This is a genomic window from Algoriphagus vanfongensis DSM 17529, from assembly GCF_000429465.1.
Classification (GTDB): domain Bacteria; phylum Bacteroidota; class Bacteroidia; order Cytophagales; family Cyclobacteriaceae; genus Algoriphagus; species Algoriphagus vanfongensis.
Genome location: NZ_AUBX01000009.1, coordinates 460,884 through 576,226 on the forward strand (window position 1 = coordinate 460,884; position 115,343 = coordinate 576,226).

At 41.7% G+C, this 115,343-nt stretch carries 98 protein-coding genes and 2 tRNA genes (2 of these 100 cut by a window edge); 48 read left to right on the top strand and 52 right to left on the bottom strand.

Features of this window, described 5'->3' with window-relative positions; all coding sequences use genetic code 11:
• The 3 genes from G460_RS0103285 to G460_RS0103300 all read right to left on the bottom strand — a co-directional run.
• Nucleotides 1-878 carry the 5' portion of an argininosuccinate synthase gene (locus tag G460_RS0103285; protein WP_026954030.1) on the bottom strand. The gene continues 316 nt to the left of window position 1, outside the view, so only the first 878 of its 1,194 coding nucleotides appear in the window; the start codon lies at nt 876-878; the stop codon falls past the left edge of the window.
• A 30-nt stretch (nt 879-908) separates the two neighbouring features.
• Nucleotides 909-1,592 carry an N-acetyltransferase gene (locus G460_RS0103290; RefSeq protein WP_026954031.1) on the bottom strand — a complete coding sequence of 228 codons (684 nt, stop codon included), beginning with the start codon at nt 1,590-1,592 and terminating at the stop codon, nt 909-911.
• A gap of 390 nt (nt 1,593-1,982) precedes the next feature.
• A complete protein-coding gene (locus G460_RS0103300) occupies nt 1,983-3,230 on the bottom strand; it encodes an aminotransferase class V-fold PLP-dependent enzyme (RefSeq protein WP_026954032.1) in 1,248 nt (415 codons plus the stop codon).
• Nucleotides 3,231-3,458: 228 nt separating this feature from the next.
• On the opposite strand from G460_RS0103300, the gene G460_RS0103310 reads away from it, so the two are divergent.
• The 3 genes from G460_RS0103310 to G460_RS0103325 all read left to right on the top strand — a co-directional run bounded on the left by G460_RS0103310 (nt 3,459) and on the right by G460_RS0103325 (nt 8,203).
• Nucleotides 3,459-4,163 (top strand): DsbA family oxidoreductase, encoded by a 705-nt coding sequence (locus G460_RS0103310; protein WP_026954033.1) that lies wholly within the window; start codon nt 3,459-3,461, stop codon nt 4,161-4,163.
• Nucleotides 4,164-4,479: 316 nt separating this feature from the next.
• Nucleotides 4,480-6,813: a TonB-dependent receptor gene (locus tag G460_RS0103320; protein WP_245578693.1), complete on the top strand. Its 2,334-nt coding sequence runs from the start codon at nt 4,480-4,482 to the stop codon at nt 6,811-6,813.
• Between the two features lie 22 nt (nt 6,814-6,835).
• Complete coding sequence (locus G460_RS0103325; protein WP_026954035.1) at nt 6,836-8,203, top strand: hypothetical protein; 1,368 nt, start codon at nt 6,836-6,838, stop codon at nt 8,201-8,203.
• 210 nt (nt 8,204-8,413) lie between these two features.
• On the opposite strand, the gene G460_RS0103330 is transcribed toward G460_RS0103325, so the two are convergent.
• Complete coding sequence (locus G460_RS0103330; protein WP_026954036.1) at nt 8,414-9,328, bottom strand: SMP-30/gluconolactonase/LRE family protein; 915 nt, start codon at nt 9,326-9,328, stop codon at nt 8,414-8,416.
• Nucleotides 9,329-9,332: 4 nt separating this feature from the next.
• A complete protein-coding gene (locus tag G460_RS0103335; protein ID WP_026954037.1) occupies nt 9,333-10,232 on the bottom strand; it encodes a TolB-like translocation protein in 900 nt (299 codons plus the stop codon).
• Between the two features lie 258 nt (nt 10,233-10,490).
• Here G460_RS0103335 and G460_RS0103345 point away from each other — a divergent pair, with 258 nt between their 5' ends.
• Nucleotides 10,491-10,796: a DUF2752 domain-containing protein gene (locus G460_RS0103345; protein WP_026954038.1), complete on the top strand. Its 306-nt coding sequence runs from the start codon at nt 10,491-10,493 to the stop codon at nt 10,794-10,796.
• Complete coding sequence (locus G460_RS0103350) at nt 10,789-11,166, top strand: TM2 domain-containing protein (protein WP_026954039.1); 378 nt, start codon at nt 10,789-10,791, stop codon at nt 11,164-11,166. The genes G460_RS0103345 and G460_RS0103350 overlap by 8 nt, the downstream gene beginning before the upstream one ends.
• 60 nt (nt 11,167-11,226) lie before the next feature.
• Here G460_RS0103350 and G460_RS21335 read toward each other — a convergent pair whose 3' ends face one another.
• Nucleotides 11,227-11,928 carry a hypothetical protein gene (locus tag G460_RS21335; protein ID WP_051315894.1) on the bottom strand — a complete coding sequence of 234 codons (702 nt, stop codon included), beginning with the start codon at nt 11,926-11,928 and terminating at the stop codon, nt 11,227-11,229.
• Nucleotides 11,929-11,978: 50 nt separating this feature from the next.
• Here G460_RS21335 and G460_RS0103360 point away from each other — a divergent pair, with 50 nt between their 5' ends.
• A complete protein-coding gene (locus G460_RS0103360; protein ID WP_026954040.1) occupies nt 11,979-12,500 on the top strand; it encodes a HEAT repeat domain-containing protein in 522 nt (173 codons plus the stop codon).
• 42 nt (nt 12,501-12,542) lie between these two features.
• Complete coding sequence (locus G460_RS0103365; RefSeq protein ID WP_026954041.1) at nt 12,543-13,163, top strand: hypothetical protein; 621 nt, start codon at nt 12,543-12,545, stop codon at nt 13,161-13,163.
• On the opposite strand, the gene hrpB is transcribed toward G460_RS0103365, so the two are convergent.
• From hrpB to G460_RS0103385, 4 genes are all read right to left on the bottom strand, one after another.
• Complete coding sequence (gene hrpB, locus G460_RS0103370) at nt 13,160-15,646, bottom strand: ATP-dependent helicase HrpB (protein WP_026954042.1); 2,487 nt, start codon at nt 15,644-15,646, stop codon at nt 13,160-13,162. The two genes, G460_RS0103365 and hrpB, sit on opposite strands and share 4 nt — an antisense overlap.
• A 67-nt stretch (nt 15,647-15,713) precedes the next feature.
• Nucleotides 15,714-16,226, bottom strand: a complete 513-nt coding sequence (locus tag G460_RS0103375; RefSeq protein WP_026954043.1) for a DUF2911 domain-containing protein — start codon at nt 16,224-16,226, stop codon at nt 15,714-15,716.
• 69 nt (nt 16,227-16,295) lie between these two features.
• Nucleotides 16,296-17,444, bottom strand: coding sequence for a Gfo/Idh/MocA family protein (locus G460_RS0103380; RefSeq protein WP_026954044.1), 1,149 nt, complete (start codon nt 17,442-17,444; stop codon nt 16,296-16,298).
• 179 nt (nt 17,445-17,623) lie between these two features.
• A complete protein-coding gene (locus G460_RS0103385) occupies nt 17,624-18,739 on the bottom strand; it encodes an MBL fold metallo-hydrolase (protein ID WP_245578694.1) in 1,116 nt (371 codons plus the stop codon).
• A 214-nt stretch (nt 18,740-18,953) separates the two neighbouring features.
• Here G460_RS0103385 and G460_RS0103390 point away from each other — a divergent pair, with 214 nt between their 5' ends.
• Both G460_RS0103390 and G460_RS0103395 read left to right on the top strand, forming a co-directional pair.
• Nucleotides 18,954-19,412, top strand: coding sequence for a (2Fe-2S)-binding protein (locus G460_RS0103390; RefSeq protein ID WP_026954046.1), 459 nt, complete (start codon nt 18,954-18,956; stop codon nt 19,410-19,412).
• A 2-nt stretch (nt 19,413-19,414) separates the two neighbouring features.
• Nucleotides 19,415-21,577 (top strand): xanthine dehydrogenase family protein molybdopterin-binding subunit, encoded by a 2,163-nt coding sequence (locus tag G460_RS0103395; RefSeq protein ID WP_026954047.1) that lies wholly within the window; start codon nt 19,415-19,417, stop codon nt 21,575-21,577.
• Nucleotides 21,578-21,642: 65 nt separating this feature from the next.
• Here G460_RS0103395 and G460_RS0103400 read toward each other — a convergent pair whose 3' ends face one another.
• Nucleotides 21,643-23,676 (bottom strand): glutamine--tRNA ligase/YqeY domain fusion protein, encoded by a 2,034-nt coding sequence (locus G460_RS0103400; RefSeq protein WP_026954048.1) that lies wholly within the window; start codon nt 23,674-23,676, stop codon nt 21,643-21,645.
• A 118-nt stretch (nt 23,677-23,794) separates the two neighbouring features.
• Entirely contained in the window at nt 23,795-24,142 is a 348-nt protein-coding gene (locus G460_RS0103405; RefSeq protein WP_026954049.1) for a hypothetical protein, read from the bottom strand.
• Between the two features lie 75 nt (nt 24,143-24,217).
• On the opposite strand from G460_RS0103405, the gene G460_RS0103415 reads away from it, so the two are divergent.
• From G460_RS0103415 to G460_RS0103435, 5 genes are all read left to right on the top strand, one after another.
• Nucleotides 24,218-25,360: a cysteine desulfurase family protein gene (locus tag G460_RS0103415; protein WP_026954050.1), complete on the top strand. Its 1,143-nt coding sequence runs from the start codon at nt 24,218-24,220 to the stop codon at nt 25,358-25,360.
• Between the two features lie 102 nt (nt 25,361-25,462).
• Nucleotides 25,463-28,006: a hypothetical protein gene (locus G460_RS0103420; RefSeq protein ID WP_157366853.1), complete on the top strand. Its 2,544-nt coding sequence runs from the start codon at nt 25,463-25,465 to the stop codon at nt 28,004-28,006.
• 78 nt (nt 28,007-28,084) lie between these two features.
• Nucleotides 28,085-28,633: an RNA polymerase sigma factor gene (locus G460_RS0103425; protein WP_169817493.1), complete on the top strand. Its 549-nt coding sequence runs from the start codon at nt 28,085-28,087 to the stop codon at nt 28,631-28,633.
• A complete protein-coding gene (locus G460_RS0103430) occupies nt 28,623-29,354 on the top strand; it encodes a tetratricopeptide repeat protein (RefSeq protein ID WP_026954053.1) in 732 nt (243 codons plus the stop codon). The genes G460_RS0103425 and G460_RS0103430 overlap by 11 nt, the downstream gene beginning before the upstream one ends.
• Nucleotides 29,354-32,563: a CHAT domain-containing protein gene (locus G460_RS0103435; RefSeq protein WP_026954054.1), complete on the top strand. Its 3,210-nt coding sequence runs from the start codon at nt 29,354-29,356 to the stop codon at nt 32,561-32,563. The genes G460_RS0103430 and G460_RS0103435 overlap by 1 nt, the downstream gene beginning before the upstream one ends.
• Here the strand turns inward: G460_RS0103435 and G460_RS0103440 are convergent.
• The 8 genes from G460_RS0103440 to G460_RS0103480 all read right to left on the bottom strand — a co-directional run bounded on the left by G460_RS0103440 (nt 32,560) and on the right by G460_RS0103480 (nt 39,794).
• Complete coding sequence (locus G460_RS0103440) at nt 32,560-33,159, bottom strand: nucleotidyltransferase family protein (RefSeq protein ID WP_026954055.1); 600 nt, start codon at nt 33,157-33,159, stop codon at nt 32,560-32,562. The two genes, G460_RS0103435 and G460_RS0103440, sit on opposite strands and share 4 nt — an antisense overlap.
• Nucleotides 33,156-34,274 (bottom strand): XdhC family protein, encoded by a 1,119-nt coding sequence (locus G460_RS0103445; protein ID WP_026954056.1) that lies wholly within the window; start codon nt 34,272-34,274, stop codon nt 33,156-33,158. Before G460_RS0103445 ends, G460_RS0103440 begins: the two co-directional genes overlap by 4 nt.
• 137 nt (nt 34,275-34,411) lie before the next feature.
• The gene (locus G460_RS0103455; protein WP_026954057.1) at nt 34,412-35,167 is read right to left on the bottom strand and encodes a sulfite exporter TauE/SafE family protein; all 756 of its coding nucleotides are present in this window, start codon (nt 35,165-35,167) and stop codon (nt 34,412-34,414) included.
• An 82-nt stretch (nt 35,168-35,249) separates the two neighbouring features.
• On the bottom strand, nt 35,250-36,512 hold the full coding sequence (locus G460_RS0103460) for a sterol desaturase family protein (protein WP_026954058.1): 1,263 nt from the start codon (nt 36,510-36,512) through the stop codon (nt 35,250-35,252).
• Between the two features lie 104 nt (nt 36,513-36,616).
• Nucleotides 36,617-37,291 carry a LytR/AlgR family response regulator transcription factor gene (locus tag G460_RS0103465; protein WP_026954059.1) on the bottom strand — a complete coding sequence of 225 codons (675 nt, stop codon included), beginning with the start codon at nt 37,289-37,291 and terminating at the stop codon, nt 36,617-36,619.
• Nucleotides 37,285-38,403, bottom strand: coding sequence for a sensor histidine kinase (locus G460_RS0103470; protein ID WP_026954060.1), 1,119 nt, complete (start codon nt 38,401-38,403; stop codon nt 37,285-37,287). Before G460_RS0103470 ends, G460_RS0103465 begins: the two co-directional genes overlap by 7 nt.
• Before the next feature lie 28 nt (nt 38,404-38,431).
• Entirely contained in the window at nt 38,432-39,079 is a 648-nt protein-coding gene (locus G460_RS0103475) for a hypothetical protein (RefSeq protein WP_026954061.1), read from the bottom strand.
• Between the two features lie 4 nt (nt 39,080-39,083).
• Nucleotides 39,084-39,794, bottom strand: coding sequence for a dioxygenase family protein (locus G460_RS0103480; protein ID WP_026954062.1), 711 nt, complete (start codon nt 39,792-39,794; stop codon nt 39,084-39,086).
• 181 nt (nt 39,795-39,975) lie between these two features.
• On the opposite strand from G460_RS0103480, the gene G460_RS0103485 reads away from it, so the two are divergent.
• The 5 genes from G460_RS0103485 to G460_RS0103510 all read left to right on the top strand — a co-directional run bounded on the left by G460_RS0103485 (nt 39,976) and on the right by G460_RS0103510 (nt 47,441).
• Nucleotides 39,976-40,449: a hypothetical protein gene (locus G460_RS0103485; RefSeq protein WP_035463805.1), complete on the top strand. Its 474-nt coding sequence runs from the start codon at nt 39,976-39,978 to the stop codon at nt 40,447-40,449.
• A 52-nt stretch (nt 40,450-40,501) separates the two neighbouring features.
• Nucleotides 40,502-41,389 (top strand): DUF1684 domain-containing protein, encoded by an 888-nt coding sequence (locus G460_RS21340; RefSeq protein ID WP_051315895.1) that lies wholly within the window; start codon nt 40,502-40,504, stop codon nt 41,387-41,389.
• Nucleotides 41,386-42,180, top strand: coding sequence for a polysaccharide deacetylase family protein (locus tag G460_RS0103495; protein ID WP_035463807.1), 795 nt, complete (start codon nt 41,386-41,388; stop codon nt 42,178-42,180). Before G460_RS21340 ends, G460_RS0103495 begins: the two co-directional genes overlap by 4 nt.
• Nucleotides 42,181-42,266: 86 nt before the next feature.
• Entirely contained in the window at nt 42,267-45,089 is a 2,823-nt protein-coding gene (locus tag G460_RS0103500; protein WP_026954065.1) for a hypothetical protein, read from the top strand.
• 327 nt (nt 45,090-45,416) lie between these two features.
• Nucleotides 45,417-47,441, top strand: coding sequence for a M13 family metallopeptidase (locus G460_RS0103510; protein ID WP_026954067.1), 2,025 nt, complete (start codon nt 45,417-45,419; stop codon nt 47,439-47,441).
• 290 nt (nt 47,442-47,731) lie between these two features.
• Here the strand turns inward: G460_RS0103510 and G460_RS21345 are convergent, their stop codons facing one another.
• The gene (locus tag G460_RS21345; protein ID WP_051315896.1) at nt 47,732-48,115 is read right to left on the bottom strand and encodes a MoaF-related domain-containing protein; all 384 of its coding nucleotides are present in this window, start codon (nt 48,113-48,115) and stop codon (nt 47,732-47,734) included.
• Entirely contained in the window at nt 48,102-51,032 is a 2,931-nt protein-coding gene (locus G460_RS0103520; RefSeq protein WP_026954068.1) for a PVC-type heme-binding CxxCH protein, read from the bottom strand. The genes G460_RS21345 and G460_RS0103520 overlap by 14 nt, the downstream gene beginning before the upstream one ends.
• A gap of 437 nt (nt 51,033-51,469) precedes the next feature.
• Here G460_RS0103520 and G460_RS0103525 point away from each other — a divergent pair, with 437 nt between their 5' ends.
• The 3 genes from G460_RS0103525 (at nt 51,470) to G460_RS0103540 (ending at nt 55,562) form a co-directional block, all read left to right on the top strand.
• Entirely contained in the window at nt 51,470-52,939 is a 1,470-nt protein-coding gene (locus G460_RS0103525; protein ID WP_026954069.1) for an SLC13 family permease, read from the top strand.
• Between the two features lie 520 nt (nt 52,940-53,459).
• Nucleotides 53,460-54,878 carry a sensor histidine kinase gene (locus G460_RS0103535; protein WP_026954070.1) on the top strand — a complete coding sequence of 473 codons (1,419 nt, stop codon included), beginning with the start codon at nt 53,460-53,462 and terminating at the stop codon, nt 54,876-54,878.
• Nucleotides 54,879-54,881: 3 nt separating this feature from the next.
• Entirely contained in the window at nt 54,882-55,562 is a 681-nt protein-coding gene (locus tag G460_RS0103540; RefSeq protein WP_026954071.1) for a LytR/AlgR family response regulator transcription factor, read from the top strand.
• On the opposite strand, the gene G460_RS0103545 is transcribed toward G460_RS0103540, so the two are convergent.
• Nucleotides 55,559-56,431: a helix-turn-helix domain-containing protein gene (locus G460_RS0103545; protein WP_035463809.1), complete on the bottom strand. Its 873-nt coding sequence runs from the start codon at nt 56,429-56,431 to the stop codon at nt 55,559-55,561. The two genes, G460_RS0103540 and G460_RS0103545, sit on opposite strands and share 4 nt — an antisense overlap.
• Nucleotides 56,432-56,567: 136 nt before the next feature.
• Here G460_RS0103545 and G460_RS0103550 point away from each other — a divergent pair, with 136 nt between their 5' ends.
• Genes G460_RS0103550 through G460_RS0103560 form a run of 3 tightly spaced genes read left to right on the top strand, consistent with a single transcriptional unit; the run spans nt 56,568 to nt 62,074 of the window.
• Nucleotides 56,568-60,056: a PVC-type heme-binding CxxCH protein gene (locus tag G460_RS0103550; protein ID WP_035463811.1), complete on the top strand. Its 3,489-nt coding sequence runs from the start codon at nt 56,568-56,570 to the stop codon at nt 60,054-60,056.
• A gap of 1 nt (nt 60,057) precedes the next feature.
• Nucleotides 60,058-60,918 (top strand): sugar phosphate isomerase/epimerase family protein, encoded by an 861-nt coding sequence (locus G460_RS0103555; protein ID WP_026954074.1) that lies wholly within the window; start codon nt 60,058-60,060, stop codon nt 60,916-60,918.
• Nucleotides 60,919-60,958: 40 nt separating this feature from the next.
• Nucleotides 60,959-62,074, top strand: a complete 1,116-nt coding sequence (locus G460_RS0103560; protein WP_026954075.1) for a Gfo/Idh/MocA family protein — start codon at nt 60,959-60,961, stop codon at nt 62,072-62,074.
• Nucleotides 62,075-62,140: 66 nt separating this feature from the next.
• Here G460_RS0103560 and G460_RS21350 read toward each other — a convergent pair whose 3' ends face one another.
• Both G460_RS21350 and G460_RS0103570 read right to left on the bottom strand, forming a co-directional pair.
• The gene (locus tag G460_RS21350; RefSeq protein WP_051315897.1) at nt 62,141-62,515 is read right to left on the bottom strand and encodes a hypothetical protein; all 375 of its coding nucleotides are present in this window, start codon (nt 62,513-62,515) and stop codon (nt 62,141-62,143) included.
• Between the two features lie 167 nt (nt 62,516-62,682).
• Nucleotides 62,683-65,376 carry a DUF7133 domain-containing protein gene (locus G460_RS0103570; protein WP_026954076.1) on the bottom strand — a complete coding sequence of 898 codons (2,694 nt, stop codon included), beginning with the start codon at nt 65,374-65,376 and terminating at the stop codon, nt 62,683-62,685.
• Between the two features lie 206 nt (nt 65,377-65,582).
• Between G460_RS0103570 and G460_RS0103575 the strand changes: the two genes are divergently transcribed.
• Entirely contained in the window at nt 65,583-66,212 is a 630-nt protein-coding gene (locus G460_RS0103575) for a nitroreductase family protein (RefSeq protein ID WP_026954077.1), read from the top strand.
• A gap of 204 nt (nt 66,213-66,416) precedes the next feature.
• Here the strand turns inward: G460_RS0103575 and G460_RS0103580 are convergent, their stop codons facing one another.
• The 4 genes from G460_RS0103580 to G460_RS0103595 all read right to left on the bottom strand — a co-directional run bounded on the left by G460_RS0103580 (nt 66,417) and on the right by G460_RS0103595 (nt 69,608).
• Complete coding sequence (locus G460_RS0103580; protein WP_035463813.1) at nt 66,417-66,725, bottom strand: GIY-YIG nuclease family protein; 309 nt, start codon at nt 66,723-66,725, stop codon at nt 66,417-66,419.
• Nucleotides 66,726-66,780: 55 nt separating this feature from the next.
• Nucleotides 66,781-66,853: transfer RNA gene (locus G460_RS0103585), tRNA-Thr, on the bottom strand.
• Nucleotides 66,854-66,963: 110 nt separating this feature from the next.
• Nucleotides 66,964-68,991, bottom strand: a complete 2,028-nt coding sequence (locus G460_RS0103590; RefSeq protein ID WP_026954079.1) for a DUF349 domain-containing protein — start codon at nt 68,989-68,991, stop codon at nt 66,964-66,966.
• Between the two features lie 47 nt (nt 68,992-69,038).
• Nucleotides 69,039-69,608, bottom strand: a complete 570-nt coding sequence (locus G460_RS0103595) for a YqgE/AlgH family protein (RefSeq protein ID WP_026954080.1) — start codon at nt 69,606-69,608, stop codon at nt 69,039-69,041.
• 104 nt (nt 69,609-69,712) lie between these two features.
• Between G460_RS0103595 and pdxH the strand changes: the two genes are divergently transcribed.
• Nucleotides 69,713-70,348: a pyridoxamine 5'-phosphate oxidase gene (pdxH, locus tag G460_RS0103600; RefSeq protein WP_026954081.1), complete on the top strand. Its 636-nt coding sequence runs from the start codon at nt 69,713-69,715 to the stop codon at nt 70,346-70,348.
• On the opposite strand, the gene bshB1 is transcribed toward pdxH, so the two are convergent.
• The 8 genes from bshB1 to G460_RS0103640 all read right to left on the bottom strand — a co-directional run bounded on the left by bshB1 (nt 70,349) and on the right by G460_RS0103640 (nt 78,985).
• Nucleotides 70,349-71,065 (bottom strand): bacillithiol biosynthesis deacetylase BshB1, encoded by a 717-nt coding sequence (bshB1, locus tag G460_RS0103605; RefSeq protein ID WP_026954082.1) that lies wholly within the window; start codon nt 71,063-71,065, stop codon nt 70,349-70,351.
• Between the two features lie 9 nt (nt 71,066-71,074).
• Nucleotides 71,075-72,115, bottom strand: coding sequence for a peptidoglycan DD-metalloendopeptidase family protein (locus G460_RS0103610; protein WP_026954083.1), 1,041 nt, complete (start codon nt 72,113-72,115; stop codon nt 71,075-71,077).
• Between the two features lie 8 nt (nt 72,116-72,123).
• Entirely contained in the window at nt 72,124-73,068 is a 945-nt protein-coding gene (trxB, locus tag G460_RS0103615; protein WP_026954084.1) for a thioredoxin-disulfide reductase, read from the bottom strand.
• Between the two features lie 159 nt (nt 73,069-73,227).
• Nucleotides 73,228-74,091 carry a sigma-70 family RNA polymerase sigma factor gene (locus G460_RS0103620; protein WP_026954085.1) on the bottom strand — a complete coding sequence of 288 codons (864 nt, stop codon included), beginning with the start codon at nt 74,089-74,091 and terminating at the stop codon, nt 73,228-73,230.
• Between the two features lie 56 nt (nt 74,092-74,147).
• Nucleotides 74,148-76,295 (bottom strand): polyribonucleotide nucleotidyltransferase, encoded by a 2,148-nt coding sequence (pnp, locus tag G460_RS0103625; protein ID WP_026954086.1) that lies wholly within the window; start codon nt 76,293-76,295, stop codon nt 74,148-74,150.
• Between the two features lie 99 nt (nt 76,296-76,394).
• The gene (rpsO, locus tag G460_RS0103630) at nt 76,395-76,670 is read right to left on the bottom strand and encodes a 30S ribosomal protein S15 (protein ID WP_026954087.1); all 276 of its coding nucleotides are present in this window, start codon (nt 76,668-76,670) and stop codon (nt 76,395-76,397) included.
• Nucleotides 76,671-76,737: 67 nt separating this feature from the next.
• Nucleotides 76,738-78,519: an LptF/LptG family permease gene (locus tag G460_RS0103635; RefSeq protein WP_026954088.1), complete on the bottom strand. Its 1,782-nt coding sequence runs from the start codon at nt 78,517-78,519 to the stop codon at nt 76,738-76,740.
• A 70-nt stretch (nt 78,520-78,589) separates the two neighbouring features.
• Complete coding sequence (locus G460_RS0103640) at nt 78,590-78,985, bottom strand: START-like domain-containing protein (RefSeq protein ID WP_026954089.1); 396 nt, start codon at nt 78,983-78,985, stop codon at nt 78,590-78,592.
• A gap of 293 nt (nt 78,986-79,278) precedes the next feature.
• Between G460_RS0103640 and G460_RS0103645 the strand changes: the two genes are divergently transcribed.
• Nucleotides 79,279-79,352, top strand: a tRNA-Met gene (locus G460_RS0103645).
• A gap of 207 nt (nt 79,353-79,559) precedes the next feature.
• On the opposite strand, the gene G460_RS0103650 is transcribed toward G460_RS0103645, so the two are convergent.
• The 7 genes from G460_RS0103650 to G460_RS0103680 all read right to left on the bottom strand — a co-directional run bounded on the left by G460_RS0103650 (nt 79,560) and on the right by G460_RS0103680 (nt 87,632).
• Entirely contained in the window at nt 79,560-80,441 is an 882-nt protein-coding gene (locus G460_RS0103650) for a glycoside hydrolase family 16 protein (RefSeq protein WP_035463930.1), read from the bottom strand.
• A gap of 115 nt (nt 80,442-80,556) precedes the next feature.
• Nucleotides 80,557-80,901, bottom strand: a complete 345-nt coding sequence (gene rplT / locus G460_RS0103655; protein WP_026954091.1) for a 50S ribosomal protein L20 — start codon at nt 80,899-80,901, stop codon at nt 80,557-80,559.
• Between the two features lie 98 nt (nt 80,902-80,999).
• Nucleotides 81,000-81,194, bottom strand: a complete 195-nt coding sequence (gene rpmI / locus G460_RS0103660; protein WP_026954092.1) for a 50S ribosomal protein L35 — start codon at nt 81,192-81,194, stop codon at nt 81,000-81,002.
• Between the two features lie 24 nt (nt 81,195-81,218).
• Nucleotides 81,219-81,770 (bottom strand): translation initiation factor IF-3, encoded by a 552-nt coding sequence (infC, locus tag G460_RS21355; protein WP_035463816.1) that lies wholly within the window; start codon nt 81,768-81,770, stop codon nt 81,219-81,221.
• Between the two features lie 85 nt (nt 81,771-81,855).
• Entirely contained in the window at nt 81,856-83,805 is a 1,950-nt protein-coding gene (gene thrS, locus G460_RS0103670; RefSeq protein WP_026954093.1) for a threonine--tRNA ligase, read from the bottom strand.
• Between the two features lie 104 nt (nt 83,806-83,909).
• A complete protein-coding gene (locus tag G460_RS0103675; RefSeq protein WP_051315898.1) occupies nt 83,910-85,115 on the bottom strand; it encodes a 6-bladed beta-propeller in 1,206 nt (401 codons plus the stop codon).
• Nucleotides 85,116-85,154: 39 nt separating this feature from the next.
• Nucleotides 85,155-87,632 carry a DUF5686 and carboxypeptidase-like regulatory domain-containing protein gene (locus tag G460_RS0103680; RefSeq protein ID WP_026954095.1) on the bottom strand — a complete coding sequence of 826 codons (2,478 nt, stop codon included), beginning with the start codon at nt 87,630-87,632 and terminating at the stop codon, nt 85,155-85,157.
• A gap of 165 nt (nt 87,633-87,797) precedes the next feature.
• Between G460_RS0103680 and lhgO the strand changes: the two genes are divergently transcribed.
• A complete protein-coding gene (gene lhgO / locus G460_RS0103685; RefSeq protein ID WP_026954096.1) occupies nt 87,798-89,003 on the top strand; it encodes an L-2-hydroxyglutarate oxidase in 1,206 nt (401 codons plus the stop codon).
• A 2-nt stretch (nt 89,004-89,005) separates the two neighbouring features.
• Here the strand turns inward: lhgO and G460_RS0103690 are convergent, their stop codons facing one another.
• The 6 genes from G460_RS0103690 to G460_RS0103715 all read right to left on the bottom strand — a co-directional run bounded on the left by G460_RS0103690 (nt 89,006) and on the right by G460_RS0103715 (nt 95,242).
• Complete coding sequence (locus G460_RS0103690; RefSeq protein ID WP_026954097.1) at nt 89,006-90,523, bottom strand: FMN-binding glutamate synthase family protein; 1,518 nt, start codon at nt 90,521-90,523, stop codon at nt 89,006-89,008.
• Nucleotides 90,524-90,551: 28 nt separating this feature from the next.
• Complete coding sequence (locus G460_RS0103695) at nt 90,552-91,532, bottom strand: YheT family hydrolase (RefSeq protein ID WP_026954098.1); 981 nt, start codon at nt 91,530-91,532, stop codon at nt 90,552-90,554.
• Between the two features lie 79 nt (nt 91,533-91,611).
• Nucleotides 91,612-91,965 carry a hypothetical protein gene (locus G460_RS0103700; RefSeq protein WP_026954099.1) on the bottom strand — a complete coding sequence of 118 codons (354 nt, stop codon included), beginning with the start codon at nt 91,963-91,965 and terminating at the stop codon, nt 91,612-91,614.
• Nucleotides 91,962-93,176 (bottom strand): BaiN/RdsA family NAD(P)/FAD-dependent oxidoreductase, encoded by a 1,215-nt coding sequence (locus tag G460_RS0103705; RefSeq protein WP_026954100.1) that lies wholly within the window; start codon nt 93,174-93,176, stop codon nt 91,962-91,964. Before G460_RS0103705 ends, G460_RS0103700 begins: the two co-directional genes overlap by 4 nt.
• Before the next feature lie 35 nt (nt 93,177-93,211).
• A complete protein-coding gene (locus tag G460_RS0103710) occupies nt 93,212-94,744 on the bottom strand; it encodes a helicase HerA-like domain-containing protein (RefSeq protein WP_026954101.1) in 1,533 nt (510 codons plus the stop codon).
• 90 nt (nt 94,745-94,834) lie between these two features.
• Nucleotides 94,835-95,242, bottom strand: a complete 408-nt coding sequence (locus G460_RS0103715; RefSeq protein WP_026954102.1) for a DUF4332 domain-containing protein — start codon at nt 95,240-95,242, stop codon at nt 94,835-94,837.
• Between the two features lie 206 nt (nt 95,243-95,448).
• Here G460_RS0103715 and G460_RS0103725 point away from each other — a divergent pair, with 206 nt between their 5' ends.
• Entirely contained in the window at nt 95,449-96,147 is a 699-nt protein-coding gene (locus G460_RS0103725; RefSeq protein ID WP_035463932.1) for an outer membrane protein assembly factor BamD, read from the top strand.
• Nucleotides 96,148-96,176: 29 nt separating this feature from the next.
• Here the strand turns inward: G460_RS0103725 and G460_RS0103730 are convergent, their stop codons facing one another.
• Both G460_RS0103730 and G460_RS0103735 read right to left on the bottom strand, forming a co-directional pair.
• Nucleotides 96,177-96,779 (bottom strand): tetratricopeptide repeat protein, encoded by a 603-nt coding sequence (locus G460_RS0103730; protein WP_026954104.1) that lies wholly within the window; start codon nt 96,777-96,779, stop codon nt 96,177-96,179.
• 10 nt (nt 96,780-96,789) lie between these two features.
• A complete protein-coding gene (locus tag G460_RS0103735) occupies nt 96,790-97,605 on the bottom strand; it encodes a 2,3,4,5-tetrahydropyridine-2,6-dicarboxylate N-succinyltransferase (protein WP_026954105.1) in 816 nt (271 codons plus the stop codon).
• A gap of 21 nt (nt 97,606-97,626) precedes the next feature.
• Between G460_RS0103735 and G460_RS0103740 the strand changes: the two genes are divergently transcribed.
• The 18 genes from G460_RS0103740 to G460_RS0103840 form a co-directional block, all read left to right on the top strand.
• Nucleotides 97,627-98,739: a glycosyltransferase gene (locus tag G460_RS0103740; protein ID WP_026954106.1), complete on the top strand. Its 1,113-nt coding sequence runs from the start codon at nt 97,627-97,629 to the stop codon at nt 98,737-98,739.
• A gap of 331 nt (nt 98,740-99,070) precedes the next feature.
• Nucleotides 99,071-99,733, top strand: a complete 663-nt coding sequence (locus G460_RS0103745; protein WP_026954107.1) for a metal-dependent transcriptional regulator — start codon at nt 99,071-99,073, stop codon at nt 99,731-99,733.
• Complete coding sequence (locus G460_RS0103750; RefSeq protein WP_026954108.1) at nt 99,730-100,644, top strand: metal ABC transporter solute-binding protein, Zn/Mn family; 915 nt, start codon at nt 99,730-99,732, stop codon at nt 100,642-100,644. Before G460_RS0103745 ends, G460_RS0103750 begins: the two co-directional genes overlap by 4 nt.
• The gene (locus G460_RS0103755) at nt 100,641-101,429 is read left to right on the top strand and encodes a metal ABC transporter ATP-binding protein (RefSeq protein WP_026954109.1); all 789 of its coding nucleotides are present in this window, start codon (nt 100,641-100,643) and stop codon (nt 101,427-101,429) included. Before G460_RS0103750 ends, G460_RS0103755 begins: the two co-directional genes overlap by 4 nt.
• A 1-nt stretch (nt 101,430) precedes the next feature.
• Nucleotides 101,431-102,723 carry a metal ABC transporter permease gene (locus G460_RS0103760; RefSeq protein ID WP_026954110.1) on the top strand — a complete coding sequence of 431 codons (1,293 nt, stop codon included), beginning with the start codon at nt 101,431-101,433 and terminating at the stop codon, nt 102,721-102,723.
• A complete protein-coding gene (locus G460_RS21360) occupies nt 102,710-103,609 on the top strand; it encodes a metal ABC transporter permease (protein WP_342667602.1) in 900 nt (299 codons plus the stop codon). The genes G460_RS0103760 and G460_RS21360 overlap by 14 nt, the downstream gene beginning before the upstream one ends.
• A gap of 12 nt (nt 103,610-103,621) precedes the next feature.
• Nucleotides 103,622-104,077 (top strand): thioredoxin family protein, encoded by a 456-nt coding sequence (locus G460_RS0103770; protein WP_026954111.1) that lies wholly within the window; start codon nt 103,622-103,624, stop codon nt 104,075-104,077.
• Nucleotides 104,074-105,456: a tRNA uridine-5-carboxymethylaminomethyl(34) synthesis GTPase MnmE gene (mnmE, locus tag G460_RS0103775; RefSeq protein ID WP_026954112.1), complete on the top strand. Its 1,383-nt coding sequence runs from the start codon at nt 104,074-104,076 to the stop codon at nt 105,454-105,456. Before G460_RS0103770 ends, mnmE begins: the two co-directional genes overlap by 4 nt.
• 259 nt (nt 105,457-105,715) lie before the next feature.
• Entirely contained in the window at nt 105,716-106,069 is a 354-nt protein-coding gene (locus tag G460_RS0103780; protein ID WP_026954113.1) for a helix-turn-helix transcriptional regulator, read from the top strand.
• A gap of 8 nt (nt 106,070-106,077) precedes the next feature.
• Nucleotides 106,078-107,208 carry a tyrosine-type recombinase/integrase gene (locus tag G460_RS0103785; protein WP_035463819.1) on the top strand — a complete coding sequence of 377 codons (1,131 nt, stop codon included), beginning with the start codon at nt 106,078-106,080 and terminating at the stop codon, nt 107,206-107,208.
• A 562-nt stretch (nt 107,209-107,770) separates the two neighbouring features.
• Nucleotides 107,771-108,121 carry a helix-turn-helix domain-containing protein gene (locus G460_RS21365; RefSeq protein ID WP_051315899.1) on the top strand — a complete coding sequence of 117 codons (351 nt, stop codon included), beginning with the start codon at nt 107,771-107,773 and terminating at the stop codon, nt 108,119-108,121.
• Nucleotides 108,118-109,335 (top strand): primase-helicase family protein, encoded by a 1,218-nt coding sequence (locus G460_RS0103800; protein WP_026954115.1) that lies wholly within the window; start codon nt 108,118-108,120, stop codon nt 109,333-109,335. Before G460_RS21365 ends, G460_RS0103800 begins: the two co-directional genes overlap by 4 nt.
• Before the next feature lie 417 nt (nt 109,336-109,752).
• Nucleotides 109,753-110,097: a MobC family plasmid mobilization relaxosome protein gene (locus G460_RS0103810; protein ID WP_026954117.1), complete on the top strand. Its 345-nt coding sequence runs from the start codon at nt 109,753-109,755 to the stop codon at nt 110,095-110,097.
• Nucleotides 110,087-111,250: a relaxase/mobilization nuclease domain-containing protein gene (locus tag G460_RS0103815; RefSeq protein WP_026954118.1), complete on the top strand. Its 1,164-nt coding sequence runs from the start codon at nt 110,087-110,089 to the stop codon at nt 111,248-111,250. Before G460_RS0103810 ends, G460_RS0103815 begins: the two co-directional genes overlap by 11 nt.
• 786 nt (nt 111,251-112,036) lie before the next feature.
• Nucleotides 112,037-113,491, top strand: a complete 1,455-nt coding sequence (locus tag G460_RS0103825) for a class I SAM-dependent DNA methyltransferase (RefSeq protein WP_026954120.1) — start codon at nt 112,037-112,039, stop codon at nt 113,489-113,491.
• On the top strand, nt 113,488-114,684 hold the full coding sequence (locus G460_RS23395) for a restriction endonuclease subunit S (RefSeq protein ID WP_051315900.1): 1,197 nt from the start codon (nt 113,488-113,490) through the stop codon (nt 114,682-114,684). The genes G460_RS0103825 and G460_RS23395 overlap by 4 nt, the downstream gene beginning before the upstream one ends.
• The gene (locus G460_RS0103835; protein ID WP_026954121.1) at nt 114,674-115,048 is read left to right on the top strand and encodes a hypothetical protein; all 375 of its coding nucleotides are present in this window, start codon (nt 114,674-114,676) and stop codon (nt 115,046-115,048) included. The genes G460_RS23395 and G460_RS0103835 overlap by 11 nt, the downstream gene beginning before the upstream one ends.
• 1 nt (nt 115,049) lies before the next feature.
• On the top strand, nt 115,050-115,343 hold the 5' portion of the coding sequence (locus G460_RS0103840) for a four helix bundle suffix domain-containing protein (protein WP_026954122.1). The gene runs 285 nt beyond the window's last position; the window shows 294 of its 579 coding nt (coding positions 1-294); the start codon lies at nt 115,050-115,052; its stop codon lies off the right edge, out of view.

Genomic DNA, 115,343 nt, shown 5'->3' on the forward strand with positions numbered 1-115,343 from the left:
AGTTGCCATTTGGTCAAGGTGTGCTTTTCCAACAACTGATGTCCTTTGATGATAATCAATGGGCCAGCAGCTTCGAAACCTACACGACCTTTGATACCGATAATGGTATCACCTACGTGAATATCTCTTCCGATTCCATAAGGAGCCGCCATCGCTTGTACCTTTTGGATCGCATCTACAGGGTTTTCAAAAGTCTCACCGTTGACACCTTTCAATTCACCTTGAACAAAAGTCAATTTGATTTCTTTTGGCTCGGTTTCAGTTGCTTGAGTAGGCCAAGCTTCTTCAGGAAGATATTCTGAGGAAGTCAAAGTCTCTTTTCCACCTACAGATGTCCCCCAAATTCCTTTATTAATAGAGTAGGCAGCTTTCTCGAAGTTCATGCTTACACCATGCTTTTTCAAATATTCGATTTCCTCTTGACGAGAAAGTTTCAAATCACGAATAGGAGTGATGATTTCGATATCTGGAACGATCGTCTGAAAAATCATATCGAAACGAACCTGATCATTTCCAGCTCCTGTTGAGCCGTGAGCTACAGCTTTGGCACCGATTGACTTCGCATATTCAGCCAAAGATTTCGCTTGCAAAATACGTTCAGCAGATACAGATAGGGGATAAGTTTGGTTTTTCAATACGTTTCCAAAAACCAGGTATTTGATCACCTCTTGATAGTAGGTATCGACCACTTCCAAGATTTTGAAAGAAGCTATCCCCAAACTTTTGGCCCTGGATTCTACTGTTTCCAATTCTTCTTCTGAGAATCCACCTGTATTGACCAATACAGCGTGAACTTCATATCCTAAATCTTTGGACAGGTGCAGGGCGCAAAAGGTGGTGTCCAAACCACCACTATAGGCTAAAACTACTTTTTTCATATGTTGAAAGGGTATGTGAAAACGTACTAATTAAAGGAATAAATTTAGTGCTGAATCTTTGGTTTTGTTCAATTTCAGCATAACGTATTTTTTCAATCTGACCCAACGGTCAAATAGTTTGAGATCTTTTTTGAAATTCTCTCTGAGAGCTATTTCCTGCAATTGGTTCTTCTTGGCAGTAGGATCATATAGCATCGCAGTGCAAAGACAGTTTTGACGATTTTTGGACATCAAAATCTCATAGTTGATGCAGCTCTGACAGCCTTTCCAGAATTCATTGTCATCTGTCAGATCAGAATAGGATACAGGAATATAACCCAGCTCAGAGTTGATTTTCATCACTGCGGCACCTGTAGTCAAGCCAAAGATTTTGGAATCAGGAAATTTTAATCGGCTTAGTTTGAAAACCTCTTGTTTGATCTTGCGGGCAAGGCCATATTTTCTGAATTCAGGGTTGACGATCAAGCCAGAGTTGGCGACGTATTTCCCATGTCCCCATGCCTCGATGTAGCAAAATCCAGCCCATACGCCATCACTGGTCAAAGCAATGACAGCTTTGCCTTCATCCATTTTGGTTTCGATGTATGCTGGAGATCTTTTAGCGATTCCGGTTCCACGGGCTTTGGCAGAGCTTGCCATTTCTTCGGTGATGATTTCCGAATAAACCTTATGTGAGGGATCAGCTACAAGTATTTTAAATGAGATATCTTCCATGGACTATGACATGAATTGATTCCCGATCAAGCCGGGGAGGTAATAAATGATTAAAAGGGAAAATTTGGCCGGGGCAGTCTTCCGCGAAGGAAAACAAGAAATACTACAGGGTCAGACCCTGAAAAAGAACCTGTGCCTCCTCAAAGGAGAAAAAAGCAAAGTAGCAGCCAAACGCAATTCGATTGCGATAGGATGAGAAGTTTTTGGCGCTATGTTTACTGTGTTAATCATTTCAATTGGACTGCAAAATTGATTCCTTTGTGAAGGAATTGCAAGAAAATTTTTCAAAAATTTAAAGTTTCTTAGACTTCCTTGAATTTGCTCCAATGAAAACAGCCCTAAATTCCTGATTAACCAATGAAACCAAATATTATTTGGTCATTTTTCAATCTATGCATTGCCAGAAAGCTGCTTGATAGCTGTCACAAAGGCATCCATATCTGCTTCTGAGGTGTAGACATTTGGGGAAATTCTACAGCCTTTGACTCCCGCTCCATCTATCGCTACAGTGAAAATCTGGTATTCATCCAAGAGTCTCTTTGCCAATTCGGCAGGTTTCATCGTACTAATTCCCACATTGGCGATGGCACAGGACCTCTTCGGATCCAGAGGAGTATTGATGACAACATTTGGAAGATCTCTCACCTGATCCGACCAATAGCGCTGAATGTATCGGAGACGGTCTTCTTTTCTTTGCGAACCGATTTTTTGCTGAAATTCTATCGCATTGATCACTGCCAAATCTGTAGAGACAGCGTGAGTTCCGGTATGATTTAGCCGATGTAGCCCTTCTTCATCTAGGTTAAATGGAGCAAGAAGAGGCTGGAGTTTGGAGGCCTTTCCATCTTTGATATAGAGCATTCCGGCACCAAGGGGCACGCTGAGCCATTTGTGCAGACTGCTACCATAGTAGTCACAGTGCAGCTCTTCCATATTGAAGGTGAATTGTCCGACAGCATGGGCTCCATCTACCATCACCTCTACGCCATGGCTATGAGCCATATCACAGATTTTTCGGACTGGCAGAATGTGGCCAGTGATATTGACGATATCCGGCACCATCATCAGTTTGGTTTTAGGGGTGATAGCGCTTTCATACACTGCCACGATCTCCTCATCATTGGCTGGATGCATGGGGATATCGATTCTTTTGACTGAGATCCCGTGCCTTCTACCTGCCAAATCAAACATGCTGAGCATGCTCCCATAATCCTGATTGGACATAATCGCTTCATCGCCAGATTCCCATGGATAGCCAGAAATGACCAAATCAAGTGACTCAGTCGTGTTACGAGTCAAAATAACTTCCTCTGCTTTGGCTCCTACGAGCTCAGCGAGCATGGCTACGCTTTTGGCTTTATTGTCCCACTGGACAGTACGCATATAGTGAGAGCCTTGGTAGTTGACTTCGCGAAGGTGTTCGATGTATTTTTCCAGCGTTTCCTGAGGCAAAAAGCAATAGTAGCCATTCTCCAAATTGATATAGTCTGGTTTCAACTTGTAAGCGGCACGAATCTGCTCCCAAAAGTTATCTGCTGAAAAGTCAATTCCAGGTACTTGGGATACTTTTTCTTTGAAGCCAAACGAGCCCGAGATGCCTAAAAATGCCAATGATTTCAAAAAGGAGCGCTTATTCATAAGATATCGGTGTGGTTATAGGACGTAACTTAAAATCCAGACTATCAAAAGAAAAATTGCCAACCAGCTAATCCAGGCTGCTCTTTTGGGAAATTCAAATTTGCAAATGGGACAAATAGCTGCCTTGGCATCTATTTCCATGGCACAGGATGGGCATTCTTTGGTTTTCACGATGGACCTTGAACTCTTTTAAATGGAAAATGATTGAATCTAAATAAGTCAAAATCTATGAAAATCGAAATTTGGTCGGACATCGTTTGTCCATTTTGCTATATCGGGAAGCGAAAACTTGAAAAGGCTTTGGCAAAATTCCCTAATAAGGAAGCTATAGAAATCGAATGGAAAAGTTTTCAGCTCAATCCCGAAGAAAAAACCAATCCCAATATTTCCACTTTGGAAAATCTAGCCAATAACAAAGGCTGGAGTATGGATCAAGCGCGAGAGGCTACAAAGTATGTGACTGAAGCTGCAGCCAATGAAGGGCTAACTTTTGATTTTGACAAAGCAGTCGTAGCCAATACTCTCAATGGTCATAGATTGATACATTTTGCGCAGTCTGTAGGCAAAGGTTCGGCAATGAAAGAAAGATTGTTGAAAGCTTATTTCACGGATGGGTTGAATGTAGACGATCCCCATACACTCCTCAAGTTGGCCGAGGAAATTGGGCTCGACGCTGAAAAAACGCAAGAAGTGCTCAACTCCGAGCAATATCTAGAAGAAGTCAATCAGGACATTTATGAATCGAGATTGGTGGGAGTAAGGGGAGTTCCTTTCTTTGTTTTGGATAGAAAATATGGAATCTCAGGTGCTCAACCTGACGAAGTCTTTGATGAAACAATTTCGAAAGCTTGGGCTGAGTTTACTTCCAAGGATTCTGGATTGATCGTCAAAGGAAATGAAGGTGATTCTTGTGATATAGATGGAAATTGTTAGAATTTTTTAAGTAATCGACCACTTTCAATGCTAAAAGGGAGAAATAATTCAAGAAATCTTGATTTTTTTTCTCCCTTTCATTTTCATACTGAAGTAGTTAAGTTTCAACTTTTTAATCAATCCAAATAAGATCTACTGTTACTTGGAATTTTAACTTTATTTGAATAAATTCTAATTACTATTTAGACTAATTACAAATAGATTGTATTTTTGCCCTTGAATACTTCTACACACACTCATGATTCGCGGGATTTTTCTACAAATTTTCTGCATTTTCTTTCTTGGTTTATCTACGTCAATTGCTCAGAGTGGCAACTTGTCAGGAAAACTGATTTTTGAAGATGGACAGCCGGTCACATTTGCTACTGTGTATATCCACGCAGTCAAAAAACATGGACTTTCGGATGAATCCGGCAACTACACCATTCAGGATATTCCATTTGGCAAGCACCGCGTACAGGTTTCCAGTATAGAAATAGAGCAAAACGAGTTTGAAGTAGAAATCAACACTGACTCTAAAACCCTCACCACTACCTTGAAGAGATCCAAAGACACCAATTTGGATGAAGTTGAGGTCATCGGTGAGTCCTATAAAACTGAAATAGAAAAGTCCGGATTTGCAGTCAATGTCATTGATACCAAAGAAGCGAGCCTGAGAAACATCCAGACCAATGAACTATTGAATACTACCGTAGGGGTCAAGATTCGCCAAAATGGTGGCTTAGGTTCCGAGGTCAATTATAGTTTGAATGGGCTTTCAGGAAGTGCTGTCCGCATCTTTATAGACGGCATCCCGATTTCTGCCTATGGCAATTCATTCAACCTAAACAGTATTCCTCCATCGATGATCAAGGAAATCGAGGTGTACAAGGGGGTCGTACCAGGTCACTTGGCGGATGATGCTTTGGGTGGTGCGATCAATATTGTTCTTCAAAATTCCACTCAATCCAATTTGAATGCATCCATTTCTTATGGTTCATTCAATACACTTCAAGCAAGTGTCAATGGACTGTACCGTTTCAAAGATTCAGGATTTACGGTAAAAGGCTCTCTTTTTCACAACTACTCTGACAACGACTACAAGGTCTCAGGAAGAAGTGTCGTCGTCACAGGACTAGGAGGAGTGCAAACTCCCATAGAGGCTAGAAGATTTAACGATGCCTACAGATCATCAGGAGGAATATTCCAAATAGGCTATACCGATGTGAAATGGGCCGATCAGTTTTTAATTGGATTTACTGGTTCCAGTGATTACAAAGAGATCCAGCACGGCGCTTTCATGACCATCATGCCCTACAAGGATCGATTTATGGAATCCGACGCCAAGCTGGGCAATCTGATTTATCAAAAAAGAGATCTATTCACCAAAGGACTGGATATCAATATCAATGCATTGTATGGTAAACGAAACCGGATGGTGAGCGATACCCTAGCTTGGGCCTATGCTTGGAACGGTGAAAAAGCAATTGACTTCAGAGGCAATGAATATGAGTACTCTTGGAGATCTCAGCAGGAGGGTGGCCCAACGCTATCAAGAATCAACAGAGACGTAGCATCTGCAAGAACAGGGCTTTCCTATGCCATCAATGATCATCATAAAGTATTGGTCAATCATGTGTTCAGCAGCATAGACAGGGTAGATACGGATGCTTTGAGATCTGTTTTGGAAAATACATTTAGAGGGACGAGAGATCTTCGAAAAAACATCCTGTCTCTTACCTATGAGCTCAATGCAATGGATGGTAGGTTTAGTGCCAATCTATTTGGGAAATACTACCAGCAAGAAACCATCAATATCGACCCGGACATCGATCCGGAGACGAATGAGCTGATAGACGAGGTCACAAGTGCCACCACCAAAGATGAAGGCTATGGTTTTACCGTTTCTTATGCTTTGCTTCCAAATGTCACCTTGCTGACTTCTGCTGAAAAAGCAGTTCGACTACCAAACGAAAGCGAAGTTTTTGGGAATGATGGTGACAACGTGGTCGCCAATCCAAGCATCCGACCGGAGCTAAGCAACAACTTCAACTTAGGTTTCCGATTTGGGAGATTCAATATAGAAAAGCATGACTTTACGGTTTCCACCAATCTTTTCACTCGAAATATCAAGGATAGAATTGGCCTGCCGATCGAAACTTCCTTGAATGTCAACGATGAAATTATCCTGTATGAAAATCAGGGAAATGGAACATCGAAAGGATTTGATGCGCAAGTGGACTATACCTACAATAACAATTTTGGGGTCAACTTCAATGTTTCCCGGTTTGATCTGAAAATCGTCAACAGAGGTGTGGAGATTGACGTACCCAACACTCCATTTTTTACCATGAATACCAGCATGCGCTATTCATTCAAAGATCTGATACAGAAATCTTCTCGACTCAATCTATTCTACACTCTTTACTTCACAGGAGAATTTTCCTATCTGGTTCCTCAGGGTTCCAATACCGTAGGAGATGAGTTTTTCAAAGTGCCACAGCAAATAGCACAGGATTTAGGTGTGAGTTACGTGTTCCCGACTGACAAGTTGGTGATGAGTTTTGACATCAAAAACATCTTCGACAAGCCCGTTTACGATAACCTATCAGTGCAAAAGCCGGGAAGAGCTTTTTATCTGAAACTGAATTATAGAATCAACAATTACTAACCTTTTATTTAATACCTATCTCATGAAACGAAATTTTATCAACTACCACAAACTGACTGCTTTGCTCTTGGCAGGTGGACTTTTGGTCTCCTGTTCTGATGATCCAGAACCAAATCCTACTCCTGATCCAGATCCGGATCCAGTAGAAGCTAGATGGATCACTGTAGCTGCTGCAAGAATGGGTGACAACCCAGGTGATGGCAACGGGGGTACTCTGATTTACTCACTCAACAGTGATGAAGCAAAAGATCCTACGGTATCTATCGCGCCTTTCGACAACGGATTTATTGTTCCTTCTAACAGAACTGCCAGATTGCAGTCTTCTGAGGATGGCAATACTATTTTTAACATCAGTTACGCTGGTGACACCGGAGGAAACTATACCAAATATTCTGTAGAAGGTGGACAAACATTCACTCAAGAAGGGACTTCTGTGAGTATTGCTCCTTATGTGGGATCAGCTCCAAGATGGATCAAATTGTTCGACGGAGACCAGACAGGTGCTGCTGTTTATGTAGATACCGAGCATCAATTTGATGACAATGGAACTCCGGACGATGCCTCTGATGATACCTACATTCGTACCGAAGCTACCATGGGTGTAGTGACGTTGGATTTGGTGAATTCTACGATTGTTGAGTTCCAAGAGAGTTCTATTCAGCTTACTGAAGAAGAGGAATCAAATGGATACTATGTTTCCAGAATTGACATGCCTACTTTGAATGCTGCTGGAGATAAGTTGTATATCGGTGCTCGCTTGAGCAAGGTAGATCCTGCAACTGGAGAAAGCGATGGAGATGGTGAAATCCTAGGTTCTAAAACCATCGTGTTGGATTATCCTTCTTTGTTGAATCCGACTGTAATCAGTTCTACTGTTGGTTACGGAAATACCAACGGCTATCGTAGCATCAATGCTTTCGAATACAATGGTAGCGTATATCAGGCAAACCAAGGAGACCCGAATGGCTCTCATATCCTGAAAATCGGAGCAAACAATCAATATGATGATTCTTATGTTTTCAGCTTGGACAATGCGTTGGGAACAGACGATGCATATATCTTGGCTTGGAGACCAGCAGCAAATGGAAAAGCGGTAGTAGCTTACAGAGATGCTAGCTCTGAAACAGGTGTTGCCGGTGCGCAAGGATTCTTTGCATTGGTTGACTTGGAAGCTAGAACGGCTCAGAAAATCACTGATATTCCTTACGAAGCTGATTTTTACCTATTCCAATACCAAGGCTTCGCAGTTCATGGAAATGATATTTACCTGACTCAAGCTCCTGTGGGCAAAAACGGTAACATCTATGTGGTAGATACCGAAACTGGTAATGTCACCAAAGGTGCTGAACTAGTAAACGTGGAAGGCAGTCACTTCATCGGCGTATTCTAATTAGAAAAGCCAACAAGAAAAGCCTGGAAAAATTGCTATAAGCAGTATTTCCAGGCTTTTTTAATTTCAGGTAATCCGGTTTTAAAGGAAATGATAAACCGAATATCTAGATATCCTTAATCATATCAAATTTCTAGTTCAGGCTACTCCTGTCTCCGGTCTTCTAGCAAAGCAAATTTGCTTACATAAAAACGGGTATTCAGATAATTATTACCAAACTCCCCGAGCTTTCATATCTAGCGTATAAACAGCATCCATAGCTGTGATAAACAGTTTGTCTCGGGTCAAAGATCCAAAAACGACATTGGCCGTCCATTTACCCGGTACAGTGATGTGGGCGATTTGAGTTCCTTTTTTATCAAAAACCGTCACGCCATCGCCAGTCAGATAGACATTTCCTCGCTGATCGATGGTCATTCCGTCAGAGCCCATTTCACAGAATAGAGTCTTATTGGTCAAGTAGCCATCTTCTCTGATATCATAGCGATAGGTCTTTTTGTCTCCAATATCAGCCACATAGAGATGCTTTCCATCTGGAGTGCCGACTATCCCATTTGGTTTGACTAGGTCATCCGCAACGCGAAAAAGCTCTGTTCTGTCTTCCGACAGGAAATAGACGTCTTGACCTTCCTGTTCCATTTCATCGGAGCGAAGGCCTTCCCAGTAATCCCTAGGATAAAGTGGGTCTGTAAAATAAAGTCCGCCTTTCGGTCTCACCCAAAGATCATTCGGCCCATTGAGTTTCTTTCCTTTGAAAGCTGAAATCAGGACTGTTTCATTCCCATCGGTATCCATGGACCAAAGTTCATTGTTTTCATCGGCACAGGTAAGAAGAGTACCGTCTAGCATGAAATACATGCCATTGGACCGACCTGCATTATCCTTAAAGACGCTGACTTCATTGGAAATAGCATTCCATTTGTAAATCTTATCGTTGGGCTGATCTGTGAAAAAAACATCGCCAAATCGATTGACTGCCGGACCTTCTGTAAAAGAAAATCCATCTTTGACTTTCACCAATTCAGCATTTTTGGCGACTAGTCCTTTTTTATCTTCTATCTGAGCAAATAGTGAGGTTTGAGCCAGTAGTAAGCCTAGCCCCAAAGTGATTAATTTTTTATTCATCGGTTTATTGTTCTTTTCTTTCCATGGCCACCACCAAGACATCTAGGTCTTCGCTGTAGGCTAATCTTGTGATTTGTTGATGCGTCGAAGAGGGGATAGTTCCTACCAGTTCCCAGTTTTTATCATTCCACTTACGAATGTAAATCGAATTATCCTTCCCCATCATCAGGGTATTTTTGTCAATCCAAATAAAATCCTGAGATCCGGCCAGTCCCAAGCCCATTTCTTGTTTCTCCATGGTCTCCAGATCAAAAGCATAAAGCTCCAATGCTTCTCCATCAGGTAAGTTTGCCGCATTGGCTGTGGAAAGATAGGTGATCTGATTTGTTTTCGGTCTTCTCACAATTGATCTGGCTATTGCTTCATCCATCTCTACCAGATCATTTCTTCCACGGGCATAGATTAGCTGGTGGGGTTCTCCCAAGACAAACATCGCCGCCTTATTGTCATACCAATCGAAATACCCCACTGGCTCTATGTCATCATACAACAATTCCGGCTCGCCAAAATTGGTAGGATAAAGCCAAATTCTTTGCTTTTGATCCGGCTCCATCACCACGGCTGCGATATATTGTCCACACTCCGTGATGCGTGGGGAAAATTCACTTCTGTCCTCTGTTTTGGTCAGATTCGTGAATTTTTCATTTTCAAAATTGTAGACGATGATATCATGGTTTCCTTTTTCATCAGCAGCCGAAAAGACCATTTGATACTCATTGATAAAGGAGGGTTGATTGTCATATTCCTTGCGATTGGTCAGATTCTTCTCAGTGCCTGTCAGGAGTGTGATGTTTTTACCTTTTCCTTTGGTACTGATCTGCCAAAGGTCTGTAGAGGATTGCGCTTCCAATCTTCCGGCGACCAATAGAACCAGAAAAAGAAAGGGGAGGGTGCTTTTGCTCATGAATTAGTCTTGACTAGAATGCACCAAATTACAAAAACGATGGAAAAAGGAGAGGAAATTCGAAATTGATTCCTGAAATTGACCTTAGATGAATGCCTTTGAAGAGAGTATCAGTATTTTTAGTTTGAATCTGCTGGATTCTGTTCACAGACGAACACTTTTTTGTTCGAAATCCAAGCATTCAAAATAGCAAATGCCGCTAGAATCTCTATTTTCGCATAAAATGGCCCTTGGCACCTTTTTCGTATTTTCAAAAGCATGAAGACAATCACCTATCACTTGAGACACTTTCCATTGGAGCTGATGTTTTGGATAGGAAGTCTAGTGGCTATCTGGATGATCCAACCATCAGCAGCCAGTCACTTCACCCTCTGTCCGATCAGTAATTTGGGATTTGACTGGTGTCCCGGGTGTGGTCTGGGTAGATCGATGAACCTCCTAGCAAGGGGGGAATTTGAAGCTTCTTGGTCAATGCACCCACTGGCGATGCTTGCTTACATAGTGATCTTCATGAGAATTTGGAATTTGATTAAAAACCTAAAAACAACACACAATTATGGCTAATGTATTGAGACACCTCCCCGAACTGGAAGGAATGGAACTGGGCTACATCCAGGGATTGATGAAAAACATGGATGATGACCAAGCTTCCCTATTTGCGCAGGTTTACCGTGCCCGACGAAAGGACTCTCAGATGATTTTGATTTTGACTCTGTTGGGTTTCTTTGGATTCGCAGGACTTCACCGCTTCATTTTGGGACAGATCGGTTTGGGGATTTTATATATCCTGACTGTAGGTCTCTGCTTCATCGGTACGATAGTCGATTTGGTCAATTACAAAAGCTTGGCCTACGAATACAATATTAAAATGGCACATGAAACACTTGCCATGCTTTCTACTACTTACCCTGGAATGGGAGAGGAGAAGAGCTAAGCGAAAAGTGACACATTTAAAACCACTAACTCCAACCCCGGCTCAGGTCGGGGTTATTTTTTACCAATTGTCCTCCTCCTGAATGTCTGAATCATCCATCTGAGGCTGGATCTCATCAGCTACTTCTGGATTTTTCAAAAGATGGAATTGAAGAAGAAGTTGGCCTGCTATGGTCAATTCCTCAAAAGAAGCCTGATGAAAGTGAACCGGAATACTTCTCAGCAAAGTCGATTTGGAATCAAATGGAGGGGGAGTTTCACTTCCAAAAAAATACGGCCAAAGAGTTTTGGAGCAGGAAAGCCCAAATACCGAAATCGGAAAAGCATCATCCAAGCTCACCAAGCGCTCATTTATTTCTTCAAAAAAACGCTCTGTTTCATTTAATCTGATTCTTGATCCTGCTCTAGATTTTCCTTTGGTTTTCAAATGCTTAATTTGGGATTTACCCTGCTTTTGTCTCACCATATATGCTCTAAAAACTTTGTGCTCAAGGAGCTGGTCTTCTTGAAAATACCCCAACACGGCTTGACCTGCTTTGATGGCGGTGAGTACCCAATGAAAATTATCGATAGGAGAGAGGACGTCTTCTTGCCAACTTCTATTCCAAGGCAAAAAAATTCTGGACATCCAATTTCCTTCATGATTGAAAAGCAATTGATGCTTATCTGCTAAGTACTCACAAGTCCAGCCTGCCTCCCTTGCATGGAGCAAGTAAGCGTCAAATTGCGATGGAAGTAAAAGTTCAGAATTGGGGATTTTCATAGGGACTGCGCCTTCAATTCAAGTATATTTGTGCAAATAAACTAAAAAACATGGACCAGGATCTCGAATTTCTCTTCAACAAAATCACTGACCCCAATGAATCAGAAGCTTTTGTCTATGCAGACAAATTGGGCCTGAAGGCAGATAAAGCAGCCAAAGATAAGCTTCTAGAGTTGATCAAGGGAGAAAACTGGGAGATCGCCTATCTCGCATGTCGCGCATTGTCCAAAACGATCTGGCAAGATGAGGCTCTGGATGCGATCTTCGAAGTCATCTATGACAAAAAGAACAAGAATCATCAAGGTGCTTTTGTTCAGATTTTGGAAGAATACGACTTGAGCTTGCGATTTGTGGACATTTTTAGAGTTTACCTTTTTGGCAATTTCAATGCCTCTACGCTTGCCAAGGATTATTTGGATGAGGTGGAGTTTGAAATCACCCCCAGAACGATCAGAAAGGCTGAAAAGCACTGGAATCATTACATTCACAATCCGGAAGATGAGGGTAGCTTTTTGATCAAAAAAGCAGAAATAGAACCTATGTTGTTGGAAATGAAGGAATTATTTTCCTAAAGTCATACAACATTTCTAACTTACTTGAGTTTTTTAAATTCAATGAGGAAGTTAGAAATAATAGAAAGGCATCAAGACTTTTTTGCCGAATTTGGTTTTCAATTCGATTCGGCATACTCTTTCTATATCAAAAATTTTGAGGAAGGAAAGCAGGTCATTTTTGTACACTATACGGATCAGCCTGACGAAAGCAACCTAGAATATAGCCTGGGAGTGAGAATAGATCTTGTCGAAGAGATCATTCACCGTTTTCTTCCCAGCCTTTCCAATTATTCTGAGAGAAGCTTGACACTGACGCTGCCGAGCTATAAAATCAGCAAGGAAATCCCTCGCAAATTTGTGATTCATAATAATTGGGAACTATCCCAAGTCCTGATGAAAGCGGAGAAATTTTTCGTCACGGACGGCTTTCCTTGGTTGGGAAAAATGATCGATCCTGTCGAATTGGAGCGGGCTTTTTTCCATAAGAGAGACTATTCCTTTCGCACTCAGAATTTCATTTACAACGCTTTTAGAGCCACTGCATTGGCCAAACTCTACAACCCACAAGATTACCCACTGGTGCGAGAAGGATTTCTGAGTCAGATTGAGCAAAAGCACATGACTCCTTTTACCATAGCATCCTACTTGCAATTTTTGGCATTCTTAGACCACAAAGATTAATTCTTTCTTTTGACTCCACGGACTGCATCTGCACTTTTTGGATCTTCTGGCCATTCGTGTTTGGGATACCTTCGCTTCAATTCCTTTTTCACTTCGAAATAGCCATTTTCCCAAAAACTCGCCAAATCCTGGGTGAGCTGGACAGGTTTGAAACCTGGTGATAGCAATTCGATCAATAAAGCAGTTTTGCCTTCATTAATGTGGGGAGTCGCCAACATCCCAAATAGCTCTTGAAGACGTACCGAGAGCAATGGAACTTCCCCGTCTTTTCTGTAAGAGATTGTGATCATGCTGCCGGATGGTACTTCCAATTTGGATGGAGCAAGCCGGTTAAGTTTCTGCTGCAAGTCGTAATCCATGCTATGCAGTAAAATCTGATACAAGTCTATTTTTGCAAGGTCCTCATTCTTTTGAATAGTATTGAGATACGGACTAAGCCATTCTGAGGCTGATTCACAAAGAGTTGAGATAGACCAATTTGGCCAATTTTCATCTTGATTCCATATTCTGAGTGAGGTGACTCGATGGATGAGCTGCATCACCTGTTCATCAAAATTCAACAAGAATTCTCCTTCATCCTGAATCGCTTCCAAGATAGCCTTCTGAACCTGTGCAGCACTATAATTTTTCAAAGGTCTTGAACCTAAGATAATAGCGCCTATTCTGACTTCAGTCATGGCGATCAGTCCACCTTTTTTTCGGTCCCATTCCAGCACTTCTTTGGTTTTCACCAAAGGCATCAAATCTTTCGGATTCAATGGAGCGGCAGACCATATTTTTCCCATCCCATCTCTTGCATCTACATCAGCTACGGCCAGCCATGATTCATGTGCCAAATCATCCCGATGACCAATTTGGGCGATTTTTCCATTGGCTAACTGAAACTGTGCATTATTTCCTGGTCGTGCAGAAGCAATCCTCTCTGGATAGGCATAGGCCAATAGAATCCCAGTTTGCCACGGATCTACAGCTCCATTTTCAGCTTCTATTTTGAAAAGCTTCCGGTACTGCTGCGCAACCTTTTCAATTTTCTTGATCCTTGGGATACTATGACCGCGAGATCGAAATCTGCGAAGAGCTTCAATCCGCAAGTTTAAATCTACGCCAGAATCAGGGCCCAAGGGGTCCCGTTCCTCTAAAAGTGCAGCCACATCAGTGCCTAAACCCAATAAATCATGTTCCTCAGCATACAACAACATATGGGCTATCCTAGGATGGCAGGGTAGTGCATGGATCTCTCTACCGTGCTCAGTCAAAGCACCCTGATCCAGTGCGTCGAGGGATTCCAAGGTTTTCTCTGCCAAGACGAGATTGCCTTTTGGAGGTGGAGTCAACCAAGTCATCTCTCGAATATCGGATTTCCCCCAAGCCAACATATCCAGTACCAAACCTGTCAGATCGGCCTCCATCAGTTCAGGAGTCCTAAATTCCTGCAATTGCCCCTGTATGCCTTTATTCCAAAGTCTATAAGCATGGCCTGCAGTCAACCTGCCCGCCCGACCACTTCTCTGATCTGCCGAATCTTGGCTGATGCGATGCAGTTCCAGCTTGGAAAGACCAGATCTCGGATCAAATCGATTGGACTTGGCAAAGCCGGAATCCACCACCACTTTGACTCCTTCGATAGTCAAGGATGTCTCAGCGATATCAGTGGACAAAACTATCTTCCGCTTTCCTCCAGGGTGTGGCTGGATAGCTCTATTCTGTTCACTAGGGGAAAGCTGTCCATACAAGGGAAGGATTTGATCATCTGGAAGTGATTTTCGAAGGATATTTTCCGCCTTTTTGATATCACCTTGACCAGGAAGGAAAACCAAAAAATCACCATCGTGACTTTGTGCCAAAGAGGTAATCACCCGAGCGGTATCTTCTCCGATATGATACTCATCTACTGGATTCAGGTACGTCACTTCCACAGGAAATTGACGCCCTTTACTTTCTATCACAGGTGCCGATAGTAGCTGCGAAAGTTCTTCACTATTAATCGTGGCCGACATCAACAAAATCCTCAGGTCTGGTCTTAATACCTGCTGCACTTCCCGACAAAGCGCCAATGCAACTTCCGAATGTAAATTTCGCTCATGAAATTCGTCAAAAATCACCAAACCCACATCCGCCAATTCATTGTCAGAATGCATCATCCTTGTGAGGATTCCCTCCGTGATCACTTCTAGACGAGTGTCTTTAGAGACTTTTGACTCAAATCGAATCCTGTATCCTATTGTCTTCCCGACTTCTTCATGGAGCATAGAAGCCATTCGCATTGCAATACTTTTAGCAGCCAATCTCCGAGGTTCCAGCATGATGATTTTCTTTCCCTCCAGCCATTTCTCTTTCAAAAGTGCAAGTGGAAGTAGGGTACTCTTTCCTGCTCCTGGAGGTGCTTGAACGATAAGGGAATTGGAATCTGAGAGGGACTGCTGAACAGATGGTATGATCTCCGCAACTGGTAGATCAAATGATGTGAAATCAAACTTGGACATGTGTCACAAAAATAAAAAGGCCATCAGGAATAATCCCGATGGCCTCAGATTCTTTTTAAAGAATAATTTACATCGCAGGAGCCAATTTGGCAGCTGCTGTACCATATTCCCAGCTTACTACCAACTTACCGTCCTTGACTTCATACTTAAGACGCTCTTCCATAGTGGAAGATTGACCCGAAGCTACATTGACTCTCAATTGATCTTCTGCTGCATCATAGTTGAACGCGCCCCATTGCTTGGCTACTTTATTGAAGATAAAGGTAGACTGTCCCTCATCAGGAATAATAAAGAAGCTATATGTCCCTGCAGGTAGTTTCTTACCCTCTACAAGTAGATCTTTGGTCGTCGTGAAAGTCGTCGCCTCATTGGCGCCAGCTCTCCAAACCTGACCTAGCGGTACCAAATCACCCCAGATCATCCGTCCTTTTACGGCAGGAGAGGAGTAATTGACTGTGACTTTTGCATCACCTACAGAGCCTTCGGCAGTCATAGCAGGACTGGCTTTCTCTTGTGCCAAAGCAGTCAGAGCAAAACCAGCGAAAAGAAGAAATGAAAATAGACTTTTCTTGAAGTTCATGGGTTTAAGTTTTTGTTTCTGTGTTGAATATAAAGCAAATTATTCTTGATCAATCAACTGAGGGAAAGATTAAATCTTCACCCAAGCCTCTTTTTCATTACTTTCTACGATAGCCTCGCCGATGATCAATTCTCTCAAGCCGTCGGCAAAAGTCGGGAAGCTTGCTTTCTCTGGCATTTTGCCATCTCGGACAGCCGCATATACTTCTTTGAAAAGCTGCTTAGAAGTATCAGGGAATCCTTCCTGATGTCCACCAGGGAAGCTGACCAAGGATCTAGCACCTTCATCTACCAAAGCAGGATCTTTCATCAATACTTGGTTGAGACCATCTCTCTTTCCGATCCAAAGTTCATTTGGCTTTTCAGCATTAAATTCAAAGTTGGCTTTCGACCCAGAGATCTCAATGTTCAAACGGTTTTTGCGGCCTGCATTGACTTGGCTGACTGTGATAGAGCCTGTATTTCCATTATCAAAGCGAAGTAAAACTGTCGCATAATCTTCAGAAGTTACCGGATATTCTTTGTAATCAGATGGATCCAGCGCTTTGCCAGAAAATGTCTCAATAGCTTTCAAAGGCTTCAAGCGTGTTTTGTGAACCGTCGAAAAATCAGCCATTACTGCAGTGATTTTCAAGCCCGTCACGTACTCGGTCATATCCAATAGGTGAGAACCTATATCTGCTACAGCTCTAGAACCACCAGACTGATCCGGCTCCAATCTCCAGTTGTAATCCGTGTTGAAGAAAAGCCAATCCTGTAGGTAAGATCCCATCACGGAATATACCTCGCCCAATTCGCCTTTTTCTCTCATCACTTTCATCTGTCTTACCATTGGGTAATAGCGAAGATTGAAGTGAACGGCATTGATAAGACCTTTTTCAGCAGCTAGGGACACGAGTTCTTCTGCTTCAGCTATAGTATTAGCCAATGGTTTTTCGCAGATCACATGCTTTCCAGCTAGTAGACAAGCCTTGGTTTGTGGGAAATGAAGGAAGTTGGGAGTACAGATATGTACTACATCGATGCTATCATCTTTCAGCATATTTTCGAAAGTGTAAGCAGATGGAATTCCCAATTCAGCTGCTTTGGCATCAGCTACTTCCTGATTGACTTCGACTAGTGCAGTGACTTCAATATTTGGGATTCTTCTCAGAGCTTCCAAATGTGCTGGACCGATAAATCCGGTACCGACAATCGCCACATTGATCTTCTTTGACATAGGTTTTTTAGGTTAAAAGAAATTAGTATTTGAGGTTTCAAATTAGGAAAATAGATCCAAATGAGTCGCACTTGAGATTTCTAATTTTTGCTAAAATTTCAATTCAAATGCACTTTTTCGCTTAAGTTTTGAAAAGTAGATGACTTTGACCGTTGAAAATCAAAAAGATTTCCAAAAAATCAGGGTTTGATCCACCATTTTTCACCCAGTTGCATCTCTTTGGAGATTTGGATTTCTGAGCCGATTTTCGGTACAATAATCGACATATTCAGCTCTTCTGCTTTGACCAGTACGCGCTCCACAGGATCAGTCCAGGTATGGAGTGCAAGGGTAAAAGCCGCCCAGTGAATCGGCATCATTGCTCTCGCTTGGATATCCACTGCAGCTTGAGCTGTCTCTTCTGGCATCATGTGGATGTCCTTCCATTTTTCATTGTATTGGCCGCACTCCATCATAGCAAAGTCAAAAGGACCATATTTTTCGCCTATTTCTTTAAAATGTGATCCATAGCCACTATCGCCACTGAAATAGATTTTCTCTTTATTTCCCTGGATCACCCAAGATCCCCAAAGTGTGCTGAAACGATCTCCCAGACCTCTTCCTGAAAAATGTCGGGTAGGAGTGAAAGCCAGAAACAAATCCTGAGTCTCAGCCTCTTGCCACCAATTCATTTCATGGATTTTTTCAGGAGCCACACCCCAGGATTTCAAATGTGAACCTACTCCAAGTGGTACATAGAATTCCTTCGTTTTATCTTTCATTTTCTGCACAGACTCATAGTCCAAATGATCGTAATGATCATGGGAAAACAGAACCAGATCAATTTCTGGCAGCTTTTCCACTTCTATGGGAAGAGAAGCTGCATAGCGCTTTTTGCCCAACCAAGGATGTGGAGCTGGCACATCTCCAAACATGGGGTCTAAAAGGATATTTTTGCCGTCCATTTGAAGGAGAAAAGCAGAGTGCCCAAACCAAATTAAACGAGAAAGACTATTTTTTGTAAGCTGTAAGGAGTCAACTCGATCATAAGGAAACTGAAAATCAGGCTTTCGTGTAGGATCATTTTTGAAAAACTCAGGCAAAAGTTTCACAGACTCCCAAAAATCCATGTCCATATTGGTTGGGATTAGGTTTTGAAACTTTCCGTCAGAGTAGTAGGGCAACTTTTCGAATTCAGCCGTGTCTTCTTTACTAGGAGCTTTGCCAAATTGTGAACTGAAATTGAGAAACATGACTATGGTCAGAATAAATAAGAGAACGATTGAAAATAAAGTGATGAGGATTTTTCGAATCACCGGAATAATGGGTTAGGGCTTTTAAAAACAAAAGCGAAAGAGGTAATAATGCAGTAGAAACGCCAATTTCATCAAAAAGGTCCCGAATTGAAGTTTTTTTTCAACAAGCCTTACTTTTCACGCTATTTGGATTGATTTCATATTCTGTGAAATTCCATTAGTGGCTCTCGCAAGGGGTTGATTTTTTGTAAATTATCCCTCAAACATACTCATTATGGCAACTTTCAATCTCAAGATCAACGGACAAAGCAAACAAGTCGATGTAGATGAGGATACTCCACTGCTGTGGGTCCTTCGTGATCATCTCGGACTAGTTGGTACAAAGTTTTCATGCGGCATCGCACAGTGCGGTTCCTGCACAGTTCATATTGATGGGACAGCCACTTTCTCGTGTGTGACTCCTGTCAGTAGTTTGGAAGGCACGGAAATCACTACTATCGAGGGACTCTCTGAAAAGGGGGATCATCCCGTGCAAAAAGCTTGGGAAGAAATTGACGTAGCTCAATGTGGCTATTGTCAGGCCGGTCAGATCATGCAAGCGGCAGCTTTTCTCAAAGAAAATCCAAGTCCAAGCATGGAAGAAATCGATGATGCTATGAACAGAAACATCTGCAGATGTGGAACCTATCATAAAATACGAGAAGCAGTAGCATTAGCCTCTAAATCCAACTAATCATGGCAACAAATATCAAAGAATCTAGAAGAGATTTTCTCAAAATTGCCGGGACTACGGCTGGTGGCTTACTGATTGGATTTAATTGGTTTGGATGTGATTCACCAAAGGTGGAAGTGCTCAGCACAGATGAAGTACTTGCACAAGCCAAAAACTTCAATGCATTTCTATCCATAGCCCCATCGGGTGATGTGGTCATCTACTCACCAAATCCTGAATTGGGACAAAACATCAAAACATCTTTCCCAATGGTCGTAGCCGAGGAGCTGGATGCAGATTGGGCCAAGGTAAGAGTACTCCAAGCCAATCTGGACACAGAAAAGTATGACCGACAGCTTACTGGCGGATCTGGGGCCATGCCTCACAGCTGGGAGCGTTTGAGAAAGGCTGGTGCAGCCGCAAAGTTTGTTCTGGTAGCAGCAGCTGCTGAGACATGGGGAGTAAGTCCTGAAGAGATTGCAGTTTCTGAAGGGGTAATTACGCATAGTGCCTCAGGTAAATCAGGTCATTTTGGCGAGTTTGTAGAGAAAGCAGCAAGCATCTCCATTCCTGATGAGCTAGCTCTCAAAGACAAAAAGGATTTTAAAATCATTGGTACTCCAGTCAAAAATGTGGATGCAAAAGAAATCTACACTGGAAAGTCCATGTATGGATTGGATTTTCATCGGGAAGGAATGAAATATGCCATGATTCAACGGGCTCCTTTTGGGATGAAAGTCAGCAAATATGACGATAGCAAAGCACGTGGAGTGACAGGAGTTAGTGAGGTAGTTCAGTTTGGCAATTCCATTGCCGTGGTTGGTACATCTACTTGGCCACTGATGAAAGCCAAAAAACTGCTAGAAATTGATTACGTGCCCGATGGCAATGTAGAAAGTACTGCAGATCATGACCGCATCTTCCAAGAACTGATGAGTACAGGTAAAGCTGAGGTAAAGCGAAAGGACGGTAATGTGGCCAAAGCTTTCCAAGCTGCTGCTCAAGTGGTCGAGGCAGAATATCAGTGCCCATTTTTGGCTCATTCTCCCATGGAACCTGAAAATTTCTTCGCACATATCCAGGGCGACCGATGTGAATTGATAGGTCCCACACAGACTCCGGATCGTGCCCGTCAGACAGCAGCTCAGATTTTGGGAATTCCCCCTGAGAATGTGAGTGTCGAAATCACGAGACTGGGAGGCGGATTTGGCAGAAGATTAAGAGCAGACTATGTTGAGGAAGCTGTTCATGTGGCCAAAGCCATCCAAGCACCCGTCAAGATAATTTGGAATAGAGAAGACGAACTCACGGGAGGAGCCTACAGACCGGCTGTGCGGTATAAATTTTCTGCAGCCTTGGATGAGAATGGGTCTATGATAGGATACAAACTCAAAGGAGTGGGAATGAATGCCGGAAATACAACTCGGGAAAATAATTTTCCTTCCGGTGCGATAGAAAATGTACTGATCGAATCCATCAGCTATGACTCCAGTATCACCACCAATGCTTGGAGAGCTCCGATTACGAATTTCTTGGCGTATGCAGAGCAGAGTTTCCTAGATGAAGTAGCATTGGCTGCTGGCAAAGACCCAGTAGACTTGCGTCTGGAACTCTACGAAAAAGCTAAAAACAATCCAGTAGGAGAGTTAGGCTATGATGTCGACCGCATGATAGCAGTGACCAAAGCAGCAGCAGAGAAATCAAATTGGGGTAAAAACCCAGGCGTCAAACAAGGACTAAGTGTCTATTTCTCCCACCGAAGCTATGTAGCGCAAGTTGCTGATATAGAAATGGAAGGAGGTAGCCCAACACTGAAGCGTATCACTGCTGTCACTGATTGCGGGATGGTAGTCAATCCTATCGGTGCCAACCATCAAGTGAGGGGGGGAATTGTTGACGGAATGGGCCATGCGATGTACACCAATCTGACTTTTGAAAATGGTGTACCAAAACAGAAAAACTATGATTCCTATCGTCTCATCCGAATGAAGGAAGTTCCGGAGATCAATACACACTTCTTGGATTCTGGATTTGATCCGACTGGACTTGGCGAACCGGCACTTCCACCTACTGGCGGAGCTATTGCTAATGCGATTTTTGCAGCCACAGGAAGAAGACTGCGAAGCCAACCCTTCATAGAACAGAAAGAGTTTAGCGATATCAAATTGGAGATCAAACGAGCTTAATCAAGCAAAAACAAAACAGCCCCAGAAATATTTCTGGGGCTGTTTTTTTATGGTGTATTTAAATCTCAATTGATCTTTTCCGAGATTTCCTTTAAAAGCTCATTGGAGTCATTTTTTCCAGACTCAATAAACTCCTGAATGGCCGGATTCATTTCCTGACCTTTTTCAAGCAAAACAGACAGTGCTAGCATGACACCGATTCTCGTGCCTACTTTTTTCACTGAAGTACCAAAGAGCGGCTCCAATTCTTCATAAGAGACTTCCTCCGCCAATTTCAAAATTGAAGATTTCGCAGTTTCCAGTTTATCCCCTGAGAGATTGGTCAGTTTTTTACTGATTTGCTGGATTTCACTCATTGCCTTTTTCTTTGGCTGGTTTTGTGAAGGCGCCTTTGGTTGAGATTGGTTTTGAGCAGGAGCTTTTTCTTGCTTTGCCCAAGTATCTTTCAGACCGACAGTTTTATTAAACACCAACTTATCGGCAGTACTGTCTGGATCCAGAGCAAAATAGCCCAATCGCTGGAATTGAAAATGGCTACCCACTTGAGCATCTTTCAATATAGGTTCCAAATAGGCTTCTTGAATCACATTCAAAGAATCTGGATTCACAAATTCCAAGAAGTTTTTATCCTCGTGACTGTCTGGTGCTTCGTCCAAAAACAGTCTGTCATATTCTCTGACCTCAGCTTTAAATGCGTGCTCGATCGAAACCCAATGCAAAGTTCCTTTTACCTTTCTCGTACTCGCTTCCGTACCACTTCCAGATCGAGACTCCTCATCATAGGTACAGTGGATCTCCTGAATTTCGCCCTTCTCATCCTTCACAACAGAATTTGCTTGAATGATGTAAGCACTTTTCAACCGAACTTCATTGCCAAGAGACAGTCTGAAAAATTTCTTTCCACCATCTTCTCTGAAATCTTCCCGCTCAATGTATAATTCTCTGGAGAAAGGCACCTCGTGAGTTCCTGAATTCGGATCTTCTGGATTGTTTTCCATGGCAAGAATTTCAGTCTTTCCTTCTGGAAAATTAGTTATGACCAATTTTACCGGATTCAAAACACCCATTACACGGGTAGCTGATTTATTCAAATCCTCTCGGATACAATACTCCAATAGCGAAACATCAGTGACATTGTCTCTTTTGGAAATGCCAGAAACCTCACTGAATTTTCGGATAGAATCCGGTGTATATCCTCTTCTCCTCAAACCTGAGATCGTTGGCATCCTTGGATCATCCCAACCCGATACGATGTTCTTTTGTACCAATTCGAGTAATTTTCTTTTACTCATGACCGTATAGCTGAGATTACGTCTGGCAAACTCGCGCTGCTTTGGTCTCAAAGTGGCTGGATCATATACCTGATCGAGGTACCAATCGTACAGTTCACGGTGTGCCTTGAACTCTAAGGTGCAAAGTGAATGAGAAACCTGCTCCACATAGTCAGACTGGCCATGCGCCCAGTCATACATTGGATAAATGCACCATTCATTTCCCGTTCTATGATGAGATTTGTTGATGATCCGATATAAGATAGGATCTCTCATGTGCATATTGGGAGAGGCCATATCGATTTTGGCACGAAGGAGATAGGAGCCTGCGGCAAATTCACCATTCTTCATTTTCTCGAAGAGTTCCAGATTTTCCTCGACCGGTCTATTTCTATAGGGGCTATCTGTCCCAGCTGTGGTAGGAGTTCCTTTTTGAGAAGCTATTTGTTCAGAACTTTGCTGATCTACATAGGCTTTTCCTTCTTTGATAAGCTGAATAGCCCAATCATAAAGCTGCTGAAAGTAATCTGATGAATAGCACTCTTGGGCCCATTGAAAACCCAACCAAGCAATATCTCGCTTGATCGCGTCGACATATTCCTGCTCTTCCTTGGCTGGATTGGTGTCATCAAAGCGCAAATTGACAGGGGCATTGTATTTTTCTCCCAAACCAAAATTCAAACATATCGAAGCTGCATGTCCGATATGTAAGTATCCGTTTGGCTCAGGAGGAAATCTAAAGCGAAGCTTCTCCTGCGAAAAGCCATTTTCTAGATCTTCCTCGATGATGTGTTCTATGAAATTGAGTGATTCTATGGGTTCTTTCATTTTTGAAAAATTGAATGCCAAAATTACTTCAAATGATAGGAATTACAACTTCTGAAGTGCTTCCTTCAATTACAACTTCTGAAGTGCTTCCTTCAGACCAAGACTTGATTTTTCTTTTTCAAATCTCATCCATTTCTCTTTCCTGCCAAATGGGTCCAATGAGTAGTACGGTTTCCTTGCCAGAATCTAGCTGAAGTTGTACCTCCATTGACTCACGCTTCTTATCATGGATCGCGAGGCAAGCATTGAAATGAACTAAGTCAAAATCAAAACGAACGCTCCCTGTTTGACCAATCAACTGAAGGGACCGAGGATCAACTTCTACATTTTCCACTACTGCACCTTCACTTTTGTAATAGTAAGAAAGGAAAATCCCCAATTCATTTTGCTTGAGAGCAAATAACTGAATCAGCTGATCTTTAGGGTTTTCAGATTTTGGGAAATCAAAAGTCCAAGTTTCCTTCATGAAGTTTAGATTTGATGGAATGAAGTTACTTGATTTTAGTAAGCTGGAGCGCATAGAAACCTTTATTTTAGAAAAATGAATTACCCGATATACCTGGATTACAATGCAACTTGCCCATGCAGCCCTGAGGTCTTGGAGGAAATGTTGCCTTATTTTTCGCAGCATTTTGGAAATGCCGCCAGCAAAAGTCATCCATACGGTTGGGTGGCGGAAAATGCCGTAGAAGAAGCTAGGGAGAGGATTGCGCTTTTAATCGGGGCAAAACCTAAAGAAATTATTTTCACATCTGGAGCTACAGAGTCCATCAATTTGGCTCTAAAAGGAACTTTTGATTGCTATTCTGGTCAGCCACAGCACTATATTTCTTGTCAGACCGAGCATAAGGCCGTTTTGGACACCTTGTCAGAATTGGCAGCAAAAGGGGCTGAAATAACTCTTTTGCCGGTGAATGAGCAGGGTGAAATCGATTTGGTAGAGTTAGGAAATTCCATTTTGCCCCATACCAAAGTGATTTGCCTGATGTGGGCAAATAACGAAACAGGCCTAATTCATCCTATTGAAAAAGTAGCTGAAATCGCAGCATCAAGGAACCTAATGTTGGTGACCGATGCTGTACAGGCAACAGGGAAAATCCCTGTCCACACAGATGGGATTCACCTGATGGCTTTATCGGCTCACAAGCTCTACGGGCCAAAGGGAGTGGGAGCTTTGTACGTTCGTCACAATCATATACTTCCCAAACCTCTAGCTCAAATCCATGGAGGAGGACATGAGAAAGGCATGCGAAGCGGTACCTTAAATGTACCTGCTATTGTCGGTTTTGGTAAGGCCGCCGAACTGAGAATCTCCAACATGAAATCTGAGACGGAAAGACTCCAAAACCTTCGAAATGAGTTGGAAAGGGGGATCTTAGAAATCCCTGGAACACAATTGAATTCTAGTCAAAATGATCGGCTGCCGCATGTCAGCAATATTTCTTTTGAAGGGATAGAAGGTGAAGAACTACTTCGAAAGGTTTGTCAAAAAATCGCCGTAAGTTCTGGCTCAGCCTGTACATCTATCAACCCTAAGCCAAGTCATGTACTGGAAGCCATGGGTATTCAATCAGATCTGGCCAGAGCATCCATTCGTTTTAGTCTTGGGTTGATGACAAAAGAGGAGGATATCAATAAAGCCGTGGACTGGGTAAGAGAAGTAGTAGAATCACTCAGACCTTAATTTTTTTTAGAATCACTGTTCACTTTATGTCTTTGAGTTGATAAGGAGGCAAAGAGTCACAAAAGACTCAGTTAGCTACTTCCATATTTTAACTCAAAGACTATGAAACGAAGATCCTTACTTTTCAGCGGCCTGTTGGTTAGCTTTCTTATGCTCATGTATTCCTGCCAGGAAGATACAGAACCTATTGATCCCTCGGATCCTTCGGAAGGAGAAAAACCGGAGGAGACGTTTCAGATTCAGGATGTTCAGATTGTTCTACCAAATGGTACTGATGTTGATTTAGAAGGGGCTCAGATGCTATCATTGGGGGTGTCTTTTCCAGTGGCAGCTGACGGCAAATCAAAAACAATTCAGACTCCCGGCTCAGGTCAACTAGCTTATCTGTTTGATAAAAATGGACAGTTGATCTTGGCAGGCTATATTTCAGGAGCACAAAAAAACATCAGTCCGAGTACAACTGCCGATTTTCTACTGTATTTATCGACAGGTCTTTGGCTCAGTGAGGATGACCTTGCAAGTACTTTCTTTGGCAATATCGGTAGTTACGAAGAGGTAAAGACTTGGCATAAGGAGTTTGAAGAGCTTTGGAAAATTAATCCATCATTGCTTTCAGGAGATTCATACATCGCACCCCTTAATGCGGCAATGGCAAAATTACTTCCAAAGTCAATCGAGCTAGATATCAGAAGCAGGGTAGCAGAAAACACAAGAGTTTCGGACATATCAATCGATGAGTCTGATATCAAAAGCGGAATTCAAATTTTTGAAGAAGATTTAGGAAAAATAGCTGTCAGCAACTACTACAGAAGAAGGTCCCATGCGTTTTTCTACAAAATGAGTTCAAAGATGACAGATGGCAAAGTAGTAGAACATCTTTCTAACATAGGAAAAGGAACAAGTTCTGAAGTAGATTTTCCAGTAAGTCCCACAACTGGTTTCACTACCGCGACAGGTATCATTGGAGGGGCTATTGATGGAAATATCGCCAATGCTGGTGTAGTCACTACGGAGCCTGTTTCACTTACCTTAGCGGATAGTGAAGATGAAAAAACCTACAAAGTGAGGGTAGTCGGTGCAGGAGGAGTGAATCACGCGATCCAATTGACAGATCAAGAGCAAATCAAGCAACTGAGGCTGTCTATGGAGACATTTGTAATAGATTTTTTCCTCCCTATGGGCATGCAAATGGTAGGATGGAAAGGAAAGCTAAACTCAGCCGGTTTTGATGTAGGAGATGGCCCGTTGGTAGGTTTTGTTGACAAAATGGAGGTCATCATCAATGCCAGTCCGGCAACTTATGACCACATTAAAAAAGGGAAATACAAGGATGCATTGAAAGCTTTTGGAGAATATCTGGTTTTCGAGGGAGGTGGAAATAAGCACTTTGAAGACGTGATGACCGGACTGATCAATGTTGCAAAATATATCGCTTCCAAGCAAAATGTAGATATTCAGGGAGTGTCCGAAAAGCTGGATACCAAGGCTATCACCAAATTCGGAGAAATCCTTAAAATCGTCAATACTGTAGTGGCAGGGCAGGATCTGGCTCTGGTTTCCTTTGGGATTTCCATGTCCCGCAATATCGAAGAATGGACTGTTCATGCGCGGTCAGCCAAAGTCAGTCTGATTCCTGCTGAAGCGACCGTGAGCAGTAGAGGACATAAAGAAATCAAAGCTGAAATCAAGAATTTAGATGAGGAAGGGGATAACTTTCCATACTTCAAATGGAGTACTTCAGGCAAATTTGGATATATCCAAGATGCAAAAGGAAACAAAGGCAAGAACTTCGAAAGCTCCGATACTGCTGTCACATACTATTCTGAGACCAATGCCAACGACCTTCCAGAAGAAAATAATTTCGAATACATCTATGTAGAAGCTTACTATAAAAACCAACTTATAGGAAGAGATACCACGGTCTTGAACTTAAAAAAGAGTGCCTATATGTTGAAACCCGGAGGGCTGGTGCTTTCAGGCAAGGAAGACCTAGTATCTTCAGCCAAATTGTATATCGAGCCTGTAGCCCAACGTGATGAAGATTTTGCCGGAAAAAAAGTGGTATGGACTACGGAAGGGAAACACGGAAAATTGGTCAATTTTGCCGAGCATGGCAATGTCATTACCACCTTTGACACAAACTCCATTAATTATTTATGCACTGATGAAGATACTGAAAAAGGCACCGAAACGGTCAAAGCAAGGATTTATGAAAAGTCGGCAGTGGATGGAGAATATTTTCTATTTGAGGAACTTACCTTAGAAATAGAAATAGACAATTCGGAAAATATCAAAATTGTAACTGTTGATCTTCAGGTCACATCATTCTCCAATCATACGGGAAATTACCTGAACTGTGGATCAGGTGTACACTTTTTGATAGAGCCCGTAGAAAACGCCATATCCTATACTGCCAAGATCATTGATTTCAGTCCCGGTGCTAATGTGATGATAGGAAGGTCATCTTCCTGGAGTGCCTCAAAAACACCTAATGAAGATGGGCTATATGAATTCAGCTATGTGTTTGTCAAATCAGGTAGCAGACCAGAGCACTTAGGTTGGCCGGATTGCGGAGGTTTCATGGCTGAAGCTGGCAAATACAAAGGGAAAGCACAGGTGGTCATTCGACTCAAAGCGCCAGAATAGTCAGTTTTTGGATCAAATAACAGCTTGATTTTCAGTTTCTCGGGAATCCTCCTAAATTTAAAGACTGACCTTCAACCTGTGACCAAAACCACTTCCCATTTCTCCGAATTACCCAAACAATGGCTGGATTCTGCTTATCAAAATAATCAGAATTGGTGTATCCGATATGTAATCAAAAATCAAGGGAGTGAACAAGAAGCCAAAGATATCTTTCAGGATAGTTTGGCAGCAGCATGGGTAAATCTCAGAACCGGGAAATTCGAAGGAAACGAAGAAAATTTCCATGGCTACATCCGACAAATCTGTAAGTATAAATGGCTCAACGAACTGAAGAGAAAAGGTCGTTTTACCAATGCAATAGATTTGGAGAGAATGGATGCGACGCCAGATGACAATGAAGACTTGAATCTATTACTCGATGAAACTGACATTCTCATGAAGTCCATCGAATCATTGGGAGACAATTGCAAGGTCATTCTGAAAGCATTTTATTATCTCAAAGAATCCTTGACTGAAATCGCCCATAAAATGGGCACCACCGACCAGAGCATCAAAACAATCAAATACCGATGCATGAACCGGCTGAGAAAAGCCTACATAGCCTTAAAATCACAAAATGAGCGATAAGTCTGCCATATCACAGGAGCAATTTGAGGAAATCGAAAGGTACCTTTTGGGTGAAATGAATCCCGAAGAAAGAGTACAATTTGAAGGGAAGTTGGGTGCGGACACAAAGCTGCAAGAAGAGCTACTTATTCAACAGAAACTTCAGGCTGCGATCGAACTAGATGCTTGGAGAGAGTCTTTGGATAAGCGTGCTAAAACCAGATCCTTAAGACCGATCTGGAAGTATGGCATTGCAGCTTCGATCATAGTTCTTCTTGGTTTTGCAGTATGGATTGGATTTCAAGAATCGACACCCGATACTTCGGATTTATACGCTGCCTACTTCTATCCCGATCCTGGATTACCGATTCCTATGAGCAGTACGGATACCTACCAGTTTGATGAGGGCATGGTTAGCTACAAAGAAGAAAAGTATGAGGACGCATTGGATCTTTGGAAGCAATTACTTGAAAATACTCCAACAGATACGGTCCTTTACTATTCCGCAATGGCCGAATTGAACCTTGGAAATGCCAAACTTGCAGCTCAAAAACTTGAGCAACTCATTGCAAACCCTTCCGGTGAGTTCTATTCCAAAAGCCTTTGGTATCGCAGTTTGATTTATCTCCACGAGGGAGATTTGAAAAACGCGCAAGCACTCCTTCAGCAGTTGCCCACGGACAATAGCAGGAGAAATGAACTATTGGCAAAAATTCAAGAACAACTCAAAGCTTCCGAATAATGCCTCGCCAGTTGATTTGTTTGGGAATACTCTGCCTGCTTTTCAGTTTGGGGGCTACCAATGCCCTTGGCCAATTATATTTTTCTCAGGCAGCCGAAGCCCATCGAAATGGTGATTACTTGCCAGCTTTGCAAGCCAATAAAAAAGCAATAGAGCTTTTTCAAAATCAATCCAATCGAGATAGTCTAGTGTTGGCCTATGTCCAGCAAGGCAATATCCTGTGGGACTTTAAAGGCATCAAAGAGGCACTCGTATTGTTGGACTCGGCTATGCTTCTGGCTGACTCATATCAGGTAGATCCCATTGTACATATATCAGCTTTGGATAAAAAAGCCCAGGTGCTTGTTCATGCTGGCTACTGGCAAGAAGCCAAAGAGACTTTTTCCAAAGCAGAAAATTTGATTCCTGCTCAAGCTGAACCCAATCAGATAATCGCCACTCTTTACAATAATATCTCATGGCTCAATCTCAATCTACAGCAGCTATCAAGAGCTTATGATTATGCCCAAAAGTCACTGACAATCCAGACTCAACTTTATGGTGAAAATGATCGCAAACTGATGGGAGTCTATCAGTCTCTCGGTCTGATAGCCAATGATATGGCAGATTTTGAAAATGCTGAGAACTACAGTCTCAAGCTTTTGGAAATCGCCAAGACCAATTTGGACTCTGATCATCCCACCATGGCTTTGGTACAAAATCAACTCGCTATCATCTACGAAGCGAGATTTCGATACAATGAAGCTCTCAAGCACATGCGAGAAATGACACGTATAGCAGAGATCAATTACAAGAAAAATGGCAACCCTAACTTTCTTGCGATTGCTTACAACAATCTTGGAAATCTCTACCACCAGCTTCATGAGTATCCTTTGGCCGAACCCTATTTTCAAAAAGCACTGGACCTTCACAGTTACAATTATGGTACTCAGGATATTGGGATCATTCAGCCTATAGTTCACCTAGCCAGTACCAAAACATACCTGTCTAAATTTGAGGAAGCTGACTCTCTCTTTTTCAAAGCGTATCAGCTACAGGGAATTTTGGAAAAAGAAAACACAAGGGGTCTGGCAGATCTGGAAACTCAACTGGGGGATCTTTACAGTTTGCAGGAGAGGAGTGAAGAGGCAATTTCCTGGTATCGAAAATCATTGCAACACTATGAAAACTCTGGGATAGAAAACCACTTCATGGTGCAGGAAACCAAAAGTTCATTGGCCACGGAGCTTTCCAAATCCGGTAAGACGGATAGCGCAATTGTACTTCAAGAGGAGGTATTGGAGGCATATACGCGAGATTATCCTGATGCCAAAATCCAACTGGCTGTGAAGATCAACCAACTAAGTCGTTCCCTTTTTCGGTCACATCAACTCCAAAAAGCCCAAGCTTATTCTGATAGTGCATTTGCTGTTTTAGTATCAAAAGAGATGTTGAAACAAGAAAATTGGGTAAAAGAACTTCCCCCAAGTAGTGCTGTTGCAGATCTTATTTTCCTGCGAATTGAGCTTTTGGAAGAGCTGAATATCCAGAGTCCTGCCGCTGCCACTCTTGAAGAAATTGTATCCTTAGCTGATCAATACCGACTTCATTTTGAAAAAAGCATCATCGGTTTGAGATCTCAGTACTCTCTGATTGAGTTGGCAAAAAAGCAACGACAAATTCTCCAAAAGGGAATGCAAGCAGCATACGCATTGGCTCAAACTTATCATCAAGAGAAGTTTTTGCAAATAGCTTTTCAGTTTTCTGAAATTGAAAAAGGAGTGTTGCTCCGATTAGCTTCAAATAATTTGCTCGTAGATCATGCCAAATCAAGGATCAATCCAGTACTGGAAAAAGACAGACAATGGCGAGAAACTATCAGTCAAATCAATGCTTCCTATCTCAATAGTACTACTGAAAACGACTCTCTGCTCAATCTTTTGACCCAAAATCTAGATGATTATGCTAGTTTTCAGGACAGCTTGGTCCATGCAGACCCCAGTCAATGGAAGGCAAAATTTGATTTGAAGCCGTTTACCTTGGAAGAGATACGATCCAAACTTCTCGGCAAAGAATTAGCTCTGGTGGAATACTCTGTGACGGACAAAGAAATCTTTTCATTTGTACTTACTGAAACTGATTTTCAGGTCTTTAGAATAGAGAGAGAGGCCGTAATTTCTAATTTGAACAGCATTCAAGACCTCAGAATCTTGGATGCAAATGCTTTTAAAAAGTATTCCTATGGACTTTTCAGCATGTTGCTCAAGCCAATTCTCTCTCAAATCCAAGGCAAGAACTTGCTGATCGTACCAGATCGAGAGTTATTTTCTTTGAACTTTGAGATTTTGCTCAGTGATCTAGAAGGAGAGCAATTTTCGGAATTCAATTACCTTCTAAAAGATTACGAGATTTCATATCTGCTATCCGCCTCCACAGCACCCCAGTTTTTTCCAAAAAATCAGAAAAGCAATCCTAATGGATTGTTTATGGCACCAGGCTTCACACAAAAAATGAAATGGACATCTGCTGATTCGACTGTGATTCCGATTCAAAATCAGTTGATTCGCCAGCCATTTTCGTTGCAGGCTGCACAGCACGCAATGGGACAGATGGGAGGGAAGCTCTATCAAGAGACAGAAGCTCAAGAATCATCATTTAAAGATTTTGCGAGTGATTTTGGAATCATCCACTTGGCTACACATGGGGAGGTGGACAATCAATTCCCCATGCAATCCCGCCTATTTATGGCTATTCCTCAACTTTTGGATAGCAATGCTACAGACGATGGGATCATTCATGCCTTTGAGGTGTATGGGATGCAGCTCCAAGCCGAGTTGGCAGTTTTATCAGCTTGCAATACCGGAGTTGGCAAATTTCAAGAAGGGGAAGGAGTCGTTTCTCTTGCTCATAGTTTTCTTTATGCAGGTTCTTCATCTGTGCTGATGAGTCTGTGGGGAGTAGATGAAAAAAGTAGTGCTGAAATCTTGCAAGAGTTTTACAAGCAACTTTCCGAAGGAAAATCAAAATCCTCCGCTTTAAGGCTAGCCAAATTGAAATTTTTAGCTACTGCCCCCGAAGAACTGGCTCATCCTTATTATTGGGCAGGATTAGGCCTCATCGGAGATCCTAGCCCGATCACAAACCAACAGACAATCTGGGGCTTTTGGTGTATTGGCTTTGTACTTTTGCTTGGTTTACTGCTATTTTTCATCAGAAGAAATAAGCTCTAAGCCTCTGAATCATAGTTTTTCAAAAATTCCTCCACATCATGTGGAGTATCCAGATCTATTTTACCAAGAGGAAAATCGATAAACGCTACATCTTCGGAGTGCTTGCGAATGAGATTTTTGGCTCCTTCATGCCCATGCAAGGCAAGCAATTCCTCAAAATACTTTTTGCCAAAAAGAGCTGGTACTCCCAAAGTCCCAGAGTAAGACGAAGCAATGATTCCTTGTAATGTTTGACTTTGTTTTTGGATCAGCCGAATGAGCAATTCTTCATCGACAAAAGGTTGATCACAAAGCATCAAAATCACCTGATCGATGAACTCTTTTTCAATCAAAAACCGGAGGCCAGCTACAATACTTGAGCCCATCCCATCTTTCCATTCAGAATTGATTACAATGGAAGAGACCTCACTTTTAATAGACTTTTGGATCAACTCAGCATTTGCTCCCAAAACAACGACAGTTCGATTTGCGGCTATTTTCTGTGCTGCCTTTATGGATCGATCAATTAGTTTTTCACCTTGAATTTCAAGTAATTGCTTCGCCTCTCCTAATCTGGAAGATGAACCTGCCGCCAAAATAATCACACCTGTTTTCATTGCCCCTTTTCGTGGATAGGTCCTGATTTGTCTCTCAAAAAAATAGGAGTCTTTTGATTCATCACTGACTTGATTTCAGCCAGTACAGAAAGGGCAATCTCCTCTGAAGTTTCTGCTCCAATCTCTAATCCAACCGGAGCAAACAGTGAATCAAGATTCACTTGAATACCTTTGGAATCGAGTCGTTCTATGAGTTTCTCGGTTTTCTTTTTGGGACCTAAAATCCCAATATAGGAAAGGTCTCTAGACACCAATTCCTCCAACACGATGGCTTCGTATTCAAAATTATGAGTCATTAGCAAAGCAACGGTATTGGAATCGGTTGCCAATTGCTTCCTGACCTCCTCAGCTGATCCTTGGATGATCTCCTTGGCATTCGGAAACCTAGCTTGCGTTGCCAAATTCTTTCGTCCATCGATAAGCACCAATTCACAACCTAAAAGATCGGCCATTTTTGCCAAGGGGATAGTGTCATTACCCGCGCCAAAAAGTAAGATCCGAATTGCTGGTCGGATCAACTCAAAGAAGACAGACACATGCTCCAAATCCGAAAATGTCTTGATTTGAGACTGAGAATAAGTGAAGCCTTCGATCTCATGCTTCAATAGAAGCCAAAGTTGAGGATTTATAGTCGAGGTCAGTCCAAATGCCTGATTTCCCTTTTTCAGATAAACAGTCCCAACTTGCTCGGACTTGGATTTTGGAATGGAAAAAATAGTGACCAACAAGCAATTCATCCGGTCTTTCAAAGCCTCTTGAATCAATTCAACGGGGTTTTCCGGATTCTCAAAATCAATGGGCTCTATCAACACGTAAATGATCCCATTACAACCCAAACCCACTCCAAATTTTTGATCATCCTCATCAGTCGTATCGTACGTGACGAGCATGGATTTTTGTTGGAAAATGACCGCTTGTGCTTTTCTTAAGGCATCTCCTTCCAAACAGCCACCACTAATAGCTCCTGTGAGATGGCCTTCTTCTGTCACAAGCATTCGTGCACCGGGTCTTCGGTAGGAGGAGCCCTGTACTTGTACTACCGTAGCCAGAGCCACTTTTCTGCCTTCTGATTTTGCCTGCTGGTAAGATTTTATGATCTGCTGGAGTTCTTTCATCTTTGATTTACTAGTCGGAAGTATGGAGAATCAACACTATTTTCCAAACTCTCTATCAAACATAGACTTTTCGGGTGGATCCAATTTACACAATTCAAACAATCAGCCCATCCTCACCTTGATCGGCCCGGATTTCTCTATTTGAATAAAATAATGATCGCACCAAGCGCTGTCAAGATCAGGATCATTTTTCTGAAAAAGTCTTCATTGATCATTTTGACGATTTTGATTCCCAGGATAAAGCCTAATACAATTCCCGGGATTAATTTGACATCCAAGAGCAAGGTCTCTGTGGAGATAGTCTCCCAAACGAAAAAATGAAAGGGTAACTTGAAGACATTGATAATGAGAAAAAGCCAAGCAGCAGTACCAATAAAATGATTCTTGGGCAGTCTCATTGCCAGAAAATAAATATTTGAGATCGGTCCGGCAAGATTGCCTACCATAGTTGTAAATCCTGCCAAAGTACCGACACCGCTGGCAAAGGCCCAGTGAGTAGGGACATTCTTGACTTTCTTTTGATCCCACCAAACGATAAAAATCACAGTCAGAAATATGATGATCGCCATGCAAATCTTGAATGTTTGCTCCGGCAAATCTATTCCTACCAAACTTCCCAAAATAATTCCCAGAATCATCCATGGAAGAAATTTGGCTACATATTTCCACTGCGTGTGTCTGTTGTAATAGATCACAGCAAAAATGTCTGCTATCACCAATAAAGGCAAAACGATCCCGGTAGACTGCTTAGCTTCAAAAGCGATCGCCATAAAAGTCACATTGATGATCGCTATGCCTTTGATCCCTGCTTTGGACATCCCAATCACAAAAGCCGCTAAAAAACTTAGAATCCAAGAACCTGTACTGATTTCTGAGGCGATGGATAAAAACATAGGCACTTCAAAGATTGGGGTAAAAGTATGACGAAGCCCCAAACATATAAAATTCCATTTTAATAGGAAGCTGAGTTCCTACTCAACCTAGCTGACTGACTTCATCTGGTCTCTTGAAAGAATACCAAATAGAAATCAAAAGCGAGAGCCCGAAGTATCCAAACAATACGGCACTAACGCCAGAAATATGCACTTCCAAGCCAAACCAACCTCCCTGTGTGACGATTAGATATACTCCAAAAGTTGTTTTGAGAAGTTCCCAAGCCCAGGCGTTTGGATTTCTATCCATCAGCTCGGTCAATGCGTAGACCGAAAGAAAGATAAAACCACCGTAAAGAAAAATCCCAGGTATTCCAATATCGGCTAGATTTCCAAACAAATAGCTTAAGAAAAGCAGCAAAACCAACAGTTGAACAAAACTCCAAATCATCAAAGCTTTACTGAGATTTGGATTGTATTTTTGAAAATGATAGACATCTTGGATTTTCTTCACGGGATAGTTTTCGGCCACGTCCTCAGGTCGCCAGCCTAAGGGCATAAACCAGATTTTGAGTTTATCAGACCAGCTTTTTGCTCTCCAAGCATCCTGAATCAACAGCCATAAATGCATAAAATTGATTTTGATAGGATTCCAGGTCTCCACAGGTCGAGTCACCCCATAGACAGCAGGTATATCTGCTCTTTCCTCTTGATAGGTTCCAAACCAGCGATCCCAAAAAATAAAAATCTGACCGTAGTTTTTGTCCAGATACTCAGGATTGATCGCATGATGTACCCGGTGATGGGAGGGAGTCACGATGATCTTTTCCAAAAAACCCATCTTATTGATATGTCTGGTATGATACCAAAACTGGGCAAATAAATGCAATGGAGCGACGACGATGATTACCTCAGGCGGAACTCCCAAAATGGCAGCTGGAATCAAGAAAACAGCAAAAATTTTGACGATTCCTGAAATACTTTGCCTTAGGGCGCAAGCTAGATTAAACTCTTCCGAACTGTGATGTATGATGTGATTGTTCCAGAAAATATTGTATTCGTGGGCGATTCTATGTGTCCAATATCCTGCGAAATCCAAGGCTAAAAAGGCTATTAGATATACCAGCCACGTAGCTTTGATTTCAAAAAATCCCAACTGTCCATAAAGCCATTCGTAGGAGATCACGACCAGAGAAAGTCCCAATACATCCTTGGTGACATTGGTCATACCCGAGGTCAAGCTGGAAATCATATCCGGCATGGGTACTGTATCGTTATTTTTCCAGATTCCCCAGAGTTTTTCAAACATCACCAGCACAAAGAAGGCCGGCATGGCTATCAACAATATTTCACCGTAAGTCTGCATTTTGGGTTTATAGGAATCTTACCACTAAACCTATGAAAAAAGTAAGTGGATTTCAAAAGACTTATCCCGCAATTGCCCTAATTGTCCCTCGGACTTTACTTCTTTTATCCTAAGTCAAATTCGCCGCTATAGGAGGCTCCAATCGGTAATTTGATATCTTGAATATAAACTTCCCGTGAGTTATGCGCCGTGACTTGATCTTTTCGAATGATAAATGATTTGTGGATTCTTGCAAAGTCGGTGTTTAGCTGAGTTTGCATGTTTTTCATGGTCATCCTAGTCACCACCGCTTTCCCTTCACTAAGATGGATTCTCAAGTAGTCGGCCATAGCTTCTATGTATTGGATGTTTTCAAGCGCGATTCTGACTTGGTTAGAGTCCACTCGTACCCAAATGGATGCAGTATCCTTCCGCACTTGAGTCTTATGCAGCCTTTGTGCTTTTTCAATTGCTTTCTGAAATCGTGCAAAATCAAATGGCTTCAGCAAGTAATCCACCGCATCCAGTTCAAATCCTTGCATCGCAAAATCTGAAAAAGCAGTAGTGAAAATCAAAAGTTTATTTTTCCCAAAAAGCTGGTAAAACTCAATACCGGATAGCATCGGCATTTGAATATCGAGAAAGATCAAATCCACATCTTCTGCTTCCAAAAATTTACGTGCTTCTTGGATTTTGGAAAAGGTCTTTAAAAGATTGATTTCCTCAGACATCCTCCCACAGAAAGTGTTAAGAATTTCCAGGGGAAGCGGCTCATCATCCAATGCTATGGCTCTCAGCATTCAAAATTGATCAAAAGGTGAACTCGAAAATACTCCTTAGATTCTCCAATTTCAAGGCGATGCTGATCTCCGTAAATAAGCTGTAGCCGACTTTTGGTATTCTCCAGCCCCATTCCACTTTCCTCATGACTCGGTAGGGGAAGAACCACTATTTTATTCTCCACCAACATCTCGAACTTCTGTTGCTCTTGTGAGATTTTAAGGACTATTTCTCCATTTTCATCCGGATTTACTCCATGCTTAAAAGCATTTTCCACAAATGGAATCAGGAGTAATGGCGCTATTTCAAATCCCTGAAATGTCCCGTCTTTTTGATAACTAAATTGGAACCCCGAAGGCAAGCGGAGCTTTTGTAGCTCCAGATAATTTTCCAAATAGGTGATTTCTTTTTCTAAAGACACTCGTTCATCAGAGGACTCAGTCACGACATAGCGCATCATAGTCGATAGCTTCATCAGACCTTCTCCTGTTTTTTCCGCATTTTCCCGGATGCTCAGTGCATAGATGGAATTGAGCGAATTGAAGAGAAAATGTGGGTTGATCTGATTTTTCAGCGAACCAATTTCTGCTTTGGATTTGGCTTGCTCTGTACTAAATAGTGCCTCTCTTAGACGCAATAGATTTGAAAACAAAACTACCACTGCAAATAAAAGAAACTGGTATGAATAGGAGGCGAGCTCTGACCAGGGAAAGAGTTGATCCCAAAAATTCATCGGCGTCGGGCCAAAATCCCTATTTGGACCAAGACCTGAAGGAGGCTGAGGCATCGGACCCAACTTACCATCAGGCCTCATAGGAGGAGCGGGGCGTGGTTCGATGGAGGATTCTGAACCCGCCAATAACTCAGGGATAATCAAAATCAATAGAAATCCCCCAATCACCCAAGCGGCATAGACGAGATACTTTTTTTGAAGGAAATAGGCGGGAATCAGAAAGAAGTAATTCAGGTAAAAAAACAAAAGCATCAATGCATTTGCCATCAGCTCCTGAATCGTGTGACGATCTAGGGCAAAACGAGACACTTCTTCCGGCTGTGGTGCCAAAATCAATGGAATTAACAGAAAACAAAGTCCACCCAAGATATGAAGCGGCCAAGCTGTTCTTTTCTTCATGGGAAAAAGCAGATCAAGTTCCTTGCAATTAAGAGCATTCCCAGTCTCCCTCCAAAATCAAAAGCAATCCTTCCCGGCTCAAAGATTCCATTTCCAAGTCACCAGCTGCAGAAATCCATAGACAATCGCCCTGCTCCAGCAGGCAGTTTTCAAATTCAAAAGCTCCAGTCAGCGCTATAGAAACTGACGGAAGATTTGTCCTGTGCACTAGCTCTACTCTACCTTCAATATTTCCAATTGTCAATTGCAATTCCTCTGCAATAGAAACAGGAACTAGAGAATTTTGGATTGAGCTGATCTCAAAGGTTTGCATCTGTTCTTTTGATGAATATGAAGTGGGGATTTCTATGCAAATCAAATGGACAGGCTCTTCCTCGAATGGATTGCAAACCACTTCAGATGCATTTGGCAACAAGGCTTTGCTCCAAATACTCCCAGGTTCAAGCTGTGCCCGTCCACTGATAGCGACTGTTCCTACCAATGGTAGAAGTACCAATAGACTTTGCACATTTACCCGGATTTCCCATGACTTCATAGGCAAAATAGTAACCTCAGAAATCCTGAGGTTACCAGTTGCGAGTGCAATACTCCGATCTCTAATCAAGATATCACCAGAAGACCGAATAGGGGAGTCTTTCGCTGGAAAGATTCTTTTTTCTTGACAAATAGATTTCATCCTCTTAAGCTTTGACCACGATCGAATGAGTCAGATTAAATCCAGAGCTAACCGACCCAGAGATATTGGATAGCTCATTGGATACACCGTCGCTGAATACATTATCCTGGCTATTGTATGTATAGCCATTCATACCTTTGGTATAACCGTTTTCAGTACTTGCATTGACTTGTACGACCGCACTATTGCTTCCCTCTGGAAATGCAATCTGAGTAACTAGGAGAGAAGTCCCGGATTCATTATAGATATGCACATGGATATGGGTACTGCGTCCATTGTACCAGCCCGGAAAGATCGTTGTAAAAGCCACCTTGCCATTTTCATCCGTCACTTGTCTTCCTCTCAGGAAGGAAGCAGAAGTATAGCTTCCATATTCTGAATAGTTACCATCCTTATCACAATGCCAAATATCTACACGTGCATTTTCGATTGGCAAACATGATTGACTGTTATTCAAAACAGTGATTTCTACATCCAAGGGAATGCCCGTACGTCCTCCTGTAATATCTTCTCTCAGCAGAGAACCTGGGCTATGAGTAGGGTAGGGACCAGCAGTTTCAGAATTGGTCAGAATACAATCGCCAGCTGTATCCGATGAGTCTGTACCATCTTCATCAATGATGGACTGGCTATCTTCCCCATCAATACATCTGCTCATCAGGGGAAATGCAAATGCACTCAATGTGACACGTTTAATAAAATCTCTTTTCTTCATTTTTCAGGGGTTTTGTCGGTTATATAGTCAAAGCAACGCCAAATCAGTCACTTAGGGTAGCCTTATCCAGTTGCTTTGCGACAAACGATCGGATTCCTGCGATGAAATGCTGGCCATTAAACTTTTTTAAGAAGCCACATTCCGTTTACATTTAGGAAACAAACCAATTGCTGCACTTCCCATGCTTCAAGTTCCCAGCCTAGCTACTTTGAAAAAAGACCTGAAGTTTCTCTCCGAATCTGAGACTCAGGATTTATTGATAGATCTGATCAAGTTCAGTAGGGAAAACAAAGCCTATCTTTTCTTCAAACTGTATGAAAAAGATAATCCCGGTATGTATGTGGAGATGATCGAAGAGGTGCTGGAAGAAGAGTTTGCTAAAGCTCGTGTCACTCATGCCTACTATGCTAAAAAGTCCCTGCAGACTATTCGGAGAAAAATGAATAAGCTTCTAAAACTATCCAAAAACAAAGCGGACCAGGCCGAAGTCATCTTGTTTTTCTGTGAGCAGGTCAAAGATTTGGGATTTTTGAAACACCGAAATCCGGTGATCAACAATATCTACGAAAGCCAAAAAGCCAAAATCATTCAGCTCATATCCAAACTCCATGAAGACCTCCAATTTGATTTGACAAGCAGATTGGAAGAGCTGTGATTCTATCGTCCAAAACATTCTCAGTTTCTCACCCCAGCATCAGTGATTTCTTATGATAAAATATAAACTTCTTCTGGCTCCACTTTTCCTAGTCTTGCTACAAAATGTAGTTTTTGCTCAGCAAAATCTGAGGTATACTCAATGGAAACAAGACAGAATCGAGGAAGTCCGATCGGAAGACGGCTGGCTAAATCTGGCGGGACTTCATTGGCTAGAAAACAATAAAAATAAATTGGTTATTGATTCCAACATGATGTCCTTGGCAGGAAATCCAACTGATAAAAGCTTAGGGTATTTTGAATGGAATGCAGATTCGGTTTGGTTTTTACCTACTATTTCAGTTCAACAGACTTATCAACTTCCTCCTAAAATTCTACAGTTTCCTGAAGAACATTATGGAGATCGTGCATTGAAAGTGGATAAATGGAAATGGTCCATCATTGAGCGTGATGGATTATTTGGAGTGCGGATACGGGATCTTCATCATCCGGCTCTGGATCAGTTCGAATCCATTCCCAACTATGACTATCAAGATGCATGGGCTATTGAAGCCAAATTGATCCCCAAATTCAACGAATTTATCATGATCACCAATGTCTTGGGTCAGCAATATGAATGGAGAGTGATGGGGCATATTCTCTTTGAATATCAAGGTAAGCAGTACGAGCTACTGGCATTGGAAGAGACCGGAAAGCTTTGGGTTATTTTCTCTGACGAGACCAACTTAAATGAAACCTATCCCACAGGAAGATACCTGTATGTAGACTTTCCTGACAAAACCGGAAAATTGAATCTTGACTTCAATTATGCCTACAATCCACCCTGTGCATTTACCAGCTTTGCTACCTGTCCGATACCGCCTAAAGAAAATAGACTTGATTTTGCGGTATCAGCTGGTGAAAAACGACCCAAAGAATTTTCGAAACACCAAAAGCCATGAATCGCCAGCTCTCATTTTTTTGGGTTTGCATCGGAGTGTTGTTGGTCTCGGGCTGTACGGGCACTCAGAACTCCCATCAGCAAGTAGCAACAGTGACAAAGTCGCATGGAGCTATTATTAGAGGGGACAGCACTACAAAAGAAATTGCACTTATTTTCACTGGAGATGAATTTGCCGATGGTGGTACGGTGATCTTGGAAACACTTCGAAAACATAAAATTCAAGCATCCTTCTTTTTTACAGGGAATTTTTACAGAAATGAGAATTTCAAAGCGCTTATTCAGCAATTAAAACAGGAAGGGCATTACTTGGGTGCTCATTCAGATAGACATCTCCTGTATTGCGATTGGGAAAGGAGAGATAGTCTACTGGTCAGTAAGGAAGAGTTTCAGAAGGATTTGCTGGATAACTATGCGGAAATGGAAAAATTCGGTATTGAAGCAGCAGATGCTTTGTATTTTCTCCCTCCCTACGAATGGTACAATGACAGTATTAGTCAATGGACAGAGCAAATGGGTTTTCGCTTGATCAATTACACTCCTGGCACACTTTCACATGCAGACTATACCAGTCCTGAAATGACAAACTATCGATCTAGCGAAGCCATTTTGAGTAGTATCTATGACTGTGAGAAGCAAAATGGAATGGAAGGTTTTCTGCTGCTATCCCACATAGGAGTGACGGATAGGAGACAAGATAAATTCTACCACAAATTAGACGACCTGATTCTCAGGCTAGAGTCTCGGGGGTATACATTCAAAAAAATGGATAAATTTCTCAAAGAAGGATAAGAATAAAAATTTAGGCCTTTTGCCCAATTTATGATTTAATTCCTTTACATTCCATTTTCAAAAAAATCAATTTGCAGTCAAACCCAATGTCTCGACAAACAATCCGAACCCTATCGCTTGTCATAGGATTTCTATTTTCTATTTCATTTTCCACCCTTGCTCAAAAAGACTGGCTAATAGACAATTCTGAATACAAAGCTGAAGTACAAGATGAAAATGGTAAGCTGGTACTAGAAAACGGCCTGATTAAACGTGTCATCAAAATCGCTCCAAATGCCGCTACCATCCAATTTGACAACTTATACAGCGGTGAATCATTTTTAAGAGGAGTGAAGCCTGAGGCCGAAATCACCATCAACGGCGTCAACTATGAAGTAGGTGGACTGAAAGGCCAGCCCAATTATGCCTTCTTGAAACAGGAGTGGATCGAGGAATTAACCAACAATCCAGCAGCCATGCAGTTGGTGGGGTATGAGGTTCTAGAAACTGAAATGCCATTTGATTGGGCAAGAGTCAGGTATGGAAATGATAAAGCTGAATGGCCACCCAAAGGCAAGCAAGTGCGATTGGATTTTCAGCTACCGAAAACACAAAACCTATTGGCAAGCGAAAGTCCATTGCCGAGTCAATTGGGCAGAAAAGCACTGTACAAGACGGAGTTCAATTCTTTGGATAATGCTTGGGCCCGAAGTGAATCAGATGCGCATGAGCGGTCTTCTTTTCAGAATGAAGGGAAAATTGGGGAGATTTATACGCCGGAAAACACCGCCGTTTATGTAGAAAGAAAATTGGATCCAGAGGCTAAGATCATCGAAGCCACCTTCAATACAGGCACTGATAAAGCCAAAGAATTTGGTCCTGGGATCACGCTGGTTTGGCCAGATCATACTATCAAATTTTACCTGAGACCTGGTGGCAATGAATACGATGATGGCATCCCCATGTTTGGTCTTTGGGATGGAGAAAAGGAAATCAAAGCAGCCGGTGGCAGACAAAAGTTGGATTTTTCCTCTCCTTGGACGTTGAGATTCCGAATTACGGATGAAGCAGTCTTTTGCGAAGCCAAACCTCAAAACGGAGAATGGATGACGGTAGAAAGTCTTCCAGCCTTTGCATCTTTTCCAGAGAAAGCCAGAATCGGGAAAACCGATGCAGAAGGCAAAGGGGTGGACGCTGAAGATGTCGGGGATTTAGTACGAATGCAAGTACTGGATTTTGCTACTTATAGTGATATTGATCCTCAGATAGATAATGGATTGAACCCGGAAGATCTACTGGTGTCTGTTCACTATGAAATCTACGATGGCATCCCTGTGATGGCAAAATGGCTGACAGTGAAAAATAGAAGCCAACAAACATTGACAATTGATGATTTCACAAGCGAGATCATCGCAGCGGTCGAGTATGAATCCAAAGTGGAAATGCGCGAAGCTACCGTATTTCAAAAGCCAAATATCCATGTTGAGACAGATATGGCATTCGCCAGTATGTCGGCGGATGATGCCAATGCCCATGTGGTTCACTGGCAAGCAGATCCTGACTATCAGACCCAAGTCAATTATCTGAGACAAACTCCCACACTGCTGAAAGTGAGCCCAACGTATGGACCAGATCAGGATTTGAAACCAGGAGAGGAATTCAAGAGTTTCCGCACCTTTGTTTTGCCTCATGACAGTGATGAGAGGGAAAGAAAAGGACTTTCGCTTCGCAAAATGTACCAAACCTTAGCGCCTTGGACCAGTGAAAATCCATTGATGATGCATGCCCGTTTTGCGGATTGGGAGCAGGTAAAAACTGCGATTGATCAGGCTTCTGAAGTGGGATTTGAGATGGTCATCTTGACTTTTGGAAGTGGGTTCAATATCGAAGATGACAGCGAGGAATATGTGACCAAAATGAAGTCTTACGCCGATTATGCGAATAGTAAAGGCATAGAAATCGGCGGATATTCCCTGTTGGCAAGCAGAAGTATAGACGCTAAAACCAACGTGGTAATGCCAGAAGGAATGCGGCCTACTTTTGGAAATTCACCATGTCTGGAGAGCGAGTGGGGGCATGCCTATTTTGAAAAGCTATATAATTTCTACGAAAAGTCAGGATTTACACTTTTGGAGCATGATGGCTCCTATCCTGGGGATATCTGCTCGTCAGAAGATCATACAGGCCACAAAGGCTTGGCCGATAGTCGCTGGAACCAATACCAACGTATTTCCAAGTTCTATCAATGGTCGCGGGAAAAAGGAATTTATTTGAATATCCCGGATTTCTACTTTATGACTGGTGGCAGCAAAATCGCTATGGGATATCGTGAAGTCAATTGGAGCCTTCCAAGAAATGAACAATTAGTACATGCGCGTCAGAATATCTATGATGGCACTTGGGAAAAGACTTCCACGATGGGATGGATGTTTGTGCCGCTTACAGAATATCACGGAGGAGGAGCTGCTGCGACGATAGAGCCTTTGAATGAACACTTGGCGCATTACCAATCCATGATTTCCAGCAATTTGGGTGCGGGAGTACAGGCTTGCTATCGAGGCCCGAGACTTTTTGATACTGACGAAACCAAAAAGATGGTCAAAGGCATGGTAGATTGGTACAAAGCTCACAGGAAAGTTTTGGAAGGTAATATCATCCACCTCAAAAGAGCTACCGGCAATGACCTTGATTACTGGCTGAATGTCAATCCAGAAGGAGATGAAAAAGGAATGCTGATGGTTTACAATCCGACTGATCAACTGATTATCAAAAAGATCAAAGTTCCTCTATACTACACCGGATTGACAGATGATACCCAAGTCACTTGGAGCAATGGCCAAAAAATAAGTTTACAGCTCGCCAGAGACTATTCAGTAGAAGTTGAAGTGTCGGTCCCTGCCAATGGAGATGCCTGGGTTTTGTTTCAATAAAAGAAGCTATCATTCCATTATCACTTTAGCGCAAGTCTCAGGACTTGTGCTTTTTTTATGCTTTAGAAAAGCTTTGAAGCTTCTTTTCCCACAGATCATCGTAGAAAAATGGCAGATCAACACATATAATTTCGACGAAGGCATATCTCACTTCCCACAGGGAAGTATCTATTCAAAATATCTCGGCGTAGCCATATCTTCAACGTATTTCGCTGGTTGAGATAAATTTTATAATCTTCCAATTTTTCAATTGAAAATTACTCTTACATCAATGGCGTGAAAAACCAATGGAAATTGTCCTAAATTCCGTCAAACAAACCACCAGCTATGAAAAACAAATATCTCTTCCCTCTACTTCTAGCAGGGGCAGCCTGTACAGGCCAACCTTCCAATGAAGACAACTCCGAAAAGCGACACTATGTGGATGTAGCCTCAATCGATAGCTCCATCAGTCCGGGAGACAATTTTTTCATGCATGTAAACGGCACCTGGTACGACACTGCAAAAATTGCAGATGATCAGGTAGGAGTGGGCTCTTATTCCTTTTTGAATATTCCTCAAAAACAGCTCTTAGAAAATATTTTGGAGGAAATATCCTCTTCCACTGAGCATCCGAAAGGAAGTATTGAACAAAAAGTGGGTGATTTCTATGCATCAGGTATGGATACAGCTGCGATCAATTCACGAGGTTTTGAGCCGCTCAAGCCATTAATGAATCAAATCGATGCAATATCTTCTTTGAGCGATGTGCATCAGTTTTTGGTATCTGAACTCAAGCATTCCAATCAATCTTTGATTGGCATGAGAGTTTCTCCGGATGATCAAAATAGCACGATCAATATCGTTCACTTGAGTCAGACAGGTTTGGGCCTTCCAGATCGTGACTATTATTTCAATAGCGACTCATCTACACTCGGAATTCAGAAAGCCTATCAGACCTATCTCGCTACACTTTTTGAACTGACTGAGACTAGCGATCCAGAGAAAGCCGCGGCACAGGTTTACGCTATTGAAAAAGCTTTGGCAGCTTCTCATAAAACAAGAATTGAGCGCAGAGTAGTAAAAGAAAATTACCACAAAGTGGCTTTGAATGAGTTGGATACAAAGCTGAAAAACATTGATTTAAATAGTATTTTCACAGGCGTTGGTTTAAATGTTGATTCCCTGGATATACGTCAGCCTGCTTACTATGAAAAACTGGATGGAATGCTGAGCTCGGTACCATTGGAAGAATGGAAAACTTACCTCAAAGCCCATACTTTGTCATCCTATGCCAATTTCTTAAGTTCAGATTTTGAGCAAGCAGCATTCAATTATTCCAAAGTGGTATCCGGTCAATCCAAGCAATTGACGCGAGCCCAACAAATGGTGCAGCAAGTCGATCGACAGTTGGGATTTGACTTGGGCCAATTGTATGTAAAGCGCTATTTTGATGAAAATGCCAAGCAAAAGGTATTGGACCTGGTCAATAATCTTCAGAAAGCTTTTGAGCAGCGAATCAATAATCTGGACTGGATGAGCGACAGCACCAAGACTCAAGCCAAGGAAAAGCTGTATTCCATCACTAAAAAGATTGGATATCCGGATAAATGGAGAGAGTATCCAGTGAATATAGATCGCGATAAATACTTTGAAAATGTTTTGGCGCTTCGTCAAGATGATGCTCAGTATCAGCTCAATAAATTCGGAAAAGCTCCAGACAAAACAGAGTGGGGGACTACTCCGAGCACTGTGACGGCTTATTATAATCCTTCTTTGAATGAAATCGTCTTTCCGGCTGGCATCCTTCAATACCCTTATTTTGATCCTAATGCAGACGATGCGATCAATTACGGGGGAATCGGCATGGTGATCGGCCATGAATTGACCCATGCATTTGATGATCAGGGCGCACAATTTGACAAAGAAGGAAACTTAAAAAACTGGTGGACTGAGGAAGATTATGATAAGTTTAAGGCTAAAACACAACTACTAATTGACCGCTACGATACCTTCACTGTCCTAGATTCTGTGCATGTCAAAGGCGCGATGACTATCGGTGAAAATACGGCAGACAACGGCGGGATTTACATTGCCTATGATGCATTCAAACTCACAGATCAAGGACAAGACTCAACAAAAATCGACGGCTACACACCTGATCAACGCTTTTGTTATTCCATTGCCAGAATCTGGAGAGTCAAAACCCGTGATGAGTACATGCGATCTTACGTCCAGACCAATTCACATTCCCCAGCCATGTGGCGTGTCAATGGTCCACTGATGAATTTTGAACCTTTCTATGCGGCATATGACATTCAGCCTGGAGATGCAAATTACAAGGAGCCAGAGGAGAGAATTAAGATTTGGTGATCCAACTACAACCCTGAAAAAACCCAAACTTGCAGTACCCTTTCAGTATAGAAACCCAAACAAAAAAATCCCCGATTAAATCGGGGATTTTCTTTTGATTATGTAATGTCATGGCATTGGGAAAGATGGGACTATCCAGCTTTTCCCTCATATTAATACAGATTTAGTTCAGCATAGCTGGATTTCCACTAACAATTCTTATTTCTCAAAAGGCTTATCTCGCTGACTAAATGGACGCATGTTTCGCCACCACAGTATTATCAATGTACTTCGCAAAGCCTAATTCTAATTTATTCAATCCAACTTATCTTTCCAGTTCCAACATTCACCTCTCTACCTCTTAAAAGATGATTATAAACTATCCCATTTTCAAAGTCCAAAATCTGGCTCACTCCAATTCCATTTGCTTCTACCCAGGTGATAAATAGCTTTTGAGAATCAACCCACTCGGCTTTGTAATTTTCGTTTTCTTTAGCTCCGGTTTCATCTCCGGCAACTGCCTCCCAATGCATTTCTGAGTCTGAGTCAAAAGTAACATGATAGATACTTTCACCATATTGATATTCCAGTGTCTTCCCTACATAAGTAACTGATTCCGAATTAGAACAGCCAGTAATAATGATTGCAGCAAGTATAAAAAGTGAAGCAAAGTATTTCATATCAAAGGTTTCCATTTTGTAAAAATTCCAATAAATCAGCCATTTCCTGGCGACTCATGCTATTTTCCAGACCTTCCATCATCAGGGAAGAGCCTAAAGATCGGAAGGATTCAACTTCTGATCTTGGAATAATCACCGATTCGCCACCCATCTTTTTTATGGTGATTTCATCATCGCTTTCATGAGCGATGATTCCCATGTGAATGGTGCCATCCTTGGTTTCCAAGCGATGATTGATGTATTCGGGATCTGCAGCAGCATTGGGGTCCAAAATATCATGCATCAGGGTTTGCTTACTCTTTCTGCCTATTTCAGTCAAAGCAGGTCCTACCTCATTTCCAATTGTTCCAAACTGATGGCAATTGGCACAAATACGTTCAAAAACCACTTTTCCAGCTTCCAGATTTCCTATCAAGGTCAATGCTGGTTTCATCTGATCAATGGCTTCCTGACGATTGCTTACCCCAGAATCAGAGAACAGCAATTCAGCCCTTCTTTTGGTTTCTTCATTATCAGTCCACCAAAGCAATTCCCTACGGCGTTCCAAATCAAAGTTCATCTCACCGATATTGATAGATGCATCCTCCAAACCCGTCAACAAAGCATCATGATGGATGGAATTGTAAAGCAATAAGTCACTGGCATATCTCCGTGTTTGAGGACTTAGATCATTCCACATTTCCACCAATTTGTATCCAATGGCAGGTTCCTTTAATGCTGCTAACTGTTCCAGAGATTTCTCCTGTATTTTTAATGGTTGGGATTGGTTCAAACCTGTAAGTAACACCTCCGATTTTTCAGAGTAGGGGAGCAACTCGATGAGTTCCATCTGCTCCAAACGCACAGAATCAGCCAGATCATCATCCATTACCGTTTCCAAAGCATTTCTGCTGTATTCCAGGAATTCAGCAGATGGAGCTAGTTTTAATTGGTTTCTCGTCACAGCCAATTCTGAAATAATCCCTGCATTTCCAGATTTCTCCAAAGTCTGAATTGCAGCAAGCAAAGAAGGAGAGGAGCTTTTCAGTTGCGCATTAAAAGCATGAATCAAACCCTGTTTTTGGGCTAAAGGAATTGGAGAATCCACCAAGGCAGCCAAGACATGGTCTGCATCTTTTTGATCGCCGGATGCATGGGCCAAGGAAGCCAAGAATTCAAATGAATAGCTTTTCACATCAGATGAAGCCAATAAACCAGCAAGCAGTTCTGCCGAAGCATCATGAGTAGCCAATGTCAAAGCAGTAATCACCCAAGGGTCTTTTGCATGAATCCCAATTCTTCGAATTTGATTCAAAATTAAATCTTGATCTTTTTCGAAATCAGCGGAAGAGAGGATAGACAGCACCAACCCAGCCTGCATAGCCACTCTTTGATTGGAATCAGCTACTAATTCCACAATCTTTTGAATCAATTCTTGATTTCCATCTAATCTAGTTTCAGCAATTTTTAAGGCTGTTTCCCGGATATCTGGAGATGAATCCTCCAAAGCTTTCAGTATTTCATCATCCTGAATTTTCCCTGAGTTAGCTAAGATCCAAAGCGCATGAATTTGGGCCATTTCATTGGAAGAATTGAGCAATTCCCTCAAAGAGGAAATCACAGATTCAGTCAGATCACTTTCCAAAAGAATTCGCTGAGCAGTCATGCGAACCCATTGATTCGGACTGGATAGACTCTCAATCAATCCCTCAGCATTTTGAAATTGCTTCAGATCAAAACGGTCTTTATTTCCTTCTTTCCTGATTTGATAGATTCTTCCCTGATCTTTTCCTGCCTCGAGATCCAAAGTTTTTTCAATCTCATCTGGAATCCATTCGGGATGTTCGATGACTTTTCGATACATATCCACCACATACATCGCTCCATTTGGTCCAACAGCCATATTTACGGGACGAAAAGACCGATCTGTGCTTGCCAAAAACTCCCTTTTCTCCCCATCTCGAGAAGCCTCAAAGGAAGCTCCATTTGCAGAAATATGATCCACATGAATCAGATTCAGGACCACATCGGCCACCCAAACGGTATGATCATATTTTTCTCCCAAAGCACCGCCACCATAATGGGTGATCCCGCAAGAACCTGAGAAAAAGCCAGACTGCTCGGGGTGATTCACCCGGGATTCCTGTTCTCCAATCGGATAAATACGCGACAAACCCTTCTCATCGTGATCAGACACATTTTCCAATAAGTATTCCTGATACAACTGCTTCCCCTGAACATAGCGATCCGGGATCACCAAATGGGAAATATGAATCAAATTGTGGGTTTCAAAGACTCTGCCCAGCTCATCAACACCCAATCCAAAACCACCGGAAGATTCACCCAGTCTTTCCAGCGTTTTCGTTTCCAGATTAAATCGGAAATCCTGACCTCTCAGATCCATCTGACTTGTGCTATCTCCCCACCAATAGGGCGCACCATCATTTCCGCCATTGGCTGCATAGATCCAATTATCCAGCCCGAGGGTCAATCCATTGTAATTATGCTGGAGATTTCCGGTGGAAAAACCTCCCATCAAAGTATCCACCTGATCCGCGATATAGTTCTGATCCTCATCCCGAACAAACAATAAATAGGGGGGAGCGGCCACCAAAAGCCCCTTTTGATAGGGTAAAAAAGAACTGGCCAACTGAAGATTTTCTACAAAAATCTGAGACTCATCATAAATACCGTCACCATCCAAATCCTTGAGTACCTTAATCTTACTTTGCTGATCCTCAAAAGGATATCCAGGCATCTCTAAGACTAAAGCATTTCCTAATTCATCAAATTCCAAATCCACAGGATCCTGAATCAAGGGTTCTGCGGCCACTCGAGTCAACTCAAATCCCGGTTCGATCTGAAATCCATCTGGAATCTCAGAGGGCCGAGAACAGGAAAAAAAGCAAAAAACTGAAAGCAGAAGAAATAATGGAAGATTTCGAACCAGCATAGGAAAAGATAAGCATTCTTTACCTTTTAAGTACTTGGGAATGGACAAGTTGGACTATTACAAATGATGGTATCCACTTTAATTTCTCTAGCAAAAACTAATACAGTGAGATTTCAATATTTGAGATCAAACTGACCATTGGTACGGAATATTAAATTCTAAAGCATTTAGGCTAGCCTTAGCAACTATCTAAGATAACCTCTAATAGTATTCATAGGATTCCTATAAGGCTTGTGATTTGCTTTAACATAAAATCCTTACCGTTATTGATCTGAAGTTCAATAACTGATTTTATATTAATCAGCAAGCTGATCGCAAATAACTAGAAACGTTACATAATTTATATTATGTTAACTAAATGATTTCAACCCCTACCTTTTCCAAGATTATTTCTATATTCAGCATTCATTAAAAAGCCCAATCCCACCCACTGCTGAATGAAACTGAATCTTTCAACTCTTGGCCTTTTGGTCGGCCCTCTGGCATTTTTTGGCATTTTATTTTTAGTAGACAGTCCTGAGCTCAATCCTCAGGCATTGGCCATGCTGGCGCTAGCTGTTTGGATGGCTATCTGGTGGATTACTGAAGCTTTGCCGATCGCAGCAACTGCGTTTTTACCATTGGTGCTAATGCCGACTATGGGGATTTTAGAAATTGGTTCTGTTTCTGCCAATTACATGCATCCCACGGTCATGCTTTATATGGGCGGATTTCTGATGGCCACAGCGATTGAGAAATGGAATTTGCATCGCAGAATCGCCCTATCGATCATCAACCTGATCGGAACTGACTTAAGAACTATCGTTTTGGGCTTTATTTGTGCCACAGGATTCCTTTCCATGTGGATTTCCAATTCGGCCACATCTCTGATGATGCTACCGATTGGATTGGCTGTAGTCAGCCAATTTCAAAATCAATTTGGTGATCAACACAGCGTATTGTCAGACAATCTGGGAAAAAACATCATGCTAGGAATCGCCTATAGTGCTTCTATTGGCGGTTTGGCAACTCTGATCGGAACACCCACCAACACGATTTTGGCAGCTGTAGTTTCTGATTTATACGATTATCAGATCGGTTTTAATGAATGGATGCTTTTTGGTTTTCCATTGTCCGTAGTGCTGATCGGTATATGTTGGTATTATCTAGTCAATTTCGCCAACCCTCTCCCCCGCAAGTTCAATCTAGAGAATGCAAAAAGTATCGTTTCGGATCGCCTAAAGGCTCTGGGATCTATGTCCTATGAAGAAAAAAACGTGCTGATTGTCTTCTCTTTGGTCTGTCTCGCCTGGATCTCCAGAAGCTTTTTCCTGTCAAAATATATCCCCGGAATAGATGATACGATCATTGTTTTGACCGGAGTGATTGTACTCTTTTTGCTTCCGGCATCTTCCGAGAAAAAAGGACGAATCTTGGACTGGAAAACTGCCGAACGCATCCCTTGGGGTATTTTGATCCTTTTCGGAGGAGGATTGGCACTGGCACAAGGATTCAAAGAAACAGGTTTGGCTGAGTGGATTGGGCAGCGATTTACTTTAATAGAAGGTGTGGGATTTTTTGTCTTGCTTCTGGTAATCATCGCCTCAGTCAATTTCTTGACCGAAGTCACTTCCAATGTGGCGACAGCTTCCATGTTGTTGCCGATTTTAGCTTCTGTCGCTGTCAAGTTGGATTTACATCCGTTTGGATTGATGGTTGGAGCCACTTTGGCAGCAAGTTGTGCCTTTATGCTTCCTGTCGCCACACCTCCCAATGCCATTGTTTTTGGTTCAGGATTCTTACAGATGAAAGACATGGTCCGGGCCGGTTTCTGGCTCAATGTGCTCTCAATCCTTCTGGTGCCCCTGATGGTTTACTTTCTCCTTCCGATTTTGTGGGGAATTGATCTGGAGATGTATCCTTTTTGATGAATTGGAAAATTTGGTTGAAGTCTCAGGACGTGGACCAATTACAGAAGCCATTACCTCAATTTGGGAAAAATCTTTCGCCCTTCCAGGGCTTTTCAATACGACAAACTAATTTTCTAAAGCATTTCAGCCCTTTGGGCCTGAGACTTTAATCAGCCTTTATAATCTCAAGTTTGGAGAAATGCGCTAATCTAAATTCTCCGAAATAAATCTGTGTTGATCTGCGAAAATCTGCGGGAAATCGAAAACCTATTAAACCTAAACATTTACTACTAACAAAACCCACTATTGGCTAAGATCTAATTACTATGGTCTATGGACTAAATAATTCCATCCCAGCAATCCCCCATTTCATCCCAAGTAATTGAGGAAAAATACAAGCCGCTGTATTCTTGCTACATGAAAACAAAAAGCAGCGAAACACCTAACCATCTGAAAGAATCCAACCGTGGATACTTATTTTTGATGATTCTGGCGCTGTTGTATCAATTATTCACGCTAGTTTCTTTCAACTAATCCCATGAAAAACAAAAGTCTAGATTTCCGGCAAATTGAATGGTGGATGATGACCATCACCTTTGTCTGCATCATCCTCTTCAACCTGATTTCTCAAAGCAATTATTTAAGATGGACAGGGCCCAGTGGATTCAAGTCCATGGCGAATGTGTTCATACCAAGTGTGATTTTTGCAGGATTCTACATCATTCACATGAAGCTGGTCCCAGCTTATTTCAAAAATCAAAACGTCTGGGCATTAGTCGGTTATTCTCTACTGACACTATTGGGTAGTTTTGGACTTTCCGCTCTGATTTCTGTTGCATTTGGTATCACCGCCGGCAACTTGTTTTTCCTATTCATCGGCATCATAGTCCTCTATATCAGTTATCACCTTGCGTGCTTTGTCATCCGCGAGATGCTCACTCCTCCCCGATTGCAGGATTTTCTATTCTACAATCAGTTGCGCCTTCTTTTAGCTTATGTCTTTCTGATTTTATTCTTGGTTTTGGCACAGCGAACGATTACCAATGAAGTCGCTCTGGTATTTTTCATCCTGATAGTACCCTCCATTTTGATTGTGATTGGTTTCAATTATTTCCTGATTTTCCGAAATCGACAAAAAGGAAAAACCAAAAAGGCGAATTGGTATTTGGCCTTATTGATGGGGATAATTTTGATGATTTTCTTCGTCATCGCTGCCGAAAACAATGAAGAATTCATCTTCTTGATCGGAATGATGATCGCAGCCGTTGCAGGTCTGATTGTGATTCCGATGAGCAATATGATTTTTAAGAAATATGAATCATTCACCGGCACGATCACCAATCTCACCACTCAGGTCAATCAAGGAAATGCAAGTATGGATTTCTTGCGCTCACAGATCAATCCCCACTTTCTCTTCAATGCGCTAAATACACTCTATGCGAGTTCTTTGATGGAAAATGCAGAGAAGACCTCAGATGGCATTCAGAAACTGGGAGACATGATGCGCTTTATGCTTCATGAAAATCAGATGTCCAAAATCCCTGTGAGCCGCGAAATCACCTATTTGAGAAATTACCTCGACCTGCAGATGCTGCGATTTGGGGCGCAAAAAAATCTGGAAGTCGATATCCAAATCAATGAAAACCAATGCTCCGGTGAAATCGCTCCCATGCTGATCATTCCTTTTGTGGAAAATGCTTTCAAACACGGGATCAGTTCCAAAGAAAAATCATGGATCAAAATCAATCTGAGATGCATCGCCGGCTCGCTCCATCTAGACGTGGTCAATAGCGTACACGCCGACAAATCCAAATCTGAAAAAGACCGGGAAGAATCCGGTATAGGTCTGGATAATGTGAAAAAACGTCTCGAATTGACATATGCAGACAAGCACGAGCTCAGCATCGTTTCCAATGACACTGATTTCTTCGTACATTTTTCCATCCAACTTCGCTAATCTATGCTCACGGCAATTGCCATTGATGATGAATCTTACGCTTTGGAGGTGATCAAATCTCACGCCTCCAAAGTTCCCTTTCTCGAAATCCAACATTACTTCACCAATGCCATTGAGGCTCTGGAGTATCTGAAATCTCATCCGGTTCACCTGGTATTTTTGGATATCAATATGCCGGATATCTCCGGGATAGATCTGGCAGAGCTCCTTCCCAAGGATATCCAGGTGATATTCACCACTGCTTATGAGGATTTTGCTGTCAAAGGTTTTGAATTGGACGCCTTGGATTACCTGCTGAAGCCTTTTGCTTTTTCCAGATTTCTCAAATCCTGCCAAAAAGCTGAAGAATGGTTTTCGTTACAGCCGGATCATCAGAAAACTTTTCTTTTTGTCAAAACTGTAGATGGTACTTTCAAAGTACTGTTTGACGAATTGCTCTACTGCGAGTCTCAGGGAAATTATGTCAACTTTCAGCTTCAGGATCAAAAAATCGTGAGCAGGATGACACTTTCCCAATTAGAGCAGGAACTCCCCTCCTATTTTATCCGAACGCATCGTTCCTTTCTCGCCAATCCCAAACTCGTCAATCGCATGGAGCGTCATCAGCTTCACCTCAAAGGACATACAGTACCGATCAGTTCGACCTATCTGGAAGCCATTCAGGAAGCCTTCAAAAACTCCTAGTCAAATCTGGAAAAGAACTCTCTTCTATATTCCATGGGAGTTTTGCCGGCCTTTTCCTTGAATTGCTTGTTGAAATTGGAAAGAGTGAAAAAGCCACACTCATAGCAGATCTGACTGATGTTCAATTGCTCTTCCTGCAGCAATTTATAAGCATGATTGATCCGTACTTGGCTCAAAAAGTCTGAAAAGGACTGATTTGCCCTGCTTTTGAAATAGCGACTAAAGGCACTTTCAGACAGGTTGCAGATATCAGCTACCTCTTTCAAAGAGATTTTTTCCATGAAATGATGCATCACAAAATCATAGACTAGCCCCATTCTGTCTTTTTCAGATTCCTTGTGAGTATTGATATAGGCAGCATCTGTGATGAACTTGATTTCAGAGGATTCTGCGATCTGCTGTAGGATTTCCAAAAAGAGAATAATGCTCTGAATCCCTTCTTCCCGGAGCAGTTTTTTCATCATTTGAGTGATTTTATGATTGGTTTTGCCCATGACTTCGATCCCGCGAGACGCCTTATGTAGCATGGATGAGATGAGGGAGAATTCTTCCAGTTTGAAAACCGAATCATTCAGAAAGCGCTCCGGAAAATAAATCACGATCCCATGCGTCTCCAGATCTTGCTCCGGGTCAAAATACACATTATCATTCCTCCATAAATGTGGCAAATTAGGTCCGGTCAAAACCATGTCTCCCTCCTGAAAAGACTGCATGTGATCCCCGATAAACCGGGTTCCTTTTCCTTTCAAAGCCACGAAAAGTTGAAACTCAGAGTGGAAATGCCAGTTAACATCAAAATAAGGAGCTATTAACTCTCTGATTACAAAAGCTTTATTATCTGGAATCCTGGATTTCTGAACGGGTCTCATCACTGATTTTTGCTAAAATTCACTAACAAAATAAAAATAATTATCATAAAACAGTCAGAATTGGGGGGTATACAGTTGGATTTCCGTCGAGTTTTTCGAGAATATTATCGATCGAAAAAAATCATAAACCCAAAGCATGAGTAAATACAACCCACGGGGAAAAAGCTGGCTGCTGGTCATGGCTCTCTTTACTTTCCTGATTGCATGTAAAAAAGAACAAAGTTTTCTTTCAATGACCGACCCACGAAGAGTGGAAATTTTGGTTTTGGGCCACGAAAGTGAGCATCATCATTCGGAAAAATTGATGATGTATCTCGAAACTCCTCTCTTTCAGCGAGGTATCAACCTCACCTACACCACAGATCCCGCCGATCTCAATTCCACCACCCTCAACAACTACGACGGGCTCATGATCTACGCCAATCACGAGCAGATCAGCCCGGAGCAGGAAAGTGCACTCAAAGAGTATGTGCAAAGCGGCAAGGCGCTGATTCCTATTCATAGTGCTTCTTTCTGCTTCCAAAACTCAGACTGGTACATCTCAGCTGTTGGAGGACAATTTAGCACGCATGGCGTGGGAGATTTCACTGTGGATATCGTAGATAGTGAGCATCCAGCCATGCAAGGCATCGAGGAATTTGAGACTTGGGATGAGACCTATGTCCATGCCAAAGTCAATCCGGACATGCATGTGCTTATGGAGCGTGTAGAAGGCGATCACCGGGAACCTTACACCTGGACAAGAGAGGAAGGCAAAGGCCGAGTATTCTATACCGCCTATGGCCACAATGAGAAAACGTGGGAAAAGGAAGAGTTTCAGCAGCTTGTAGCGAATGGTATTCTATGGGCAGTAGGCGACAAAGTAAATGAGCTATTGACCGCTTACAACATCCCTACTCCTACCTTTGAAGAAGCTGAGATTCCTAACTACGAAAAAAGAGATCCAGCACCACGTTTCCAGCATCCGCTTTCCCCAGAAGAGAGCATGAAATTGGTTCAGGTCCCTGTTGAATTTGAATTGGAGCTATTTGCTTCTGAGCCTATGATTATCAACCCAATCGCGATGACTTGGGATGAAAGAGGAAGATTGTTTGTGATCGAAACCACTGATTATCCAAATGAAATCAGAAAAGAAGGTGGCGATGACAAAATCAAAATTTTGGAAGATACTGATGGAGATGGCAAAGCCGATAAGGTAACCATTTTCGCAGAAGGACTAAATATCCCTACCTCCATCACAGCAGTGAATGGCGGTATGCTGATCTCCATGGCTCCAGACTTCGTCTTTTTGAAAGATACTGATGGAGATGACAAAGCGGACGTCAAAGAAGTAGTGATGACTGGCTGGGGCAAATCAGATACTCACGCAGGTCCATCTAACTTGAAATATGGTTTTGACAATAAAGTTTGGGGTGTTTTAGGTTATTCTGGCTTCAATGGAGAAGTCAGCGGACAAAGGCATTCATTTGGTCAGGGTGTTTATAGATTTGATCCATCTGGCGAAAACCTGGAATATCTTGGCAATACTTCCAACAATACTTGGGGATTGGGTTTCACGGAAGATTTCGAAACCTTCATCTCTACTGCCAATGGCCAGCACTCCGTGTATTACTCTATGGCAAACAAGTACATCAAAAGACCGATTTATCAAGGTTCTGCCAATACAGTTCATGGGATCGACTCACACTATGACATGCCTCATTTGACTCCTTTCTTGAGACAGGTGGACTGGCATGGATCTTATACAGCTGCTGCAGGACATAATTTCTACACAGCAAGAAGTTTCCCAGAATCTTACTGGAACAAAATAGCTTTCGTAGCCGAGCCAACGGGACGTGTCCTTCACAATGCTCAAATCAACCCGAATGGCTCTGGGTTTACAGAGAAAAACAAATTCAATATTCTGGCGAGTTCAGACGAATGGTTCTCCCCTGTTCATGCAGAAGTAGGTCCTGATGGAGCCCTTTGGGTAGCTGATTGGTACAACTTTATCATCCAGCACAACCCAACTCCTAGAGGCTGGGAAAATGGTGAAGGAAATGCCTACATCAACCCGATGCGTGACCGTCAGCATGGTAGAATCTATCGAGTAGTTTACAAAGGTGGTACAGCTTCCAAAACGTTCGACTTGAAAGATGCCTCCAACTCTGAGTTGATTGAAGCTCTGAAAAGCGAAAACATGTTCTGGAGATTGACTGCTCAGCGATTGATCGTAGAGAACAAAAACACCGAGGTACTTTCTGACCTTTACAAAATCATCTCTGACCAATCCACCGACAAAATCGGTATCAATGGCGCAGCGATCAATGCACTTTGGGCACTTTATGGCTTAGGACAACTGGATGGCAGCAATAGAGAAGCTGCGATGATAGCTGAAAAAGCATTGAAGCACCCTTCTCCAGGTGTGAGAAAGAATGCTTTGCGAGTTCTTCCGGCCACTCAGGAAAGCTTAACCGCCATTTTGGGTTCAGGTATTTTGGAAGACGAAGATTTGCATACCAGAAAATATGCCTTCTTGACTCTTTCGGAGATGCCATTCTCTGAAGAAGCTTCCAAGCAATTGGTGAAAGCTGCTGGAAATGCTCAAAACGGAGATGATCCCTATTTACCACAAGCCGTATTTGCAGCTGTTTTGGCGCATCCTACAGAGTTTGCGGACTTGGATCCTGCTTTGGACAAAGAAGAAGATCTGACCTTGACTGAGAAGATCGCGAGAGGTTTGGTGAGTGAGCAATATCCTCTGGATCAGCGCAATTCTATTCTATTCCCACCAGATGCGAGAGGCAAAGAGATCTCTATCCGAATGATGATCTCCAAGGCAAATGATCCTCTGGAAGGTGTTTTGGTAGCACAAGGAAACAATACGAATGGATACAGCTTGTATGTGATGGATGAGAGATTGTATTTCGCAGTGGCACAAAATGAAAAGCAAGCGATTATCAACTCCAAAAAAGGACTTCCTGAAGAGCAGTTTACCATCGATGCTACTTTGGTAGAAGATGGAAGCATGACGCTCAAGATAAATGGGGAAGAAGTTGCCACTGGAAAAACGGCAGGACTATTCACCGAAGAATTGACTCCAAGCAGAGTGCGAGCCGGTACCAATGACAGCCGCTATGTAGTCGGAAAATATGAAGGTACTTGGTGGTTCAATGGTCGCTTGAGCAACAAATCCACTCTAGGCTTGAAGAAGCCTGGAACCGTCCTAGCTTCTGATTCCAACGGAAGCAGTAGCACTACCGCCAACGGCACTTCCCTAGTTAAATTGGCGGTGATTCCTCATGAGATGAAGTTCAATAAATCCACCTTTACCGTCAAAGCGGGTTCTCAAGTAACCATAGATGTGGAAAACCCAGACTTCATGCAGCACAACTTGGTCATCGGACAAAAGGGATCTATGGAAATCATCGGAAAAGCTGCCGATGAATTGGCAAGAGACCCTAAAGGAGCCGAGCAAAACTATGTTCCAAATATTCCTGAAGTGATAGCAGCTACACCGCTGGTCGATCCGGAAGGAAGAGAATCTATTGTGTTTACCGCACCTACAGAGCCTGGCGAATACCCATTTGTCTGCACAGTGCCGGGACACTGGAGAATTATGTTTGGAACTATGATCGTAGAGTAAGATGGCATTAAACATAACATTTGGAGTGAGTACTTGGCTATGGACTTCTCCTTTCAGCTCAGAAACCATAGCTCTATTTCCAAAAATCAAAGAATATGGATACGATGCTGTGGAAATCCCGGTGGAAGATCCGGCATTGATAGATATACCTGTTGTAGCAGATGCTTTGGCAAGTAATGGGCTCAAGCCCATTATTTGCGGGGCATTTGGCCCGACCCGTGATTTGACTCACGAGGATCCCAAGTTTCATCAAACCTGTTTCGATTATTTGGATCGATGCTTCGATATAGCGGCCCAGTTGGGTGCTGGTTTCGTAGCTGGTCCCATGTATTCGGCTGTCGGAAAAGCTAGACTGGTTTCTCCTGAGCAAAAGAAAACTGAATGGAATTTGGCCGTCACCAACTTGAGAAAAGTCTGTGAAAGAGCTCGGGTTCAAGGATTGGAAATTGCGATTGAGACTTTGAATCGATTTGAGACAGACCTAATCAATACAGCTGCAGAGCTGAAGCAATTGATCACAGATATCAATGAACCTGAAGCCAAAGCATTATTGGACGGGTTTCATATGAATATCGAAGAGCCCAGCATCGAGGAAGCCATCAAAACTGTGGGAGATAAATTGGTCCATGTTCAGGTCTCTGAGAATTACAGGGGAACTCCTGGTACAGGTCAGACCAACTGGGCAGCTTGGAAAAGAGGTTTAGAAGCTGTCAACTACAAAGGAACGATCTCCATCGAAAGCTTTACTCCAGAGGTAAAAGAGCTCGCAGGTGCAGTATGTATCTGGAAACCATTGGTGCCGAGCCAAGATAGTTTTGCCAAGGATGGCTACACTTTCCTGAATTCCTGGGCCGCAGAATAGATCCAATAAACCAATCAATAACCCTTTTTTAAAATAGATTATGAGTAAAAAACCAATCAACATAGCAATCATCGGACTGGGATTCGGTGCCGAATTCATTCCGATTTATCAAAAACATCCATGGGCAAATATGTATGCGATTTGCCAACGAAATAAAGAGAAGGCAGAGGAAATAGGAAAAGCTTTTGGGATAGAAAAAGTATATACGGACTACGATGAATTGCTCAAAGATCCGAACATCGACGCAGTTCATATCAATACTCCCATCCAGAATCACGCAGAACAGTCCATTAAAGCACTTCAAGCTGGCAAACACGTCGCTTGTACAGTTCCTATGGCTACGTCTGTAGAGGATTGTAAAAAGATCGTGGAACTAACCGAGCAGACAGGACTGACCTATATGATGATGGAAACGGTGGTCTATAGCCGTGAATTTCTCTTCATCAAAGAGATGTATGAAAAAGGAGAATTGGGTAAAATCCAGTTTCTAAGAGGATCACATCAACAGGAAATGGCTGGCTGGCCGGGCTATTGGGAAGGCCTCCCTCCCATGCATTATGCTACGCATTGTGTGGGTCCGGTATTGGCTTTACCAAAAGGTGAAGCAGAGTATGTTTCTTGCTTTGGATCTGGCACAATCGATGAAAACTTGATTCCTAAATACGGTTCTCCATTTGCTATTGAGACTTGTCATATCAAAATAAAAGATTCCGATCTTTCTGCTGAGGTGACCAGATCGCTTTTCAATACCGCCCGTCAGTACCGAGAGAGTTTTGATGTCTATGGTTCTGAAAAATCTTTCGAATGGACGCTCATCGAACATGAAGATTCGGTGATTCATACGGGAGAAGTACCAGAAAAAGTCAAAATCCCTGATTACGCACATTTGCTACCAGAGGAAATCGCAGGATTTACCATGCAGGGAGTTTATGATTCGGATGACAACCAACACTTGTCTTTTATCCAGGGCTCAGGCCATGGCGGCTCTCACCCTCACTTAGTTCATCAATTCCTCACAGCCTTGTATGAGGATAGAGCTCCTTATCCAGATGCAAGACAATCTGCGAATATTACCTGTGTAGGTATTTTGGCACATGAATCAGCCATGGAAGGCGGCAAGATCAAATACCTTCCAGAATTTACATTGAAAAAATAATTTGGGTTTTATTCATAAGAAAAGGCAGCTGATTTTTGGCTGCCTTTTTTGTTGTGCTCAGATTGCTTACTTCACGCGTTTTCCCTCTGCAGGAAACATATCCATCAGGGAGCCAGAAGCATTGTCATCGTCTACCTTTGCTAGGCTGACATACACGTCATACCCTGTGATATTGAAATAGGCAGTTAGCTTGCCATCCTTGATATTCACTGAGGACATAGCTTTCTCTTCGCCACCTGCAGCTTCTACAAAGTATCCTTTTGTCACTCCATCTTTAGTTTCAAATCGCATTGGAATGGTGGCATCACCTTGAGGAGTATCTTTTACTAATACCTCCCACTTCCCTTCGAAATAAGCCGCATCTTCTACCACATAGGCAAATGACAAACTGGCGAAAAGCAAAAGGGTCAATACTGAACTGAGTAGTTTTTTTGAATTCATGGTTTTTGGGGTTAAAGTCTAATAGTTCTAAATGAAACAATAAATCCTCTTATTTCAAACAGGTGATTTAAAATATCCTTTTGACAAAAATCAAGAAGTCAAATTTATTAATCATAAAAAAAGGGATCGAATTAATCGATCCCTTTTACAATACATGTATAGCGAAATTATCTTGCAAACAGTGTTAGATTTCTCATAAACCAAGCATGGGCAGCAGCGGACGTCGTTTGGACCTTTATAAAGCTGGCTTTTTCAGAGGCATCCCAATGCACTGAATTGATGCCTTTGTGACCTTTTGCCTGCACTACCTCAGTCCAGGATTGGCCATCTCTAGAAATAGAGATACTGAATTGACGTGGAAACTCATCGTTTCCAGCATCAAATTGAATCTCAGTCAGTAATTCATCCGTAGGAAGCGCTACCTGAAACCACATTCCATTTTCCTGATTCCCATCTGTTTTCCATCCTTTGAAAGAGAATGCATAAGATGGATCTTTGGTAGATCCAACTCCACGAAGAGCCGTACTACTTGCCGTCACTTTCCAGTTATCCTGCAGGTTCAGAGGCTTTGGAATCTCCCCTACCAGCTCATCAAATGAATAGCTGTTTGTTCTAGATTCGGTTTTCTTTCTGATTTCTGCCACATATTCTGGAGTCACAAAAGTCCCAGAATTGCCAAAATCATTCCTGATATAGGAAAGAACCGAAGCGATGTACTCATCGTCATTAGAGTCCATTGCGATCATCACACCCTCGTATTCTTTATCTTCAATTTTACCTGTCAATCCGTGAAGGAGGGTTTTGACAGCGTACTCAGGATGTCCTTGGATTCGCGGAGATCCAGCAAATGCTGGAGCGATTAAATGTCCGTTTCCAGCGGGAGAACCCAATGCTTTTGGTCCATGACAGGTACCGCAATAAGAATCATAGATCGATTTTCCTTGCGTATATAGTGCCATTTCAGCTGGCTCAAATTTGGTTTCGGCAGCTTTCTTGGCTTCATCTATTTTTTCCAGCAATTGAGCGCCAATCACCTGCACACCTTTGCCTTGATTGCCTTTGATAGTTTGAGCGATCAAGTCCTCTACTTGCTCTATTTTCAAAATATAAGCACTTAAAAGACCTTGAATGGCTACATCGATATCTCCATCCTTTGTGGCGTCTCTATAGAGCTGTCCCAAGCTTTTGTTCCCATATTTATACAAAGTCTCTCCTGCACGAAGAGCCTGAATTCTGATTTTTGGATTGGCATCCTGAGCCATTTCGGTCACGAGTTCAGGGGTCAATTCGCTCAACCCTTCCAAGGTCCATAATGCGTGGATTTGTGCCAATTCATTTGAAGAGGAACGAGCCATTTTTTCCAACTCAGGAGCAATGGATTTGTCCTGATTCAAAACCAAAATTTGCTGGGCCATATCTCTCCACCAGCCGTTTGGATTTTCGAAATGTCTGATCAGTTCTTGGCTAGTCTCTTCATACATTCTTGGCTTTTCCGTATTTCTCCCCATTCCTTCATACGAAAGTCTCCAGATACGCCCATTTCCAATCACATCATCCATTTGATACTGCTGAATTTTGGTTCGGAGATAACTCCCGTCCTGAGTCCACTCCCCTTCTTGAATGATACCCCGGTACATATCGACGATGTAGAGCGTGCCATCTGGCGCAGTAGCCATATCCACAGGTCTGAAGAGCGGATCGGTGGATTGGATAAATTCAGACTCAGATTGTATATAGGTGTTCTGTAAATAGGATAATCCTTCTACTTTTTCTGTCTCCACTCTTCTTACGATACGCCCTACTGGCTCTCCATAGATGTAGTGTCCTACCAAGTCTTGAGGCAGGCGATCTCCTCTGAAGACATCATTTCCTGCGGCTCCAGTCACATTGGAAAGAGAACCGTCAGGTTTGACTTCTTTCATGCCAGGCTGGAAATCTTCCAGCTGCACCAAGGAATAAGGAACTCGGAAACCTTCTTTCAATCCTCCTCTCACACTAAAATTGCCATAGACAATCGGAAACTGAAAACCTTGCGGTACTCCACCGGCTCCGTCCTGAAACCAAATTTGTCCATAGCTATCCTGAGTCACACCCCATTGGCCCCAAGGGTTGCCACTTGGCTCTTGAATCACTCCATCGGGAGTCCAGCGTATTCTTTTGGAATTGTAGGTACTATACATCCAGTTGTCCAGCGTCCAGGTCAGAAAGCTTGTCTGATGTTCGACATTGCCGGAACGACCTAGCCCAGATGCGAAAAGCTCCTTTTTGTCTGCCTTGCCATCTCCATCGGTGTCTGTAAACTTATACACATGGTCCTCATTGGATTCCATAGACAAGATCGTATTGGGACCAAAAGGAACCACATAGCGTGGGAAAACCAAGCTATCCAAAAAAACAACTCCAGTCTCATAGACCCCGTCATTGTCGGTATCCTCCCATCTGGAGATCCGAGAGGTAGGCAGAAGCTCTCCATTTGCGTCGAGATCTTGCATGTAAGACCTTAACTCTAATACATACATTCTCCCATTCCCGTCAAACTGAATCGCAGCAGGCTCCTTGATTTGTGGTTCTGATAGCACAGGATCAATTTGATAGCCCGGTTGTAACACAAAGGATTTCTTTTGCTCATTGGCAGAAACAGGAACAACAGGTGGTTTGGGGCTCAGATCTATTCCTTTCCAGATCGCAGACTCCATGTCAGCATCAGCTGGTACACTGATTTGAGGATAGGGTTCTTCCAATCTTTTGGGATCCAAAGAATCGGAAGGAGACACATCAAAGGGAGATTTCTTCTCCTGACAGGCTACAATCGTGGTGAAAGTAAAAAGTACAAGTGCACTTTTGGAAATAGTAGTATTCATTAAGTAATGGAGTTGAACAGGGTAATTTTCATCGAAAGCTTCACTCTCAAAATCGAGGCACAAAATATTACATTATTCTAGCATTGCCTTGCCGATCACAGAAAAAGAGCCTTTCTCACTATTTTTTACACTTTTTGAACTTTTTAAACCAAAAGACTCTTTAACCCATGTATATACATTAAATATAGAATCATATACCTACCAACATGAACGTACTACAAAATCTTAAATGGCGCTATGCCACAAAAGCAATGAACGGAGCGACTGTTCCGCAGGAAAAAGTGGACTATATCTTGGATGCCATCCAACTTAGCGCTTCCTCATCTGGTCTACAGCCCTATGAAGTTTTAGTGATCACAGATCCGGAATTGAAACAAAAAATCAGAAAAATATCATTCGACCAAAGCCAAGTCACAGACGCGTCTCATGTCTTGGTTTTTGCCGCTTGGGATGACTATACTGAAGAGAGAATCAATAAGGTTTTTAAAAGAAACAATGAAGAAAGACAAGTTCCGGATAGCATGACGGATGATTACCGTAATAGACTTCTTCAGATCTACGGAGCTCAGAGTGCCGATGCAAATCATCAACACGCAGCCAGACAAGCTTACATAGCCCTCGGAAGCGCGCTATTAGCGGCCGCAGAGCAAGAAGTGGACTCCACTCCTATGGAAGGCTTTGACAATGCAGCATTGGACGAATTATTAAACCTCCAGGAGAAAAACCTTAAATCTGTCCTTGTGCTCCCACTAGGCTATAGAGATGCCGAAAAGGACTGGTTGGTCAATATGAAAAAAGTAAGAACTCCAAAAGAAGAATTAATCACCACGATCTAATTCAGAATACAAACCCAAGTAGAAAGACAGCTCGAGAGATTGAGCTGTTTTTTTTGGTTTAGGAAATCAGAAGACAGACTGATCCAAAAATTCCTTTTCTATTTTCTAAAATAAAATCGCCATAAAAGCAAAAAACCACTCATTTCTGAGTGGTTTTTTGAGCCCCTTGCCGGGATCGTCCTCGATAGCTATCGGGACAGCGACCTATTGAAACTCGTCATTAGGATACTTTTTGAGAAGAGATAAAGCAATTTCTGGATACTTCTTTAAATCTTCCAAATACTTCCTTCTTCTAGCTCTCTTCAGATGTCTTTCTATCAAGATAGCCTGGTTCCTTGTACTACAGCTTATTGAATGGTAGATTTCCCAATCTGTGGCTCTTTTAGTAAATGCCCTACCAACGAGCTTATTTTTATGCTGCTTAAGCCTCTCTGATAGATTGTTGGTCTGACCTATGTAAAAAGTGTCTATTGATGAGGAATAAAGAATGTAAACAAAAAATTCATCAACCATTCTTAAAATTAAAGTCTTAAAAGCAAAAAACCACTCATTTCTGAGTGGTTTTTTGAGCCCCTTGCCGGGATCGAACCAGCGACCTACTGATTACAAGTCAGTTGCTCTACCAGCTGAGCTAAAGAGGCTTTTTCCTTTAACGTGGTGCAAATATAGGCCTTCCCTCTATTCACTCCAAACTCTCAGAAATTAAAATTTAGATTCATTCTCTATCTTCCTTATTCTGAGAGAGAAAAATTTAAAACTCTCGAAGGATAGAAAGCTTCTTCTTCAACTTCTCAATCTCATCTTCGGCTTTTTGGATTTTCACGTCAAACTGATCTTTCAGCTTGTCTGCCGTTTTTGAAGCTGCAAAGAACTCCAAATTGTTTTTCCAAAGTGTGATGTTATTTTCTAAATCAGAAATCTGTTTTCTGATGCCATGCTCCTTTTTATTCAGAGTTTTGTTGGCATTTGGATCAGATTGAATCCTATTCAAATTCAACCTGAACAAGAAATCCTCCCTGTCAAATCCGTCATCCAATTTCTCCAAATAGGCATCCACAGCTGCCTTGAATTGAGCTTGAATATCTTTCATATTCTTACGAGGTACAAACCCAATTTCATTGAATTTGTCCACCATTCCAGTCAACTCTTCCTCACTTGGATTCTCTTCGGCAGCTTTGATGATGTCCTCACATAGCTCCTGTTTCTTCTTATAGTTAGCCTCGTATTCGGAGTTTGCCTGCTTATTGGAATTTCTCCTGTTTTCGAAGAAGGTATCACAAGCTGATTTAAACCGCTTGTAAAGGCTGTCTCTGTTCTTTTCTGGAGTTGGGCCGAGCTTTTTCCATTCCTGCTGCAAGCTGATCAGCGCGTTGGAGGTATTTTGCCAATCCGTAGAATCTTTTAATTCTTCAGCTTTGACGATCAATTCTTCAGCTTTGGACTGATTGGTTGCCCTGATTTCATCCAGCTCTTTGAAGAATAAATTTTTGTGATGGAAAAACTTCTTGAAAGCTGACCAAAAGGCCTTATTGATTTCTTTTCCTGATTCTCTAGGTACAGGACCTATTTTTTCCCAGCTCTTTTGAATCTCAAGAATCTCCTTGGTTTTGGCATTCCATTCTTTGATTCGGTCTGCTTTGAAGTCTGCAAACTCCACCAATTTCTCGATCAAAGCTTCTTTGTCTAGCTGATTCTTTTTGAAAACTTCCTTCTGAGAATCGTAATATTCTTTGCGTCTGTCATAGACATTATCCGAAGCCGCCTTGAATCTCTGCCACAATGGCTCCTGATCTTCCCTTGGGACAGGCCCTATGTGCTTAAATTCCTCATGAAGCTCATTTAAGGTCTGGATAGCTTCTTTTAGATCAGCGACATCTTTCAAGGCTTCCGCTTTGCTACACAGCTCTAGTTTACTTTCCAGGTTTTTCTTTCTATCGAGCTCCTTCAGCTCAAAATAAATGGAACGATTATCATAAAATCTATCCATCAAGGCATTGTAGCTTGCCCAGAGGCTTCTATTTTGAGAAGATGGTACTGCTCCTACGGACTTCCATTCTTCCTGAATCGCCTTAATGGCATTCATGCTTAGAGTCGTTTCTTCACCATCTACGAGTTCTCGAAGTTTATTGAGAATCTCAGTCTTCGTTTCTAGATTTTTCTCTTTTAATTTTTCGGCATCCTTTCTTATTGTGGATACCTGTTTTTTGAACTCAAAAAAGTAAGTATTGAAATCCCTCTCTTCGTCTGAGGGTCTAAAGTCAAAATCATCATCTGTTCCTCCTTCTGCCTTGAACTTCTCAAGAGCCTCTTCTCTTTCTTTGGAAGTTATTTCATCTAAGGCGGCCTTGATTTCCCCTATTGTTTTCTCAATCTTCAGAGGATTTTTCCCTTCGCCTAATTTTTCTTTAATCAACTTCAGAAGTTCCTTTTTTGAAAGACCGTCAAGTTCCAGATGCTCTTCCTCATGCTCTTCTTCTCCTTCTGATTCCTCTTCGCTTTCCGTGGATTCTTCAGCCTCATCGGCCTTTGCGGTCGGTTTTTCTACAGATTCTTCAGAAGTAACTTCTTCATTTTCAGCCGTAACTTCCTCCTCTTTTTCTTGAGGTTCAGCAGGTTTAGTTGATTCTACATGTGATGTAGCCGCGGGCTGATCATCTTCTGCAGGAGTTTCTTCAGATGATGAACTATTAGTTTCTTTTACTTTACCTTTTGCCTCAGGATTTTCAGAAGCTTGGGTCACCTTGTCCTTGTCGGACAATTCATTACTTTTCTCAGTCATAAAAACGCAAAATTTCAGAGCAATATGGGCAAAAGAAAGGATTTTGCCTAATTTAATCTAGGGTCCATGGGATAATTGGCTATAACCTTAAATTCTCCTCCCATTTTTTTCAATAAACTTCGCCACAATTCCTCAGGAGTGGATTTAAAGGTTTTTTGATCCACCTCTTCGTGACAGATAATCCAAGTGTGCTCAGTCAACTCATCCATGAGCTGTCCCGCTGCCCAACCAGAGTAGCCGAGGAAAAACCGGATTTTATCCAGATCGAAGGTTCCTGCTTTGATCCGAGAGACCAGTTCATCGAAACTGCCACCCCACCAGAGATTGTCACCGATCTGAATACTTCCTTCCAATTCCTTGTCTCCCCAATAAACAAAATGCAAAGTATTCTGTTCGACAGGTCCGCCTACATATACTTCCAAGTCCAAAAACTCAAATTCGTCTAAGATTTCATTGATTTTGAGGATGGAAGGTTTGTTGAACACCAAGCCAAAACTACCCTCCTCGTTGTGCTCACAAAGAAGCACGACCGATCTGGAGAAGTTTTCATCTTGTAAAAAGGGCTCGGAAATCAACAAATCACCGACATGAGGGGTAGGAATCTTTTCTTCACTCATAGGCAGGAAGTGGAAATATTGAAAGGAAAAATATAAATCTAAATTTTATAAATGCAATGGTCATCGTACTTTTATTCTATTATTAAACTATGAACAATTTTTCCATGGATATTTCATCAATACGTAAGGACTACACGCTTAAATCACTGGATATCAACATTATAAATAAAGACCCTTTTACCCAGTTTTCATCATGGCTAGAGGAAGCTATCGCCTCACAAGTTTTGGAAGTCAATGCCATGACACTGTCTACATTGGGACTAGATGGGTATCCTAACGGAAGGATTGTTCTCCTAAAGGACCTTGATTATGGCTTTGTCTTTTTTACCAATTACGAAAGTGAAAAGGGCCAGGAACTGGAAGCTCATCCCAAGGCATCTCTGACATTTTTCTGGGCAGAGCTAGAAAGACAAGTGCGAATCACAGGCACCATAGAGCAGGTAGACGCAGCACTATCAGATGAATATTTTTTTAGCAGACCTGTAGGTTCCCAAATTGGAGCTTGGGCTTCTCCACAAAGTAAAAAGATAAGTTCAAGGGAGGCTTTGACTGAGAAAATTGAGGAGTTGGAGAGTCAGTTCAAAACTGAGAAGATCACCAGACCTCCTCATTGGGGTGGCTATAGGCTTTTGCCTCACAGACTGGAATTTTGGCAAGGAAGAGCCAGTCGACTTCACGACCGTATTCTCTATGAAAAAAGTGAAAGCGGAAGTTGGGTCATCTCCCGCTTGGCGCCTTGATTACCTGAGATCAAAAAGATCTTTGACTCCTATCATCTTTTCCACTGTAAAGCCTTCACCGTAGGTCGTCAAAATCTTATGTCCAAACTCCCTGGCTCTTGCTTCTATAAATGGCAAGAAGTCCGGAGTAGATATAAAGCTTTCTGGTTCTTGACTCGATGGATCATGAAACTGCGACTGGAAAGCTAAAATACTTTGGACTTTAGTTTCCCAATACGGTGTAATGTCCATGACAAAATCAGGCTCGATATAATTATTTTGAATGTAATGGTAGACATATTGAGGTCTCCATGGTTTCTGACTTTCTCCTTCGAGCTGTGTTTCAATTTTGCGCAATCCACTCATAAAACACGCATTTGTCGCCAGTCGACTACCTTTTCCATGGTCTGGATGACGATCAGAAACAGCATTGGCCAAAACGATATCTGGCTGATACTTTCTAATTATTTTGATCAATTCAAGCTGATGAGATTCATCATCCTGGAAATAAACATCTTTGAATCCCAGATTCTCTCTTGCCGCCAATCCCAAAATTTCTGCCGCTTTAGTAGCTTCTTGTACACGAAGCTCCGGAGTACCTCTGGTCCCCATTTCGCCTTTAGTGAGATCTACGATACCCACTTTATGGCCTTTGGCTACGTGAGTGAGGATGGTCCCTGCACACCCCAACTCTGCATCATCAGGATGGGCTGCAATGACTAAAATATCTAGTTTCATTTTTGAAATTTATCTTACTCGGAGATTTTGTCCGATTCTCAAAATACTTCGGGATGAAATCCCATTCATTCGGGTCAGTGCACTGACTGATACTCCATATCTTCTGGCTATAGAACCCAAGGTATCTCCACTCTTCACGCGGTGATAGGCTCTGGATCTTGCCTGCGCGACATGCGAAAATGTACTGGAAGTAATCAAATATTCCTGCGAAAGGATCTTGTACTGACTAAAATCATACACCAATTCAGGGTCAAAAGGCAAGCCTTTGTAGCGCATTTCATAGTGCAAATGCGAACCTGTACTCCTTCCCGTACTCCCTCCTTTCCCAATGATATCACCAGCTTTCACCTCTTGTCCCACTTCTACCATGTATTTGGAAAGGTGTCCATACAGAGTCTCAAGGCCATTTTTGTGTCGTACTAGCACATAATATCCCCAGCCGTAGCGGTCATAGGAACGAACTCTTACAATCCCATCAAATGCTGAATAGACAGGGTCTCCTGTATCTAGGTCCAAATCTGTCCCATAGTGCCAACGTCTCCATCGATAGCCAAATCCTGAAGTTTTCGGAGTACTGGATAAAGGCATTTTCCAGTCATAGCCAAAAAATGGATCATATAGACGGATCTTGACTGAGTCTTGAAAACTCTTGACGTCAGTATTGTAGATATCTACTTTTTTGGAATCCCAAGCCGAATAATACTCATAGGCTGTCACCCAGATACTGTCGATTTGGATTTGCTCCGACACTTTTACCAGTCTATTCGTGGGCGCCCAGATCATCACATTCTGATCTTCGGATATAATGGACCTGACTTTGCCCAGATTTACATTATTCTCAAAAATCAAGGAGTCCGTTACAGTAGATAGCGTCCGCAGATACGAGTCCTGATCAAAACCACGCAATTCTATATTCCTACGCTCCTGACCGGAGGTGGTAGGTTGGGTGGTATTTTTCTTGATGATTTTGGGTAAAATTTGAGCATTGGATTCTACTAACCCAATGCTCCCAAATAGTATAAGTATAAGTATCGATTTGAGATACCTCATGAATTCTTCTAGTGATTTTCTGTTTCGGCCAAATACCGCTCCGCATCCAATGCTGCCATACAGCCAGTTCCTGCTGCAGTGACCGCTTGTCTGTAGACATTATCTTGAGCATCTCCGCAAGCAAAAACTCCCTCTACATTTGTCTTGGCAGTTCCAGGAATAGTTTTGATGTATCCAGAGTCATCCATGTGGATGAATTCTTTGAATACTTCGGTGTTTGGTTGATGACCAATAGCAACAAAGAAGCCAGAAATTTCAATTTCTCTTTTTTCTCCTGTTTTATTATTCAGCACTCTTACACCAGTCACTTCATCCTCTCCCAATATCTCATCAGTCTCTGTATTCCACAGAATCTCAATCTTGGGATTGTTCATGACTCGCTTTTGCATGATTTGAGAAGCTCTCATCTCTTCCCTACGCACAAGCATATATACTTTGTTGCAAATATTGGATAAATATGATGCTTCTTCACATGCTGTATCCCCAGCACCTACGATAGCGACATCCTGACCTCTAAAGAAAAATCCGTCACAAACAGCACAGGCAGAGACACCTTTACCATTTAGACGTGTTTCGCTTTCTAGTCCTAGCCACTTGGCAGAGGCTCCAGTAGAGATGATCACTGTATCGGCATGGACAGTCACCTGATCATCCACGGTGACTACATGAGGTTTGACAGAAAAATCAACTCCTGTCACCAACCCGTAGCGGATCTGTGTCCCAAATTTCTCAGCCTGCTTTCTGAAGTCTTCCATCATTTCAGGCCCCATAATACCATCTGGATAGCCAGGATAGTTTTCCACATCCGTCGTGATCGTGAGCTGACCACCGGGCTGTCCACCTGTGTACAAAACGGGGTTTAACCCAGCTCTAGATGCATAAATCGCTGCTGTATAGCCTGCTGGACCTGACCCTACGATCAGGACTTTGACTTTTTCAATTTCTTGACTCATCAATGAAATGTATTAAATCCGGTAAATTTTGATAATTCTTAGATTGCAACAAAACTACCCCTTGTTAAAATTCCCAAATACGGATAAAATCCACCGGGGTTAGACAGGGTAGTATAGAAAAAAGTAAAAGAAAAAAGGGGTTTTAAACCCCTTTTTTGCTTATCCCAGGTAAGGCTTCAATGTCTTACTTCTGGATGTATGTCTTAGCCTCCTAATGGCTTTTTCTTTAATCTGTCTCACCCGCTCTCGGGTCAGGTTGAACTTCTCACCGATCTCTTCCAGCGTCATAGCATGCTCGCCATTCAGTCCGAAATAGAGTGTAATCACATCAGCTTCTCGTTGTGTCAAAGTAGACAGAGCGCGCTGCACTTCTTTTCTCAAAGAGTCATTCATCAAGCCATCATCAGGCTTTTCGTCTCCATCATTTTCCAAAACGTCCAACAAGCTGTTTTCTTCCCCTTGTACAAATGGAGCGTCCATGGATACGTGACGACCGGAGATTTTCATGGTGTCTACTACCTCGGAGGCAGTGACTTCCAATACTTCAGCCAATTCTTCCGGAGATGGTTCTCTTTCGAATTTTTGCTCCAACTCGCTGAAGGTCTTCGAGATTTTATTCAAAGAACCTACTCTGTTCAATGGAAGTCTTACGATACGGGATTGCTCAGCCAATGCTTGAAGAATAGACTGACGAATCCACCATACGGCATATGAAATGAATTTGAAACCACGGGTTTCATCAAAACGCTGTGCAGCTTTGATCAAGCCCAAGTTCCCTTCATTAATCAAGTCTCCCAAAGAAAGTCCTTGGTTCTGATATTGCTTGGCTACTGATACCACAAAACGAAGGTTGGCCTTAGTCAACTTTTCCAGTGCCAATTGATCTCCTTCACGGATTCTTTTGGCTAGAACTACCTCTTCGTCTGCAGTCAACAAATCTACCTTACCGATTTCCTGAAGATATTTATCCAGAGATTGACTCTCTCTATTGGTGATCTGTTTGCTAATTTTTAGCTGCCTCATTCAGAATTTTGATTGATGTAATTGAAATTAAGTTAATGAATTTAATCAATAGAAACTTAAGACTCGCTTTTTGATTCTTTCTTTTCAGGTTTAGGCAAAAGTACCTTTCTGGAAAGCTTGAATTTACCGGTCTTTTTATCAATGTCTATCAATTTAACCATAATTTCTTCTCCTGGTTCCAAGACTCCGTCCATGCTTTCCAAACGTTCCCATTTGATTTCGGATATATGAAGTAAACCATCTTTGCCCGGCATAAATTCCACAAAGGCGCCAAAAGGCTGAATATTCTTCACTTTTCCTGTATAAGTCTCTCCGATTTCCGGTTGAGCTACTATAGCTTTGATACGAGACAAAGCAGCATTGAGGTTGTCTTGATTTGCAGAGAATACATTGATTTTACCCTGATTGTCTATTTCTTCGATCACAATCGTGGTATTGGTATCTTTTTGCATCTCCTGAATGACCTTACCACCAGGTCCGATCACAGCACCGATCAATTCCTTAGGAATAAACATGGTGTAAGATCTTGGAGTATGAGGCTTCAAGTCAGGTTTTGGAGCAGCCAATGTCTTGGTGATTTCATCCAAAATATGAAGTCTACCTTTTTTGGCTTGATACAAAGCTTCCTTCAATACATTGTAATCCAGTCCTTCGACTTTCAAGTCCATCTGACAAGCAGTGATCCCTGCGGCAGTTCCAGTCACTTTGAAGTCCATATCTCCTAGGTGATCTTCATCTCCCAAAATATCTGAAAGGATGGAATACTTGCCTGTTTGGGCATCTGAAATCATCCCCATCGCGATCCCTGTCACAGGAGCTTTGATCTGCACACCTGCATCCATCATCGCCAAAGCGCCGGCACATACCGTTGCCATGGAAGAAGAACCATTCGATTCCAAAATATCAGAAACTACACGGATTGTGTATGGGTTTTCGGTCTCTGGAGGAAGCACCTTTTTCAAAGCTCTCATAGCTAAATTGCCATGACCTACTTCTCTCCTACCTGGACCTCTGTTTGGTTTTACCTCACCAGTAGAAAATCCAGGGAAATTATAATGCAAGTAGAATTTATTGTAACCAGAAATAACGGCTCCATCTACCATCATCTCGTCCATTTTTGTACCTAGGGTACAAGTGGTGATGGATTGTGTTTCACCTCTTGTGAAAACAGCAGATCCATGTGCAGAAGGCAAATAATCAACTACGGACCAGATTGGTCTCACTTCATCTAGCTGACGGCCATCCAGTCTTTTCTTCTCATTCAAAGTCAAGTTTCTGGCTGCTTCTTTATGGATTTTGTGGAAATATGGGCCGATCAAGCTCGCTTCAAATTCATGCTCTTCTCCCAAGTTCTCTACAAACTCTTCTTTGATCGCTTTGATTAAGTCTGTTCTCTCAGATTTATTGGCGATCTGCTTGCTGACAGAAGCGTAAAGCTTGTCATACAACTCAGCCTTCATCTTGTCAAAAAGAGCCGGGTCAGTTTTTTCATGACAATATTCTCTTTTTACTTCTTTGCCCAATTGCTTGGTCAATTCAATCTGAGCTTCACAATGTCTTTTGATTTCTTCGTGAGCAAACTGCAAAGCTTCCACCATTTCATCTTCAGAGATCTCATTGGCTTCACCTTCTACCATCAGGATATAATCCAATGATCCAGCTACTATGAATTCCAAATCTGCTTTCTCCAGATCCAATGGGCTAGGGTTGATCACTAGGTTGCCCTGGATTTTGGCAACTCGAACCTCAGAAATAGGTCCGTTGAATGGTATATCTGATACTGCCAATGCGGATGAGGCTGCCAATCCAGCCAGTGCATCAGGCAATACGTTTTCATCAGAAGAGATTAGGGTGATGGCCACCTGTGTATCGGCGTGGTAATCATCTGGAAAAATAGGTCTGATGGCACGGTCAACCAAGCGGCTGATCAAAATTTCATAGTCGGAAAGTCTTCCTTCTCTTTTCAAAAATCCTCCTGGAATCTTTCCAGAAGATGCAAATTTCTCTTGGTAATCTACTGAAAGTGGCAAAAAGTCCACTCCTTCTTGTGCTTCTTTTTTGGAAACTACCGTTGCCAATAGCATGGCTTTTCCCATTCGCACTACTACTGAACCATCCGCTTGTTTGGCTAAAGCTCCGGTCTCAATGGTGATTTCTCTACCATCTGATAGGGTGATGGTTTTAGTGATTAAATTTGGTAACATAAGTAATGATTAGAATTTTATCTTTCGTTTTAAAAATTAAGGCATCTAGCTTAAAAAGAAAAAAAGTAAGGTTCTCGAAGTTGAGAACCTTACCAATGATTATTTTCTGATTCCTAGCTCGGCGATGATTGATCTGTATCGCTCGATGTCCTTTTTGTAAAGGTAATCCAGCAAGCTTCTTCTCTTACCTACTAGCTTCAAAAGACCCAATCTCGTGGAGTGATCTTTCTTGTTTGACTTCAAATGCTCAGTCAAATGTTTGATTCTGTGAGTAAACAGCGCAATCTGAGACTCAGGAGACCCTGTGTCTGTAGCAGATTTTAACCGTCCATGATTTTGAAACAACTCTTGTTTTTTCTCTGATGTTAAATACATGTTTAGCTAAATTAATTAAAACAGCTACAAAGGTAAGGCTATTATTTCGAAAATAAAATATTATGTCTCAACTGTATTGCTTTTTGAAAAGACGCTTTTTTACCCCTTTCCACCATTCTAAGTAGAAATCCGGCTCAAACAAACGTGCGTCTTTTCGAGCCTGTTTCAAAAAGAACAACCCAAAAGGCAAGAGCATCACACAGGAAAACCAAGTGCCGATCAAAGGATCTGCGATCCCTTCTTTGGCCCACTTCTCCCCCGTGATAGTCAGCATGTAATAGACAATAAAAAATATGATAGAAACTAAGACCGGCATTCCCAGCCCACCTTTCTTGATGATCGCGCCAAGGGGTGCTCCTATCAAAAACATTACAAAACAAGCGAAGGCCTGCGTGTACTTTTGATACATCGCAATCTCAAATCTGCGATACTCCCTTTCATAATTGTCAATCTGAGTTTTTTTGACTCCAAAGTTGTTTTTCAAACTTCTGGCATTATTGAGAGCCATCGTAATTGCATTGGACTTGTACCCGCGTTTGAAAACTACACTATCAATCAGATCCTTTTCTTCTTGAGTCAAGGGCTCTTTCCTATATCCCTCTTCCAACACCGGCATTTCATCCTCGGTTGGGTTTTGCACCAATTCTTCTTCCGCTGCTCGCAAACTATCAAGGGACTTTCGTTGAAGTTTCCTTTTTCTAAACAAGGAATCTGACGATGCTGCAGTTTTACTTGCTTCTACTGAAAGCACTTCTTCTTCGCCCTGCTCCACCCGCATGTTATTTTCAGGATTACTCACCACTACCTTGGTCGTATCTTCCTTCGCGGTATTCTTCGCTTTGTTAATCGAGTCCTGACGAACCCTGTCTCTTTTAGCTTTTTCGGCTCGGAGCGTATCATCCAGAGACTTCCTCTCAGCTATACTCGCTAGCGGATCTATTTTTCTTTCCTTGGTAAAAAATGGATAAATACTCGCCGTTGTTTGATACGTTTGAAATTTGTGATCATTAATCAGCGTATAGATAGAATCCAAACCATCTTTGATTTGATGGATGTTTTTGATGGCTCGGTTGGTGGACCACAGATCTTCCGGTGTTCTGCTGAGCTGAAACTCATCCATATCAAAGATGATCACATTTTCGTCAAAAGTCGTTCTGTTGAATTCCACTGGTTTTTCAGAAATACCTCGCATTGCCCGCTCCTCTTTGTAGTTGGTCCCATGGTACAAGGTCATTCTCATGTAGTTTTCATTGAAAAACTTCTCCATGCGGCCCGAATCGGCAACGGTCACTTCTAGGTTTCCCAAGCCTTCCTGATGACTGTAGATCAAAATATCCCTAAGGTCATTATCCCTTATTTTCTCTTTGACCTTGATGCTGTAGCCGGGAATCCCCGAATAAAAAACTCCTTCTTTGATATCCAGAGCAGGTGATTTCATCCGAATATCATAGAGCAAACCAAAGGTTTTGAGATTGACTTTTGGAACGATAAAATTATTTGACAAAAATGCTGCAATCACCAAAAACACGGTAAAGACAGCAATAGGCCTAAGTGCTCTTACTAAGGAAATCCCAGAGCTTTTGATGGCTGTGAGCTCAAAGTGCTCTCCCAGATTTCCGAAAGTCATCAAACTGGAAAGTAAAACTGCCAGCGGCAAAGCCATGGGAGAAATACTGACTACAAAATATCCAATCAATTCCGCATAGACCCAAAAGCTCAGGCCTTTCCCAAAAATTTCGTCAAAATACTTGAGCATATTGACGATCAAAAGAATAAAATCAACGACGATGAATGTCAATAAAAATGGGCCTATAAAAGACCCAAGAATCAATTTGTCTAATTTCTTCATGAAAGCTCTACTACGTAGCTCCTAAACGGAACCCTGTAAGGGATGTTCAAATTTGGCAATTTCAGTGAAATTAACCGCCAATTATCTCTTTCAATTTTCCGACAAGCCCATCCCAGATCGCAACTAGCTCATCGTCATCATAGCTATCCGAGTAATCTATGACCTTCAAAAACATCGTTTGGGTCAGTTCATTTTCCTCCAATTTGAATTCAATATAAGAATGGTCAGATTCCATGGGATCCTTTGGATCAAAAAACTCAAATTTTACATGAGAATTGCTCCGGATCGAGGCGACTTTCGCATAGTGCTCCTCATTGTCAAAATCAAAAATAAAGACTTTATCTTCATTGATGCGCACCTCATCGGCAAACCACTCCTCCAAACCACTCGCAGTACTCAAATATTGGAAAATTATTTTTTTGGAAGCATTGATTTGATAATCAGCTACAAACTTATTTTTAACCATGATTTCTAAATTATCCAGTGTGAAAATTTCACATTTTTAAAGAACGTCAACTTGCATTTCACAGTACAAGACCTCATATTTGCATTCCCATTCGGCGGGAGGGTTACTAAAATGAAAATAAACGGTTTTCAGCCCTGAATAGTGATATTCGACTGTGACTTAATATAGGCATTAATTCGAACTTTCAATACTTAAAAGAATTTAAAGGAAAAATTAAGCCAAAGCATTCCAATAGGTAATGCGGAGTGATTTAAGAGCAGACATAAAACGTAGTTGACACAATTAAAATATATGGCGAGGTAGCTCAGTTGGTTAGAGCGCAGGATTCATAACCCTGAGGTCACGGGTTCAACTCCCGTCCTCGCTACAAAGGCTTTCGGAAACGGAAGCCTTTTTTTATTTATCCCCATCAACTTTAACAGGGTTCATATCCGCCGCGGCGGACACGGGGTCAACTCCTCCCGATTTTCATGACTACAAGGGCTTTCAGAAACGGAAGCCTTTTTAATTTTTATGCCTAAAAATTATTTCGATTTATCCTATTGGATGCTAGAAAAGAAACAAACCCAAAGCACTACTTTCCTTTTTGGTATACTCGCACATAATCAACCTGATATTTACCTGGGAATTCGGAGTTACTTGGATCTCCTCCATTGGAACCGATTGCCATATTCAACAGGATGTAATGAGCTTGATGAAAAGGATTGCTCCCATCCGGATTGAGCGTTTCATTCAGATCTATTTCATTCAAAACTTGATCGTCTAGTGAAAGGATGATTTTCTGTTCATCCCATTCCATTTTCCAAATGTGATACTTCTGAGGCCATTCGGGATCTTTTTCCAAGAACTCTCTAAAGGGAATTTTAGCTTCATCCCAAGCGGCTCTCTTATCTGGATGTGCCCATGCGGCATTTGCCAGAATCATAGCTTCACCATCCACACGATAATATTCCATCACATCAACCTCCCCATTGGCAGGCCATCCTTTTTCCATTCCCAAAGTCCAGATAGCTGGCCACATTCCAAGCGCCGTATCCAATTTAGCTTTGACCTCAAGGATCCCGTATTGGAAGGAATATTTACCTCTTGTATGAATCAAAGATGAGCTATACTCTGCAAACTCCCTATTCTTTCTCCAATCCTGACTTTGAGGATCATACTTAGAATTGGGAATCTTTTCTCTTTTGCCTGTAATCACCAAATTTCCATCCAGCACTTCCGCATTTTCAGGCTGATACCATTGGAGTTCATTGTTGCGAACAAATCCTTTCTCATAAGACCAAAAAGTAGAATCTGGCTTTCCTGAATAATCAAATTCCTCAGCCCAAACCAGCTCATATCCTTCATAAGGATTTGGAACTTGAATCTCATCAGAGTTCTGATCCTGGGAAGATGATGAACACTGACAAAAAATGGAAGCGAGAAAAAGAAAGGGAATAAGTCGAATGGTCTGCATAGGAAAGGGTGAATTGAATTCTAAAAATAAGCCTTCTGCAAAATCTTTGGCACCCACTAAAATAAAAAAGCCCTCCCGAATGGGAAGGCTTTCCGCTAAATAAGGTAAGCAAACCTTATTTAACTCTTTCAACTACAGCTTTGAATGCCTCTGGGTGGTTCATCGCCAAATCAGCCAAAACCTTACGGTTTAGCTCGATCTCAGCTTTTTTCAACATACCCATAAATTGAGAATAGGAAATACCGTGCTCTCTAGCACCGGCATTGATACGCTGGATCCACAAAGCTCTGAATTCTCTTTTCTTCGCTTTTCTGTCTCTGTACGCATACTGAAGACCTTTCTCGTACTTGTTTTTGGCTACAGTCCATACGTTGCTACCTCTTCCGAAGTAACCTCTAGTGGCTTTTAGCACTTTTTTTCTTCTTGCTCTTGACGCTACCGCGTTTACTGATCTAGGCATAGTTTTTTGTTTTTTGACACTTGGTGATCCGATTTCTCGAACTCTTTAAACCACAGCATCTGGTGAATAAATAAACCTTAATTTTTCAAACAGGTTGATCAGATTCTCAACATGTCTCTTACTCTACCCTCGTCGGATTCGTGAACTAGACCAGCTTTGGTCAATTCTCTCTTTCTTTTGGTAGACTTCTTAGTTAGGATGTGGCTTTTGTAAGCGTGTTTCCTTTTGATTTTTCCTGTTCCGGTCAAAGCGAATCGCTTTTTAGCGGAAGATTTGGTTTTTACTTTTGGCATTTTGCTGTTTGTATTTAGTTGAAATTATTTCTTCGCTTGTTTCGGCGCGATGAAGATATTCATTCTTTTCCCTTCCAATTTTGGAAGCTGTTCCACTGCTCCGTAGTCTTCTAGAGCCTGTGCAAACTTCAAGAGCAACATCTCCCCTCTTTCCTTAAATACAATACTTCTACCGACGAAATGCACGTAAGCTTTCACTTTCGCTCCTTCTTTCAAGAAGTTGATCGCATGCTTCAATTTGAAGTTGAAGTCATGATCATCTGTATTAGGTCCGAACCGAATTTCTTTCAAAACAACCTTAGCCGCATTGGCTTTGATCTCTTTTTGCTTCTTCTTCTGCTCGTATTTGAACTTGGCATAGTCCAAAATCTTACACACAGGAGGATTCACATTCGGAGAAATCTCGACTAGATCGAGGTCATTTTCCTGGGCTAGTTTTAGTGCTTTATCCAGGGACAAGACGGCATTCCCACCTTCTACATATTCCCCTACCAATCGTACTTCTCTGGCCCTGATTCTTTGGTTTACCTTATAAGGTTCTTCCTGGCGACCTCTTTTTGGATTTCTGTCTCTCAAGTTAGCTTTAGTTGTTTTTTTGAAATTGACTGCAAATATCGGAATTATTTCGAAAATCTAAAAAGCAGTAGAAAATTTTCCTTTTTTATTCTCTGCTCAGTGATTGTGAAATAATCCTCTGAAAATACTTTATAAACTCCTCCGCTGAGAAGTTACCTAGGTCTCCCTCTCCGTGTTTACGGACAGAAAGCTTTCTTTCTTCTTGTTCTTTTTCCCCTACGATCAACATAAAAGGGATTTTTTTCACTTCGGCATCTCGGATTTTTCTTCCGATTTTTTCATCTCGGTTGTCGATGGAGCCCGAAATATCATGCTCGTCTAAAATTGCCTTAATTTCTTCAGCATACCCAATATATTTTTCAGAAATCGGCAAAATAGTCAACTGCTCGGGTGAAAGCCAAAGTGGGAAATTACCAGCACAGTGCTCGATCAATACGGCCACAAAGCGTTCCAAGGAACCAAAAGGTGCTCTGTGGATCATCACCGGACGGTGCTTCTGATTGTCTGAACCGATGTATTCGAGCTGGAATCTATCTGGTAACTGATAGTCCACTTGGATGGTTCCCAGCTGCCATTTTCTACCCAAAGCATCTTTGACCATGAAATCCAACTTAGGACCATAGAAAGCTGCTTCACCCAGTTCTGTCACTGTATTCAGCCCTTTTCCAGCAGCTGCTTCGATGATGGCTGCTTCTGCTTTGTTCCAAGCTTCATCGCCTCCTATGTATTTGGATGGATTCTCTGGATCTCGCAAGGATATCTGAGCGGTATAATCATCAAAGCCCAAAGCTTTGAAGACATACAATACCAAGTCTATCACTTTGATAAACTCTTCTTTCACCTGATCTGGTCTACAGAAGATGTGCGCATCATCCTGAGTAAATCCTCTAACCCGGGTCAATCCATGCAATTCACCACTCTGCTCATAGCGATAGACTGTCCCAAACTCCGCATAACGGATCGGTAGATCTTTATAAGATCGAGGTTTATGCTTATAGATCTCACAATGGTGAGGGCAGTTCATCGGTTTCAGGAGAAACTCCTCCCCTTCATGAGGAGTCGCGATAGGCTGGAAAGAATCCTTTCCATACTTCTCATAGTGCCCGGAAGTCTCATACAAAGCCTTGTGCCCTATGTGTGGTGTGGCTACCTGCTGATAGCCGGATTTATCCTGAGCTTTTTTGAGAAAACTCACAAGTCTCTCTCTCAATAGCGTTCCTTTCGGAAGCCAAAGAGGAAGACCCATTCCTACTTTTTCTGAAAATGTAAATAGCTCCAATTCGCGACCCAACTTTCTGTGGTCACGCTTTTTGGCTTCCTCTAGCATGGTCAGATATTCCTGCAGCTCTTTGGCTTTGGGGAAAGTCACTCCATAAATACGGGTCAACATTTTGCGCTTTTCGTCCCCTCTCCAATAAGCTCCGGCAATGTTGGTCAGCTTGACAGCTTTGATAAAACCGGTATTGGGGATATGCGGACCACGGCAAAGATCCGTGAAATTGCCTTGCTCATAAAAGGTGATAGAGCCGTCTTCCAGTCCTTCCAATAGGTCCAGTTTGTACTCATCCCCTTTTTCTTGATAAAAAGCGACAGCGTCTTTTTTGGAAATGTCCTTGCGGATGTACTCGTTTTTCTCACGAGCCAACTCCACCATTTTCTGTTCAATTTTTTCCAGCTCAGGCCCTTCCAATGTATGGTCTCCAAAATCCACATCGTAGTAGAAACCTGTTTCGATTGGTGGTCCGATTCCGAATTTGATTCCTGGATACAAGGCTTCCAAGGCTTCGGCCAACAAGTGGGCAGAGGAATGCCAGAAGGTGTTTTTCCCTTCTCCATCATTCCAAGTGAGCAATTGAAGATCTGCATCTGTCTGGATCGGTCTAGTGGCATCCCAAACTTGTCCGTTGACTTTGGCAGCTAGAACATTCCGGGCCAAACCCTCGCTGATACTGGCAGCAATCTGTAGTCCGGTAGTTCCTTGATCGTACTCCCTTACCGATCCATCCGGCAGGGTAATTTTGATTTGTTGTGACATAAAATAAAAGTGCCTTTACAAATAGGCGATTGATTTAAGGTGCAAATATGCCAAATGTGGATTCAAAGGAAAAATTTCTGGTAGCTGAATAATGAAAAGGAATCTTATTTCTTTAGGCTATAAATTATAAGCACAGGGTTTTCAGAATCTTTCGCGGCTGTAGCAACTTCGGCGAACTTTTTCCCTTTACCTTTTGTGAAAACATCAAAGGCTTCTTCACCCATTTCTTCTTTTTTCTCCATCAGTTGTTCATAAAGAGAAATACCAAGGACTTTTGATCCTACTTTTTCTTCGTCAAACCTAAAAATCGGAAAATAGGAAGTTCCACTGCCATCTAAATCATCCTCAATCTTGAAATTCAAGACGGAGGTTTCATTTTTTACTCTATCGTGAAAAACAGAATAAGATGCTTCCTCGTATCGGAATCTGGCATACAAAAAGCTTTCTCCAATATTCCAAAAAGAAGGTACAAAATAGAGCTTTGCTCTTCTATTGATAAATTCCATTTGTTCCAACGCATTCAACTCTTCACTATTCCTTTTTAGCTCATCTAAACCCTGAGCATAGCTTCCATAATCAAAGACTAATTTGGGAACGAACTCATCATTTTGTAATTGAAAAATTGTGTCCTGAAATGGTGTAGCATAATACAAGCCTTGTCCATTTTTAATCAGATTATATCTTTCAGAATAGTTTCCATAGTAGCGACCTTCCACAATTGGAAAAAAATAAGTGGTATCCTGAAATTCTGAATTGACTGAACGGACAAGAAAATCTTCCACCTGAAAGTTTTCGCTGAAAAAATAATAACGATTTAGGTTTTCCATAAATGCACCTCCTTTTACCCCAAAAGGCAATTTTTCCTCTCTCAAAAATTCCCCTTCCAAATCAAACCACATGATTTTTGATGGATAAAGACCTAGTAATAAAACCTCATCATTTAGGACCATAAAATTATCCAAGTCCAAATATTTTCCAGGTCCATCTCCATAGGCACGTATTTTACTCAAATAATTCCCCTTATGATCAAATATTTTGACACACTTACATCCAAAAACATCGAGTACAAGAATCTTGTCTCCGTGAAATTCAATCTTATCTGTACCGTTGCCAAGCTGAGCCTCTTCGGAATCATCTTTCAACCAGATATAATCGACCTCCGACTCGAAGAACTCTGAAAGTTTACCGTCATAGACCTTTGACAAATCAATAGTTATAATCTCAAGGTCACTTTGGGATAAATTTTCTCCTTTTTCAGAACAAGAAAAAAGCAAAAACGACAAAAGAATGGATGCAGCTAAAAGTTTCATCCTTAAAACTAAGGAATTCAAGGAAACTACGTAAAGGCCTTACAAAATAATCTGCGCACTGACTTTGACCACAAATGGCTTGGCTTCGGGTACATCCAGATAAGTCATCCTATGGAAAAAATCTACTCTGAAAAATTTGAAAATATTCTCGATTCCATAGCCCAACTCCACATAAGGCCGATTGGGATCCAGTCTTCCGAAGCTCTCCAGAGGGTTTCCGGATGGATCCACTGCAGGTACATTGAGGATGTTTTTATTTTGGACCGAACCAAAAAGCACATTGGCATTGGCCACAGCCCTCCATTTTAGCTTCTTCATCAATGGAATCCTGTTGAGTAAAAAGCCTTCAAAGAAGTGCCTGTACCTCAAACTCATGTATTGATCTGATGCGAATTCGTTGAAATTCATCGTATTGAAAGCCGCTGTCGTATAGAAAAGTGTCTCATTTCCCAAATGGTTTTTTAGGATGGGATAAGGTACTTCCCCAAATACCTTTCCTGCGTCTAATTCATAGCGAGACACACCAAAAAGCCCCATATTTAGTCGCTGATACAGGTAAAAGCTCGCCTTATCATAGTCGATCTCTCCTCCTAGCCATTGCATTCCTTTAGTATAATTGACCTCAATAATAGGCCACCGTGAAGGTCCTAGAGAAACCCGCTCATTGTCATTGATGATGATGATCTCGTCTCTGCCATAGCGAAGCCCAAATTTGGCCTCCATCGTCTCAAAACGGGATTTGTAATCGCGGGTCTCCTTTTCCAGATAATAGAAATCAAACAATGGATCAAATTCACTTTTTCGAAGTCCCCCGGAAAACAAAAAGCCCTTAAAAAACTCCCGTTGGAAGTTCAGCTGATGATTGATGGAAAGAAATGGCCTTCTCAAGGTACCAAATCTACTGGCAGCCAAAAAGACGCTGTTTCCGGCCAGAGACTCCATTTCTAAACCTACCTGATCGATTTCCTTGGAGGTTTTCAGTTGGAGCGTAGTCCATCTTTTTCGATCCAAAACTCGAGTGGCAAAGGCTGAATATTTGAATCGTTTATCTTTAAAACCGTATGCGGCATAGCCTTGAAGCAGCCATTTATTGCTGAATTTGTAATTGGTCCGCATCCCGAATCCCGCTCGAAGACCTTCCACATTATTGTAGTTGCCAAATTCTGTCCAAGGCCCCAAGTCAATTTTGCCAACGGGTAAAAATCCCGTGGCAAAGAATTTCAATCCTTCGGAATAAAATCGGACTACTGGAATTTTCTTCAGTGTATCCACCATTTGCAATACCGCCACTTCTTCGCTACTAAGCGGATCAATCCGGTTTTTCTGCCAATAGACTTCGCCTGCATCAGCAAAATCCGGTGCCAACTCAACAGCATTATTGAAGAAGGATGTAGGCATTGGGTCAGACAAAACCACTGAATCCGTAGCTGTATAAAACTTCGCCAACAAGCCCGCTGTATTCTTCGTAACCTGAGCTATTTTGATCTGCACTCTACTTTTGGATGGGATCAAATGTCCACTGGACATTGGCTCCAATTCTTGCTGAATTTTGATTCGTTCGATAAAATTCAAATTAGCAGACTTGGGAATTGCCAAGTCTACTTGCTTCAAAGCATACGTTTCCTTATTGATCCAGATCGAGCCTGAAAAAGCCAAATCCTGTTCTCTGCGTGGATACACTTGAAGCAGATAGCAACTGTCCTGGCCGACCAAAACAGAGTCCATCAAGTCATAATCATAAAAAGTCTTCCAGCCATCGGCAATTGGGGACACAAATTCCTTTTCTAGGATGGAAAGCCAGTTTTTATAGAAATTGTATTCCTGAAAGACAGACCCCGTAATCTGTGAAGTCGTCGAACCATCCGTAATCCCCACACCTGTTACCTTGGATTTCTCCACCACTTCTTTTTTCAGCTGAGGATCATTTCTGAAATAAAACTTCGATACAGTCTCAGAGAAAAATACAGGTAAAATCTTCTCCCCCTCATCATTGGTCAGTTGCTTGATACTATCCAGGACAGCAGTGACTTTCTGAACCGATTTTCTCTGAGTAAACTTATCTGAGACTTGATCTATATCGATTTCTATTTTCGTATAATTCTTTGTTTCATAAGCATCTACATTCCTCTTATCAAAGTCTTTCTTTCGATCTACCGCTCTCCGAATGATTTCAAATGCAGGGTTTTCTCCGGCTTCAAATACAAATGCTTCCAATTCAAAATCAGACGGCCTCAGCTGAAAATTAATCACCTGATCTGCCACATTTACTAGAGCTTTGGTCTGGGATATATAGCCCAGATAACTTACCCGGATGCTATCAGGCTGCGAAGGGATTTTGAGCTCATAGTTGCCCTCAAAATCTGTATTCATACCCGTGCTGGTTCCCAAAATCAGCACTGAAGCAAAAGGAATTGGGTCACCTGTTTCGGCATCCGTCACTTTGCCACGGACGAGGTGCTGTGAAAAAGAGCTGAAGGTAAGGCAAAGGAAAAAAGCTAGAAGAAGAATTCGACTCATTCAGGAGAAATCGGTGATGTATATTCGAACAGCAAAATAAAGCCATTCTGCATGCTTACCGACTCAGAACGTGTAAAAAAATCTAAATGTTCATTCTAAGTCCTCTGCTCTCCTATCATTTTTTGAAAATCTGATCGGTATATTTGGGCCACAAAATTGAGAACTATGCAATACGATGTAGCCATCATAGGCGGAGGAATAGTGGGTTTGGCCACGGGATTACAATTACTTAGACAAAAACCTAAATTGAAATTGGTGCTTTTGGAGAAAGAAGACCAGCTTGCCAAGCATCAAACTGGCAACAATTCGGGCGTGATCCATTCTGGTCTTTACTACAAGCCAGGCTCCCTCAAAGCCACGAATTGCATCAATGGGTATCACGAACTGGTTCGCTTTTGTGAGACCGAAAAAATTCCTTTTGAAATCACCGGCAAAGTAGTCGTGGCTACGCGGGAAGAGCAAAAACCGCTTCTGGAGAACCTTTTAAAAAGAGGTTTAGAAAATGGTCTGGAAGGAACTAGAAGAATCAGCTTGGATGAGTTGAAAGAGTATGAACCGCACTGCACAGGCGTTGATGCCATCCATGTGCCTCAGACTGGGATAGTCGATTATTTCCAGGTCGCTTTGGCCTATGGAAGAAAAATAATGCAAGCTGGAGGCACTATTTTACTCAATCATAAAGTTTTGAATATTAGCCAAAAAGGTAACTGTAATTATATTGAAACTAAAAATAAAACAGTTGAAGCAAAATTGGTAATCAACTGTGCTGGACTCTACTCTGACAAGGTCTCTCAAATGGGGGAAGATCCGCAAAAAGACGTCAAGATCATTCCTTTTCGTGGGGAGTATTTTAAGCTGAAAAAAGAAAAAGAGTATTTGGTCAAAAACCTGATTTATCCAGTTCCGGATCCTAATTTTCCATTTTTGGGAGTGCACTTCACCCGCATGATGAAAGGCGGAGTCGAAGCCGGACCAAATGCTGTTTTGGCTTTCAGAAGAGAAGGCTACAAAAAATCACAGATCAATCTAGGAGAATTAGCAGAATCCTTGGCTTGGCCAGGTTTTCAAAAAGTAGCTGCCAAATATTGGAAAACGGGTTTTGGAGAGCTGTATCGCTCTTTTTCAAAAGCCGCTTTTACAAAAGCTTTACAGGAGTTGATCCCGGAAATTCAAGAATCTGATCTTGTGGATGGTGGATCTGGCGTCAGAGCACAGGCATGTGACAGAAATGGAGGCTTGTTGGATGATTTTGCTATCCGAGAATCTCAGTCCCTGATTCACGTACTCAATGCACCGTCCCCTGCTGCAACCAGTTCATTGTCTATCGGTGGCACAGTGGCTGAAATGGCTTTGAAGAGATTTGAGAAATAAGCTTAAACCTGCGTATTCACCGTATCTGGGAAATATCGATTGGCCAACTTGATCATTTCATCGCCTTTGACCAAATCGTGAACAGTCAATTCTGAGGTGTGATGATGCCCTGATGCACCAAGAAGTTCTCTGACGGCATGTATGGTGTTTTTGTGAAAATTGTAAACCCGCTCAGCTTTATCCTCTATGACAAGGCCTTTAGCTAATCCTCTTTTTTGAGTAGCTACGCCTGTAGGACAATCGTTGGTATTGCAGCGCAAAGCCTGGATACAGCCGATGCTAAACATAAATGCTCTGGCTGAATTACACATATCCGCGCCCAAAGCGATGTTTTTCAAAATGGAGAATGCACTCAATGCCTTCCCAGATGCAATCAACTTGACCTTGTCACGTAAGTTGAACTTCTCAAGAGCTGCTCTCACAAAAATCAAGGCAGGCTCAAGAGGCAACCCAACACTATCTGAGAATTCCAACGGAGCTGCACCCGTCCCACCTTCAGCGCCATCGATGGTGATAAAGTCCGGATAGCATTCTTGCGAAACCATTTCCTTACAGATTTCTATAAATTCCTCTGTCCTACCTACACAGAGTTTGATTCCGACAGGCTTTGCTCCTGACAAATCCCGCAACTGCTGGATAAATTCAATCAAGCCTTTAGGGTCTGAAAAAGCAGAATGCGCAGGAGGAGACAACACAGTTGTGCCTGCTTTGATACCTCTAATTCGAGCGATTTCTTCCGTATTTTTAACCCCAGGCAACACTCCTCCATGACCTGGTTTGGCACCTTGAGAGATCTTGATTTCAATCAATTTCACCTCTGGTTTATGTGCATTCTCCTTAAATTTTTCTGGGCTAAAATTCCCATGATCATCTCTACATCCAAAATATCCCGTACCGATCTGCCAGCACAAGTCACCCCCATGAAGATGATAATCGGATATGCCTCCTTCCCCAGTGTTGTGAAAAAACTGTCCCTTTTTGGCTCCCAGATTAAGCGATGTCACGGCATTGGCACTGAGAGAACCAAAACTCATCGCCGAAATATTCAAAATAGAAGCCGAGTAGGGCTGTTTGCAAAAAGGACCTCCTACAGTCACCCGCAGATCCTCTTCCTTGACATGGACAGCATAGATTGAGTGCCGCAATGCGACGTAATCTTCCCCATCGATGTCCTTTTGAGTTCCAAATGGATGTGTATCATTGACGCTTTTTGCACGTCGGTAAGCCAAGGCTCGCAGGTTTCTACTAAAAGGTCTACCATCAGTATTACTCTCGATGAAATATTGCTGGATCTCGGGACTGATCGATTCCAATAGATATCGGAAATGCCCCACTACTGGAAAATTACGGAGGATTGCGTGTTTCCTTTGAAAGGAATCATAGATTCCCAACACTGTCAAAAAACCCAATATAAACAGGACAAAGTAGCCGAAACTAAACTCTCTAAATGAGTAAAACCACATCAAAAAAACGGTGGCTCCAAATAGCAGGAGAATGGAAAAGAAAAACAGTTTGCGCATAGAAAACAGGGTTGATCGATACGAATAGTTAAGTGACAGGATGATTCTGACTAGAAAGAAGAAAGTCCAAAAAGCGTCTTTCGGCCCAAGTAAACTCCTCTCCTTTTACAATAAAGCCAGTATGTCCTCCTCTCGCCGGCATTTCTAGAATTATCTCTTCTTTTCGATTTGCCAAGGAAACAGGGTAACATTCGGGCCCGAGGAGTGGGTCATTCAATGCATTGATAATGAGCGTCGGTATCGTAATTTGCTCCATCCAATTATCAGCGCTTACCGACTGATAAAAGTCCTGAGAATCTTTAAAGCCGTGGAGTTTTGCTGTGAAATGCGTATCAAAAGCATCAAAATCCTGAACTCGATCCAATAGTGACACATCTACCAAATCTGGGAATTGAACAGCTTTAAGGCGGATTTTGTTTTTGAGTTTTCCCAGAAATCTCTTTTTGTAAAAAGCATTGGCTCGCAGTTTCAGAGTAGCTGCACTGGAAGGCAAATTGCAGGGAGTGGAATAAACGGCCGCCTTTTTGACTTGGGAAGGTAATTTATCTCCTTTTTCACCAATGTACTTCAGGGTCTGAGCGCCGCCCATGCTGATACCGCAGAGATAAATCTCAGTATATGCAGCAAGTCCCAATACATGATTGACGACTGTATCGAGATCGTAACTTGCCCCATGATGATAGAGTATCGGTTGCAGGTTGATTTCACCTCCGCAACTCCTGTTATTCCATACCAAAACATCTACCTGATGTTGATTAAACAACTTAACCAATCCCTTCACATAGTGCCGTTGGGAGTCTCCCTCAAGACCGTGTGATATGATCAAAACCCTATCTGAACCTACTTTAGACCAATCCAAATTCAGAAAATCCTCATCTGGCGTATCGATCTTTTCTCTTTGATAAGTGACTCCTTCAATTTTTCGAAACAAACTAGGCACGATCGTTTCAAAATGACCATTGAAAAGGTATCCGGGAGGTCTTTGGTAGCTGGAATTGATAATGGGCATGATCTTCCTATCAGGAAATAATAGCCAACTTACTGACTTGAGAGGAAATTAGCCATTTTTAAAGCAAAATTTCGCAGTCTCAATGCGCCACTAAAAGTTCTCCTACTTCTTTGACCGCGACTTTCACTTGAGACTCAAGCTCTTGATAATGCGTGAAAAATTCGGGTACAAATCCCCGAGAGTCCAAAATTTCCTTCCCAAGCTGTAGACTTTCGGCTATATCCTCAAAACCGAACATCGCAAGAGTCGGTTTGATCTTATGCCTGATCTGCTGAATGAGGGTCGCATCCAGCTTTTCAGCCCCTTCAGCATATTTACTCTGAAGCTCCAAAAGCCCCGTGTGGATGGCTTTGGTCAATTCTTCTTTGAACTGCTCATCTCCTTCCGCTAAGTCCAAGATGCGGCTATGAAGTTCTGGATAAGCTAAACTCATAAGTTTTTGTGGGTGATAGATTTGCCAGCCAAATATCCTGTAGACCAAGCCGCCTGGAAGTTAAAACCACCAGTGATTCCGTCTATATTGAGTATTTCTCCAGCAAAGTAAAGATTTGGGTGATATTTACTTTCCATTGTCTCGGGATTGACCTCACTCAGATCGAGTCCTCCAGCGGTGACAAACTCATCCTTAAAGGTGGTCTTTCCTTTGACTGTCAAAATATAGCAAAAAAGATTTTGTACCAATCTATTGAGCTGTTTTTTACTCAAATTTCCGTAGATCGCCTCCTCTGCTATCTCCGACTTTTCTAAAAAATGCATCCATAAACGAGCTGGCAACTCAAAAAGCGGATAGTTTTTGAGCATTTTTTTCGGATTGGCAGCGGCAAAGGACTGGATGCTGTTTCTGTAGTCCTCCTCTCCGAAAGTTGCATTCCAATTGATGATAGCACGAGCTTCATAGTCATGATCGTGCAGCCACTGTGCCCCAAAAGCAGAAAGCTTCAATACAGCTGGCCCACTCACTCCCCAATGTGTCACTAGCAATGGACCTTGATAGGACAGCTTCGTACCCTCTAGCTTTACATGCACCTGAGGAGCGGAAAGCCCCATCAATTCTCGTATTGGCTCGGAAGGGGTATTGAAGGTAAAAAGTGAAGGAATAGGATCTAAGATTTTATGATTTAACAACTTAAGAAACCCATAGCCATCTATTTTGGGATGACCTCCTGTGGCCAGGATAACAACATCAGCTCCAATATTTTCCTTTGAAAAGCGCAAATTCCACTTTTGACTTTCTTGAATTAAGCTTTCCAATGCCCAACCGGTTTTGACTACGACACCCAACTTTTGAGCCTCTTGCATCAAAGCTCCAATGATACTGGAAGAAGAATCAGACATTGGAAAAACCCGACCATCTGCCTCAGTTTTCAGAGGTACATTTCTGGATTCAAACCAAGAGATCGTATCCGTGGAGTCAAAATGCCGAAACACTCTTTTTAAGAATTTCTCTCCCCTCGGATAATTCTTGACCAACTTGGAAATTTCCATCGGTCGATGCGTGACATTACACCTTCCTCCTCCTGAGATTTTTACCTTCGATAGTAGCTTTGGTGATTTCTCATAGATGCACACATTTCTCCCTTTTCCTGCTGCATGAATAGCAGCAAAATAGCCAGCTGCACCGCCACCAATGATTGCTATTTCCAACTTATATTGAGTTGACCTGTAATTATTTAAACAAATTATCTTTTACGAGAAAATGAACCCAAAATACCTCTGGTTAATTCCCGAAAAATAGTTCTGCCTATCTGCCGCACCATGGTGTTTTTGCTGAGTTCTTCGATCAGAGATTCTTCTTGTTTTGTTCTTCGGCTAGTCCTCGGAGCTGGGCCTGGAAGCACCGCCTTCTCTTGCTCAACTTCTAGTTTCTCCAGCTTTTTCTCCAATAATTCAAAAGCACTTTCCCGATCTATTTCTTCGTTGTATTTCGACGCCAAATCCGAGTCCTTCACCAACTCGTCAATTTCTTGATCAGACAAAATATCCATCCGAGTAATAGGCGCTCTTACCAGCGTATGAGCCAATGGCGTAGGGATCCCTTTTTCATTGAGAGCCGTAATTAGAGCTTCCCCGATGCCCATCGAAGTCAATACTTCTGATGTATTGTAATAGGGTGATTCGGGATAGTTCTCGGCAGTTTTAGTGATGGCTTTGCGGTCTTTGGCCGTAAATGCCCTTAATGCATGTTGCACTTTGAGCCCCAATTGTCCCAAAACTGAGTCCGGCACGTCGGTTGGAGTCTGAGTACAAAAGTAAACTCCTACCCCTTTGGAGCGGATCAACTTAATAATGGCTTCAATTTTCTCAAGCAAGTCTTTGGATGCATTGGAAAAAACCAAATGAGCCTCATCGATGAAAAGACAAAGCTTTGGTTTATCATCGTCTCCCTGCTCCGGAAACGTCTCATAAATCTCCGATAACAAGCTGAGCATAAAGGTAGAAAAGAGCTTGGGGGAAGATTGAATATCTGTTAAGCGTATCACAGAAATCACTCCTCGACCATATTTACTGCGAACAAAGTCTTCGACGTCAAAGGACTTTTCACCAAAGAATCGGTCTGCTCCTTCTTGCTCCAATTCGATAATCTTTCGCATGATCGTATTGACCGAAGCTGAAGAAACCCTACCAAACTCTTTGGTAATTGCTTCTTTACCTTCATTGGTAATGTATTGGAGGACTTTTTTCAGATCCTTGAGATCTACCAAGGGCAAGTGCTGCAAGTCGCAATAGCGAAAAATCAAAGCAATGACTCCTCTTTGGGTATCATTGAGGTCCAGAATCTGAGAAATCAACACTGGTCCAAATTCAGATACCGTGGCCTTCAGCCGCACGCCTTTTTCATCGGAGATCGACATGAGCTCTACTGGTAGCCCCATAGGATCATAGTCTACTCCGATCTTTTGAGACCTATTCAAGATAAAGTCAGAAGCTTCTCCGGGCTGAGCTAAACCAGACAAATCCCCTTTCAAATCCATCAACACTGAAGGGATTCCTTTCAGAGATAATTGCTCAGCTATCACCTGTAAAGTTTTTGTCTTACCTGTGCCAGTAGCACCTGCGATCAAGCCATGTCGATTCATGGTTTTGAGAGGTACTTTGATCTGCGCGCCTTGGATCGGCTCCCCATTTAGGATACCGGTTCCCATGACGATAAAATCTTTTTTATAAACCTGACCTTCAGCCAAATGGGAGATAAACTGTTCTTTCTGACTCATATTCAATAATTTTAAAAAAGCCAAACTACAAAAAAAACCTTGATGCCAAGGGCAAAAAGGTTTTGAAAATGTAAATGATATCTAAATGTATCAGTAGGTCACTACTGGATCCAATTCTTTCGCTTGAGCCACAAAGTCTTCCACTTTAGAGAGAGCTGGAACTACCTTCGTAAGGCCTTTTTCTTCTTGGGTTTTTGTCAAAGCTTCATGCAGGTTTGCTGCATTTCTGTTTCTAAGTTCTTTCACAGTATCCACACCGGTAGCTTTCAATAGCTCGGCAAATTGGCTTCCTACACCGTTGATTCTAAAGAGGTCAGCCATATTGACCCAAGTTAGGATTTTGGACTCATCTACTCCAGAGGCTTCTGCAAGCTTCTTTCTCCCAGCTTTGGTAGCCCCTGCTTCCAATAGTCCTTCCACAGATTTTACTCCTGCTTCGGCTAGTTTCCCTTTGTACACCTCACCGATTCCTTCAATTGCATCAATTGATTTTGCCATGTTGATCAAATTTTAATAAAACATTATAGAAATAATTCAAAGCACTAGTGCTTCAAGGTTGCAGAGAACCTTATGCCTAAAATAAAGACAATTTTTGGCTTCCAAAATCCATTTAAGAGAATGTTTGAAATTTCATCATTTGCAAACATTAACTTTACCATTCCAAAAACTTCTTGCTTATTTTGGGTCAAAATACTGAATCAAAGGTGCGTTCTATCTCTTTTATCCCCCTCTTCTTACTATTCCTCTCCATCTGCTCCCTATCACATGCTCAGGGCGTCCCCAACCTCGGTCAGACCGACCGATGGATGAAAGGTGCCATGGCCGCCATGGAAAGAAATGACTTTGAAACAGCCAATTCTATTTTCAGAAATCTGATAGAGTCCGGTTTGCCACTACCAGAAGAAATGCCCTATTTCTTTGCAGAAACCCTATTTGAGCTGAAGCAGTATGACAATAGTGCCAATTTCTTGCAGAAATACTTCGAGCTCAACGGCTTCAGAGGTGAAAATTATCAAAGTGCCAAAGAACTGGAGCAAAGATTGGAAAGTCCGCTTCAGGCTATTCTTCAGTGTCAGCTCTGTGATAGAAAAGGCTATAGAAACGAGTCATGCCCCACGTGCCACGGGGCTCAAAAAACTGAACAAGACTGTTCCTACTGCAAAGCCAAGGGAGTGGTAGGCTGTAGTAAATGTGCAGCCACAGGGATGATCACCAAAAAAAATATATTCAATATATGGGAGTACTACGAGTGTGACCGATGCGCCGGAAAAGGACGATTGACATGCCCCACCTGCGATGGATCACTCAAGGAAGTAAGTGACTGCAAGACCTGCAAAGGAAGTGGTTCTGTTCCTTCGGAGATCATATGCGATCACCAACCAGGTGCTGATCATGATCATTAACAAAAAATCCCGCTTGAAGCGGGATTTTTTTAGTTACAATATTTTTCCAAAGCATCTTCCGCTCCGGGATATTCGAGGCCTTTGGCCAATTGAAAATCCTCACAGGCACTTTTCTTTTTCTTTGTAGCAATTTTCAGCATACCACGATTGAAATAGGCCTGAGCAAAGTTTTTATCCAGCTTGATAGCGTTGGTATAAGCCTTCATCGCTTCATCCGTATTGCCTAACTGATGTAGTGCTCTGCCTTTCATTAAAGAAGCCATGGCCGGCGCACCAGAGATCTCTTCCGCTCTGCTGGCGAAAATCAATGCTTTCGAATAATTCTTATTGGCGTAGTGAATATTAGAAATACTGAGCAAAACCTGGAAGTTATTGGGATCGATTTTGATCGCTTTCTCAAAATCATTCAGCGCCGAATCGTATTCTCCCTGCTCCTCATGAGCCCTTCCTCTATTGTAGAGAGTAGTGACGTCATTGGGGCTGAACTTAAGCGTTTCTGAATATTCGTTGACTGCTTTCTGATACTCGCCATTGGAGAAATGCACATCTCCTTTGTTTTGTCCTGAATTAGAACAAGCCAGGCATGCAGCACTTAATAGCACTGCAAACCCGGCCCGAAACAAGATTTTCATATTAGTTGGTTTAGACTGCTACGTTGTTTTCTCTTAACGCATCATTGAGAGAAGTCTTGAGGTCCGTAGAGGCTTTTCGCTGGCCTATGATCAAGGCACATGGCACTTGGTATGTACCAGCATTGAATTCTTTGGAAAGAGAACCTGGAATCACCACAGATCTAGGAGGCACATAGCCCTTATATTCTACTGGCTCATCTCCGGTCACATCGATGATTTTGGAACTGGCAGTGAGTGTCACTCCTGCTCCAATCACCGCTTCTTTACCGATTCTTACTCCTTCGACAATAATGGCTCTGGATCCTACAAAGGCCCCATCTTCCACTATCACAGGTGCAGCTTGAACCGGCTCCAAAACCCCTCCGATACCTACTCCGCCACTCAAATGAACGTTTTTGCCGATCTGAGCACAAGATCCGACAGTCGCCCAAGTATCAACCATCGTGCCACTGTCCACAAATGCGCCGATATTAACATAACTTGGCATCATGACTACTCCACTGGCCAAATGCGCACCGTAGCGTGCCACAGCATGAGGAACTACACGTACACCTTGTTTGGCGTAGTTGGTCTTCAATGCCATTTTATCATGAAACTCAAAAGGTCCTACCTCTATGGTCTGCATCTTTTGAATCGGGAAATAAAGAATCACTGCCTTTTTCACCCAGTCATTTACTTGCCATGTACCATCTTCCAATGGCTCAGCCACTCTGACTTGACCAGCGTCCAAATCTGCAATGATCGTTTTGATCGCAATTTCAGTGTCTTTTTCTTTCAACAATTCTCTGTTGTCCCAAGCTCGTTCGATGATTTCTCTGAGTTCCATTATTTTCTTTAGTTTCGTTTTATGCAAAATGAAAGTCCGTCCAAAACACCCGCTCTGATCGCTTCTGGACTTAAACCAGTCCTCGATACTAGAGCTTATGGGAAGCTTGGCCTTTCGATGCGTGAAACAAATAAATACAGCCTAAACTTCATAGGTTTTTCCCCGAAAAGGTCATTTGAAATCGACGGAATCCGATATTTTTCTTCCATCACCGATACAAAATCTCTATGGCAAAGAATTCTGATGCCTTTGAGATTCGCTAAAGTGCTAATTCAAGTCCAACCCAAACTCGTCATCTGTTGTACTTGGGAATACCTGCCGATGGCAAAAATCCTAAAATATATCTACAGATATAGGCTGATCTACGATGTACAGGAAAACTACCAACTCAACCTCAATCTCAATCCAGAATTAAGAAAATTTTCCAGATCGCTAGCCAAATTTATCATCGGAATAGCGGAGCAAAAGGTCGGAATACACAAGTACATTTTAGCAGAAGAATGCTACTCCGAAGAGATGCCTGAGAAAGCTCCAAGCCTTATTCTTCCCAATTTATTTGCAGGTAAAAAACTGGCGGTAGCAAGCATAAAACTTGATCAAAATAATCTGCTCAAACTCCTGATCACCGGAACCCTCAGTCCAGCTTTTGGAACTGAAAAAGCTATCCGCTGGTACCTAAAATTAAGGGAAAACTTACCCCAATTGCAGCTCAGAATTGTTGGACATTGCCCCCTCGGTTCTTTCCAAAATGACCTGCAAAGGTTGATCAATAATGAGGAAAATATCAGTGCAATAATCTCTTCAAACCCAATCCCTCACGACGAGATTTTAGAAGAAATGGTAGGGACTCAAATTGTACTTTTACCATATGAAGACAGGGAGGAATTCAGATCCAAAATGCCAACAAAACTCTATGAATGCGCCGCACTGGGGATTCCTGTTTTGCATACACCCAATTCAAAGTGGGAAGAGTTTGTTCAACCATTTCGAGGTGGCGAAAGCATTGATTTTTCAAATTTAGGCGATGCATACAAGCTGTTTTCAAAAGCATTGGAACAGTCATTTTTCATCCAAGCTCCTCCAGCATCGATTTATTGGAATTCAGCCAAAGACTCCTTTTTGGCTAGTCTTTAATCCACCACCGATCTCAAATCCCATCGTGGATAAGTGGAAAACTTATCCACCTACCTCCTATTTTCTACACTCAAACTTGACAAATGGAAACTCATTTGAATCTTCTTGATTTTAGATTTTCAAGAGAGAGTTGACTCAAAAAAGTCAATTATAATACTTAATATCAATAATTTAAATATTTTATAAGCTAAAGCTAATTTATATTTTAGTCATGACTAAAAACGAAATCACATCAAAAATGAGCTTATCAACAGTTGATTTAGCTTAAAGTAAATTTTATTTTAGCTATATCTAAATTAATTTTTATATTTGACTCATTAAAGAATACTCCATGAATCTCACCACAGCAGAAGAAAACTACCTGAAGGCCATCTACCATCTATCTGATGGCGGCAAAAAATCTGTTTCTACAAACGACATCGCCGCAGAAATGAAAACAAAGCCTGCGTCGGTATCAGATATGCTTAGAAAATTAGGAGACAAGGAAGTCATCGAATACAGGAAATATTATGGAGTCAATATCACTGAAGAAGGTAAAAAGAGAGCTCTCCAAACCATCCGAAAGCATCGCCTCTGGGAAGTATTTTTGGTTGATAAATTGAACTTTGCCTGGGACGAGGTACACGAAGTAGCGGAAGAACTGGAGCACATTCAGTCTCCCCTACTCATCCAAAGACTAGATGCTTTTCTAGACTATCCAAAGTTTGACCCACATGGTGACCCTATCCCAGACGAGTACGGTGATGTTCGGGCAAGACCTCGAATCCCTATCAATGAAATGGAAATAGATCAGTCTGGACAGATCGTAGCCGTCAAGGATAGTTCAGCTGCTTTCCTCCGATACTTGGACAAGGTGGGAGCTTACATCGGGGCAAGAATCAAGGTTTTGGACAAGGTGGAATTTGATGGATCGCTGGAGATCCTGGTTGATCAAAAGAAGAGCATTTTTATGTCTAAAGATGTCGCTGGAAACATACTGGCAATTCAATCATGAGAAACTCGATTTACCTATTCCTATTTAGCTTCCTGTTTTTCTCCTGTCGCTTCGAAAAGGTAAAAGATGACAACGAGATTCTGATTGTCGCCACCACTTCGATTTTGGCAGACGGGATACGTAATATCGTCGGAGACCAAGCCAAAGTAGTCTCTTTGATGCCTGCTGGGGTTGACCCGCATCTTTACAAAGCATCCGTGAGAGATTTGGACTTATTGGAAAGTGCAGATCTGATCCTTTACCATGGATTGTATCTGGAAGGAAAGATGACCGAGATTTTTGAAAAACTCACATTCAACAAGGATCTGATCAATGTATCAGAAGCTATCCCTGCAGAATTCTTATTGCGATCAGGTCCAGAATCACACAGTGTCGATCCTCACATTTGGTTTGATGTCAATCTATGGAGAATGGCTATGCAGCATGCATCAGATGAAATCATAACCTGGAAGCCAGACTGGAAGAATACCATTGAGTCAAATTCAAAGAATTACCAGGCGAAACTTGAGACCCTAAATCAAGAAGTCATTGACAAAACTCAACTCTTAAATCAGAGTCAACTTGCTTTGATTACTGCCCACGACGCTTTTGCCTATTTTGGAAAAGCCTACCAAATAGAAGTAAAAGGTCTGCAGGGACTTTCTACCCTAAGTGAACCTGGTCTAAGAGATTTGACGGGACTTATTCAACTGATCATTGATAGAAACATCCGAGCCGTCTTTGCCGAACAAACCATTTCCCCCAAAGCCATCAAAGCCGTAGTGGCTGGGTGCGCCAATGCGGGACATGAGATCCAACTGGCCGGTCCGCTTTACACAGACAGCCTAGATAGCCCCGATCAACCTGCCGGCACCTATATCGGAATGGTGCAAACTAACCTCAACACAATTTTTGAAAGCCTAATGCCATGATCCAACAAGTACAAAACCCTATTTTGGAAATCCACGATCTGACTGTCAGCTATGACCAGTCACCGGTTCTTTGGAATATTGACCTGAGTCTTCCCGAGGGAAAACTGGTCGGGATTCTCGGTCCGAATGGCGCTGGAAAATCCACCTTGATCAAGGCGATCATGGGCTTGGTAGATCCCAGTGGAGGCTATGTCCGGATTTTTGACAAAGAACTGGACCTAGTAAGAAATAGAATCAGCTATGTCCCGCAGCGAGAATCCGTAGACTGGAATTTCCCGGCTTCAGTTTTGGACGTGGTACAGATGGGGACTTACGGTCGATTGGGTCTTTTCAAAAGACCAGGTAAAAAAGAAAAACAATTGGCACTGGACTGTTTGGAGAAAGTGGGGATGACGGCTTTTGCAAAAAGACAGATCTCGGAACTTTCAGGTGGTCAGCAGCAGCGGGTTTTCATCGCCAGAGCTTTGGCACAAGAATCCGACCTCTATCTGATGGACGAGCCTTTTGCCGGAGTAGACATGGCGACAGAGACAGCTATCTTCCAGCTCCTTCAAGAAATGACTCAGGAGGGAAAAACCATTTTGGTAGTTCACCATGACATCCATTCAGCTATGAAATATTTTGAATGGATCATCATGCTCAACTTGCACTTGGTAGCTTCTGGGCCTAAAAGTGAAGTAGTCAACGAAGAACTGCTTCGCAAAACCTATGGCGGCAAACTGAATCTATTGACAAAAGTAAGTGACTTGATCCGCCAACAGGAGTTCAACCCTTTGAAAAACTGATATGGAAAATTTTCTGTATTTCTTTTCCTTTCAGGATGCTTCGATTGCTTTCATCGTTTTGGGAATTACCATTTTGGGAATTGGCTCAGCGTATGTGGGCACTTTCAGCTTTTTGGACAACAAAGCTCTATTGGGTGACGCCATATCGCACGCAGTCTTGCCGGGGATCTGCTTGGGTTTCATGCTAGCCGGAGAGAAAAACCCCTACTACATCGTCGGTGGAGCTATCATTTCTGGCTCACTGGCGACATTTCTGAGTTCATGGCTCAAGGAAAACACGAAACTCAGTGAAGACTCAATTATCGCTGTGATCCTTTCCACTTTTTTTGGTTTGGGAATCGTCTTATTGACAGTCATTCAAAAGTCTGGCAATCCGGAAATGGCAGGCTTGAACCAGTTTATTTTTGGCAATGCTATTGGAATACTGGAAGAAGACCTCTGGGTCTATGGAGGACTAGCTTTCATCATCATTCTCTCGCTGAGCTTATTGATGAAAGAATTCAGACTGTTGGTATTCAATGCAGAATTCGGAAAAGCTATTGGCTTCCCAATGGATCGAGTCCGTTTGGTTTTCAACATCCTTATGATCCTGTCGGTGGTGATTGGCATTCAGGCAATCGGAGTGGTATTGATGGCAGCACTCTTGATTACACCAGGGGCTGCAGCAAGGTTTTGGACAGACAGGCTTTCTTCCTTGTTAATTTTAGCTGGAGTATTTGCTGTACTATCTGGTATCATCGGCACCTATATCTCCTTCGTACTTCCTCAGATGCCTACAGGACCGTGGGTGGTGGTCAGTCTATCTACTTTAGCCCTGATTTCATTTGTCTTTGCTCCCAAAAAAGGAATTCTTTATCGATTCTTTTCCAGACGAAAGTATCTGACTAAAATGCACCGGGACCACGTACTTAAGAGTCTGTACAAAGCTTTGGAAGAAAAGAAGTCGGGCCTATCCCAATCCGAATTGCTTGCACTCTACCCCCATCATAAAAGAGAAACCAATAGATCCATCTCTTATTTAAGAAAGAGATCTCAACTCATTATAAAAGAAGGTTTTATCACATTAACATCTAAAGGTAAGTCAGAAGCAATGCGGATCGTCCGACTGCATCGACTTTGGGAATCTTACCTCAACGAATACATGAATATTGCTCCAGATCATGTGCACGATTCCGCTGAAAAAATGGAGCACCTGCTGACTCCAGAGTTGGAAGCCCTCCTCGACAACCGACTCAAATACCCCAAACTCGATCCTCACCAAGAAAACATTCCAAGAGACCATGATGAGCTTTGATCAAAACGCCTTTTTAATCATTTTCACCGCCTCCCTCATCGCGATTTCTTGTGGATTGTTAGGTGTATTTATGATGCTTCGCAAAATGTCCATGACCGGAGATGCTATTTCCCATGCCGTATTACCTGGCATTGTAATCGGCTTTTTCATCTCAGGAAGTCAGCGAGGCGTGGAGGTGATCGTGGGAGCAGGATTGCTCGGTATTATTGCTACGATGGTGATAGACTTTCTTAGAAAAAAAGCAAAAGTCCAACTGGATGCTTCCATCGGGATCACCTTTACTCTATTATTTGCAATTGGAATTATTTTGATCAATCTATTGGCGTACAAAGTAGACCTGGATCAAGAATGTGTGCTATACGGCGAGATCGCTTATCTTCCAATAGACCTTTGGATCACCAAAGCTGGCTTTAGTATGGGACCGAGAATTACTTGGCTAGCACTTTTAAATCTACTTTTAGTAATTACATTTATCTTACTGTTATTCAAAGAATTAAAACTAACCAGTTTTGATGAAGGATTTGGCTTGGTCATGGGAATACCTGCTGGAGGAATCAATCTTGCTTTGATGAGTATGGTCTCCTATACTACTGTGAGTAGCTTCGAAGCGGTAGGGGCTATTCTCGTGGTAGCACTTCTGGTAGTCCCGCCTGCCACAGCTTTTCTCTGGACCAAAAACATCAAATCCCTGATCCAACTGACGGTGCTCATAGGCATAGGAATTTCCATTATTGGCTACTACATGGCATTTTGGCTGGACAGCTCCATAGCAGGAATGATTGTCTCCGTCGCTGGTCTCGTATTCTTAGTTTCTGCTGTTTTCAACAGTAAAAAGTATAAATTTAAATCCGGAACCCGACTGGAGCCCGAAGCGTTAAGCTCTTGAATGAAGAAAAAGATGAAGCAGGTATTAGGAGTATTTCTGGCTGTATTGATATCCTCAAGCACATTTGCTCAAGATAAAATAGAGTGGATGAAGTTTGAAGATGCCGTGACAGCGAATCAAAGCAATCCAAAAATGTTACTCGTAGACGTTTACACGGACTGGTGTGGATGGTGCAAAAAAATGGATAAGGAAACTTTTACAGATCCAGAAGTCATAGCCCATATCAACGAAAACTTCTACGCAGTCAAACTAAATGCTGAAGACAGCAAAAGAACTTTTGAATTTGGAGGCAAAGAATATAGTGAGGCTGAAATGGCAGCAGCAATGCGGGTGCGCTCTTACCCCAACTTTGTAGTCATCGATCCCACATTGAAAAATATAGCTCAGTTGCCTGGCTATCGCACTCCTGACCAATTTATGGACGGCCTCAGTGAATTAATTGAAAAAGCATTTAGAATCAAGCCATGAGTTTTTCTCTCGCCGAACGCGAAGACACCATTATTGCACTTGCCACTCCGCAGGGTGTTGGTGCGATTGCAGTTATAAGACTTTCTGGAAACAAGGCGATTCAAGTCGTCAATGAAGTGTTTTATGGAAAGAATCTTGAACAACAAGACTCACATACCATTCATTTTGGAACTATTCGAGATGGAGAAAAAGTCATCGATGAAGTTCTGGTATCACTATTCATCGCACCCAAATCCTTTACCAAAGAAAATGTCGTAGAGATATCAACGCATGGGTCTTCTTACATCATCAATCAGGTGATTAGGCTCTTTCTGAAGAAGGGAGTTCGGCCCGCAAAACCCGGTGAATTCACCCAACGTGCTTTCCTAAATGGACAATTTGATCTGGCTCAGGCCGAGGCAGTTGCAGATTTGATTCACGCAGACTCTGAAGCTTCCCACTCTGCTGCTTTGAACCAGATGAGAGGTGGATTTTCTTCTGAAATTCAGGAATTAAGAACTCAATTGATCCATTTTGCTTCTATGATTGAGCTCGAGCTGGACTTCACTGAGGAGGATGTGGAATTTGCCAGCCGAGATGATCTTCGGGCTTTGGTAGAAAGACTCTTACGAGTCGTGGAAGAATTGATTTTAAGTTTTGATCTCGGAAACGTGATCAAAAATGGTGTGCCTACTGTCATTGCGGGAAAGCCAAACGCCGGGAAGTCCACCCTCTTGAATGCCTTACTCAATGAGGAAAAAGCGATTGTCTCTGATATCGCAGGAACTACGCGGGATTTTATCGAGGATGAAATCAATATTGGCGGAGTCATTTTCAGATTTATAGATACCGCCGGCTTAAGAGAAACCACAGACACGATTGAAGCGATAGGAGTCAGCAGAACTCAGGAAAAAATGAAGACTGCCTCCTTGATTCTGTACCTATTTGATCTGGGGGATACGGACCTCATTGAAATCAATAGAGACATCAATAAGTTGGAAAATCTGGGAGTTCCTTTTGTGAAAGTGGCGAATAAAGTAGATAAAGCTAATAGCCAATTAATTAATGAGTTAAAGGAAAAACATTCGGATATAATTTTTATCTCAGCAGGGCATAAAGAAAATTTGGAAGGCTTAAAGGTTAAGATATTGGAATTAGTCAATCTGGACAAATTTAAGACCGGGAATACAGTTGTCACCAATGTACGGCATTATGATTCTTTGACGAGAACCCGAGAATCTCTTTTAGATGTGTTAAGTGGGCTGGACAATGAAGTAACCAATGATTTCTTGGCTATGGATATTCGTAGGTCATTGCATTACCTTGGTGAAATTACCGGTGAAATTACTACCGACGATCTACTGGCTAATATTTTTTCAAAGTTTTGTATCGGGAAATAAACACCTACAAACAGTTCTAAACAACTCTAAGTAAAACTTATTAAAACCCTCTAAATCTTTTATTTAGAGGGTTTTTCATTTGTATCTCTTTTTATTCAATTTTCAATTTTGATAGAATATTTGTACCGGATTTGTACCGTTTTTTGGCGGTACAATTTTTTTGCTAAATTGGGGGAGATTATGAAACAATGGGAAACAACCAGAAACAACTGGAAACATTGGGAAACAACTAGAAACAAACAGAGCAAACTTTAAATCCATGAGTTCAAATATTAGAATCACCAGAATTTGCCAGTTGTGCGGAAATTCCTTCACTGCAAAAACCACTGTAACCAAGTACTGCGGGGATAACTGCGCAAAAAAGGCCTATAAGCTGAGGATGAAAGAGGAAAAAATTCAAAAGAGCCTGACTGAAACAGCTACCACTATCAATCAAGATTGGATGGTTGCCAATCAAAAGTCCTTTTTGAACGTTAAGGAAACCTGTGTTTATATGGGGATCAGTCGCACTACACTTTGGCGTTTGGTAAAAAGGGATTCCTTGGATGTTAAAAACATAGGGAGGAAACGAATTTTTAGAAAATCCGATATCGAGTCATTTTTAAATCAATAGCCCCTATTATGAAAGCCACCAAAGTCACCCTAAGAAAACGACCACTAGAAAATGGGAAGATCAGTTTATACCTAGACTTCTATCCTCCTATTGTAGATCCCAATACCGGCAAGAAAAAAAGGAGAGACTATTTGGGCTTTCATATTTTTGAAAACCCAAAAACTCCTACCCAGAAAGAATTCAATAGAGTTTGCATCTTAAAGGCCGAAAGTATCAGAACCCAAAAGGAGATTGAGTTTCTAAACAACAACTTTGGCTTTTATGACAAATTCAATTTGAAAAGAGATTTCCTTCAATATTTTTTAGAAAAAGGAAAAACTCATTCCAGGACTTCGGGAAATCAGGGAAACTGGAAAAGTGCGTATGAACATTTGAAATTATACTCAGGTGGAATTTGCACATTCGCCGAAGTCACTCCAGAATTTTGTGAGGGATTTAAAGAATACCTATCCAAAACCAAATCCATTGGCCGAAGTCATAAACTTTCGGCAAACACCCAATTGAGTTACTTTGCAAAACTTCGAGCTACTTTAAAAGATGCTTTGAAAGAACAGATCATAACGAAAGATCCTTGTATCTCAATTTCAAATGTTAGAGCAGAAGGAAGTAACCGTGTTTACCTGACTCAAGCCGAGGTGATGAAACTTTACCAGACTCCCTGTCCAGAATTGCCCATGCTTCGATTGGCTTCCCTGTTTTCTTGCATGACAGGATTAAGATGGTCAGATATTGAGAAACTGACTTGGAGTGAAATCGAGGATCCTGAGCAAACTGAAATTTCTCTCCTCAAATATCGTCAACGCAAAACAGGAAGGTTTGAATATTTACCGATATCAAAGCAAGCCCGTGAATTGGTGGGAGAAAGAAAGGGACAGGATGAACAAGTATTCTCAGGATTAAAATACTCGGCTACCAATAATACCATTTTGAAAAACTGGATTCTGAAAGCCGGAATTCTGAAAAAGGTCACCTTTCATTGCTTCCGACATACCTACGCCACCCTCCAGTTGGCTGGAGGAACTGACATTTATGTGATCTCTGGAAACTTGGGACATCGCCAGGTAAAAACCACTGAGATTTACACCAAAATCACCAACGAAAAGAAGGTCGAAGCAGCGGATAAGATCAAGCTTTACTGACCAGTTTTCTTGACCAACATCTCAAGTTGAATTCCAAAACTCATCAAATTCCATCCATATTTTTGGAAAAATTAGGTTTGAATAGAAAAAAAGTTAAATTTTTTTTTTGACCAGTTATGCACAGTTTCTATTGTGATATATATATACGAATATCTATATATACGTATATATGTAAAATTCACAAATCACAGTCTCACAACTCTGAAATACACTTTTAAGTTAACTTCTTGTAAACATTCATTTTTTCATGAAAATTAAATTTTATAATGAATGCTGCCTGCTATCTACAAATTCGTCTCAATAAACATAAACAAAAATTTTTCAAATCAATTTTAAATCTCTGATTTTCAGTATTTTAAATACATTTTTTTTGTCCCTAAAATATATACACATATGTAGATATTTATATATCTATATATATAACTTGTCAAATCTGGTCATATCTGGTCAAATCTGATCATACACTCATATAAAATGAAACAACTTACTCTATAAGCTAAATTATGGATTTGCTTTATACTCTTCTTTTTCTATAAATTTCGAGAAACAAATCCATGTAATTATGAAATCAAACAATCCATTTGAGAGTTTGAGTTTAGAACTAAAAGAAGGCTTTTCTTTATTACTGGAAGAAATTAAAAAAGCCAACAATAGTGGTTCTGAAAAAGCTCAATCAGAGGAAATCTTGACTGTAAAAGAAGCTGCGGAATTTTTAAACCTGAGCATCTATTCGATTTATGCAAAAACCTCAAGAAAAGAGATCCCCTATCACAAATCTGGAAGGAAGCTACATTTCTTCAAGGTTGATTTAATCAACTGGCTGAAAAAAACCAGAATCAAGACCAATGCTGAAATCGAGGAAGAAGCTGAAGAATATCAGAAAAATCGGTCTTCAAGAAAATCAAGAGTATGAAAAGTATTGAAGATAGATATATTCGAGTAGGTACTTCACTCTTCAAGCGGGTCAAGAAACCAATGATGAGTGGAAAAGATGAGGAAATGATGATTTCCTGGAATTTGGACACCATTAAGCAGGACTACCCCAACTGGCGGGATGTAGTGAAAAATATGGAACGCTACAATGGTTTTTGCACCATTCCGGAGCATTTGGAATACCAACGAAATTACCAAGGATTTTACAATCTCTATGAACCGATTTCCTTGAGTCCCCTTCCTGGTGATTGCCCAAACATCCTGAGCTTTGTCAAACATATTTTTGGGGATCAGTATGAAATTGGCTTGGATTATCTTCAACTCCTTTTTACCAAGCCCAGCCAACGTCTCCCTGTTCTTTGCCTAGTCAGTAGTGAAGGAAATACTGGAAAAACCACCTTCCTAAACCTTCTGAAGGCGATTTATGGGAACAATATGACCTTCAACACCAATTCTGATTTCCGAAGTAATTTCAATTCGGATTGGGTTTCGAAGCTGATAATTGCAATTGACGAAGTACTGCTGGATCGGAAGGAAGACAGTGAGAAAATCAAAAACCTGAGTACTGCCAAATCCTATAAAGCTGAAGCCAAAGGAAAAGACCGTTTTGAAGTGGAGTTTTTTGGGAAAATCATTCTGTGCTCCAATAACGAAGATAATTTCATGGTCATTGGAGTCCAGGAAACTCGTTATTGGGTGAGGAAGGTCCCTACTTTAGAAAAGTTGGATCCTGATTTTCTATATAAACTAGAAGACGAACTCCCCCACTTTCTCCACTATTTGCTTCAAAGAAATCTCGTTACATCCAAAAGTTCGCGAATGTGGTTTACTCCAGAGCAAATCTATACTCCTGCACTTCGAAGAGTAAAATCCTATTCTATCAACAAAGTAGAACTGGAGCTTTTTGAAACAATCAAGGAAATCATGGAAAGCCGTGAGCTCACAGAATTTTGTTTGACCAATACACATGCAAAGAAGTTACTGGAAAGGTCCGGACTCACTGTTTCCCGTTCCTACGTCCGTAAAATTTTAGAGGAAGTTTGGAAACTGAAACAGTATCCCAATGCCTCCAACTTCACCGCTTACCAGTATGACTCAACCGGTAGCATCTGTGAAAAAGAAGAGAAAGGTAGGTACTACAAAATACTTCAACAGGAATTAGAGCCGATTTTGTCTGGAATGTTGACTAATTGATTTATTGAATTGAAAATGAACAGGTTAACAAGTCAACAATCAGTCAACATTTGGTCAACAATTGAAATTAATGTTGACCATTGATCAACAATGCGATTGGAATGTTGACCTGAAAGTTGACCAAATGTTTACCGTACAAAAAACTGATAAACAATGACTTGAGATCAAAAGTCAACAAATCAACATTTAATTCGGCCTTTTTGACAATTCCTAAAGACAAAGAAGCAACTATAGCAGCTGAGCCTCTTTTTCTTTTTGCTGTATTTCAATTCATCCTGCTCTGGAAAATTCAAAAGGAAGAAAAAAAGAAGATGGAATCAGGGGTCGCTTTGCGAAGCAAGCCATGTTTTGGTCAGACCAAAACGCTTGTTCGCTACTCTTAGAAATAGAAATCTCACTTCGTTCAAATCCTTAACTATGGCAAGGCCAAGAAAACCACAAAAAGAAAAAAGAGACACCAAGTTCACATTCAAAATGAACGAACGAGAAGTCTTGGCTTTGGCAGAACTCAGTGAATATTCAAATATTAGTCCTACCGAGGTGATCAGGTCTTGTGTCTTCAAAAACAGATTGCTCCAAGCAAGAATGCCAAGTATTGATGTCAAAACTTACCTGGAGCTTAAAAAGATTGGAACCAATATTAACCAGATAGCCAGGCATTACAATTCAGGGAAAGAGGTTCCGCCTGATAAGTTGAGAGCTTTTATTTCACTTAAGGAAAAATTAGACAGCATTCTTAAAAGACTGATCAATGATCGCTAAGCAATCCATCGGAACTTCATTTTTGGGAGCATTGAACTACAATCTGAAAAAGCTGTATTCCAAAGATCCCGCACAAAAAGCAGAACTATTAGAGACAAACTTTGTAAGTCTACAACAAGATCAGGTCAAAAAGGAATTGAATATTCTAAGGGATCTAAATCCAAGACTGAAAAGGAACACCTTTCACACCAGCTTGAATTTTGCGATTGGTGAAGATATCAGCAATCAAAAGATGCTGGAAGTAGCCCAAGAGTATATGAAGAAAATGGGGTTTGATAATAATGCTTTTTTCATTTTCCGTCATCATGATTCCTCCCATCCTCATTGCCACATATTAAGTCTAAGAAATCGCTTTGACGGAACTGTTGTATCTGACAGCAATAATTACAAGCGAAGTGAGAAAATCGTAAGAGAGTTAGAAGAAAAGTACCGTTTGGAAAAAGTCAATGACAGCGAAAAAGCCAAACTCAAAGCACCGAATAAAGATGAATTAGAAATGGTTATCAGAACCGGCAAAGCATCCAATAAAATGTTGATGCAAGAAAAAGTGGCTACTCAACTCAATCATTCCAAGTCCATCCAAGATTTGATTCGAAACCTCGAAAAGGAAGGAATCTACCTCCTATTCAATCAAGCAAGCACAGGGCGAGTTTCAGGAATCACCTATTTAAGCAAAAATTTCAAAGCCAAAGGTCAAGCCTTAGGAAACCAGTTTAAATGGTCAAACGTCAAAAAATCAATCAACTATGAGCAAACTAGAGACAGCGAAGAAATTGGTAAGGCAAACCATCGAACAAAATCAATCTTCGGAGAAAATAAAGGAAGAAAACAATTACAAAATACACTACCTATCGGTACAACTGGACAAATTGATTCAGAACACACATTACTTGAACAAGAGTCAAAACAATCTGGAGCAGAAGATTCAAAAGATCCACGAGAGCAATCAAATAGCGTTAGAACCGATCAAGAAAGAAATTCAGCACCTGATCAACAGCCAGAAGAAAACCAGGACAGTTCTCATCATCTCTTATCTGACGCTGCTAATACCCTTGCTGGCCTGGGGAATTTGCTTGGCAATCTTTCGCCTTCTGGAAATCTAGAAAAAGACCGCAAAAAGAAAAAGAAGAAAGAAGAAGGACTTTCAAGATAGAGAAACCGAGAAAAGTTATTTCCGTAATTTTTCCAGGCCTTTGGAGGGGCCGAAAAATTCCAGAATAACTTTGATCACACCTAACTAAAGGGAAAAACCATTAATGAAAAGAATCCATTTTCCTCTTTTCTCATTTGCCTTTTTTCTCAAAAAAAATGCATCTTGTATTTAGTTTTTTAAGAAAGATGATTTTAGAATTTTAAAATAAAAATGCAAAGTGCCTTCAACTCCGACTTCCCAGAACTTGATACTCCAGATGCTCACCTAGATATCATCTATAAGGATGGAAAATTTTTGGACGCAGCACTTCAAAAGGAAATTATTTTTGAATACGACCAAAAACTTTTTCCAAATGGAATTCACTTAAAACTTCTTGTACCTCTTTTTGCTCTCAATTCAGAAGAACAAAAAATTCATAATAATAGAAAAAGGAAAAAATTCTTAGAAAATGGAACGGTACTCTTTTTTGCAATAGACAACCTTTCCTTCTATTGTGAATTGGAAGATGACCTTTACCTGATTCAAGTAGGAAATAGAACTCCCAAACTTTCCTCTTGCAAATGCAAACTGCTTGGGGCAGATGACTCAAGGGGAAGACCCTTCACACCATTCAATCAGAAAAATTATGATTCATTGAATCAATTATATTCAGGGGCATCAATGGATTATTTTTCTCACAGAAAATACCATACAGGAAACGCTTTCAAAAAATTTTCAACTCAAAACCGCAAGACACTTCAATACCTCAGAGATACCTTTTCTTGGGAAGATTAATAATTAACATTCATGTTCGAACAAACCTTTAAAAACGTAGACGATATCCTTCACAAAGACGCGGGCTGTGGCTCTGAATTGGATTATGTGGAGCAGACTTCTTGGGTGCTTTTTCTGAAATACCTGGATGATCTGGATCAGGATCGGGCTACTGCTGCCGAACTGGAAGGCAAAACTTATACCTCCATCATCAGTCCGGAATATCAGTGGAGTACTTGGGCTGCACCCAAACTTCCAAATGGAGAACTCAATCACCATAATGCAAAGACTGGGGATGATCTTAATGATTTTGTAAATGTCAAACTCTGGCCTTACCTAAAAAGCTTCAAGCTTTCTGCTTCCAGTCCAGATACTATAGAATACAAAATCGGAGAAATCTTCAGCGAACTCAAGAACCGAATTCAAAGTGGCTACAACCTTCGGGAAGTAATCAATCTGATAGATTCCCTACGCTTCCGAACCTATGCCGAAAAGCATGAAATGTCCCATCTCTATGAGGGAAAAATCAAAAACATGGGCAATGCCGGGCGAAATGGTGGAGAATACTATACCCCTCGACCACTTATCACCACCATCATCAAAGTGGTGAATCCGCAAATCGGCGAAACCGTCTATGATGGCGCGGTGGGTTCGGCAGGCTTCCTATGCGAGGCTTTCGACTACATGCGAAACTCCAAGTCACTGACTACTGCCGAGTCTGAAATCCTTCAGAAGCGTACCTTCTACGGAAAGGAAAAGAAATCACTAGCCTATATCATCGGGATTATGAATATGATCCTGCATGGTGTGGAAGCTCCAAATATCATCCATACCAATACACTGGCTGAGAATATCGCAGATATTCAGGAAAAGGATAGATACGATGTGGTACTGGCCAATCCTCCTTTCGGGGGCAAGGAAAGAGCAGAAGTGCAGGAGAACTTCCCGATCCGAACCGGAGAAACCGCTTCCCTTTTTTTACAACACTTTATAAAAATCTTAAGAGCCGGTGGTCGTGCAGGTGTGGTCATCAAAAACACCTTCCTTAGTAATACTGATAATGCTTCGATAGCCTTACGAAAACAACTCTTAGAAAACTGCAACCTGCATACCGTCTTGGATCTTCCAGGAGGAACCTTTACCGGAGCAGGGGTCAAAACCGTCGTCCTCTTCTTCGAAAAAGGCAGCGCTACGAAAAAGGTCTGGTTCTATTCCCTCAATTTGGATCGCAACCTTGGAAAGACTAATCCCATAAATGAAAATGATCTCGCGGAGTTTGTGGAATTACAAAAAACATTCGCGGATAGCGAAAACTCCTGGACTATAAACATCAAAGACGTAGATCAAAACACCTTCGACCTTTCAGTCAAGAACCCAAACAAAAAAGAAGAAGCTGCCCTTCGATCTCCACAAACTATTCTAGAGGAAATGAAAGCCTTAGACGAGGAAAGTGCAGAGATCTTAAACTCAATCTTGGAATTGATATGAAGGAAGGTTGGGAAATAAAAAAGCTGGGTGAAGTTTGTGATTTTCAAAATGGTTTCGCTTTCAAAAGCAAAACCTATAAGGAATCAGGTTTACCTATTCTTAGAATAACAAATATTCAAAACCAGGAATTAGAACTGTCTAGCCTTGTTTATTTTGATCCGAAAGACTACAAAGAAAACTTTGATAGGTTTAAAGTTTTTCAAAATGACTTGGTAATTGCAATGTCAGGAGCTACCACAGGAAAATTAGGAATTAATACTAGCGGAACGGTCTTTTATCTAAACCAACGTGTTGGTAAATTTTTACCAAGAAAAAATTTACTTAGAAGTTATCTCTATTACTTCTTATCCACAAAAGTTGAGGAAAGTTTAAGAATTGCTGCTGGAGCTGCACAGCCAAATTTAAGTACTGAACAAATAAATAATTTTGAAATCCCATTTCCTCCCCTCCCAGAACAACAACGGATCGTTTCCATATTAGACGAGTGCTTTGCCGCGATAGACCAAGCAAAAGCCAATGCCGAACAAAACCTCAAAAACGCCAAAGAACTTTTTGAAAGCTATTTGCAGGGGGTGTTTGAGAAGAAAGATGAGGGATGGGAGGAAAAGACTTTGGGGGAAATAGGAAAACCATCTATGTGCAAGAGAATATTGAAACACCAAACTTCTCCAAAAGGTGATATTCCGTTTTATAAAATTGGAACTTTTGGAAAAACACCTGACGCATTTATCTCAATAGAAATTTATAATGAATACAGGACTAAATATTCATTTCCAAAAAAGGGAGACATTTTGATTTCAGCATCTGGAACTATTGGAAGACGAGTAAGATACGATGGTGAACCAGCTTTTTTTCAAGACTCAAATATTGTATGGATTGATAATGATGAAAAACAAGTGTTGAATGACTACTTATATACTTTTTATGAGTTTTGTGACTGGCAACCTTCCAAAGGAGCAACTATTTCAAGACTATATAATAGCAATTTAACAAGTATTAAAATTGTGTTTCCGAAAACATTTGAAGAACAAAAAATCATTATTGAAAAATTAGATGCACTTCGGGCTGAAACCCAAAAGCTTGAAGCGATCTATCAGCAGAAATTAGCTGACTTGGAGGAATTGAAAAAAAGTATTTTGCAGAAGGCGTTTAGTGGGGAGCTTACAGAAAACCTTCTATTTCATGAATCCTAATCACCCTTTAACTAAGGCGCTTCAGTCTTTGAATCAAAATGATTTTTTAGATCCAAAATATAACTTTCAGCAGATATTGGAGATTCCCCCATTCATTTGTAAAGGTAAAAATTGTAAAAATCAAATTGGATTTAGAATAAGCGTAGGGTGTAGAAAAAACTTAAATGTTTCAATTGATTTATTAGAAAGAGTGTATGACGAAATAATATCGCACCGAAATAAAATTTTTGATCAAAATGTGTTTCAATCAAAATTTTATGATCTCTACAAAACAAACCCTTCATACTTTCATATAATTGGAAAAATAATTACTAAAGTTGGTTTAGGTAAAAGAATATCGGTAGACAAATACCTTTTTTTTTAAAATGAGCGACCAAAATAAAAATACCGAAGGATTTATTCCCCAGCATGGAGGTTACCGCAATCTTTTTAGCTATCAGAAGGCGGAGATCATCTATGATGGTACGGTATATTTTACTAATCGCTTTTTTCATAAGTATGATCGGACTGTAGGTCAGATGGTCCAAGCCGCCCGAAGTGGCAAGCAAAATATCGTCGAAGGTAGTATGGCTTCCGGCACTTCTAAGGAAATGGAAATCAAGCTCACTAATGTTGCACAGGCTAGTTTAGAAGAGTTACTTATCGACTATGAGGATTTT

What these genes read in the sequence shown, in the direction of transcription:
- mnmE (WP_026954112.1), top strand. Translation starts at nt 104,074, where the DNA reads ATGAGTTTTTCTCTCGCCGAACGCGAAGACACCATTATTGCACTTGCC.
- G460_RS0103360 (WP_026954040.1), top strand. Translation starts at nt 11,979, where the DNA reads ATGGACCAGGATCTCGAATTTCTCTTCAACAAAATCACTGACCCCAAT.
- G460_RS0103470 (WP_026954060.1), bottom strand. Translation starts at nt 38,403, where the DNA reads ATGAAGAAAAGAACAGCTTGGCCGCTTCATATCTTGGGTGGACTTTGT.
- G460_RS0103570 (WP_026954076.1), bottom strand. Translation starts at nt 65,376, where the DNA reads ATGAATACTACTATTTCCAAAAGTGCACTTGTACTTTTTACTTTCACC.
- G460_RS0103440 (WP_026954055.1), bottom strand. Translation starts at nt 33,159, where the DNA reads ATGAAAACAGGTGTGATTATTTTGGCGGCAGGTTCATCTTCCAGATTA.
- G460_RS21345 (WP_051315896.1), bottom strand. Translation starts at nt 48,115, where the DNA reads ATGGAAACCTTTGATATGAAATACTTTGCTTCACTTTTTATACTTGCT.
- G460_RS0103760 (WP_026954110.1), top strand. Translation starts at nt 101,431, where the DNA reads ATGGAAAATTTTCTGTATTTCTTTTCCTTTCAGGATGCTTCGATTGCT.
- G460_RS0103680 (WP_026954095.1), bottom strand. Translation starts at nt 87,632, where the DNA reads ATGAGTCGAATTCTTCTTCTAGCTTTTTTCCTTTGCCTTACCTTCAGC.
- G460_RS0103545 (WP_035463809.1), bottom strand. Translation starts at nt 56,431, where the DNA reads ATGAGACCCGTTCAGAAATCCAGGATTCCAGATAATAAAGCTTTTGTA.
- G460_RS21350 (WP_051315897.1), bottom strand. Translation starts at nt 62,515, where the DNA reads ATGAATTCAAAAAAACTACTCAGTTCAGTATTGACCCTTTTGCTTTTC.
- G460_RS0103525 (WP_026954069.1), top strand. Translation starts at nt 51,470, where the DNA reads ATGAAACTGAATCTTTCAACTCTTGGCCTTTTGGTCGGCCCTCTGGCA.
- G460_RS0103735 (WP_026954105.1), bottom strand. Translation starts at nt 97,605, where the DNA reads ATGGAACTCAGAGAAATCATCGAACGAGCTTGGGACAACAGAGAATTG.
- G460_RS0103595 (WP_026954080.1), bottom strand. Translation starts at nt 69,608, where the DNA reads ATGAGTGAAGAAAAGATTCCTACCCCTCATGTCGGTGATTTGTTGATT.
- G460_RS0103825 (WP_026954120.1), top strand. Translation starts at nt 112,037, where the DNA reads ATGTTCGAACAAACCTTTAAAAACGTAGACGATATCCTTCACAAAGAC.
- rpmI (WP_026954092.1), bottom strand. Translation starts at nt 81,194, where the DNA reads ATGCCAAAAGTAAAAACCAAATCTTCCGCTAAAAAGCGATTCGCTTTG.
- G460_RS0103715 (WP_026954102.1), bottom strand. Translation starts at nt 95,242, where the DNA reads ATGGCAAAATCAATTGATGCAATTGAAGGAATCGGTGAGGTGTACAAA.
- G460_RS0103380 (WP_026954044.1), bottom strand. Translation starts at nt 17,444, where the DNA reads ATGTCAAAGAAGATCAATGTGGCGATTGTCGGTACCGGATTTATCGGT.
- G460_RS0103375 (WP_026954043.1), bottom strand. Translation starts at nt 16,226, where the DNA reads ATGAACTTCAAGAAAAGTCTATTTTCATTTCTTCTTTTCGCTGGTTTT.
- G460_RS0103785 (WP_035463819.1), top strand. Translation starts at nt 106,078, where the DNA reads ATGAAAGCCACCAAAGTCACCCTAAGAAAACGACCACTAGAAAATGGG.
- G460_RS0103575 (WP_026954077.1), top strand. Translation starts at nt 65,583, where the DNA reads ATGAACGTACTACAAAATCTTAAATGGCGCTATGCCACAAAAGCAATG.
- G460_RS0103335 (WP_026954037.1), bottom strand. Translation starts at nt 10,232, where the DNA reads ATGAGCAAAAGCACCCTCCCCTTTCTTTTTCTGGTTCTATTGGTCGCC.
- G460_RS0103635 (WP_026954088.1), bottom strand. Translation starts at nt 78,519, where the DNA reads ATGAAGAAATTAGACAAATTGATTCTTGGGTCTTTTATAGGCCCATTT.
- rplT (WP_026954091.1), bottom strand. Translation starts at nt 80,901, where the DNA reads ATGCCTAGATCAGTAAACGCGGTAGCGTCAAGAGCAAGAAGAAAAAAA.
- pdxH (WP_026954081.1), top strand. Translation starts at nt 69,713, where the DNA reads ATGGATATTTCATCAATACGTAAGGACTACACGCTTAAATCACTGGAT.
- G460_RS0103640 (WP_026954089.1), bottom strand. Translation starts at nt 78,985, where the DNA reads ATGGTTAAAAATAAGTTTGTAGCTGATTATCAAATCAATGCTTCCAAA.
- G460_RS0103835 (WP_026954121.1), top strand. Translation starts at nt 114,674, where the DNA reads ATGAATCCTAATCACCCTTTAACTAAGGCGCTTCAGTCTTTGAATCAA.
- G460_RS0103695 (WP_026954098.1), bottom strand. Translation starts at nt 91,532, where the DNA reads ATGCCCATTATCAATTCCAGCTACCAAAGACCTCCCGGATACCTTTTC.
- G460_RS0103445 (WP_026954056.1), bottom strand. Translation starts at nt 34,274, where the DNA reads ATGAAAGAACTCCAGCAGATCATAAAATCTTACCAGCAGGCAAAATCA.
- G460_RS0103415 (WP_026954050.1), top strand. Translation starts at nt 24,218, where the DNA reads ATGAATTACCCGATATACCTGGATTACAATGCAACTTGCCCATGCAGC.
- G460_RS0103815 (WP_026954118.1), top strand. Translation starts at nt 110,087, where the DNA reads ATGATCGCTAAGCAATCCATCGGAACTTCATTTTTGGGAGCATTGAAC.
- G460_RS0103480 (WP_026954062.1), bottom strand. Translation starts at nt 39,794, where the DNA reads ATGAAGAAAAGAGATTTTATTAAACGTGTCACATTGAGTGCATTTGCA.
- G460_RS21360 (WP_342667602.1), top strand. Translation starts at nt 102,710, where the DNA reads ATGATGAGCTTTGATCAAAACGCCTTTTTAATCATTTTCACCGCCTCC.
- G460_RS23395 (WP_051315900.1), top strand. Translation starts at nt 113,488, where the DNA reads ATGAAGGAAGGTTGGGAAATAAAAAAGCTGGGTGAAGTTTGTGATTTT.
- G460_RS0103290 (WP_026954031.1), bottom strand. Translation starts at nt 1,592, where the DNA reads ATGGAAGATATCTCATTTAAAATACTTGTAGCTGATCCCTCACATAAG.
- G460_RS0103495 (WP_035463807.1), top strand. Translation starts at nt 41,386, where the DNA reads ATGAATCGCCAGCTCTCATTTTTTTGGGTTTGCATCGGAGTGTTGTTG.
- thrS (WP_026954093.1), bottom strand. Translation starts at nt 83,805, where the DNA reads ATGTCACAACAAATCAAAATTACCCTGCCGGATGGATCGGTAAGGGAG.
- G460_RS0103430 (WP_026954053.1), top strand. Translation starts at nt 28,623, where the DNA reads ATGAGCGATAAGTCTGCCATATCACAGGAGCAATTTGAGGAAATCGAA.
- G460_RS0103580 (WP_035463813.1), bottom strand. Translation starts at nt 66,725, where the DNA reads ATGGTTGATGAATTTTTTGTTTACATTCTTTATTCCTCATCAATAGAC.
- G460_RS0103510 (WP_026954067.1), top strand. Translation starts at nt 45,417, where the DNA reads ATGAAAAACAAATATCTCTTCCCTCTACTTCTAGCAGGGGCAGCCTGT.
- G460_RS0103555 (WP_026954074.1), top strand. Translation starts at nt 60,058, where the DNA reads ATGGCATTAAACATAACATTTGGAGTGAGTACTTGGCTATGGACTTCT.
- G460_RS0103390 (WP_026954046.1), top strand. Translation starts at nt 18,954, where the DNA reads ATGGCAACTTTCAATCTCAAGATCAACGGACAAAGCAAACAAGTCGAT.
- G460_RS0103690 (WP_026954097.1), bottom strand. Translation starts at nt 90,523, where the DNA reads ATGCGCAAACTGTTTTTCTTTTCCATTCTCCTGCTATTTGGAGCCACC.
- G460_RS0103475 (WP_026954061.1), bottom strand. Translation starts at nt 39,079, where the DNA reads ATGAAATCTATTTGTCAAGAAAAAAGAATCTTTCCAGCGAAAGACTCC.
- G460_RS0103800 (WP_026954115.1), top strand. Translation starts at nt 108,118, where the DNA reads ATGAAAAGTATTGAAGATAGATATATTCGAGTAGGTACTTCACTCTTC.
- G460_RS0103560 (WP_026954075.1), top strand. Translation starts at nt 60,959, where the DNA reads ATGAGTAAAAAACCAATCAACATAGCAATCATCGGACTGGGATTCGGT.
- G460_RS0103485 (WP_035463805.1), top strand. Translation starts at nt 39,976, where the DNA reads ATGCTTCAAGTTCCCAGCCTAGCTACTTTGAAAAAAGACCTGAAGTTT.
- G460_RS0103755 (WP_026954109.1), top strand. Translation starts at nt 100,641, where the DNA reads ATGATCCAACAAGTACAAAACCCTATTTTGGAAATCCACGATCTGACT.
- G460_RS0103675 (WP_051315898.1), bottom strand. Translation starts at nt 85,115, where the DNA reads ATGAAACTTTTAGCTGCATCCATTCTTTTGTCGTTTTTGCTTTTTTCT.
- G460_RS0103455 (WP_026954057.1), bottom strand. Translation starts at nt 35,167, where the DNA reads ATGTTTTTATCCATCGCCTCAGAAATCAGTACAGGTTCTTGGATTCTA.
- G460_RS0103535 (WP_026954070.1), top strand. Translation starts at nt 53,460, where the DNA reads ATGAAAAACAAAAGTCTAGATTTCCGGCAAATTGAATGGTGGATGATG.
- G460_RS0103740 (WP_026954106.1), top strand. Translation starts at nt 97,627, where the DNA reads ATGCAAAATGAAAGTCCGTCCAAAACACCCGCTCTGATCGCTTCTGGA.
- G460_RS0103770 (WP_026954111.1), top strand. Translation starts at nt 103,622, where the DNA reads ATGAAGCAGGTATTAGGAGTATTTCTGGCTGTATTGATATCCTCAAGC.
- G460_RS21335 (WP_051315894.1), bottom strand. Translation starts at nt 11,928, where the DNA reads ATGAAAATCCCCAATTCTGAACTTTTACTTCCATCGCAATTTGACGCT.
- G460_RS0103405 (WP_026954049.1), bottom strand. Translation starts at nt 24,142, where the DNA reads ATGAAGGAAACTTGGACTTTTGATTTCCCAAAATCTGAAAACCCTAAA.
- G460_RS0103465 (WP_026954059.1), bottom strand. Translation starts at nt 37,291, where the DNA reads ATGCTGAGAGCCATAGCATTGGATGATGAGCCGCTTCCCCTGGAAATT.
- bshB1 (WP_026954082.1), bottom strand. Translation starts at nt 71,065, where the DNA reads ATGAAACTAGATATTTTAGTCATTGCAGCCCATCCTGATGATGCAGAG.
- G460_RS0103400 (WP_026954048.1), bottom strand. Translation starts at nt 23,676, where the DNA reads ATGAAAGAACCCATAGAATCACTCAATTTCATAGAACACATCATCGAG.
- G460_RS0103610 (WP_026954083.1), bottom strand. Translation starts at nt 72,115, where the DNA reads ATGAGGTATCTCAAATCGATACTTATACTTATACTATTTGGGAGCATT.
- G460_RS0103620 (WP_026954085.1), bottom strand. Translation starts at nt 74,091, where the DNA reads ATGAGGCAGCTAAAAATTAGCAAACAGATCACCAATAGAGAGAGTCAA.
- G460_RS0103710 (WP_026954101.1), bottom strand. Translation starts at nt 94,744, where the DNA reads ATGAGTCAGAAAGAACAGTTTATCTCCCATTTGGCTGAAGGTCAGGTT.
- G460_RS0103350 (WP_026954039.1), top strand. Translation starts at nt 10,789, where the DNA reads ATGGCTAATGTATTGAGACACCTCCCCGAACTGGAAGGAATGGAACTG.
- G460_RS0103460 (WP_026954058.1), bottom strand. Translation starts at nt 36,512, where the DNA reads ATGCAGACTTACGGTGAAATATTGTTGATAGCCATGCCGGCCTTCTTT.
- G460_RS0103345 (WP_026954038.1), top strand. Translation starts at nt 10,491, where the DNA reads ATGAAGACAATCACCTATCACTTGAGACACTTTCCATTGGAGCTGATG.
- G460_RS0103330 (WP_026954036.1), bottom strand. Translation starts at nt 9,328, where the DNA reads ATGAATAAAAAATTAATCACTTTGGGGCTAGGCTTACTACTGGCTCAA.
- G460_RS0103810 (WP_026954117.1), top strand. Translation starts at nt 109,753, where the DNA reads ATGGCAAGGCCAAGAAAACCACAAAAAGAAAAAAGAGACACCAAGTTC.
- G460_RS0103435 (WP_026954054.1), top strand. Translation starts at nt 29,354, where the DNA reads ATGCCTCGCCAGTTGATTTGTTTGGGAATACTCTGCCTGCTTTTCAGT.
- G460_RS0103365 (WP_026954041.1), top strand. Translation starts at nt 12,543, where the DNA reads ATGAGGAAGTTAGAAATAATAGAAAGGCATCAAGACTTTTTTGCCGAA.
- pnp (WP_026954086.1), bottom strand. Translation starts at nt 76,295, where the DNA reads ATGTTACCAAATTTAATCACTAAAACCATCACCCTATCAGATGGTAGA.
- G460_RS0103500 (WP_026954065.1), top strand. Translation starts at nt 42,267, where the DNA reads ATGTCTCGACAAACAATCCGAACCCTATCGCTTGTCATAGGATTTCTA.
- G460_RS0103310 (WP_026954033.1), top strand. Translation starts at nt 3,459, where the DNA reads ATGAAAATCGAAATTTGGTCGGACATCGTTTGTCCATTTTGCTATATC.
- hrpB (WP_026954042.1), bottom strand. Translation starts at nt 15,646, where the DNA reads ATGTCCAAGTTTGATTTCACATCATTTGATCTACCAGTTGCGGAGATC.
- G460_RS0103590 (WP_026954079.1), bottom strand. Translation starts at nt 68,991, where the DNA reads ATGACTGAGAAAAGTAATGAATTGTCCGACAAGGACAAGGTGACCCAA.
- G460_RS0103650 (WP_035463930.1), bottom strand. Translation starts at nt 80,441, where the DNA reads ATGCAGACCATTCGACTTATTCCCTTTCTTTTTCTCGCTTCCATTTTT.
- rpsO (WP_026954087.1), bottom strand. Translation starts at nt 76,670, where the DNA reads ATGTATTTAACATCAGAGAAAAAACAAGAGTTGTTTCAAAATCATGGA.
- lhgO (WP_026954096.1), top strand. Translation starts at nt 87,798, where the DNA reads ATGCAATACGATGTAGCCATCATAGGCGGAGGAATAGTGGGTTTGGCC.
- G460_RS0103395 (WP_026954047.1), top strand. Translation starts at nt 19,415, where the DNA reads ATGGCAACAAATATCAAAGAATCTAGAAGAGATTTTCTCAAAATTGCC.
- G460_RS21340 (WP_051315895.1), top strand. Translation starts at nt 40,502, where the DNA reads ATGATAAAATATAAACTTCTTCTGGCTCCACTTTTCCTAGTCTTGCTA.
- G460_RS0103420 (WP_157366853.1), top strand. Translation starts at nt 25,463, where the DNA reads ATGAAACGAAGATCCTTACTTTTCAGCGGCCTGTTGGTTAGCTTTCTT.
- G460_RS21365 (WP_051315899.1), top strand. Translation starts at nt 107,771, where the DNA reads ATGAAATCAAACAATCCATTTGAGAGTTTGAGTTTAGAACTAAAAGAA.
- G460_RS0103750 (WP_026954108.1), top strand. Translation starts at nt 99,730, where the DNA reads ATGAGAAACTCGATTTACCTATTCCTATTTAGCTTCCTGTTTTTCTCC.
- trxB (WP_026954084.1), bottom strand. Translation starts at nt 73,068, where the DNA reads ATGAGTCAAGAAATTGAAAAAGTCAAAGTCCTGATCGTAGGGTCAGGT.
- G460_RS0103730 (WP_026954104.1), bottom strand. Translation starts at nt 96,779, where the DNA reads ATGAAAATCTTGTTTCGGGCCGGGTTTGCAGTGCTATTAAGTGCTGCA.
- G460_RS0103550 (WP_035463811.1), top strand. Translation starts at nt 56,568, where the DNA reads ATGAGTAAATACAACCCACGGGGAAAAAGCTGGCTGCTGGTCATGGCT.
- G460_RS0103325 (WP_026954035.1), top strand. Translation starts at nt 6,836, where the DNA reads ATGAAACGAAATTTTATCAACTACCACAAACTGACTGCTTTGCTCTTG.
- G460_RS0103780 (WP_026954113.1), top strand. Translation starts at nt 105,716, where the DNA reads ATGAGTTCAAATATTAGAATCACCAGAATTTGCCAGTTGTGCGGAAAT.
- G460_RS0103540 (WP_026954071.1), top strand. Translation starts at nt 54,882, where the DNA reads ATGCTCACGGCAATTGCCATTGATGATGAATCTTACGCTTTGGAGGTG.
- G460_RS0103745 (WP_026954107.1), top strand. Translation starts at nt 99,071, where the DNA reads ATGAATCTCACCACAGCAGAAGAAAACTACCTGAAGGCCATCTACCAT.
- G460_RS0103520 (WP_026954068.1), bottom strand. Translation starts at nt 51,032, where the DNA reads ATGCTGGTTCGAAATCTTCCATTATTTCTTCTGCTTTCAGTTTTTTGC.
- G460_RS0103700 (WP_026954099.1), bottom strand. Translation starts at nt 91,965, where the DNA reads ATGAGTTTAGCTTATCCAGAACTTCATAGCCGCATCTTGGACTTAGCG.
- G460_RS0103300 (WP_026954032.1), bottom strand. Translation starts at nt 3,230, where the DNA reads ATGAATAAGCGCTCCTTTTTGAAATCATTGGCATTTTTAGGCATCTCG.